This window comes from Novosphingobium sp. PC22D (assembly GCF_002556635.1).
Taxonomy (GTDB): domain Bacteria; phylum Pseudomonadota; class Alphaproteobacteria; order Sphingomonadales; family Sphingomonadaceae; genus Novosphingobium.
This window is the reverse complement of record NZ_MWMO01000004.1, coordinates 115,344-227,586: the sequence shown is the minus strand read 5'-3', so window position 1 is coordinate 227,586 and position 112,243 is coordinate 115,344. Positions and strand designations below refer to the sequence as shown.

The window sequence follows — 112,243 nt, the reverse complement described above, 5'->3', positions numbered from 1 at the left end:
CGCGTGCCGCTTCGCTGGCGTCTTCGTGCGAGTCCGCGCGTTCTCGGCCGCCCGCGACCACGGCGTTTAGATATGGAATCGCGCCGACGATCCTATCGAATGAAATCTTACCTGCGTGATGATCACGAAGGTTATGTAAGTCATGTAATTTCGGGACGGAAAGTGGCCGGCCCGGTGATCATCGTTAACAAAACCGGTGCGCAGATGTGGAGACTTTCGCAGAATTCCGAGCGCCCGCGCCAATTGCCGATCAGTTCGAAATTAATCGCGAATGGTGACACTAACGTAACCCTGGTTGCCAAGGATTCGACTCCGCGGGGAAGAGAGGAGTCGAGCGATGGCATATCAGATGGAGATCACGGGCCGCGGCGACGGTCGGCCCCGCACGGAGACGCTCCAGGGCGAGAAGACGATCAACGCCCGCGACACGACTTTAGTCAAAGTCTACTTACAGCGCACCGACGTCACGTCCGCCACGCGCGACGGCGACGATCTCGTTATCAAACTGGCGGACGGCTCGGTAATCCGGCTCGCCGATTACTACGATTGCTCCACCGAACAGCAGCCTGAAGTCCGGGTCGCCGATCCCGAGGGGCCGGTGACCGAGTGGGTGTTCGACCCCGAGGACGAGGACGCCTGCGGCGAGACAGCCGCGCATCCGGTCGCCTGGAGCTTCGTCCCGGTGACCAGCGACGATGGCGGCGGCGGCATCGGCATCGCCCCCCTGGTCGGGCTCGGCGCGCTGGCCGTCGGTGGCGCCATCGCGATCGCCAGCGGCGATGACGACGACGATGATGGTTCTGACGGCGGGGATGGCGGAGGTGATACCACCGCGCCCGATCCGCCCGTGATCGACCCCACCAACGGCACCGTCATTTCGGGGACCGCCGAAGCCGGCTCGTCGATCGCGCTCGACTTCGACGGGGACGGCAACGCCGACGCGACGGTTGATGCCGACGGAGACGGGGCTTGGAGCTATACCCCCGACACGCCGCTTGATGACGGCACCACGATCTCCGCGACCGCGACCGACGAGGCGGGCAACACGTCCGACCCGGCCACCGCCGTGGTCGACGCCGACACCACGGCCCCCGCCATCGACACCGCGACCGATGACGTCGGCGCGATCACCGGCGATCTCGACGACGGCGACGCCACCGACGACACGATGCCCACGCTGCGGGGCTCGGGCGCGGAGCCGGGCGCGACGGTCTCGATCTTCGACGGCGACACGCTGCTCGGCACCGCCGTTGCGGACGACGACGGCTCCTGGGAATTCACGCCCGAGGCCGCGCTCGACGAAGGCGAGCACAGCTTCACCGTCTCGGCGACCGACGCGCTGGGCAACGAGAGCGCGCCGTCCGATCCCTTCGTCCTCACCATCGATACGACCGCGCCCACAACGCCCACGGTCGATGCCGGCGACGGCGACGAAGTGACCGGAACCGCCGAACCCGGCACGACCATCTCGATCGACATCGACGGTGACGGCGAGAGCGACGACGAGGTGACCACCGGCGACGACGGAACCTGGACCTACACGCCCGACGAACCGCTCGACGACGGCACCGAGGTCACCGTGGTCGCAACCGACCCGGCGGGCAACGAGTCCGATCCCGCGAGCGATACGGTGGGTGACGATGACGGCGGCAACGGCGGCAATGGCGGCGGCACCGGAACGCCCGTGATCGAGACCGTGACCGACGACTTCGGCGCGATCACCGGACCGATCGCCGAAGGCGGCGTCACCGACGACAGGCTTCCGACTGTGGCCGGTTCGAACGCCGGGGCCAGCGTGACCGTTTCGGTCTATGACGGCGACACGCTGCTCGGCACCACCACGTCCGACGCGGACGGCGACTGGAGCTTCCAGGTTGAGGTCGCGCTCGCCGAGGGCGCGCATTCCCTCACCGCCGAGGCGGGCGGGAATAGCTCGGAGCCCTTTGTATTCGACGTCGACACCACAGCGCCCGCGCCTCCGGTCATCGACGATACCGACGGCTCGCAGGTCAGCGGCAGTGCCGAACCCGGCTCGACGGTGGATCTCGACATCGGCGATGACGGTGACGTCGACGAGACCGTCACCACCGACGACGAGGGCCAGTGGAGCTACACGCCCGATGAGCCCATCCCCGACGATACCGAGATCTCCGCGACCGCGACCGACGAGGCGGGTAACGAATCCGATCCCGCGACGGTGACGGTCGATGCCGATGCGGCCCCTCCGGCGCCGCGGATCGGCAGCGTGGTCGACGATGTCGGCGCGATCACGGGTGGCGTCGCGCGCGGCGAGGCGACCGATGATGCCCGTCCGACGATCCGGGGCACGGCCGGCGCCAATGCCCAGATCACGGTCTTCGACGGCGCGACCGAACTCGGCACGGCCACCGCCGATGCCTCGGGCAACTGGGCCTTTACCCCGGGCACCGACCTTGGCGAAGGGTCGCACAGCTTCACCGCGACGGCGACGTCGAGCGGCGGCACCAGCGGACAATCGCCCGCCTACGCGATCGTCGTCGATACCGTCGCGCCGGCCGCGCCGGTCATCGCGCCGACCGACGGGACGGAGATCACCGGCACCGCCGAGCCGGGCGCGACCGTCTCGCTCGACCTCGACGATGACGGCGAGAGCGACGTCACGGTCGAGGCCGACGGCGCGGGCGACTGGACCTACACGCCGCCCGAGCCGATCGAAGACGGGACGACCGTCACCGCCACCGCCAGCGACGAGGCCGGCAATGTCTCGCCGCCCGCCACGGTCGAAGTCGATGCCGATACGACCGCGCCGCCCGATGCGCCGACAATCCTCGCGGTGACCGACGACGTGTCGCCGCAGACCGGCATCGTCGAGGACGGGGGCGCGACCAACGACACGCGGCCGCGGATCTCCGGTTCGGACGCACCGGCGGGCGCGACCGTGTCGGTCTACGACGGCGACACGCTTCTCGGCACGACCACTGCCAACGGCTCGGGCAACTGGGCGTTCACGCCGGGCACCGCGCTCGGCGAGGGCGAGCACGTCTTCACCGTCACGGCATCGGACGGGGGCGGGCAAAGCGCGGCTTCGGACGCCTTCGCCGTCGTCGTCGACACCACCGCGCCTCAGGCACCCACGGTCGCGCCGAGCGACGGCACCGAGGTGACCGGCACGGCCGAGGCGGGCAGCACCGTCCGGGTCGATACCAACGGTGACGGCACCGCCGAGGGCACGGTCATGGCGGACGCATCGGGCAACTGGAGCTACACGCCCCCGAGCCCGCTCGCCGACGACACCGAAGTGAGCGCCCGCGCCGTGGACGCCGCCGGCAACGTCTCGCAGCCCGGGACGGCGACGGTGGACACGGGCGGCGGCGGCGGGCCGCAGGCGCCGACCGAGACGATCGAGATCACCGCGATCGAGGAAGATACCGGCACGGTCGGCGACTTCGCGACCGAGGACGTCACGCCCGAGATCAGCGGTACACTGAGCGGCGCACTGGACGCTGGCGAGGGCGTCGAGGTCCGGATCGACGGCGGTGCCTGGGCCGATGCCCAGGTCAGCGGGACGACGTGGTCCTACGCCTTCGACGTGATAGACGAGGGCGATCACACGATCGATGCCCGCGTGGTCGGCTCGACCGGGCTGGTCGGCGACACCGACAGCCAGGACATCACGATCATCGACACCGATCGCGCGCCGATCGTGCAGGTCAGCGAAGACGACCTGCTCGGGCTCATCGGCGCGGAAACGCTGGGACTGATCGATTTCAACGGGCAGGCGCTCTTCGCGGTCGATCCCGACAACGACCTCACCGAAGTCGAGGTCGAGTTCGCGCCGCTGCTCTCGGTCAATCTCGAAGCCTATACGCTGACCGCCGACGTCGCGCTCGCCAACAGCCTCGGTCTTTCGGTGGTGGTCGACAACGATCCGGGCCTCCTCAACGTCCTCGCGCCGAGTTCGACGCTGACCATCACCGCGATCGACGGCGGAACGATGGACAACGTCGCGGTCAACCAGGTTCTCGGCACGGTCCGCTATGAACAGGACGTCACCGTCGCCGGGGTGCAGGTGCTCAATGCCACGCGCATCACTGCGACCGACAGCACGGGGCTGAGCGACAGCGATGTCGTCGGCAACCTCGTCGACATCTCGCTGCTCAACGGCAGCGGCTCGCCCCTGATGGCCTCTGACCTGTCGATCAAGGGCGAGGTCTCCATCCTCGACGACGATGACGGACCCGGCGGGCTCTCCGCCGATCTCGATCTCGCGCTCGCCAGCAGCGACCCGGCGATGGCGCCCAACGATCTGCTGCTCGATCCCCACACGACCGGGTCGCTCGCCGTGATCGCCTGATCGCGGATCGCGTCGCAACTTGGTGCCGGACGGACCCGCCTCCGTCCGGCATCTTTTTGTCGGAAACAAACCGGGCCAATCACGAATCGCGCCCTCTCGCGTTCAGCAGGGACTGGCGATCTCGACGCGGTTGCGGCCGCCGCGCTTGGCGTCGTAGAGCGCCTCGTCGGCAGTCTGGAGAAGCTGCGACGTCCTCATCGTCGCGTTGAATTGCGCCAGGCCGATGCTCACGGTGACTTCGGGCACTTCGCCGGCGGCGGTGTCGCGAATCACCGCGAGCCGGATGCGCTCGGCGATCGGGCCCGCCGCGGCGGTATCCGCGCCCGGGAGCAGGACCAGGAATTCCTCGCCGCCGATACGACCGAGAAAGTCGGACGTCCGGATCGCCTTGTCGCAGGCCAGCGCGACGTCCTGCAGGACGAGATCGCCGACGACATGGCCGAAGCTGTCGTTGATCGACTTGAACCGGTCGACGTCGAGCAGGCCGATGGTGAGCATGGTCCCCTTCGTGCGGCAGGCCTCGATCTCGGTCTCGAGCACGGCCATGGTCTTGCGGCGGTTGGGAATTCCGGTGAGCTGGTCGGTCTCGGCAAGCTCGCGCGCGTGGCGGGCCTCGGCTTCGGCCATGACGCGCGCCGCGCGCAGGTCCTCGACGAGGCGGACGCGGTCGGAGACGTCCTGGAAGATGCCGAACAGTGCGACCGCCTCGCCGTTGTCGCCGAACTCGACCTGGCCGCGGCTGTTGATGTGGCGCAGTTCGCCGAAGCTTGTGATGATCCGCGCGTCGAACGCGAACTGGCCTTTCGTCTGCAAGGCCTCGTCGAGCTTGGCCTCGACCAGCGGGCGGTCATCGGGATGATAGGCGTTGACCGCATCCTCGAGCAGCGGTGGCTCGCCGATCGGCAGGCCGTGAATGCGATAGACCTCCTCGGACCACTCGAGCGAGCTGTCGGCGAGCGTGAGCCGCCAGTAGCCGATGCTTGAGGTGCGCGAGGCCATCTCGAAATAGGCCTGCTGACGTTTCAGAACGCCTACGAAGTCGTCGCGCGCCGCCAGCGCGGCGGCCAGCGGCAATGCCGCGACCAGGAGCGCGGCGAGATAGAACTGGAAGAACAGCACCAGATCCTGCACCGGCCAGCTCGCGCCGAACAGCGTCGTCACTCTGGACGTGGCCAGCGAGCCGAACACGGCGATGGTGAAGACACTGAGCGTCGCCCCGACCGGGCCGAGACGGTAGGTTGCCAGCAGCAGTGGCAGCACCGGCAGGAACAGCAAGGGATAGTGGGTCTGCCAGAAGGCCACAGCGCTCACGACGGCGACCAGCGCGAGAAGCGCGATTGTCTCCGCGATGCGCCGATAGTCCCGAGGCAGTCGCAGCCGTCGCAGGGCCTGGGCCGAGGTCATGACAAGCGGCGTGAGGATCAGTTGTCCGAGAAGGACCGTGAGGAACCACGAACTCGTGAAGCCGCCCGACCAATCGCCCGACAGCAGGCTCGCGAGAAAAGCGCTGACCGACGAGGCGCACAGGCAGGCGACGGCGAAATGGCCGACGCCGTGTGGCCGGTCGAACGCGAGGTCCTTGCCCGACGAGCGGCGCACGATCGTCGCGGCGACCATTGCTTCGACGATGTTGGCGAAAGTGAAGCCGGCCGAGACCGAAAGGCTCGAACCGAACGCGAAGTTGGCGGACAGGCTGGCGATCGCGCTCGCCAGCAGGATGCCGTCCCAACGCTCGGCCGGGCGGAGCAGAAGGCCCGAAAGCAGAATGCCGCTCGCCGGCCAGATCGTCGCCGCACCGCTTACGCTCCTGCTCAGCCAGAGAGCGAGCGCGGCCGCGATGAAATAGGCCACCCCGACGACGACCGGCCAAAGCAGCTTCGAGGGGGCCCGATGATTTTGGGGCGACATAGGCTATCTATTTGCCTCTGCGGTAAAATACGGGTTAAATCCCGGCGCCGCGGCGCGGAAATTGTGCTCTTTTTTCCGCATGCTTCGGCTCGGTCCGGCCCCGCCGCGGCATCGCGTCCCGGAGTCGCCATCCGCGAATGCCATGGGTTCGCACTCGTCGTCGCGTTTCCGAGGTAAGCCCCTGCCGCGGCGCGAGAATTTTCCTCATGCACGGGAACCTTGCGGTCGGCCACCGGTTTGGCAGACCGTCAGCCCGCGAATCCTCGCGCCGCAGACCAAGCTTGCGGGTGGAGGTGCCGATGGATCGCTATGTCCTCAAATTCCTGGACGGTGCATCGCATCCCAAGGAGCCGATCTGCTTTCGCGCCCCCGATGCCAGCGAGGCGTTACTGTTCGCGCGGACCGAGGTTCCCGATCGCGATGTCGAATTGTGGAAAGGCAGCACCCGGCTTTGCACGTTGCGCGGCAGCCAGGCGTGGTCGGTCAGGAGAGGGACCTTGTGAGCGCCCCCGGGAAAGCGGAACGGCTCGGCCGGCCCACCCCCCGGGACACCGAGGGGCAGCGCGAGACGCTCGACGCGGAACCCGCAAATCCGAACCGCCCGCCCGAACCTCGGCGGCAGGACGCGGGCCAGCAATACGGATAGGGACCGGTCGCGACGTTCGGCTTGACGGCGTGACGGTTTGACGAGGTCCGGTCCGTCGACTTACCGTGCGCGGCGCGGCACGCTCGGGGCGGCCGGCGGAACAGGACGGCAGGACGACATGGGGCGCATCTCGAAAATACTCGCGGCCGGCATCTTGCTGGCGGGCCCGGCGCTCGCGCAGGAGCCGCAAGGCGGCGCGCGAAAGGCCAGCGTCGCGGATACGACCGCGGAGGCGACACAGGGCATCGGGCCGGGCGCGCGCCCCGTCGGCGCGCCGTGGAGCCGCAGCCCGGTGGTCGCGATGCACGGCATGGCCGCGACCGCGCAGCCGCTCGCGACCCAGGCCGCGCTCGATATCCTCAAGGCGGGCGGCAGCGCGGTCGACGCGGTGATCGCGGCCAATGCCGTGCTGGGCCTGACCGAGCCGACGGGCAACGGCATCGGCGGCGACCTGTTCGCGATCGTCTACGACCCCGCGACCGGCACATTGCAGGGGATCAACGGATCGGGCCGCTCGCCCTCCGGACAGACGCTCGACCAGCTCAGGGCGAAGCTTGGCCCCGACGCGGCGGGCATTCCGTCGGTCGGCCCGCTGCCGATCACCGTTCCCGGAACGGTCGATGCCTGGTTCACGCTGCACGAGCGCTACGGCAAGCTGGCGATGGCGCGCAATCTCGCCCCCGCGATCCGCTATGCGCGCGAAGGGCACGCGATCCCGCCGGTCATCGCCATGTATCTCGGACGCGGCCTGCGCGGCTTCGAGAACCGGCTCGAGACGATCGACTTCGCATTCGACAATGCGCGCAAGACCTACTTCGCGAACGGCGCGCCGAAGCCGGGCGACGTGTTCCGCAATCCCGATCTCGCCGACACGCTCGAGCGCATCGCCAAGAACGGGCGCGACGAATTCTACGAGGGCGAGACCGCCCGGATCATGGTGGACTATCTGCGCCGGCAGGGCAGCGCCTTCACCCTGGAGGACTTCGCCGGGCATCACAGCGAATGGGTAGACGTCTCGTGCGTCGCCTACCGGCGCGGCTACGAGCTGTGCGAGCTTCCGCCCAACGGGCAGGGCTTCGCCGCGCTGCAGATGGTCAACATCCTCAGGAACGTCGACCTTTCGCAATGGGAGCGCGGCTCGCCCGAAGTGCTGCACTACATCACCGAGGCCAAGCGCCTCGCCTTCGAGGACGTCGCCCGCTTCTATGCCGATCCCGATTTCGCCGAGGCGCCCGAGGGGCTGCTGAGCGCGCAGTACGGGCGGGCACGCTTCGCCGAGATCGATCCCGACCGTGCCACCCCCGCTTTTGCCGCCGGCACTCCGGACGCCGTGAAGCTGGAGGGGCCGGGCGACACCACCTACCTCACCGTCGCCGACGGCAACGGCATGATGGTGAGCCTGATCCAGTCGAACTATCGCGGCATGGGCAGCGGCCTCGTCGCCGACGGCCTGGGCTTCATGTTCCAGGACCGGGGCGAGCTGTTCAGCCTCGATCCCGCGCACCCCAACGCCTATGCGCCGGGCAAGCGGCCCTTCCACACGATCATCCCCGCCTTCATAAAAAAGGACGGCAAGCCCTTCATCAGCTTCGGCCTGATGGGTGGCGGCATGCAGCCGCAGGGCCACGTCCAGATCCTCGTCAATCTGGTCGACTACGGGATGAACCTGCAGGAGGCGGGCGATGCCGCGCGGCTGATGCACGATGGCGGCCGTCAGCCGACCGACGCGCTCGCCGGCAGTGCGGCGGACACGCGCGAGATCGACGATCTAGGCACGCTCTACGTGGAGCCGGGCGTTCCCGCCGCAACGGTCGAGAAACTTCGCGCCATGGGCCACCGGGTCGAGGTCGAGAACACCGGCATTCCCTTCGGCGGCTATCAGGCGATCGCCCGCGATCCGCAAACGGGCGTCTACACCGGCGCCACCGAAATGCGCAAGGACGGTCAGGCCAGCGGCTATTGATGCCGCAGTTGGGCGGTGGTGATGGAGGCCCGAGCCGGAATCGAACCGGCGTATACGGATTTGCAGTCCGCTGCGTCACCACTCCGCCATCGGGCCTTTTCAAGCATCCGGACCGGTTTTTCGGGGAAGCCCGCCGCTCCGATCGGTCAGCTTGCGCAATCTCGTGGTCGCGATTGCGTGGGCGCGGCCTTTCGCACGGGGCGGGCGGGCGGTCAAGCGCCGTGCGGCAGGTCGGCGGTCCGCCGTCGCGCGGCGTGCGCATTGCCATCGGGCACGCTGCGCAAGGTTTCGCGCCGTGGTACAGGAACAGGCGCGCATTCGGACCGTTCAACGCGTACGATCGGAGCAGGCGGATGAATGCCCCGCCCGAACCGGCCCGCCTCCAGACAAGGGAACGATGATGACGACTTTGCCATGCTCCGGAAACGGGACCGTCGCCAGCCTCGGCAGCGGGCGGACGTCGTGATTCTGGGTGCCGTCCTGGCGGGAGGACGGTCGTTGCGTTTCGGGAGCGACAAGGCGCTTGCCGAGATCGACGGACAGACGCTGATCGCGCGCGCGGTCGATGCCCTGTCGGGCTGGTGCGAACACGTCGTCGTGGTTGGCCGCGAGCTGGCGCCGGCGCCGACCTTGCCCGACTGGCCGCGCCCCGGCTTGGGGCCGCTCGCCGGGCTGGCCTCGGCGCTGCATCTGGCGAACGACGAAGATTACGCCAGCGTCCTGACCTGCGGCGTCGATGCGCCCGACTTGCCCGATGACCTGCCCGGCCTGCTCGGCGAGGCGCCGGCCTGTCTGGCGGCCCAGCCCGTCGTCGGAATCTGGCCGGCAAGAGCCGCGGCCACGATCGAGGCGCTGCTGCTGGACGAGGAAGAGCGGCATTCGATGTACCGCTTCGCCGAACTGTGCGGCGCGCGGCTGGTCGAATGTGCCATTCCGCCGGCCAACATCAACACCGTGCAGGATCTCGACGCGGCGCGCCGCACCACGCGCTGAGGGAGTCTAGCGCTCCTCTCTCGCTATCATGGTGGACGGAGCGCCCGGACCGGGCGCGGTTTCGCGCAGAGAATTGAGGAGATAAGTCCCGCCCGGCCCGGTCTCGATCATCCGCGCCAGACCGAAGCGGCCGAGCTTGGCGCGCAGGCGCGAGACGTGGACCGCGAGGCTGTTGGTCTCAGGCGTGAATCCCATCTGCCAGACATCGCGGATCAGCGCCTCCTTGGTGAACGCCGCGCCGGGGCGATCGGCAAGGCGCCAGGCCAGCTCGAATTCGCGCGGGTGCAGGCGAACCGCCCGGCCCTCGACGAAGGCATCGCGGCGTACGATGTCGAGCAGCAGCGGCCCGACCTGACGCCACTTCGGAACGAAGTTGCGCCGCGCCAGGATGAGGCGGGCGCGCGCCTCGACCTCGAAGATCGGCGAGCCGCCGGCCAGCGCCTCGCCGAAGCCGAGCCGCAGCAGCGAGGCGCGGCGCTGCGGGCAGTCGACACGCACGATGAATATCCGCGAGCGCGCCTCCGGCGCGATGCCGTCGATGTACGCCACCCAATCCGCGCCCATGGCCGAAGGCGGCGGCGGCGAAAGCAGCACCGGGCGGTCGCACGGGGACCGGCGCGGGCACAGCGTCCAGCCGAACTGGCGCAGGTCCAGCTCGGCCGGAAGCCGGGTGTCGGACAGCCAGCGAAACAACTTGGCGGGGCCGCTGGGCGGCGCGGCGACCGTTTCCGGCGTGGCGCAGATACAATCGGTGTGGCTTGCCCGATCGATCACGCGGCCGTGCTGTTCACCCCCATGCTGGCGAGATAGCGCCGCACGTTGCGCGCCGCCTGCCGCAGGCGCTGCTCGTTCTCGACCATGGCGATGCGCACGTAACCTTCACCGTCCTCGCCGTAGCCCACGCCCGGCGCGACCGCGACTTCGGCATGGGTGAGGAGCTGTTTCGAGAATTCGAGGCTGCCCATCTCCTTGAGCGCGGGCGGCAGCGGAGCCCAGGCGAACATCGAGGCCTTGGGCGGCGGAATGTCCCACCCGGCGCGGCCAAAGGCCTCGACCATCACGTCGCGCCGCTTCTGGTAAAGCTCGCGATTGCGCTCGACGATGTCCTGCGGGCCGTTCAGCGCGGCGCAGGCCGCCGCCTGGATCGGCGTGAAGGCGCCGTAATCGAGATAGCTCTTCACCCGCGTCATCGCCGAGATGAGCCGCTGGTTGCCGACCGCGAAGCCCATGCGCCAGCCGGCCATCGAATAGGTCTTGCTCATCGAAGTGAACTCGACCGCGACGTCCTTCGCGCCGGGAACCTGCAGGATCGAGGGCGTCGGATTGCCGTCGTAGTAAAGCTCGGAATAGGCCAGGTCGGACAGCACCCAGACCTTGTTCTCCTTCGCCCAGGCGACGAGCCGCTCGTAGAACGCGAGGTCGACCGTCTCGGCGGTGGGATTGGAGGGATAGTTCACCACCAGGATCGAGGGGCGCGGCACGGTGAAGGCCATCGCCCGGTCGAGCGACTCGAAATAATGCTCGTCGGGCGTGGTCGGCACCGAGCGGATCGTCGCGCCGGCGATGATGAAGCCGAAGGTGTGGATCGGGTAGCTCGGATTGGGCGAGAGCACGACGTCGCCCGGCGCGGTGATCGCGGTGGCAAGGCTCGCGAGGCCCTCTTTCGAGCCCATCGTCACCACCACTTCGGTTTCGGGATCGAGATCGACTCCGAACCGGCGGGCGTAATAGTTCGCCTGGGCGCGGCGCAGGCCGGGAATGCCCTTGGACTGCGAATAACCGTGCGCGTCGGGCTTCTGCGCCACTTCGCACAGCTTGTCGATCACGTGCTGGGGCGGCGGCAGGTCGGGATTGCCCATGCCCAGGTCGATGATGTCCCGGCCCGCCTGGCGTGCTGCGTGCCGCATCGCGTTGACTTCGGCGATGACATAAGGCGGCAGTCGCTTGATGCGGTAGAACTCGTCGGACATGGGACCTTTCCTGGTTGGAGCGCATGGGCTCGTTCAAAGTGCGCCTTATCGTGGATTGCGGCGCGTTGGGCCAGTGCGATTCAACGCAATCGCGGTGCAAAAAGCAAATCGTATCGCGAAACGGGCCTTGTCACGAAAGACGCCTGGGCCGGTACGCGCTCTTTTCACCGGGCCGATTGATGTTAGGGTGGCGCGCGTAGATCCGTCGCATAGCGGGGACCCCATTGTCTTCGGGCCACACCACGAGCACGATCGGCAGCGGAATTTCCGGCGCCCCCGTGCCTTGCCCGCCACCAAGCCAGACCAGTCAGGTGAATTCGCTCCATGGATGAACGTACGCGCGCGTTGGACGCCGACCAGGACACAAAGATCGATGCCCTATCCGGGCTCCTGAAAACGCAGGCCGATACCGTGACGACCCTGTTCGGGTCGCTTTCGCAAGGCAAGGACGCGGCCGCCGAAGCCACGATCCAGTGGGCCGAAGTCGCCGGCAAGCTGCAATCGATGCTGTTCGATTTCCAGGTCGAGCAAGCCGAGAAGGCCACCGGCGCGTCATCGCACTACACCGATCCGGCCAAGTGGATCGCGACGGCCGAAGCGGTCTTGCGGCAGCTTCCGCTGAGCAGTCCCGAAAAGCAGCAGCAAGTCTGGACCGACGCGCTGAGCCTGTTCGAGACCGTGCTCGGTCACTACGGCATCGGCCCCAAGGCGGGCGAGCAGGCCGAAGCCGACCCCGACTTGCCGCGCAAGGACCGCCGGTTCGCCGATCCCGCCTGGCGCCGTCAGCCGTTCTTCGCGGTTCTGCACCAGCTCTACCTGCTGTTGTCCGAGCATCTGGTCGGCACGGCCGAGGCGCTCGACGATCTCGAGCCCGCGCGCAAGCGCCAGCTCGTCTTCGCCACGAAGATGCTGGTCGATTCGCTCTCGCCCTCGAATTTCCCGATGACCAATCCGATCGCGCTCGAAATGGCGGTCGAGACCAAGGGCGAAAGCCTGGTCCGCGGGCTCGAGCACTTGCTCGACGACTTGCGGCGCGGGCAGGTCACGCACACCAATCCCGGCGCCTTCCGGCTTGGCGAGAACATCGCGGTGACGCCCGGCAAGGTGATCCACGAGACGCCGCTGTTCCAGCTCATCCAGTACACCCCCACCACCGACCGTGCGCTCAAGATCCCGCTGGTGATCTTCCCGCCGTGGATCAACCGGTTCTACATTCTCGATCTCAACGCCAAGAAGAGCTTCGTGCGCTGGGCCGTCGAGCAAGGAGTGACGGTGTTCCTGGTCTCGTGGAAGTCGGCCGATGCGTCGATGGCGGACGTGGTCTGGGACGATTACATCGGCGCGCAGATCGAGGCGATCGATCACGTCCGCGAACGGCTCTCGGTGCCCTCGGTTCACACGATCGGCTATTGCGTCGCCGGCACCACGCTCGCCGCGACGCTGGCGGTGCTCGCCAAGAAGGGCGAGGCCGACAAGGTCGCGAGCGCCACGTTCTTCACCGCGCAGGTCGATTTCGAGGAGGCGGGCGACCTCAAGAATTTCGTCGACGACCAGCAGATCGAGACGATCGGCCATCTCTCGCCCGAAGGCTATGTCGACGGCCGCTACCTGGCCGCGACCTTCAATCTCCTGCGCGGCAACGACCTCATCTGGAGCTACGTCGAGAAGAACTACCTCAAGGGCGAGGACTACCCCGCCTTCGACCTGCTTCACTGGAACGGCGACGTCACCAATCTGCCCGCGCGCTGGCATCGCGACTACTTGCGCGATCTCTATCGCGACAACCGCATGGTCATACCCAATTCGCTCTCGGCCTGCGGGGTGGGCATCGATCTCACGCGGATCGAGACGCCATGTTATATCCAGGCGGGGCGCGAGGATCATATCGCACCGCCGCACAGCGTGTGGAAGCTGACCCATTTGATCCGCGGGCCTTTCACCTTCCTGCTCGCCGGTTCGGGGCACATCGCCGGGGTCGTCAATCCGCCGAGCTCGGGGAAATATCAATACTGGACCAATGACTCCTCGCCCGAAACGCTGGAGGCCTTCATGGAAGGCGCCGAGGAGCATCCGGGGAGCTGGTGGCCGCATTGGCGCCAGTGGCTCGAGACGATCGACGACAAGACGGTCACCACGCGCGGCAAGCGTCGTCCGGGCGGGCGAGGGGACAAGGTGATCGAGGATGCGCCCGGACGTTACGTCGCTCAACGTTGAATCTCGATTCAACTTTAGGTTTCCGGAATGTGTCCCGGTATTGCCGGTCGAGTGCAGCAAGACGCTTTTGTTGCAGTGCAGCATTTGTCATTGACTTCGGGCTGTCGAGCGTATATTTTGCGACGCAACATAGTCGGGTGACGTACATGTTCGGGCCCGCCCGCTACAGGCAAAGACAAGAAGAACAGCAGGAATTCGAATGGCAGATGAAAACGACTCGACGAAGGGCGATCCGGTAGCCGGCGCTAACGAGAAGGCGGCTTCGGCCGAGCCTGCGAAGACCGCGCCGAAGAAACCCGGACGCAAGCCCGCCGCAGCCGGTGCGGCCAAGCCCAAGGCTCCGGCGCGCGCCAAGGCGGCCGCGCCCGCCGCCAAGGGCTCCGACGCCAAGAGCGATACCGAAACCGCGAAGGCCGGATCGGCCGCGCCGGCCGCCGCGCCAAAGAAGCGCCGCGGACGTCCGCCGAAGAGTGCGACCGTCGGCCGCCCCGCCGCGAAGCCCGTCCGGGCCGCGGCGAAATCTGCTCCGGCCAAGCCGCCGAAGCCGAAGGCCGTGGCCAAGCCGGCGAAGCCCGCCAGCTTCGTCAGCGCTTCGCAACCAGTCAAAAAGACGGCGCCCAAGACCGTCGCAGAAGTGAGTAGTCGCGCCGCCGAGGCAACCACCCCCAACTTCTCTCGCAAGGAACACAGCATCATGGATATGAGCGCCAACTTCACCAACATCCAGGACACCATCTCCGAGGCTCAGAACAAGGCCAAGGAAGCGTTCGAAAAGACCACCGGCATGTTCGGCGAAGTCACCGACTTCGCGAAGGGCAACGTCGAGGCGATGATCGAATCGGGCAAGATCCTTTCCGAAGGCGCCCAGGAGATGGGCAGCACGCTCGCCGCCGAGGGCAAGACCGCCTTCGAAGCGATGAGCAGCGACATGAAGGAACTCGCCTCCGCCAAGTCGCCGACCGACTTCATCAAGCTCCAGGGCGACATGGTCCGCAAGAACTTCGACAGCGCCGTCGCCTACGGCTCGAAGAACAGCGAAGCCATGCTCAAGCTCTTCAGCGATGCCATGGCGCCGCTCTCGGGCCGCGTCAGCATGGCGGTCGACAAGGCGCGCCAGTCGACGATCTGATCATTCGTCGAATGAATGAGGGGCCGGGTGCGAACCGCATCCGGCCCCTTTTCGTATCCGCCGGAGCACATTCTTTGTCTCGGGCATCTTGTCGATTCGCGTCGGCATACGATATCCTGCCCGGCCATGACCTCACGCACTGCACCGATCGATTCCCGTTTTCCGTTCCCGATGGGCGCTGGAAACGGCAACGATTCGGACAAGGACGGCGGTTCGGACGATCAGGTCGGCATTGCCACCAAGACCCGGACCAAGCCCAAGAAGCCCAGCCAGTTCAAGGTGCTGATGCTCAACGACGATTACACCCCGATGGAATTCGTGGTGATCGTGCTGAAGCGCTTCTTCCACATGGACCTCGAGCAGGCGACGCGCGTCATGCTCCACGTCCATCAGAAGGGCGTCGGCGTCTGCGGGATATTCCCTTACGAGATTGCCGAAACCAAGGTGAACCAGGTGATGGACTTCGCGCGCCAGAACCAGCACCCCTTGCAGTGCACGCTCGAAAAGGCCTGACCGCCCGGTCTTGATCCCTGGGCCCTGTTCCGGCGGGCGTGAAACCACTCGCGCGCCCGCGCGTTTCGTCTCGCGACGGATGCGGGGGGCCTGCCGATGCCGATAGAACTTGTGATCCTGGGCTGGGGCGGCGTGCTCCTGCTGGTGCAGATTTTCCTCGCCGCGCACCTCAAGACGAAGCAGTACGGCACCGACTGGAACCTCGGCCCCCGCGACGAGGAGATGCCCCCGCTCAATCCGGTCGCCGCGCGCGCCGCGCGGGCACAGGCCAACCTCGCCGAAACCTTTCCCATCGCCGTCGCCGCGCTCGCCGGAGTGGCGATCGCGGGGCGGACCAGCGACGTCACCGCGATCGGCGCGTGCCTGTGGCTGGCGATGCGCGTCGTCTACGTGCCGATCTATCTCGCCGGAATAAAGGGTCTGCGCACGCTGGTGTTCCTCATCAGCATCGTCGGGCTCGCGCTCGTCGTCTGGCCGCTGCTCGCGGCCTGATACCCCTTTCGCCGCCACGGGCTTGCGGTTAAGGCAGTCCGCGAAGTCGCCCAGCCCCAGGTAGCCCAGCGAGCACGTGAAGTTCATCAGCGCCATCGACCGTTACATCTTCCGGCTCGTGCTCATGCCGATGCTCGGCATCTTCCTGCTCGCCGCCTCGCTGCTCGTCCTCGACAAGATGCTCAGGCTGTTCGACTTCGTCGCGACCGAGGGCGGGCCGATCGGCGTCGTCTTCAAGATGCTGGCGAACCTGCTGCCCGAATATGCCAGCCTCGCGATTCCGCTCGGGCTGATGCTCGGCATCCTGCTCGCGTTCCGCAAGCTCGCCACCTCGAGCGAGCTCGACGTGATGCGCGCGGTGGGGCTGAGCTACACGCGGCTGCTGCGCGTGCCCTACATGATCACGCTGGTGCTGGTCGCGCTCAACTTCGCGATCGTGGGCTATCTCCAGCCGCTCTCGCGCTATTACTACGAAGAGCTCAACTACAAGCTCAAGTCGGGCGCGCTCGGGGCTTCGATCAAGGTGGGCGAGTTCACCACGCTCGAAGACCGGATCGCGCTGCGGATCGAGCGCAGCGAGGATGACGGCCGTCGGCTGATGGGCATCTTCGCGCGCGTCGCCAGCAAGGAAGGCGTGCTGTCGATCTCGGCGCGCGAGGGCACGTTCCTGGCCTTGCGCGAGCAGCCCAACACGATCGTCCTGCGACTGCGCGAGGGCCAGATCATCCAGGACGTGCCCGAAGGCGGCAGCCGCGTGCTCACCTTCACCCGCCACGACCTGCCGATCGACCTGCCCGCCATCGAGAAGTTCCGCCAGCGGGGCGACAAGGATCGCGAGCATCTTCTGCCCGAACTGCTGCGTATCGGCTGGAGCGACGAACGCCCGATGGCCGAGCGCGTGTCGAGCCAGGCCAATTTCAATTACCGGATCGTCGAGGTGGTGATGATGCTGCTCCTGCCGCTGCTCGCGGTGGCGCTCGCCATTCCGCCCAAGCGATCGACGTCCTCGCTCGGGCTGTTCGTCTCGATCGTGATGGTCGTGGCCTATCACAAGATCAACCAGTACGCGGCCGACGTCGCCACGCTAGGGCGCATCGACCCGATCCTGTCGCTGTGGGGGCCGTTCGCGGTCTTCGCGGTGATCATCGTGTGGATGTACTACCGCGTCGCCTACGTCCCCGGCGGACAGGCGATCGGCTGGCTCGAGAAGGCGGCCGAGACCGTGGGCAAGAAGATCAAGTCGCTGCTGCGCCGCCGCCGCGCGACCGCGAATTTCATCCCGGTCCCGGCCGAGCATTCCTGACATGCATCTCGAATTCTTTCCTTCGCGCACGCTGACGTTCTACCTCGCGCGCCTGTTCGTGACGCGCATCCTCGCGGTGCTGGTGATGCTGGTGCTGGTGCTGCAGATGCTCGACCTGCTCGGCGAGAGCGGCGATATCCTCGCCGCGCCGGGCAATGGCCAGGCCGAACTGCTGTACTACGTCAGCTTGCGCGTGCCGCAGCTCGTCGCGCGGTTCCTGCCCTATTCGGTGCTGCTCGCGACGATCATCACGCTCGCCACGCTCAACCAGAACAGCGAAGTGATCGCAATGAAGTCGGCGGGACTGTCGGCGCACCAGGTGCTGGCGCCGCTGGTTCTTGCCGCCTTCGCGATCTCGCTGCTGAGCTTCGCCTTCAACGAACGCGTCGTCACCCATGCGACCGCGGCGCTCGATGCCTGGCAAGCGGCCGACTACGGCCCGATTCCGGAAGATCCGGGGGTTCGCAGCAACGTCTATCTCGCCGAGGGCAACGACATCCTCATGGCCGCGACCGTTTCGGGCACGGGCAACGACATGGTGCTGGGCAACGTCACCTACTATCGGCGCGACGCCAACGGGATGATCGTCGAGGAGATGCGCGCGCCGCGGGCCGCCTATACGCAGGCCGGCTGGAGGCTGACGCAGCCCAAGCGGTTCCGGGTGGCGGGGACCGAGACCACCAGCCTCGCCTCGGCGACGGTCGCGGCGGGGATCACGCCGGCGCGGATCACGATCACCTCGGTCGATGCCGATTCGCAGGACATCTTCACCCTGTCGCGCTCGATCGACGCGATGAAGGTGGCGGGGCGGCGCACCACGCAGCTCGAGGCGGCGTGGTGGCACAAGATCTCCGGTCCGCTCTCGGCGACGCTGATGCCGCTGCTCGGCGCGGTCGCCGCCTTCGGCCTGGCGCGCTCGGGCCAGCTCCTCGTGCGCGCGGTGATCGGCATGGCGCTCGGCTTCGCCTATTTCGTGATCGACAATGCCGCGCTGGCGATGGGTAATTTCGGCGGCTATCCACCGTTCATCGCGGCCTGGTCGCCGTTCCTGCTCTTCGCGCTGCTTGGCGAGACGGTGCTGGTCCGCACCGAGGAATAGGCGTGGGCGCGGGCCGGTGCCGCCAAGGGTTCGGACCGATGTCGAAACCGCACCGGCACAAAGACTCCGCCCTAACCAGAAAAGCCGACCGCGCCAGGCGGGCGTAAGCCGCTCAGCCGCGAACCAGGCCCAGCGCCTCGTAGGTCCGTGCGAGCGTCGGTGCGGCGAGGGTGCGGGCCTTCTCCGCGCCCTTGGCGAGGATCGCGCCGAGCGCGGCGCGGTCTTGCCTGAGTTCCACGAAGCGCGCGTTGATCGGCGCCAGCGTCTCGACCAGCAGCTCGCCGAGCGCGGGCTTGAACTTGCCGAAGCCCTCGCCGCCGAATTCGGCCAGCACCGCCTCGACGCTCGTGCCCGCGACCGCCGCATAGATACCGACGAGGTTGAGCGCCTCGGGGCGCCCTTCGAGCCCGGCCTTCTCGCCCGGCATCGGTTCGGGATCGGTCTTGGCCTTCTTGACCTTCTTCATGATCGTGTCGGCGTCGTCGGTCATGTTGATCCGGCTCATGTCCGAGGGATCGGACTTGCTCATCTTCGCCGAACCGTCGCGCAGGCTCATGATCCGCGCCGCTTCGGGCGGGATGAATGGATCGGGCAGGGTGAAGACCGGGTCGGCTTCGCTGCCGAAGTCGTTGTTGAACTTCTGCGCGATGTCGCGCGCCAGTTCGAGGTGCTGCTTCTGGTCCTCGCCCACCGGGACATGGGTCGCCTGGTAGACGAGCACGTCGGCGGCCTGCAGCACGGGGTAGGTGAACAGCGCGACCGAAGCGCCCTCGCGGTTCTTGCCCGACTTGTCCTTGAACTGGGTCATGCGGTTCAGCCAGCCCATCCGCGCGGTCCCGTTCAAGAGCCACTGCAGCTCGGCATGCGCGGGCACCTGGGTCTGGTTGAACAGCGTCGAGCGATCGGGATCGATGCCGCAGGCGACCAGCGCGGCGACCATCTCGTAGGTGTTCGCACGTAGCGTCGCGGGATCGTGCGGCATCGAGATGGCGTGAAGATCGGCGAGGAAGAACAGGCAATCGCCGCCTTCGCTCTCGACCTCGTCCTGCATGCGCACCCAGTTCCGGATCGCTCCCAGGTAGTTGCCGAGGTGCAGGTTGCCCGTGGGCTGGATGCCGGAGACGATGCGCATGATGCCTTTCCTGAGGTTCCCGTTATTCCGAAAGATCGACCGGCTGCTTGGCCGGACGGCGCCGCCGTAGCTGCGCGATAAGGTCCTTGTCGAGGGCGCCGACGAGATAGGCGACCGCGAAGAACACGACGAGCCCGACGCCGCATAGCACGCCCAGCGACCAGACGCGCTCGAACACGTTGCCGCCATAGCGGCTCGCCATCGTCGGCATGAGCGCCCACAGCGCCGCGCCCATCGCCGCGGTGGCGACCAGTTGCCGCGCGATCCGCGAACCAAGCTTGGCGGTGAAGCGGAACCAGCCGCGCTTCTGGAGGATGGCGTAAAGCGTCAGGACGTTGATCGTCGAGGTGAAGGCGGTCGCGCCTGCCAGCCCGACGATGCCGTAGCGCGGCACGACCACGAAGTTCACCCCGATGTTGATCACCAGCACGGCCGCCGCGATCCATACCGGGGTGCGCGTGTCCTCGCGGCTGAAGAAGCCGGGCTGGAAGACCTTCACGAGCACGTAGGACGGCAGTCCCGCGACCAGCGCGATCACGATGCTGGCCATCACCGCGCCGTTGGCCTCGGTCATCTTGCCGCCGACGAAGAACGCAGTGACGAACGCGGGCGCGCAGATCGCCAGCGCCACCGCGGCGGGCAGCGTCAGCAGCGTCGCCATCTCGACCGCGTTGGTCTGGAGCCGCTGCGCCTCGCGCGCGTCGCCCGACTGGATGTGCCGCGCCAGCATCGGCAGGATCGCGGTGCCCAGCGCGATGCCGACGATGCCGAGCGGCATCTGGTTCAGCCGGTCGGCATACTTGAGCAGCGTCAGCGAACCCTGTTCGAGCGAGGTGGCGAAGAACGTGTCGACGAACTGGCTGATCTGATAGACGCCGGCCCCCAGCGTCGCGGGCAGGATCAGCATGCCCAGCCGCTTGACGTCGGGCGTGAGTTTCGGCGCGGTGAGCTTGAGGCGCACGCCCGCGCGGCGCGTCGCCCAGGCCATGTAGACGAGTTGCGCCACGCCCGCTGCGGCCACCGCGATCGCCTGGACATAGGCGACCGTCACGTCGGTCCCGCCCGCCTCGCGCAGATAGTAGCCGGTGACGATGCCGGTGATCAGCACGATGTTGAGCAGCACCGGCACGAAAGCGCCAGGCGCGAACTTGCTATGCGCGTTGAGCACGCCCGAGAGCATCGCGACGAGGCTGACGAGCCCGAGATAGGGGAAGGTGATGCGGCTCAGCATGACCGCCAGCTCGAACTTGCCGGGCACTTCGCGGTACTCGCTCGCGAGCAGCCAGACGATACCGGGCATGATCAGCATCGCCAGCGCCGAGAAGCCGAGCAGCACCCACACGAACACCGCCAGCACATGATTAGCGAAGGCCTCGGCCGCGTCCTCGCCGCCCTCCGAGGCGAGCGCGCGCGTGTACATCGGCACGAAGGCGACCGAGAAGGCGCCCTCGGCGAACAGGCGCCGGAAGGTGTTGGGCAGGACGAAGGCGAGCTGGAACGCGTCCGCCGCCAGCCCCGCGCCGAGCACGCGGGCGAGCAGCATGTCGCGCACGAAGCCGAACACGCGGCTCAGCGCGGTAAGGCCGCCGATCGTGCCGACGTTGCGGACGAGGCTCATGGTCCGGCTTCAGCCGCGAACCGCGTCGGCCCGGTGCCGCTCAGGCGTTGCCAACCGGCGAGCCCTCGCCCTGCTGCTGGGCGGCCAGCTGCTGGACGTAGAGCCCGTTGAAGTCGATCGGCTCGAGCATGAGCGGGGCGAAGCCCGCGTCGCGCACGGCGTCGGCGACGATCCGGCGCGCGAAGGGGAACAGGATGCGCGGCGCCTCGGCATAGAGGAACGCGTGTGCCTGTCCGTCCTCGAGATTGCGCATGCCCACCAGCGCGCAATAGGCGAGGTCGATGACGTAGGCCGTGCCCTGTTCGGACGTCGCCTTGGCGGTGATCTTGAGCTCGACCTCGTGGACCTCGCCCTCGATCGCGCGCGCGCCGATGTTGAACTGGATGTCGATCTGCGGCGCGTCCTGCCAGGAATGGCTGTTGGGCGCCGAGGGATTCTCGACCGAGAGATCCTTTATGTACTGGTTGATGATGCCGGCGGCCGGGCCCTCGTCGGCCCCGTTGCCGTTGGCGCCCAGATTGAGATCGGAAATGATGTTGCCTTCATCGGCCATGGTCGATCGCTTTCGCTCTGCTCGTTGTCGCGTGTCGCGGGTTCCAAAGGCGCGCGCCTAGCATCCGGCGATGCGAGCGGCAATGGCGCTTGACGGCGCAGGCGCGCGCTTCCGGCCGCCCGTTACGGGCGACGAGCCGCCGCCGGGTGGGGACGAGACGCCTCGCGCGCGCGATGCCTCGACGAAAAAACGCCACGATATCGCCGCTCACGCGTTGTTCATTTGTCAACCTTACCTATCTCGGGTTATGTTGCCGTGCCGATCGAGCGCGAGCGCCGATCGCCGCAAAGAGGAATGGACATAATAGCGTGACTGTCGAAATCGTAATCCTGGCGATGATCGCCGCCTTCCTTGGTCTTCGGCTGTATTCGGTGCTCGGGCGCCGCGCCGAGCACGAGGAAGAGCCGATCCAGGGGCGGTTCGACGGGCCTTCCGGCGGCCGGCCCGCCGGGCAGCGCGGCCCGCGCACGGCCGACGAATCGCCCTCGAGCGCGTCCGCTCTCCAGCCGCGCCAGCGCGAAATGCCGCGCACGACGCCCTTGGTCGAACGCGGCCTGCAGGATATCGCCAGCGCTGACCGCCGCTTCGACGCCTTCGCCTTCCTCGAAGGATCGCGCACCGCTTACCGCCTGATCCTCGAGGCGTTCTGGCGCGGTGATCGCGAAGAGCTTCGCCAGCTTTGCGACGAGGATGTCTATAACGGCTTTGCCGCCGCGATCGACGCGCGCGAGGCTTCGGGCGAGACGCTCGACAACCGCCTGATCCGCGTTGAGGAAGCGACGATCACCGGCGCCGAGTTCGAAGCGCCGATGGCGCGCGTGACCGTGCGGTTCCGCTCCGACATCGCCGCCGTGACGCGCGATGCCGACGGCAACGTGATCGCGGGCTCGCTCGACGACGCGATCGAGGCGATCGACGTGTGGACCTTCAGCCGCGACGTTCGCTCGCCCGATCCGGACTGGCTGCTCGAGGAAACCGACGAGGGCTGAGCCTTGTCGCGCCAATCGCCGTCGGCCCGGCTCAGGCTGGCGGCGCTTTCGCTGGTATTGCTGCTCGGCGCCTGCGTGCGGATCATTCCCGGCGGTACCCAGCCGCCCGCGCCGCCGCCCTATTCCCCACCGCCCACCACCGGGCCGACCCCGGTTCCCGAGAACGCGATTGCCGCCGGTGTCAGGCCGGGGCCGGAGATCTCCTCGCTCGAACTGCGCCAGGGCGACGCCGCGACCGCGCTGCTTTCGTTCCATGAAAGCTGTCCCGCGCTGGTCAGCCGCGAGGACCCCTCGGGGCTGACGCGGCCCCGGGACTGGCAGCAGGCTTGTGACGGCTTCGCCGCCTGGCCCTACGGCCAGGCCAAGCGGTTCTTCGAGACCTTTTTCGAGACCGTCGTCGTCGGCGACGGCCAAGCCTTCGCGACCGGGTACTTCGAGCCGGAGATCGCCGGTTCGCGCACGCGCCTGCCCGGCTACGACGTCCCCGTCTACGGGGTGCCGCCCGATCTGGTGCGCGCGCGACCCGGCGATGCGGAACCGAACGAGGATGGCACGATGCCGCTCGGCCGCTACGACGAGACCGGGCAATTCGTGCCCTATTACGACCGCACCGAGATCGAGGACGGCGCGCTCGCCGGGCGCGGGCTCGAAATCGCCTGGGTCGAGGACCCGGTCGAGTTCTTCTTCCTCCAGGTCCAGGGCTCGGGCATGTTGCGCGCGCCCGACGGAACGCTGATGCGGATCGGCTATGCCGGGCAGAACGGACGCGGCTACACCGGGATCGGCGCGGTCATGCGCGAGCGCGGGCTGATCGGCGACGGACCCGGCCAGTATCCGGGATCGATGCAGGGCATCATGCAGTACATCCGCGACAATCCGGTCGAGGGCCGCGCGCTGATGCGCGAGAACCAGAGCTGGATCTTCTTCCGTGAACTCACGACCGACGGGCCGCTCGGCGCGCTCGGCATTCCCGTGCGGCGCGAATCCTCGCTCGCGGCCGATCCCAGGTTCGTGCCGCTCGGCGCGCCGGTGTGGCTCGAACTCGATCGCAGCCAGGCGAACGGCATGTGGATCGCGCAGGACACCGGCGGCGCGATCAAGGGCCCCAACCGCTTCGACACCTTCTGGGGCAACGGCGAGGAAGCGCGGCGGATCGCCGGGGGCATGAGCGGACGCGGGCGCGCGCTCGTGTTCGTACCGAAAGGAACGCTGGCGCGGCTCGGCATCCGGTGATGCCATGGTAAGGGGGCCGGGGCGCAAGCTGAGCCCGCAGGAAGCGGAGGCGTGGGCCCGCGTCGCGCGCACTGTCGCGCCGATCGCGGTCCCATCCGCCGACCGGGCGGCGCAGCCCGACCCTCCCAAGACACCCGCCCAGCAACCCAAGGCGGTCACGCCGCCGCCGAGGTCCGCATCCGTGCCTGCCCGGAACGCCAGGACCGTCGCCGCGCTCGCGCGTCAGGCAAGATCGCAACCCCCCCCGCCGTCTGCGACCGGGCCGACGGGCCTCGATTCCTCGTGGGATCGCAAGCTCGCGCGCGGCGCCGTCGCGCCGGACTTCACGCTCGACCTGCATGGGGCCACGCTCGAAGCGGCCTATTCGCGGCTGCTCCACGGGCTGGCGCAGGCACGCTCGCTCGACGCGCGGGTGGTGCTGGTGATAACCGGCAAGCCGCGTCCGGTCGACGCGGCGGACCGGGGGACACAGCGCGGCGCGATCCGCGCCAAGATCGCCGACTGGCTCGCGGCAAGCGGCGTCGCGAGCGACATCGCCGCCATACGAAACGCGCACCGGCGCCATGGCGGCAGCGGTGCGCTCTACGTGATTTTGAAAAGACGAAGGGGCTGAAACGCAGCCCCGAAGTCGTTGCTAGCCGAACTTCCGGTTGAGGGCCGACGCCATGTCCTCGCTTCTTGCGAGGGCGAAAGTCATGGGCCCCTTTCTACGCAGCGACTGGCAAATCCAGATGCCATTATCGTTGCAATACTCACGGAGATCTTGGAAGTTTTCTTCAAGATAGGCGAAGCGATGAAAATCCGATATACTGTTGATCATGGCCCGCGATATAGATCGCATTGCGGCATTTTTCAACCCGCCTGCCGCGCTTGCCATTGACATCACATCGCGAAAAGCCATGGGCGCGGCTCAATTCTTCCCTAGCTCAGGGACAATCCGTTCGAGGATTTTTTCTTTGCCGACGCGGAAATCGCCGGTGCGCCGGGCTCCGGCGGGGCGATCGGCCATGAAGGCGAAAAGGGCGGGCACGGTCGCAACCGTGCCCGCCCTTTTTCCCGTTTGGCAGCGACTTGGCGCCGCGCGCGGCGGTTACGCCGCCTGCGCGATCTCGTCGGTCGCCTCGTTGCGGATCAGGTAGTCGAAGGCGCTGAGCGCCGCCTTCGAGCCTTCGCCCATGGCGATGATGATCTGCTTGAACGGCACCGTCGTCGCGTCGCCCGCGGCGAAGACGCCCGGCAGGTTGGTCGCGGCGTGCGCGTCGACCACGATCTCGCCGAACTTGGTCAGTTCGATCCCCGAGTCCTTGAGCCATTCGGTGTTCGGCACCAGCCCGATCTGCACGAACACGCCCTCGAGCTCGACGCGGTGTTCCTCGCCGGTCTCGCGGTTCTTGTAGGTCAGGCCGTCGACCCGCTCGCCATCGCCGGTAACCTCGGTGGTCTGGGCCGAGACGAGAATGTCGACGTTGTCCATCGAACGCAGCTTGTCCTGCAGCACCTGGTCGGCGCGCAGCTTCGAATCGAACTCGATCAGCGTGACGTGGCCGACGATGTTGGCAAGGTCGATCGCCGCCTCGACGCCCGAGTTGCCGCCTCCGATCACCGCGACGCGCTTGCCCTTGAACAGCGGGCCGTCGCAGTGGGGGCAGTAGGCGACCCCGCGGTTGCGGTACTCGAACTCGCCCGGCACGCCGAGGTTGCGCCAGCGCGCGCCGGTGGACAGCACTAGGCTGCGCGCCTTGAGCGAGGCGCCGTTGGCGAAGACCACTTCGTGCATGCCGCCCGGCTTGGTCGCCGGGATCAGGCGCTCGGCCTTCTGCAGGTTCATCACGTCGATGTCGTACTCGCCCACGTGCGCCTCGAGCGCGGCGGCGAGCTTGGGGCCCTCGGTGTAGGGGACCGAGATGAAGTTCTCGATGCCCATCGTGTCGAGCACCTGCCCGCCGAAGCGTTCGGCGGCGACGCCCGTGCGGAAGCCCTTGCGCGCGGTGTAGATCGCGGCGGAAGCCCCGGCGGGGCCGCCGCCGATCACCAGCACCTCGAACGGGTCCTTGCCCTCGATCTTGGCCGCGGCGCGCGCGCCAGCGTTGGTGTCGATCTTGGCGAGCAGTTCCTCGACGCTCATCTTCCCGTTGGCGAACGATTCGCCGTTGAGGAAGACCGCGGGCACGGCCATGACGCCGCGCTCCTCGACCTCGTCCTGGAACGCGCCGCCTTCGATCAGCGTCGCCGAGATGCGCGGATTGAACAGCGCCATCAGCGTCAGCGCCTGCACCACGTCCGGGCAGTTGTGGCACGAGAGCGAGAAGTACATCTCGAAATCGAAATCGCCTTCGAGGTCGCGGATCGCCTGGAGCGTTTCCTCCTCGACCTTGGGCGGATGTCCGCCGGCCCACAGCAGCGCGAGCACGAGCGAGGTGAATTCGTGGCCCAGCGGGACACCGGCGAAGCGGACCCAGACGGTCGCGTCGGAGGCACGGCGGATGATGAAGCTGGGGCGGCGATCGTCTTCGCCGTCGAATTTGGCGCTGACCTTGTCGGACAGTGCGTCGATCTGTTCGAGCAACTCGCGAGTCTGCGCCGATTTGGCATCGTCGCCAAGCGTGGCGACGAGCTCGATCGGCTCGCGCAGCATGCCCAGGTACTGGGAAAGCTGTTGCTTGAGGTTGGCGTCGAGCATGGCGGAACTCCTCGATGAAAGAGAAAACGGGTTGCTGGCTGGAGCAACGCGGCCCGGGACGGGGAACTCCCGCCCCGGGCCATCGTCATAGCTCCCGAAGGAGCGGTCTGGCTTTGATCGGGATCAGAGCTTGCCGACGAGGTCGAGCGAGGGCGCGAGGGTTTCGCCGCCTTCTTCCCACTTCGCCGGGCAGACCTGGCCCGGATTGGCGCGCACGTACTGCGCGGCCTTGATCTTGCGGACGAGCTCGGTCGCGTTGCGGCCGACGCCTTCGCAAGTGATCTCCATGATCTGGATCACGCCGTCCGGATCGACGACGAAGGTCGCGCGGTCGGCAAGGCCCATCTCGCGCAGCACGCCGAAAGCGTTCGACAGCGCATGGGTCTGGTCACCCAGGAACGGATACTTGATCTTGCCGATCTTCTCCGAGGTGTCGTGCCAGGCCTTGTGGCTGAAGTGCGTGTCGGTCGAAACGCCGAACACTTCGACGCCGAGCGACTGGAGCGTGTCGTACTGCTCGCCGAGGTCTTCCAGCTCGGTCGGGCAGACGAAGGTGAAGTCGGCCGGATAAAAGAAGAAGACCGCCCACTTGCCCTTGATGTCTTCCTCGCTGACTTCGAAGAAGTCCTTGCCCGCCTGGAACGCGGTTGCCTTGAACGGCTGAACGGTGCTGCCGATGATACCCATGGATTCGTGTCTCCCTCTTGGTTGGTAACGACGAGTGGGAGATAGGGTGGCCGCGGGACTCTTTGTAGACAGAAGGTCCGATAGGGTTGATCGAAAGAGACGATTAGTCGGCGGCCGGGTGTGCGGATTTGGCGATCAAATGCGAACATGGGTTCGCGGCAGCCCCGGCGCAAGCGCAGATGCGAGCTGCCCGCGTGCCTCGAGGACAGGACGGAGCGCCGTCTCGCGCTAGCCGCACTGCCCCCGATGGAGCAGCTTGTGGTCGGCGAGGACCAACGCCATCATCGCCGCGACCACCGGCGCGCCGCGAATGCCGACGCAGGGGTCGTGGCGGCCCTTGGTGAACAGCTCGGTCGCCGCGTGCTCGCCGTTGTCGTTGGCGCGCGTCACCGTCGGCTGCGGCGTGAGGATCGAGCTGGTCGGCTTGAACGCGACGCGCACCACAACCGGCTGGCCGGTCGAGATGCCGCCCGCGACGCCGCCAGCGTGATTGGATTCGAAGGCCGGTGCGCCATCGCCGGGGCGCATCGGATCCGCGTTTTCCTCGCCCGAAAGGCGCGCGGCGGCGAACCCGTCGCCGATCTCGACGCCCTTGACCGCGTTGATCCCCATCATCGCGCTCGCCAGATCGGCGTCGAGCTTGCCGTAGAGCGGCGCGCCCCAGCCCGCGGGCACGCCGGTCGCCACGCATTCGACGACGGCGCCGATCGAGGACCCGGCCTTGCGCACCGCTTCGATCCGCTCGGCCCAACGCGCGGCGGCGGCGGCATCGGGGCAGAAGAACGGGTTCCGGGCGATCTCGGCCGCATCGAAGTTCGCGGGCTCGATCGGATCGCCGCCGACCTCGCTGACATAGGCGTGGATCGAGACTTCGGGGATGACAAGGCGCGCCACGCCGCCCGCCGCGACGCGCGCGGCGGTCTCTCGCGCCGAGCTGCGCCCGCCGCCGCGATAGTCGCGAAAGCCGTACTTGGCGTCGTAGGCGTAATCGGCGTGCCCCGGGCGATAGGCCTTGGCGACCTCGGAATAGTCCTTCGAGCGTTGGTCGACGTTCTCGATCATCAGGCTGATCGGGGTGCCGGTGGTGCGGCCCTCGAACACGCCCGAGAGGATACGGACCTGGTCCGGCTCCTTGCGCTGCGTGGTGAACTTCGATTGGCCGGGACGGCGCGCGTCGAGAAAGGGCTGGAGATCGCCCTCGGTCAGCGCCAAGCCCGGGGGGCAGCCGTCGACCACGGCGCCAAGCGCGGGCCCGTGGCTTTCGCCCCAGGTCGTGAATCGCAGCAGTCGTCCGAAGGTGTTGACGCTCATCGTATGTCCCGAAGTCCTCGCCGCGCGCTTTGTCGTGCAATCGCGCAATTGTCCACCCGCTCGCGACGGGCTAGGCGGGACGCGATGTTCCTCGTGGTCTTCCGCAACCGCAAGCGCGCCGGGATGGACGCGGCCGCCTATGCCGCCGACGCCGCGCGGATGGAAGCGCTGGCACGGGCGCAGCCGGGCTACCTGGCGTTCAAGAGCTACACCGCCGACGACGGCGAGGTCGTCGCGCTGTCCGAATGGGCGGACGAGGCGAGCGCGCGGGCCTGGGGCCGCCAGTTCGAGCACGCGCAAGTCCAGCAGCGCGGCCGCGCCGAGTACTACGCGGACTATACCCTCTTCGCCTGCGCGAACCCGCGCGTCCACCGCTACGAAAGGCACGACCCTTGAGCATCGACCTGTACGGCATTCCCAACTGCGACACCGTCAAGAAGGCCCGCAGGTGGCTCGATGGGCAAGGCATCGGCTATAGCTTCCACGACTTCAAGAAGGAGGGCGCGGATGCAGCGAGGGTCGCGCGCTGGGTCGGCGAGGCGGGCTGGGAGACGGTGCTCAACCGGCGCGGCACGACCTTTCGCAAGCTGCCCGATGCCGACAAGCAAGGGCTCGACGCGGACAAGGCGGTCGCGGTGATGGTCGCCAACCCGAGCTGCATCAAGCGCCCGGTGGTCGAGCATCCCGGCGGGCTGCTGGTGGGTTTCGACGCGGCCGCCTGGGCCGCCGCGCTCAAGGGCTGAGCGCCCGGGGGCTTACGAAATCGCGGCCTAGTCCGCGTCCTCGTTGTGCACCAGCTCGACCGCGAAGCCGGTCTCCGAGGCACGGACGGCGTGATGCGCCCGGGCCTGTTGCGCGAAGGCGCCGAGCAGGTTCGAACCGATGCCGCTGGTCGACCCGCTTTCGCCATTGGACGCCGTGCCGCTGCCGTCGTCGCGGATCGAGAGCTTCCAGCCGGTCTCAAGCACGTCGAGCGCCAGATGGACGTTGCCCCCGCGCCCTTCGGGGAAGGCGTACTTCGCGCAGTTGGTCAGCGCCTCGTTGGTGAACAGGCCGATGGCGACGGCGGTCTCGCGCGGCATGCTCACGTCGGCGAAGGCGTAGTGCAGAGTGACGTTGGGCGGGAAGGCGGCGCTGCCGACGCGTTCGACCAGCCGTTCGAGATAGGGACGCATCTCGACTTGCGCGCCTTCGCCCTGTTCCGCCGCGAGGTGCGAATAGGCTTCGGCGAAAGTCCGCACTCGCCCGATCGCATCCTCGAACGCGAGCCTGACCGTCTCGGACTGCTCGCGCCGCTTCTGGATTTCGAGGAGGCTGGCGACGAGCGCGAAGTTGTTCTTGGTACGATGCTCCATTTCGGCGAGCAGCACCGCGCGGCGATCGATCTCGGCCTCGCTCTGCTTGCGTCCGGCCTCGACCGCAGCGCGGAAGGTTTCGGCGAAGACCAGCACGATGAGCGCCGCGATCGCATTCAGGCTCACGCGTGGAAGGTCCGCCGGATTGGCGAATTCGAAGGACTGGGCAAAGGGCAGCACAACGTACCAGGCCCAGGTGAAGCTCAGCCCCCAGGCGACCACGCCGGCCTGCCAATGTCCGTAGAGCGTGGCCAGGAGCACCGCCGGATACATCAGCGCGAAGGGGCCCGCGCTGGGTGCCCAGACATCGATGACCGAGCGCAGCGCGATCATCGCCAGCCCGCAGGCCACACCAAATCCGATCTGGACGATAAGCCGCCAGGGCGTTGCGTCGACTCGGCGACTGACGTCGAAATGCGCTAGTCGTTTCACGCGTATTCCCCGCTTTCCCCGCCCGATCCGCGCCGGCCATGGGGTGATTGCCGGACACGGGGGCCAGCACCTCCCGGGTACGACCGGTTCCAATATTAATCGGCTTTACCCGCGTCGTCGAGGCAAGATTTTGCAAGGAGTTAGGTTCTTTCAGGAACATCCGAAACGGGTGTTGCCGTGCGGAATCGGGGCTTGCTGCCTGCCCGGAAGGCGGCAACCGCCGCGCCGGGCAGCACGCGGCAGAGGCTGACCGGCGGCGCCGTCTCGCGCAGGCCGACGTTGCGCGGCAGCACGCCTCTGGCGTAGATCGCCCGTGCAGGGCGGCCGCTTGGGCTCGAGTCCCGGGAGGCGCGTGCTGGCATGGTGATTCCGGTCATGACCTTTGGCCAATGGATGGTCGCGCTCGAGTGGATCGCCGCCGCGCTCGGCGTGATCAACATCGCGCTGCTGATCTTCCGGTCGCCGTGGAACTTCGCCTTCGGCATTGCCTCGGTCGCGATCTACGTCTTCGTGTTCTGGGAAAACCGGCTCTATGCCGAAAGCGGGCTGCAGATCTTCTTCATCCTGGCGCAGGCCTGGGGCTGGTGGCTGTGGCTGCGCATCGGCGGCGCCGACCACCCGGTGCCGGTACGCTGGCTCGACTGGAAGAGCCGCGCGGTCTGGCTGATGGGCACCGCCTCGGTGAGCCTCAACCTCGGCTGGGCCATGGCGCGCTACACCAACGCCGCCGCGCCTTATGTCGACGGGCCGATCGCGGTGGCGAGCATGGCCGCCCAAGTGTTGCTCGCCTTCCGCCGGATCGAGAACTGGCTGGCGTGGATCGTGATCGATATCGCCGCCGTCTCGCTCTACATCCATCGCGGGCTCTATCCGACCGCGGGGCTCTACGGCGGCATGCTGGTGATGAGCCTGCTCGGCCTCAAGGAGTGGATCGACGCCCAGCGCCGCGAGGCGCAGCGGGAGCGGGCATAGCGAGGATGATCCGCATCTGCTTCCACGGTGCGGAGAGCACCGGCAAGTCAACGCTCGCGGCCCGGCTCGGCCATCCGGTCGTGCCCGAGTTCGGCCGCGCCTATTGCGAGGCGCACGGCACCGACCTTGCGATGGCGGACCTGCTCGCGATCGCCGAGGGTCAGGACGCGGCGATGCGCGCCGCCATGGCCGCCCGCCCGCCGGTGCTGCTGCTCGACACCGATCCGTTGATGACCGCGGCCTGGGCGCGGATGCTGTCCGGCACGGTGCCCGAGGCGCTGCTCGCCTACGAGAAGGCCGAGCACTATCTGCTGTTCGCGCCCGACGTGCCGTGAATCGACGACGGCACCCGCCTGTTCGGCGGCGAGGAGGCCCGCGCGCGTTTTGCCGCGATCGCCGAGGACATGCTGGTGCGCGCCGGAGTTCCCTACGAGCGGATCGCGGGGGACTGGACCGCGCGCGAGGCGCAGGCCCGCGCGGCGATCGCGCGGCTGGCGGGGTAGCGTTCATCCTCGTGGTGGACCCGGGACCAGGCCGTCATGATCGGCCCGACCCGTCACCTCGCTCTGACGCCTCGGGGGTGTAGTCCGGTCGACGCGCACCGGGCTTTCTTGCCGTGCCGTCGGTCACGGCGATGCCGGTCGCGTCGCCGTCAACCCGTTGCCGTGAACAGGATGTCCGAGCGCCGGGCGCCGGGCGGCGGCGCGTCGCGAATCGCAAATGCCGCCGCCGCCCCGTGCCTCAGTCGCCGTGGCCGTAGCTCTCGGCAAGCGACATGTTCGCCGCCGCGCTCGCGCCCTCGGCGCCTTCCCACCAGTAGGGATCACGCTCGTCGTCGCCGGTCTCGGCCTCGTCCATCGTCAGCGGATCGTAGAGCCGGCCGCCGAGCATCACGCGGTGGATCTTCTCGGTGTTGCGGATGTCGGTGGTCGGGTCCGCGTCGAGCACCACGAGGTCGGCAAGCTTGCCCGCCTCCAGCGAGCCGATGTCGCGCTGCATGCCAAGCGAGGTCGCGGGCATGATCGTCGCCGCGCGCAGCGCCTCGATCGGGCTCCAGCCGCCGCGCACGAAGCTCCAGATCTCCCAGTGCGAGCCGAGCCCGGCCTGCTGGCCATGCGCGCCGATCGAGACCTGGATGCCCTTGTCGGCGAGCTTCTTCGCTTCGCGCGCCGAGTCGTCGTCGACGTAATCGTCCTCGGGGGCGATCTCGCGGCGCATGTTCTGCGCGCGCAGGATCGAGGGCGGCTCGTGGCGCATCAGGATCGGCGCCTTCCACACGTCGGTGTGCGAGCGCCAGTAGGGATCGCCCGCCGGGCCGCCGTAAGTCACCACCAGCGTCGGCGTGTAGTTGACGCGGGTCTGGCTCCAGAGCTGGATCAAGTCGTCGTAGAACACCTCGCCCGGCACGTTGTGCTCGACCGTCGCGTTGCCGTCCTGGATCAGCGAGACGTCCATCGTGTAGAGCGAGCCGCCTTCGGGCACGACCTCCATGTTTTCGGCCTGCGCGGCGGCGACCACCATCTGGCGCTGTTCGCGGCGCGGCTGATTGTAGTTCTTGACCGAGATCGCGCCCTGCGCCTTGAGGCGGCGCACCGCGTTCAGCGCGTCCTCGTACTTGTCGATCTGCATGTAGACGTCGGGCGATTTCGCGCCATAGACCACCTCGCCGGTCGAGAAGGTGCGCGGCGCGAGGATCATCCCGGCGCGCTGCATCTGCGATGCGGCGAAGATCTCGGCCGGGCGCGCGGAGGGATCGTGGATCGTCGTCGTGCCGTAGGCGAGATTGACGATCGCCGACCAGTTCTGCTGCGGGATGAGCTGGCTTTCGGCCTGCGGCCCGTGCGCGTGGGCATCGACGAAGCCGGGCACGATGGTCTTGCCGGCGGCATCGACGCGCACCGCGCCCGCCGGGATCGATACGGCATCGGCGGGGCCGACCGCGGCGATACGGTCGCCTTCGATCACGATCGTGCCGTTCTCGATCACGCCGCCGCTCTTGTCGGCCATGGTCAGGATCTTGGCGCCGGTGAGCGCCACGGTGCCTTTGTGCTTGTCGGCCGGCACGGTCATCGCGAGATCGAGCCCGCTCGTCGGCGCGACGAAGCCGGGCGCGTCCTTGTCGGCGGGCGCGGCGCGGAACAGGTCGGCCAGCCGCGCGGTGTAGAGGGTGGGGCCGAGGCTCCAGTGGATCGCCTCGCCGCCGTTCGACCAGTTTACGAAGTCGGCCCCGTCGCGGCTGATCCGGGTGGCGGGCAGCGCCGAGCCCTTCATGTCGACGGCCACTTCCTGACCGCCGGGCATCAGCGGCATGACGAAGGCCTGGTAGTTCTGGTGGAAGGCGACGAACTGCCCGTCGGGCGAGACGGTGAAGTCGTTGACCAGTTCGCCCGAGGCGTGAACACGCTTGTCGCCGCCATCGAGGCTGACGCTGGCGAGCTGGTACTTGCCCTCGGCGGTGCCGAGATAGAACACGCGTTCGTTCGAGGCGCCGAACTGCGGCTCCTCGCCTTCGGCGAGGATGCGCGTGGCCTCGCCGCCCGCCGCCGGGACGCGATAGAGCCCGGGATTGTCGCCGCCGCGCGCGGCGGTGAGATAGCCGCCCTCGCGCTGCTCGAACACGATCGTGCCGCCGTCGGGCGAGAATTTGGGCTTGGCGTAGTGGCCCGCGACCCGCGTCACCGTCTTCGCCGCGCCGCCGCCCGCCGCGACGGTCTTGACCTGCCCCAGCCCGTCGTCGGTCCAGCCGATGAAGGTGACGGTGCGCCCGTCGCGCGACCAGCTCGGCCACAGCTCCATCTCGTCGCCGCCGTTCGAGACGAGGCGCTTGGCCGCGCCGCCCGCCATCGGCTTGGTCCACAACTTGCCAAGCGCTTCGTAGACCACGCGCCGGCCGTCGGGCGAGACGCTGGCCCAGCGCACCATCCTGGTCGTCACGCTGTCGGGCGCGACCTCGACCGAGGGGTGCACCGAATCGGCAATCACGCGGGTGTCGTTGACGGTGAAGGGGATGACCGTGGCCTCTCCGCCCTGGGCGCTGACGCGGCGGATCTTGCCGCCCGCCCAGAAGACGAGCGTGCGGCCGTCGGGCGCCCAGTCCATGTTGGGATAGACGCCGGTGATCGCCCAGGTTTCCTGCACGTCGCGGTCGAGGTCGTCGTAGAGCTTGCGTTCGGCGCCGGTGCGCAGGTCCTTGACCCAGAGCGTGGTCCGGTTGCCGTCGCGGCGGACGAAGGCGATCGACTTGCCGTCGGGCGAGGGGGTGGGGCGCACCGCGCCGCCCGCGCCCGAGACCACCGTCGTGACTTCGCCCGACCGCATGTCGTAGCGCTCGATGTTGAACAGGTCGGTGTGCGAATCCTGCGCGTAGATGAAGGTGTTGCCCGGGCTGACGTTGCGCACGTAGTAGATCGCCTCGCCGTCGGGCGCGTAGATCGGCTCGCCGAGTTCCTTCTGCAGCGCCTCGCTGGCGCGCTTGACCAGCTTGACGCCGCCACCGCCCGAGACGTGGTAGAGCCAGACCTCGCCGGTGCCGAGCGAACGTCCGGTCGTGAAGTGCTTCTTCGCCGCGATGAAGCGGCCATCGGGGCTCCAGGTCGGCTGGTTGAGCAGACGGAAGTCTTCCTTCGTCACCTGCCGCTTGTCCGAGCCGTCGGCGTTCATGATCCAGATGTTGTCGCCGCCGCCCCGATCCGAGGTGAAGGCGATGCGGCGGCCGTCGGGCGAGAAGCGCGGCTGGTGCTCGTAGGCGAGTCCCTCGGCGATGCGCGTCGGCGTGCCGCCGCCGATCGGCATCGTGTAGATGTCGCCGAGCATGTCGAAGGCGATGGTGCGCCCGTCGGGCGAGACGTCGACGTTCATCCAGGTGCCTTCGTCGGTGCGGATCGGCACCTGGCGAAGATTGAGCCCGCGCGGAGCGTTGACGTCCCATGTGTCGGCTTCCGCCTTGGTCGCCGCGGTGGGCGCGGCGGTGGCGGCGGGCAGCGGAGCCGCGGGCGGCTGGTCCTGGCTGATGATCTCGTCCTCGGGCGCCTGGGTCGGCTCGGCCGCGGCGTCGTCGGTGGGATCGGGCTGTTGCGCCGAGGCGGCAAAGGGAAACGCGCTGGAGGCCGCGAGGGCCAGCGCCAGCGCGGTTGCGGTGCTTTTCATAAGGATATGTCTCGCTCGCGAAGCTTTGTTATGGGGCAAGCCTAGCGGGCGGGGCGGTCAAGACAAGACGGCCGGAGCACCGATTGTGCCCCGGCCGTCTGCGGTGTTGCAATTGCGCCTCAGGTCAGGCGGGTTCGAAGCCGATGATCGACTTGGTTTCGAGATATTCCTCGAAGCCCATCTCGCCCCATTCGCGTCCGTTGCCCGAGCGCTTGTAGCCGCCGAAGGGCGCGTGGAAGTCGAACGCGCCGTTGATCCAGATCGCCCCGGTGCGCATCTTGCGCGCTAGGTCGCGGCACGTGTCGAGGTCCTTGCCCGAGACGTAGCCGCCCAGGCCGAACATCGAATCGTTGGCGATCGCGATCGCGTCGTCGAGATCGTCGTAGCCGATCATCACCAGCACCGGCCCGAAGATCTCCTCGCGCGCGATGACCATGTCGTTGGTGCCGACGAAGACGGTCGGCTTGACGTACCAGCCCTTCTCGAGCCCTTCGGGACGGCCCGGTCCGCCGGCGATCAGCTCGCCGCCTTCCTCGATGCCCTTCTCGATGTACTGCTGGATGATGTTGTACTGGCTCTTGGAGACCACCGGACCCATCGCGAAGTTGCCCTTGGGATCGCCCACGGTGACGCCGTTCGCGGCCTCGGCGGCGACTTTCTTCGCCTCGTCCATGCGGGCGTTGGGCACGAGCAGGCGCGAGCCCGCCGAGCAGGTCTGGCCCGAATTGCCCATCATCCCCGCCGTCGCGCCGGCGACGTGCTCGGCCAGGCCATCGTCGTCGAGCACGATCCACGGGCTCTTGCCGCCCAGTTCGAGCGCGACCCGCTTGACGGTGTCGGCCGCGTCCTTCTGGATCTGCACGCCCACCGGCTCGGAGCCGGTGAAGCTGATCATGTCGACGTCTTCATGCTTGGAGAGTGCCTCGCCGATCACCGAGCCCTTGCCCTGGATCATGTTGAACACGCCCTTGGGCACGCCCGCCGCGTCGATGATCTCGGCCAGGAGCTGGGCCGAGTACGGCGCGAGTTGCGGCGGCTTGAGCACCATGGTGCAGCCGGTGGCGAGCGCGGGGAACACCTTCACGCAGGTCTGGTTCATCGGCCAGTTCCACGGCGTGATCATGCCTACGACGCCGATCGGCTCCTTGCGGATCATGGTGACGCCGCGCTGTTCCTCGAACTTGAATTCCTTGAGCACCTCGATCGCGGTGCCGAGGTGGCCCTTGCCGAGCAGGGTGTGGAACCCGCAGGCGAGCGCGCGCGGCGCGCCCATCTCTTCCATCACCGCCTCGCCGAGTTCCTCTTCGCGCTTGAGGTATTCGGCCTGGATCGCCTCGAGCAGGTCGAGCCGGTCCTTGACGCTCATCTGCGAATACGACGCGAAGGCGGCGCGCGCGGCGGCGACGGCCTTGTCGACGTCAGCGGGCGAGCCGAGCGAGATCGTGCCCGAGACGTCCTCGGTCGCGGGGTTGATCACTTCGGCGCTCTGCGGCGTGACCGGGTCGACCCATTGGCCGTCGATGTAGAATTTCAGGTATTCGCGCATGTCGTCTCCCGGGATCTGGCGGTTATCGTTCGGGTTCGAATGTCAGCGGCGCGCCGCCCGGTTGCAAGGGCGACGCGCCGAAATGGTGTCAGCAGGTGCCGGGCACCCGCCCGGTCACTGCGTGCCTTCGGCGTACCAGGTGCGGAATTCGGAGTAGTTGGGCATTTCCTCCGAGTTCGCCTTGGGATCGATCGGCACGTGGATCACGGTGACCCCGCCGCGCTCGTAGGCGCGCTTGATGGCGGGACCGATGTCCTTGGCCTCGCTGACGAACTCGCCCGCCGCGCCGAATCCCTCGCCGATCTTGTCGAAGCGGACCTTGTCCGACCAGTGCGTGCCGGTCTCGCTGGTGCCTTGGCCGAAGGTGCGTTTGTAGACTCCCACTTCGAGGCCCCACTGGAAGTCGACGCCGACGACGCAGACCAGGGTCAGGTTCTCGCGCACCGCGACTTCCAGCTCGCCGACGTGGAACAGGAACGAGCTGTCCGACGTGAGCAGCATGCCCGGGCGGCTGACGCCGCGCTCGGCGCGGTCGGCGAGCATGGCGCCGGTCGCATAGGGCAGGCCGGTGCCGATGTGGCCGTAGTTCTGGTTCCAGATCACGTCATGCGGCTTGCACTGCGAATAGGTCCACTGGAAGATCACCGTGGCGCCGCCGTCGCGGATCATGATGCCATCCTCGGGGAAGGCCTTGGTCGCCTCGGTGACGAACTGGCTGGTGTGCATCGGCTTGCCGTCGCTGCCGTCGCCCTTGCTCGCGGCGTCCTCGGCGATGTCGACGAGCTGCTGCGCGTCGCGCTGGATATAGGACGACAGCTTCTCGTCGGCCTTGCGTCCGCCCAGGTCCTTGAGCGCGCGCGAAAGCTGCGGCACGACGCCGCGCACGTCGCCGACCAGCGGAATGTCGATCGGACGGTTGACCCCGATCGCGGTGGGGTCCTGCTGGACGTAGATCCACTTGCGGTTCGCCTCGTTGTCGACCCAGTGGCGCCAGCGGCCGTAGTGGCTGGGCTCGCCCAGCTCGGTGGCAAGCGCGACGCAGCAATCGCTCTCGACCACGGCGTCGATCGAGACTTCCGAGAAGCCGTAGGGGAAGGTGCGCTCCTCAAGCCCCTCGATGAAGCTGGTGCCGCCCGAGGTCTGGATCACGGGGCACTGCATGAGGTCGGCCAGTTCCTTGACCGCCGCGCCCGCCTTGCTGGTGTGGACGCCGTGGCCCACGAGCAGGATCGGGTTCTTGGCTTCCATGATCGTCTTGGCCGCCTCGGCGATGCGGTCGCCGTCGGCGCCCGCGTTGACCAGGCGGTAGCGGTCGGGCGGCAGGATCGGCGAGTTGTTGACTTCCTCGAGGATCACGTGGCTCGGATACTCGATATAGGCCGGGCCGGGGGTGCCCGACATGCACACGCGGATCGCCTCGCGCACGATCTCGTCGACCTGGTCGGCATATTCGATCGAGCTGGAAAACTTGACCGAATCCTCGATCATCGGTTCCTGCCGGACGAACTGGATGCGGCCGCGGCGCACGCGGCGTTCGGTGACGCGGGCGCGCTGGCCGCCGATGAAGATGACCGGATCGTTCTCGACCTTGGCGCACTGGACCGCCGGCATGGCGTTGGCCATGCCCGGGCCGAGCGTGGCGATGCAGACCGAGGGCTTGCCGGTGATGCGCGCGGCGGCGGCCGCCATGTGACCGGTCGCGGCCTCATGGTGCGAGGACACGACCGTCCAGCCGCGCTTCTCGGCTTCGAGAAACAGGTGGACGAAGTTGGGATCGGGGATGCCGAACAGCGTCTTGATCCCCTCGGCCTCGAACAGGTCGAGCATGCGCTTGTAGACGGGCACGCCCTGCGAGGTCGTGGCTTCCGCCTGTGGCTGGTTGTCGTACATTTGGGCTTGCCTTTCCTCTTCTCAGGTTCCTGTCCGTCGTGCCGGAGAGTGCTGTTCGGGCCCGCGCCGGGCGGTCCGTTCCGCCTCTTCGCGTGCCGCTCACCCTCCCGGGATCGCTCGCGGAGTCGCTGTTAGACCAAGTGCCGGAACGCTGCCAGCACTAATCAACAGCGCTGTCTATTTCGTCACGCCATCGGTCCCGGTCAATTCCGCGAATGCCTCGTTCCATTCGTCCAGTTCGGCGAAGACCGCCGCGTTGTCCTCGCCGAGCATCGGCGCGGGGCCGGCGACTCGCCCGGGCGTGCGCGAGAACCATGTCGGCACGCCGGGAAACCGCACCGGGCCCTGCGGGGTCTCGACGTCCTCGAAGAAGCCGATCGCCTCGAGCTGCGGGTTGGTGAGCAGATCGTCGGTCGAACGCAGCGGCGCGCACGGGATGTGCAGCGCGCGCAGGGTGTCGAGCCATTCCTGCGTCGTACGCGTGGCGAAAGTCTCGCCGAGCAGGCCGTAGACCCGGCCGATCTGGCGTGCGCGCTTTTCGAGCGTCGAGAATTCCTCGGACGCCCAGGCGGGTTTGACCGCCTCGATGAAGGCGTTCCAGTGCTTGTCGTTGTAGACCAGCGCGGCGACGTAGCCGTCCTTGGTCTTGTAGGGCCGCCGATTGCGCTCGACCGCGCGGTGATAGTGCGCGGGCGTCGTCGGCGGCGAGAACATCGCGCCGTTGGCGTGCTCGACGAGCATGAACGAGGCCATTGCCTCGAACATCGTCACTTCGACCTCCTGGCCCTCGCCGGTGCGCTCGCGGTGGAACAGCGCCATCATCGTCGCGTAGAGCGCGTGCAGCCCGGCGACCTTATCGGCCATGATCGTGGCGACATAGCCGGGCTCGCCGTTCATCAGGCCCTGGACGTAGGGAATGCCGCATTCGGCCTGGATGGTGTCATCGTAGGCGGGCTTGTCGGCCTCGGGCCCGCGCCGCGAATAGCCGTAGCAGTTGGTGTAGACGATGTCGGGACGCAGCGCGCGGACCGCCTCGTAGTCGAAGCCGAGCTTCGCGATCGCGCTACCGCGCATCGAGTGGATGAAGACGTCGGCGCTGGCCACGAGCGCCTCGAGCCGCGCCTTGTCCTCGCGCTGGCGCAAGTCGAGCATCACGCCCTTCTTGCCGCGATTCACGTTGACGTAGATGCCGCCCATGCCGGGCACGGGGCCTTCGGTGATCCAGCGGGTGTTGTCGCCCGCCGGCGGTTCGACCTTGATCACCTCGGCGCCCATGTCCGCCATGATCTGCGTGGCATAGGGGCCGAACACGACGCTCGTCAGATCGATGACCCGAATCCCTTCGAGCGGGCCTTGCGGCTTCGCCTCCCCGTTCATGATCGTCTCCTTCTCTCGCTTCGTGCTAGCCGAAGTCGCGCGCCTGGTCCATGCGTATTTGCGTTCGTTGAGCCGTTATCGGCACGAACTTGGTTGTGCGCTCGCTTCCGGCTTGCTACCTGCTCGGCGACAAAAGCGACCGACGAGAGGATCAGGCCCGTGGATTTTGCGCTCAGCGAAGACCAGCAGAACATCCGCGAGGCGGTGCTCCGGCAGTGCGGCGAATTCAGCGACGACTACTGGCTCGAGAAGGACCGCTCGGGCGAATGGCCGCACGAGTTCCACAAGGCCATGGCCGACGGCGGCTGGCTGGGCATCGCCATGCCCGAGGCGGTCGGCGGCGCGGGGCTGGGGATCAGCGAGGCGGCGGTGATGATGCAGGCGGTGGCCGAAAGCGGCGGCGGCCTCTCGGCGGCCTCGGCGATCCACGGCCCGGTCTTCGGGCTCGAACCGGTGATCCTGTTCGGCACCGAGGAACAGCAGCAGCGGATGATCCCGCCGATCCTGACCGGCGAGGAGAAGATGTGCTTCGCCGTCACCGAGCCCAATACCGGGCTCGACACCACCAGCCTCAAGACCCGCGCCGAACGGGTCGAGGGCGGTTACCGCGTCAACGGCGAGAAAATCTGGATCACCAACGCCCACGTTGCCGACCGCATGTTGCTGATCGCGCGGACCACGCCGCTCGAGGAGGTGAAGCGCAAGACCGAGGGGCTGACGCTGTTCTACTGCAAGCTCGACCGCGACGCGATCGAGCACCGGCTGATCCCCAAGATGGGCCGCCACGCGGTCGGCTCGAACATGCTGTTCATCTCCGACCTGTTCATTCCCGAGGAAGATCGCATCGGTGAAGAAGGGCAGGGCTTCAAGATCCTGCTCCAGGGTCTCAATCCCGAGCGCGTCCTGCTCGGCGCCGAGGCGACCGGGCTGGGCCGCGTCGCCATCCAGAAGGCGGCGCAATATGCACGCGAACGGATCGTCTTCGGGCGGCCGATCGGCCAGAACCAGGGCATCCAGCATCCTCTCGCCAAGGCATGGATGCAGGTCGAGGCGGCAAGCCTGATGGTGTTCAAGGCCGCCAGCCTGTTCGACGCCGGGCAGGACTGCGGCGCCGAGGCGAATTCGGCCAAGTACCTCGCCGCCGAGGCGGGCTACGAGGCCTGCCAGACCGCGGTCATGTCGATGGGCGGGATGGGCTACGCGCAGGAGTACCACGTCGAGCGCTACTTGCGCGAGGTGCTGATCCCCCGGATCGCGCCGGTCAGCCCGCACCAAATCCTGAACTACATCGCCGAACGCGTGCTTGATCTGCCCAAGTCCTACTGACACAGCCGCACGGGACCAACAGGGAGAGATTGATGTCCGATACGCCCGCACTCAACATGCGCTCATGGCTCTTCGCGCCGGGTGACAGCGAAAAGAAGATGACCAAGGCCATGGAAGGCGCGGCCGATATCGTGCTGATCGACCTCGAAGACGCGGTTTCGCCCGACAACAAGGCCGCCGCGCGCCCGATGGTGCGCGATTTCCTGGCCGCCAACCCCGGCCAGCGCCACCGCCTGTGGGTACGGATCAATCCGTTCGACGGACCCTACACCCTGCTCGATCTCGCCGCGATCATGCCCGCGAGGCCCGGCGGGATCATGCTGCCCAAGGTCTACGGCCGCGCCGACGTCGAGAAGCTCGACCACTGCCTGTCCGCGCTCGAAGTCGCGAACGGCATCGAGGAAGGCTCGACCCCGGTGATCGTGCTGATGACCGAGACCGCCGAGGCCATGTTCCACTGGGGCAGCTACAAGGGCGCGCCGCGCGTCGTCGCGCTGACCTGGGGTGCGGAGGATCTCGCCGATTCGATCGGAGCGAGCGCGAACAAGGAAGCCGACGGCGCCTACTCGTTCACCTACGAGATGGCGCGCAGCTTCTGCGTGCTCGGCGCGGCTACGGCGGGCGTCGCCGCGATCGAGACGATCAGCGCCGACTTCCGCGATCTCGACGCGCTCAGGGCCCGTGCCGAGAAAGTGCGGCGCGACGGCTATCTGGGCATGCTCGCGATTCACCCGGCGCAGATCGACGTCATCAATGAAGCCTTCACGCCCACCGAGGCGGAGATCGCCGAAGCGCAGGAAATCGTCGACGTCTTCGCGGCCAACCCGGGCGTCGGCGCAATCGGCTGGAAGGGCGGCATGCTCGACCGCCCCTATCTCGCGCGCGCCGAGCGCCTGCTGCGCCGCGCGGGCAAGCTGTGATGGATTGGGGATGCGCCGCACACCACCCGCTCATCCTGAGCTTGTCGAAGGATGTTCGCGGACGTCGCGCCACGCTCGCCCTTCGACGGGCTCGGGGTGAGCGGGAGAGAGCAAGGGTGGCCGCATGACAATCACCCCCGAGAATCTCGACCTTTCGCACCACTTGCGGCGCGGCGACCGGATCGTGTTCGGCCAGGCCTGCGGCGAGCCGACCGTGCTGGTCGAGGCGCTGATCGCGCAAGGCGCGGCGATCGGCGATCTCGGCGCGTTCATCGCGACGAGCTTTTCGGGGCTGTTCACGCCCGAGACGGCGAGCGCCTTCCGCCTGTCCTCGATGGGCGCGATCGGCGCGCTGCGGGCCATGACCAAGGCGAACGCTCTCGATGTCATCCCGGTCCACGTCGGGCAGGTCGCCCCGCTGATCGCGGCGGGCTTGATCCCCTGCGACGTGGCGATGATCCAACTCAGCCCCGCCGATGCCTCGGGCAACCACTCGTGCGGGCTGATCTCGGACTACGTGCGTGCCGCGGTCGAGAAGGCGCGCATCGTCATCGCCGAAGTCAACGAGCAAGTGCCCTTCACTCCCGGCGAGATGATCCACGCCAGCGAGATCGATGTCGCGGTCCGGGTCTCGCGCCCGCCGGTCGAAGTCGCGCCCGCGAAGATCGGCGAGACCGACCAGACGATCGCGCGCCACTGCGCCGAGTACATCGGCGACGGTTCGGTCATCCAGACCGGCGTCGGCGCGGTGCCCGATGCGATCCTGCGCCTGCTGCTCGACCGCAAGGATCTTGGCGTCCATTCGGGCATGCTCGGCGACGGTCTGGTCGAACTGGCCGAGGCGGGCGTGCTCACCAACGCGCGCAAGGAGATCGACGCCGGGGTTTCGATCAACGGCGCGCTGATCGGCACGCGGCGGCTCTACGACTGGGCGCACGACAATCCGACGCTGCGCATGACGCCGACCAGCTACACCCACGACGCGGGCGTGCTCGGGCGGCTCTCGCGGCTGGTGACGATCAATTCGGCGCTCGAGATAGACCTCACCGGGCAGGCCAATGCCGAGCAGTCGGGCCCGGCCTATCTCGGTGGTACCGGCGGGCAGGTCGATTTCGTGCGCGCCGGGGCGCGATCGCCGGGCGGGGCTTCGCTGATGGTGCTCTCCGCGACCGCGAAGAAGGGCACGCTGAGCAAGATCGTCACCCGGCTCAACGGGCCGGTCACCAGCGCGCGCAGCGAAGTGGACGTCGTCGTTACAGAGTACGGCGCGGCGGAACTCAAGGGCCGCACGCTCGCCGAGCGCGCGCGGCGGATGGTCATGGTCGCGCATCCCGATTTCCGCGAGGACCTCGACCGCGAGGCGCACGCGATCGCAAAGAGGGGATTCTGACATGAGCGATGCCGTCCTGTTCGACACGCGCGACGACGGCATCGCCGTCATCACCATCAACCGGCCCGACACGCGCAACGCGCTCAGCCGCGAGGTGCGCGAGGGGCTGCGCGCGGCCTGGGCCCGCTTCGAAGCGGACGCGGCCTGCCGCATCGCCATCCTCACCGGCAGCGGCGAGAAGGCCTTCTGCGCGGGCGGCGACCTGAAAGAGATGGTCGAGACGGGCATGGCGGTGCCGCCGCGCGACATGTTCCCGCTGCCTTACGATTCGATCGAGCTGACCAAGCCGACCATCGCCGCGGTCAACGGCCACGCGTTCGCGGGCGGCTGGATGATCGCGCAGGCCTGCGACCTGTGCGTCGCCAGCACCAACGCGAAGTTCGCGATCACCGAGGTCAAGGTCGGGCGGGGCAGCCCCTGGGCGGCACCGCTGATCCACATGATCCCGCAGCGGATCATGATGGAGATCATGCTCACCGGAAAGCCGATCACCGCGCAGCGCGCCTACGAGGTCGGCCTCGTCAACCGGCTCGCGGAGCCCGGCGGCGCGCTCGACGCGGCGCTCGAACTGGCCGCCGACGTGCTCGACGGCGCGCCGCTTTCGGTCAAGGCGGCGCGCGAGACGGTCATGCTCGCCACCGAGATGGGCCGCTCCGCCGCGCTCCAGGCCGCCCGCGCCGCGCACGAGCACGCGTACAATTCGCAGGACGCCCAGGAAGGCCCCCGCGCCTTCGCCGAAAAGCGCAAGCCCGAGTGGAAAGGACGCTGAAGCGAACCGCGCTTCCGCTCCCTGAAGAGCGAGACCGGCGCTGACGCCCGGCGGGTCTCGGGGCTCGAAAGCCGGGCCAGTTGGCTCCGCCTAACTACCTACGCCCGATGATAGGCAAATTGAACTTTCGCGCCATACGCCTCGCCATAGGAAGTTGCAGACGTTGATAGGTGTCTGGTGTGGACCCGCAGCCCGAATGCGATGGTTCCTGGTATGTGACCGCGATGGAGCGTCTGGTCGGCGCGGTCCAGGAGCTCTCTCACGCACGCGACCTCGAGGCCGTCAGTGCCATCGTTCGCGATGCCGCCCGAGGCCTGACCGGAGCCGATGGCGCGACATTCGTGCTGCGCGAAGAAGGCCAATGCTACTATGTCGAGGAAAACGCGATCGAGCCCTTGTGGAAGGGTCGGCGCTTCCCGATGGAGACCTGCGTCAGTGGCTGGGTGATGATCAATGCCCAGAGCGCGATCATCGAAGACATCTACAGTGATCCGCGGGTGCTGGTGGATGCCTATCGACCGACTTTCGTGAAGAGCTTGGCAATGGTTCCGATCCGCCGCGCCTCGCCGATCGGTGCCATCGGCAATTACTGGTCGGAGCATCGTCGCCCTTCGGCGGAGGAAATGATGATCCTCCAGGCGCTGGCAGACACGACCAGCGTCGCGCTCGAGAACGCGGACCTCTATACCCGCCAGCACGACATGTTGCGCAGGCTGCAGGAGCAGACCGCGCAGATCAGCGACCAGCATGCCAGCCTTGCCGTGTTCACCCGGGCGCTGGCACACGACCTGCGCGAACCGGTGCGCACGCTCATCTCGTTTTCCGAGCTCGTGCGCAACAAGGCCCGCAATCCCGAGAAGCAGGAGACCTATCTGCGCTTCATCGGCGAGGCGGCCGAGCGCATGGGCGTGCTGATCGATTCGGTCGGGCAGTACACGGGACTGGACAATCCCGACCGGTCGGGACGCTGCACTTGCCAGCTGGCGGACATCGTCGCCGATGTGCGGCAGAACCTTGCCTATGTCATCGCGCGCAAGGACACGTCCTTCGTGATCGGCTCGCTGCCCACGATCGTGGCGGACCCGGCGCAGATGCGCCAGCTTTTCCAGAACCTCTTCGCCAATGCGATCATCCACAACGCGCCCGGCGTGACCATTGAGGTCGATTGCAACGTCGTCGACGGGGTCGCGCGTTTCACCGTCTCCGATAACGGGGCGGGCATTCCGCAGGGCAAGGCGGAAGAAATATTCCAGCCCTTCAGCCGGCTGGTCGCGAACAACGAATCCACTGGCCTGGGCCTGTCGATCTGCCGGCGCATCGTCGGGCTCTATTCGGGCGAGATCGCCTGCGAAAGCGCTCCGGGCGAGGGCCTTGTCTTCAGGTTCACGCTGCCGGACGCCGTGTCGGCGCAATGCGTGGTCAGCGAGGAAGCCGTCGCCAGGGAAAGCGAACCGGCCAGCGTCCTGATCGTCGACGATCGCGAGGCCGACCTCGAACTGACGCAGATCGCCCTGTTCGAGCGCTCCGGGCTGCGGTGTCGGGTGCAGAGCGCGAGCAGCGTCGAGGAAGCGCGTGAAAGGCTTGCTGCGCCGGACGAGGCTTTCGATCTCGTCCTGCTCGACATCAACATGCCGCTGAGCGACGGCTTCGAACTGCTGCGCGCGATGCAGGCGGACGAGACGATGAAATCAACGCCGGTCATCATGTGCAGCGGCTCCGACCACAGTCTCGATCGCACCCGGTCGGCCGAACTCGGCGCCGAGGGATATCTGCTCAAGCCGCCGCGTTTCGCCGACTTCCGCGAGATCCTGACAAGACTGCCGAACCTGCATCTCGTCGACGAGACCAAGGGCATGACACTCGCGCGCGCGCCAAGGCCGTTGACATCGGCCTTGGCCGACTGAGACGGCCTGCCACGCGCGCCAACGAGCAGGGGCGCGCGCCGCGCGGACCTGCTTGCTCAGCCGTCCAGCCGCATGCCCGGCATGTCGCCGGCGTCACGCCAGGCTTGCATCTTGGCCTGCCAGTCGTCCCAGCCGGGCCCCCAGCCGCGAAACAGGAACCACTTGGCTTCCTTCTCGCCTTCGTTGGTGAAGTAGCTGGGGGTGCACTCGTTGAGGAAGGTCGAGAGGTCGAGTTCCTTCTCGCGGAATTCCTTGATGTAGGCGTCCTCGCCTTCCTTCGTCGGCTCGACCGCCTCGATTCCCCGGCCGAGCGCGGTGGAGATGATCCAGGCGGCGTGGCGGCCCTGCTCGCCGAACTGGAGCGTGGTGTTGCCGTTGAGCCCGCCCTGGACGTAGCCGGTGAAGAACATGTTCGGGAAGTGGTGCGCCATCGTGCCGTTGAGCGTGCGCGGGCCGTCGGCCCAGTGGTCGTAGATCGACACACCCTCGCGCCCGACCACCTCGGAGATGCCCCAGCGACGCTTGAGGTCGCCCGCCACCTCGAAGCCCGAGGCGAAGATCATGCAGTCGATCGGGATCTGCTTGCCCTCGTGGATGAAGCCATCTTCGTACATCGCCTCCAGCCCGGCCGTCTTCGAGACGTCGACGAGCGTGACGTTGGGGCGATTGAAGGTCTCGTAATAGTCGTTGTTGGACAGCGGCCGCTTGCACATGAAGCGGTAGTAGGGCTTGAGCGCCTCGGCGGTCTCGGGATCGTCGACGATGCTTTCGACGCGCTTCCTGAGGCGTTCCATCACGCGAAAGTCCATGACCTCGCGGCGCTGCATGAACTCGTCCATGCCGATCTGCGGCCAGCCGGCCTCTTCCAGTTCGGCGTTGAGGTTGCGGTTGATCTCGGTCCAGATGTCGCAGATCAGGTCCTCGTCGCCCGGCGGGATGATCTCGTTCGCCGCGCGCAGGAAGTTGGCCTGCCGCTCGGCCTGCCAGCCGGGCTTGAGCGAGGCGGCCCAGTCGGGATCGGTCGGCGGGTTGGGCCGCTCGTCGACGCTCGAGGGCGTGCGCTGGATGACATAGAGCTGCTTGGCGTACTTGCCGAGATAGGGCACCGCCTGGATCGACGTCGCTCCGGTGCCGAGGATCGCCACGGTCTTGTCGGCGAGCTTGTCGAGCACCGGGCTCTCCCACGAACCGCCGGTATAGTCGTAGTCCCAGCGGCTGGTGTGGAACATCTTGCCCTTGAAGCGGTGGATGCCGGGCACCGCGGGGAACTTCGGGGTCGACAGCGTGCCGCCACACATCACCACGAAGCGCGCGCGGATCGTGTCCCCGCGGTCGGTCGAGACGATCCAGCGCTTGGCGTCCTCGCTCCAGTTGAGCGCGGTGATCTCGGTGTGGAGCAGCGCCTTGTCGCGAAAGCCGTACTTGTCGACGATCGTCTGGATGTAGTCGTAGATCTCCTTGCCGTCGGCGAACTTCTTCGAGGGCAGGGTGCCCATTTCCTCGAGCAGCGGCAGGTAGCAATAGGCGTCGTTGTCGCACTGGATGCCGGGATAGCGGTTCCAGTACCAGGTGCCGCCGAACCCGCCCGCGTGCTCGATGTGGCGAAAGTTGGTGACGCCCGCCTGGTGCAGATGGAAGGCGGCGAGGATGCCGGTCCAGCCCGCGCCGAGAATGGCGACGTCGATCTCGTCGTCCACCGCGTCGCGCGGCACCACGGGCTCGAACGGATCATGCTCGCGCGTGTCGTAGACGAAGTTGTCCTCGGGGCTGGCGTACTGCTCGCCCGCCTCGCTGCGCATGCGCTTTTCGCGCTCCTGCTTGTACTTGGCCTTGAGCGCCGGGATGTCGATGTCCTCGGGCTCGGGAACGATCGTCTTCAGGCAGGTCATATCCGTCCCAATCTTCTCTTTGGCGGCGATTTCAAAGCGGCCGCCGCGTCGCTCCGGACCTTGTTAGGCGCCGGTATACTTGTCAACACTGTTGTTCATTAGAGGGCGCCGCTGGCCATCTTGAAGCTGTAGCCGATGTGATCGACGTGGCCGTGGAGCCCGAAGTCGAGCAGTCCTTCCTTGTCGAGCACCGCGTCGCAGACCGAGGCGACGTCCTCGATGGTCCATTCCGGCCGGTAGACGCCCTTCGTCTCGGCGATGAACATGCGCGAGATCCGGCCGGCCATCGAGGCGATCATCTCGCCGCTGATCGGACAGGCCTCGTGCGCCAGCCAGCCCACCACGGGAGCGACGAGTTCGGGGCCCATCGGCGGGTACTGCGAGATGTCGATCCCCTCGGCCATGCGCGTCACGGCGCCGGGCACGATGATGTTGCACTTCACTCCGAATTCCTCGCCCTCGAGCGCGGCGATGTTGTTGAGGCCGATCATGCCCGACTTCGCCATGCCGTAGTTCACGCAGCGCAGGTTGCCGTAGACCCCGCCGACCGACGAGGTCAGCACGATCCGCCCGTAGCCCGCGTCGCACATCGGCCCGAACGCGGGCTGGACGACGTGGAACGCGCCGAGCAGGTGGACGTCGAGCACGGCGCGGAAATCCTCGTAGGACATTTCGCGAATCGCGCCGTAGCGCACGTTGCCCGCGTTGTGGATCAGCACGTCGATCCGGCCCCATTCGTCGAGCGCGGCCTGGACGATCGCCTTGCCACCTTCGGGCGTGGCGACCGAATCGGTGTTGGCGATCGCCTCACCACCCGCCGCGCGGATCTCGTCGGCCACCGATTGCGCGACCGCGGCATCGGGGCCGTCGCCCCGGATCGCGCCGCCCGGATCGTTGACCACCACTTTCGCGCCGCGCTCGGCAAGCAGCAGCGCGTAGGACCGTCCGAGCCCGCGTCCGCCGCCGGTTATGACCGCGACCCGGCCGTCGAAGCGCATTTCGTCCATGGCATCCTCTTGTCTGAAATTTCGTATCCGCACCTTCGCCGACCGGCGAATATCGGGCCGTTGCACGCATATTCGTGCAGCCGCGCCAAGGCAACATGCGGTGGCGAGGAAGAGGCGAGCGCCGCCGGGGCGAAAGGCAGCGCGTTGACACGATTGGGCGCTTGCTTAGGACTCGCACGAGACTCGGCGCAACGCCGGGAGAGAGAGGATGTATACATGCTTGAGGCAAGCGGCCGAAATTCCGGTGGATTGACCGCGAAACCCGCGGAGGGCTGGGCGCTGCACCGGATGACCCGGGCGAGCCGGCTCAACGGCGCCAACGGCATCCGCACGGGCGCGGACGGGCGGATCTACGTCGCGCAGGTCGCGGGCAGCACGGTCAGCGCGGTCGATGTCAATTCGGGCGCGGTCGAGACCATCAGTCCGACCGGCGGCGCCATCATCGGCCCCGACGATCTCGCCTTCGACGAGGCGGGCAATCTCTATTGCACCGAGATCACAGAAGGCCGCGTCTCGATGATGACGCCCTCGGGCGACTATCGCGTGATCAACGGCGAAATGCCGGTGGCCAACCCGATCACCTATCACCAGGGCCGCCTGATCGCGGGCGAGCTGCGGATCGGCGGGCGGATCATGGAGCTCGATCGCGACGGCGGCGCGCCGCGCGTCATCCTGGAGGGCCTGCCGATGGTCAACGCCTTCGAGGTCGGTCCCGACGGCAAGCTCTACTTCCCGGCGCAGGGCGCGAACGAGATCTGGCGCGTCGGCCTCGAGGGCGGCGAGCCCGAAGTGGTCGCGCGCGATCTCGGCGTGCCCGATTCGGTCAAGTTCCATCCCGACGGATACATCGTTTCGACCCAGGTCTATTCGGGGCAGGTCCTCAGGATCGATCCCCGCACCGGCGAGAAGTCGGTGCTCGCCGATCTCCAGCCCGGGCTCGACAACGTCGCCTTCGCCGACGGGCGCACCTTCGTCTCGCACATCAACGGCTCGATCACCGAGATCGTCGCGCCGGGCGAGACCCGGCCGCTGGTCGACAAGGGCCTGCAATGGCCGCTCGGCCTCGCCGTCGGCCCCAACGGCCACGTGCTCGTCGCCGACGGCGGCTTCGTCTACCTGCTCCAGCCCGGCGAGGACTTGCAGCTTGCTGGCATGCTGTTCTCGCCCGGCTTCCCCGGATGGGTACGCGATGCCGTGGCGTCGGGCGCCGATCAGTGGATCGTCACCACCGCCAACGGCGACGTCGCCCGTTGGACGCCCGCCGCCGCCGAGCACGAGATGCTCGCGCAGGGCTACGACCGGCTGATGGGCGTCGCGCTCGGCGCCGACGGAGCGGTGGTCGCCGCAGAATACGGGACCGGCCGCGTGCTCGCGATCGCGGGCGGCAATGCCGAGGAACTGGCGAGCGGGCTCGACCGACCGATGGGTGTCGCGGTTGACGGGGACGGGATCGTCTATGTCGCCGAAAGCGGCGCGGGCCGCGTGGCCAAGCTTGCCGGTGGTCGCAAGGAGACCGTGCTCGACGATCTTGCCCGGCCCGAGGGCATCGCCATTCACGACGGCGCGCTCTACGTCGCCGACGCGGGCGCGCGGGCGGTGGTCCGCAGCGACCTGTCGGGCGGCGCGCGCGAGACGATCGCCAGCGATCTTCCGATCGGCGGACCCGAAGGCGTCGAGGCGCCCCAGCTCGGCGGCGTGGGGGACATGTGCGGGCCGATGTACACCTTCGTCGGTATCGCCGCGGCGAGCGACGGCACGATCTACCTGAGCGCGGACGCCGAAGGCAGCGTGCTCGCGCTGGCCAGGACCTGAGGAGGGAGCCGCATCGATGTTCAAGCAGATCTGCTTTTTCCGCAAGCGCCCGGACATGACGATGGACGAGTTCCTCGACTACTACGAGAACCAGCACTCGAAGCTGTCGAAGCGGATGGGCCGGGCGCCGTCGATCCCCAACGCGCGGCGCTATGTCCGCCGCTACCTCAAGCCCGAGAAGAACCCGGTGACCGGCGAGGTGATTGATCCGGGCTACGATTGCCTGATGGAGATCTGGTGGGACAGCCGCGAGGACTTCGAGAACTCGCAGAAGATCATCGCCAGCCCCGACCGCATCGACATGGTCAAGGAAGACGAGAAGAATCTCTTCGCGAGCCACGCCAACCCGGTGGTCAGCGTGATCGAGGAATACGATTCGCCGATGGGCCCCAACGGCGAGCAGACCCACCTCGATCTGCGCTACGAAGATTGACCGTCCGATCCCCCGCGAAGAACGAGGCTCCATGACCGAGGCTCCGGCCAGCGCCGCCGCCGAGTGGCGCGCCTATCCGATGCTGCCGATCGCCGCCGCGCTCGGCTATGCCACCAGCGTCATCCACATCTACGGTCTCGGGCCGTTCATCCTGCCCGTGGCCGAGGACTTCGGCTGGTCGCGGACCAAGGTGACCTTCGGGCTCACCATCGCCACGCTGGTGCAGGCGGTGGGCGGCATCGCGATCGGCCTCGCGGTCGACCGCTTCGGGCCGCGCCGCTTCGGGGTCGCCGGGATCGCGCTGATCTGCGCGGCCTTCGCGCTGCTTGGTACAGCCACCGGCGAGGCGTGGAACTGGTATCTGCTGTGGGGGCTGATCGCGCTGACCGCGCTGCCGGTCCAGGCATCGGTCTGGACGAGCGCGGTCGCCTCGCGCTTCCACGCCTCGCGCGGGCTCGCCTTCGCGGTGACCTTGTGCGGCGCCTCGGTGGCGATCTCGGTGTTCCCGCTGATGGGCACCGAACTGATCGGCCGCTTCGGCTGGCGCAGCGCCGTGCTGTGGATGGCGGTGGTCTGGGGCGCGGTGACGCTGCCGGTTATCTACCTGTTCTTCCGCGGCGCCTACGACGGCCCAACGCGAAAACGCGGCCCGGACAAGGCCGCGAAATCCGAAAGGACCGAGCGCAACCTGCCCGGCCACGACTTGCGTCCGGCGCTGTTCTCGCTGGTCTACCTGCGGCTGCTCGTCGCCAGCCTGTTCTTCACCTTCACCATCATCGGGCTGGTCGTGCACTTCGTACCGATCCTCGTCGATCGCGGCGCGGACCCGGTCGAGGCGGCGGGGATCGCCTCGGTGATCGGCATCTTCTCGATCGTCGGGCGGCTCGGCACCGGCCTGCTGCTCGACCGCTTTCCCGGCTCGCTGGTGGGGGCGGTGGTGTTCATGCTGCCGGTCGGCGGGTGTCTGATCCTGCTGCTCGCCGACAGTTCGTTCGCCGCGCTGGCGATCGCGGCGGCCTTCATCGGACTGACGCTCGGCTCGGAGATCGACGTGGTCGTCTACCTCGTCAGCCGCCACTTCGGCCTGCGCAACTTCGGCGGCCTTTACGGCGGCCTGCTCGCCGCGCTCTCGGTCGGCACCGCCCTCGGTCCGCTCGCGGCGGCGGCCGTCTATGACGGCACCAACAGCTACGCGGGCTTCCTGTGGGGCACCTTCGGGATGATGGCGGTGGCCAGCCTCGCCCTCCTCACGCTGCCGCGCCGAGGAGCCTACTGAGCATCGGCAAGGCGCCGGCGAAGTTCGACGCCGCGCTCGCCGATGCCCTTGCCGGCCGCCCGGGACGGAGCCTCAGTACGACCGCATCCCCGTCGCCTCCTCGGCCTTGAACACCGGGATTTCCTCGGTCGCCTGGATCATCACCAGCGGGATCTGGCGGTCGGTCGACTTCTGGTAGTCGCCGTAGAAGCCATAGCACTTGACCATGAAGTCCCACACGGCCTCGCGCTCGGCGCCTTCGGGCTCGCGCCAGGTGCCGCGGAACGCCTGGGTGGCGATCTGGAATTCGATCTCGCTCTGCTCGCGGATGTTGAGGTACCAGGCGGGGTGCTCGTCGGCGCCGCCCTTCGAGGCGACGATCACCACCTCGCCGCCGATGTCGGCATAGCACAGCGGGGTGATGAAGACCTTGCCGCTCTTGCGCCCGGTGTACTTGATCATGAGGTGCGTGCCCATGAACGGACCGCCGACGGGGCGGATGTCCATGATGTGTCCCTTGGCCCCGCCCGATTCGAGGTACATCTCGCGATGCTCGGTCACCCAGTCCCTGCGCGCTTCGCGGATGACGGCGGATGATTCGTCGCTCATGATCTCTCCTCTCGGGTTGACTTGTATCGGCGCCGGACCCTTGCGCATTTTCGGGGAAAGGCCAAGGGCGCAATGTATCCGATGAAAGCTCGCTGGCGGTTTGCATCGCCGTGCGAATAATGGGATAACGAACGCAAATGCGGACAGACAGCAGAGGAACGTGATGGGAGAACTGGGCAAGATCGTGCGTGAGGCGGAAGACCTGCTGGAGCCGGTGAACATCCCGGCCGAGGCCTACGTCTCGCCCGAATACGCGCGCGAGGAACGCGACAAGCTGTGGCGCAAGGTCTGGCTCCAGGCCGGGCGGCTCGACGATATTCCCGAGGTGGGCAACTACTTCACTTACGAGATCGGCGACGATTCGGTGATCGTGGTGCGCTCCGCGCCCGATACCGTGGGCGCGCTCCACAACGTCTGCCCGCACCGGGGGCGCAAGCTCGTCGACGTGCCGCCGGGCAAGCGCAACGCGCGCGGCTCGCGGCCGAACTTCATCTGCGGCTACCACGGCTGGACCTTCGATCTCGATGGGAAGAACACCTTCATCGAGCATCAGGAAGACTGGCAGGGCCGGCTGTGCGATGGCCTCTCAGACGTCGGACAAGTCAAGGTCGGCACCTGGGGCGGCTGGGTCTGGATCAACCTCGATCCCGAGGCCATGCCGCTCGAGGACTATCTTGCGCCCGCCGCCGGGCTGCTCGAGCCCTACCAGCTTCACAACATGCGCCCGCGCTGGCGCAAGTGGGTGGTGTTCGAATGCAACTGGAAGGTCGCGATGGAGGCCTTCGCCGAGACCTACCACGTCTCCACCACCCATCCCGAGTTCATGGAGTTCGGCCAGTTCCGCGGCTGGGCGCGCAACCAGGGGCTCCATTCGAACATCGGCTACGACGCGCCCAAGGGCCAGGAGGAAGACTCCGGCAAGCTGCGCCTCGGCGCCGGCGAGGACCCGCGCATGACCACGGCGGACCTGCAGAACTTCACCTGGGACAACGCCAACACCAACACCACCCGCACGCTGGTCGACGTCGCCAACCGGCTGAAGGACGAGCTGCCCGAGGGCACCACCGCGGCCGAGGTCTCGATGTACTGGATCAAGACCGCGCGCGAGATCGACGCGGCGCGCGGGGTCGTGTGGCCGGTGGTCGATCCGCAGCACACCGCCAAGGCGGGCACCGCCTGGCAGATCTTCCCGAACTTCCAGATTGGCCACGCCGTCAACAACATGCTGTGCTACCAGGCGCGGCCCTACGGCACCGATCCCGACAAGTGCGTGTTCGAGGCGGCGGTCTACGAGCTCTACCCCGAAGGCGAGGCGCCCGAGACCGAGTGGGAATACACCGCGCCGGACGACTGGCCCCCCGTGCTGCAGCAGGACTTCAACAACATGGCCGCGGTCCAGCAGGGGATGAAGAACGCGGGTTTCCGCGGCGCGCAGCCCAACCCCTACATGGAGCGGTCGGTCGCGAGCCTGCACATGAATCTCGCCCGCTACATGGGCAAGGGCGCGCCGACCAAGTATTGATCGCTCCGGACCCCGGCCCGCGAGGCCGGGGCCGGGCCGGGAGGGGACCGATGGTAGCCATGCCGCTCGCCCACGTGAGCTGGGCGCTCGCCGACAACGCGCTGCGCCCGGCCTGCGACGCTTTCTTTCTCGACGTGTTCGGCGCCGAGACCGCCTTCGAGATGCTGATCACGCCCGAGACCGAGAAATACGGTTTCGACCGCGAGGAACGGCTGATGATGGTGAGCGACACCATGCTCATCCCGATCGCGCCGGCGGGGCGCGGCGCCGAGCCGGGCAATCCGCTGGGCGACATGCTGCGCCGCTCGGCCGCGCCGATGCGCTGGCTGGGCGTCGCGCTCAGGGTCGCCGACCTCAAGGCCGCCGCCGCCTGGTTCGCCGCGAGGGGATTCGCGGTGCGTCAGGACCGGGGCATGGAGGAAAGCTACTTCATCATCGCCCGCCACGAAGCACTTGGCATGCGCATCGAGGTGCTGGGGCAGGACCTGCCCGGCGACCCGCGCAACGATCCCGCGTGGCGGCCCGACAAATGGCGCGAGGAGCACCCGCTCGGCATCGAGGGCCTGCAGGCGATCGGCGTTTCCACTCCCTCGCTCGACGACGCCCGCGCGCTCTTCGCCGGACGCCTCGAATGGCCCGAGCTTTCCGCCCGCCCGCTCGCCCATCCGCAGGCGCGCTGCGCCGCCTTCGCGATTGGCGACACCATGCTCGAAGCCCTCGAAGGCGCGCCGGGTTCCGACGTCGCCGGACACGCGGCGAATACGAAGGGCATCTACCACCTCGTCTACAAGGTCGCCGACGCGCAGGCCGCCGCCGACTACCTGCGCTGGCGCAACCTCCCCCTGATCGGCGAGCCGAGCGACCGCATCGCCATCGCCCCCGAACACGCGCAAGGCCGGCTGATCTGGTTCACCGACAAGCTGCCGCAGGGCTATCCGCCGGTGGGCTCGCGGCTGGGCGAGCCGGGGGTGTTTCCGCAGGTCTGAGGTCCGCGATGGAGCGGAACCGCATCGGCGCGGGACCTCGTGAGACCATTTCAGTCGGATTGCAGGGCGGCCCGTTCCTGATTCAGGCGAAACAGCCGGGCCAGTATCTCGTCGTCGGTGAGCAGACCCGCGCGCCAGTCGTTGCCCCAGCCATAGGCGTCCGCCACCGCTTCATCGAGCGCCGCATGCGCATTGGCGAGCCATTGCGGGCGCGCATTGTAGAGATTGGTAAGCGTGCGCTTCTTAAGTTCCTTCGCCGCCGCTTCGTCCTTCGGCAGGATGCGGTCGGGATAGCCGGGGACCACTTCGGGCTCGCGCACGACCAGATTGTCGGGATTGAGCCAGTTTTCGCGCAGTTCGTTCAACCGCGTCGCCGCTGCCGCGATCTCTTGTGCACGCGGATCGTCGGCGTAGTCGGCGGCGGGAACGTCGGGGGTGAGTCCCTCGGGGAAGGGGAAGGTCTCGAACCCTATAGAGGGTGTATATTGTGGGTCGTTCCCCACTCCATGCCAGCCGCCAAGCGCAAGAGACCATAACTCGTGAAATCTAGAATGGAGAATACCGAAGGTTGTGTCGTCATCCCGACAGATTATTGCAACCCGGCTATCCGGCAAAACCTTCGGCAAAGCCCAAATGAAAATCCGGTGTTTCGCCACTCGAGGTGTAAAGATTGCTCGTGAGAGTTTGAGGCTCGATTCGACTAACTCCCGACCAGACCGCCCTAATCGCCACCAGTTCTCACGCCGTCCTTGATCCCTGTTTTTTTCTCGGAGGGGTTTGACGATCTCCCGCACGAACTCAAACGGAGCTTCATACAGAGCGGACTCGGTCTCTGAGCGCTCCCCAAAATTAATGATCCACCGATCCGACGTTCGGCGAGTAATGTCACTTCCATTCAACAGGGGGAACAGGACATCGACATTCCTCCTGCCATGCGGATTGGCCGGAAGAACTAGCCATGAGCGTGCGACGTGACCCTCGACGTCAAATGGACCCACCTTGACTGGTCCTTGGAAAGAGATATTTCGGTTAGGTGCTAAGCGGACTGCGGAGGTCAGGTCCGCGCCTCCACGAATCCCTGAAAGATCGGCGAAGATAGCGGCGACGATGGCACCGTCGAGAACGGCTTGCTTCGAAGAATCGCGATCGAAGCACACAAGCGAAACACGCACTGCCGCGCCATCGACAGTCCATTCTTGGTCGCTCCATGCCTCAAAAATACGACCATACTCGGTGATGTGTTTGAGGACTTCCCGGTTCGCGCCGCCCCGGATCGAATTGGTGGATACAAGCCCTGCCCGCTTAAGTCGTTCGGCCTGCATCATAGCCCATGCCTGGGCGAACCAGTAGCAGACCAAATCCACCCCGCCGGGGACTTCCGGCCACGCCTTGCGCAGGGCGATGGTATAGTTCTCGCCAAGCTCCCCGATCATCTTCTTGTTGCCCAAAAACGGCGGGTTTCCGATCACCACATCCGCCTCGGGCCATTCCGCCCGCTGGGGCTTGCCATCCGGGCCGGGCAACGGAGTGCCCGCTTCGTCGGTCACGAGCACCGCATCTCGGCACTCGATCGTATCCAGCGGCCGCAGGACCGGATTCTTCGCCGCGTCGAAACCGTTGCGGCGCATCCACTGGATTTCGCCGATCCACACCGACACCCGCGCCAGTTCTGCGGCATAGGGGTTGAGTTCGATCCCCAGCACACATTCGGGACCCACGCGCGGAAAGCCGCGCGGCAGGCCGAGCGCTTCGGCATCGAGGTTCGCGCGGTGCTCGATATCCTTGAGCGCCTTCAATGCGAGGTAGAGGAAATTGCCCGAGCCGCAGGCCGGATCGAGTACGCGGAAATTCGCCAGCCGCTCGATGAAGGCGCTGTGAATCGCCTCGGCCTCGTTGAGCGCGCGCGTGCGCCTCGCCAGTTCGGCGCCGCGCAGCAGCCTGTCTTTCGTCTGCTTCGGCGCCTTTTCGACCAGCGCGGTCATCTGCGCCAGCGCCTCGGCCCATTCCGCTTCGAGCGGGTCGATGATCACCGGCGTCACGATCAGCATAATCTTGTCGCGATCGGTGTAGTGCGCGCCAAGCTGGCTGCGCTTGGACGGGTCCAGCCCGCGCTCGAACAGCGTGCCGAGGATCGAGGGGTCGATCTGCGACCAGTCGCGCCCGGCGGCCTGAAGAAGCTGGCCGATATCCTCGTCGGTGACCGGCAGCGCGTCATCGTTGTCGAACAGGCCGCCGTTGAACCATTCGATCGGTTCGAAATCGATGTCGCCGCCCGCCGCCATCGCCGCGAACAGCTTGCGCGCGTTGGTCTCGAAGCGTTCGGGCCTTGCCTGGCTGGCGCGCAGCATCTTAGTGAACAGGTGATCGGGCAGCAGGCCGACGTCCTCGGCGAACATGCAGAACACCAGCCGGTTGATGAAATGCGCGACGGCCTGCGGATCGTGGCCGCGATCGCGCAACCGCTGCGCCAGACCGGCGAACTCGGCGGCGGTTTCCTCGGTCAGCGTCTGGCGCGACTTGGCCGGCTTGAACGCGTCGGGGTCGGTGAAAGCGGCCTTCAGCCGGTCGCGCACCGATCCGTCGAGCAGGTCCTCGGTCGCAAATTCGTGGACCTCCTGAACAGTGTTGGTCCAGTTGGTGTGGATGCGGATACGGTCCATGTCGGACACGATCAGCAGCGGCGGGTTCTGCAGCGCGATGCTGTATTGCAGAAGCTGGTTGAAGGCGGCCTTCAGATCCTTGCGCCGCCCCTTGTATTCCCAGGCGAAGCACCCCTTTCGCCAGACGTCGGCCCAGCCTTCGCCGCCGCCGGTCTTGGTCGCCCCCTTCTCGAAGGTGAACCATTCGCCGCTGGGATCGGCGCTGACGGGATCGGCCACGCCGAGCAACGCGCACAGATCGATGAAGTGACTGTGCGAGGCCGAGCGTTCCTTCAGCTCCGCGTGACGCCATTTCTTGAGGAACTCGTGCGGTGTCATGCTGTCCCGGTCTCGATGCGCGAAGTCTTTGCCCCCGATGAAGGCGCGCCCCGCGTCTTAGGGGCGGATCAAGGTGGCAGGCAATCGTCCCGGCAACAACGCCGATGATTGCTCTCGTGCGACGGGTCCGGACGCCGCGCGCCGGAAGCGGAGGTTCGGCTTTGCCTGTCCTACACCTTCGCAATCTGCGAAAATCCCGGCACCCGCTCTTTCGCATTGTCGGTGGTCAGCAGCAGCGCGCGCAAGGCAAGGCGCGCGGGTCGGTTCGGCGCGAAAACTCGTCATGCGCCACGTGACCAAACTTCGTGAAGTTCTCCGGCGGCGCGGCGGCGGTCAGCCGGCCTCGGCGAGCAGCGCCCTGGCCTCGGCGTTGTCCCACTCGTTACCGCCGACGTAGCGCCAGACTTCGCGGCCCTCGGCGTCGTAGAGCACGCTCGTCGGCAGCACGCCGCCGCCGTACTGGAAGGCGAGGTCGTTTTCCGGGTCGAGCCAGGCGGGCAGGTTCTCGCCGCCCTTGGCCTTGAGGAACGCGGCGACTTCCTCGGGCTTGCCCATGTCCTGCGAGACGGTGACGACCGCGATCCGGCCCTCGGCGGCGATCGCGTCGAGCGTCGGCAGTTCGGCGATGCACGGCGCACACCAGGTCGCCCACAGGTTTACCAGCGCCGGCTTGCCCTTGAGCGAGGGGAGCGCCAGGGTCTTGCCCTCGGCGTCCTTCACCGTGATCCGGGGCAGCGGCTCGCCCTTGTGGCTGCGGTCGAGCTTCTTGCTCGCCGCGCCTGGCGCGTCGGGCGGCGTCGCGGCGGCGGATTCCTGCGGTTGCGCGGGGGCATCGGCTCCCCTATCGCAGCCGCCGGCCAGCAGGGTGCAACCAAGGACGGCAAGCTTGAGCGAACGGGACAACAAGGCAGGCTCCAATCAGATGTGGGGCGGGCGGTTCGCCGAGGGGCCCTCGGCGATCATGCGCGAGATAAATGCCTCGATCCCCTTCGACAAGGCGCTCTGGCGGCAGGACATCGCCGCGAGCAAGGCGCATGTCGCGATGCTCGGCGCGATGGGGATCGTCTCGTCCGACGACGCGGTGACGATCGAGCGGGGGCTCGATGCGGTCGCCGCCGAATACGAGGCGGACGGGGTGCCCGAGGACTGGAACCTCGAGGACATCCACATGACGACCGAATCGCGCCTCGCCGAACTGATCGGCCCGGCGGCGGGGCGGCTCCACACCGCGCGCAGCCGCAACGACCAGGTGGCGACCGACTTCCGCCTGTGGGTCCGCGACGCGATCGACCAGGCCGACGCCGGGCTCGCCGCGCTCCAAAGGGAGCTGGTAAGCCGCGCGGGCGAGCACGTCGAGAGCATCATGCCCGGCTTCACCCATCTCCAGACCGCGCAGCCGGTGACGCTCGGCCACCACCTCATGGCCTATTACGAGATGGCCGCGCGCGACCGCTCGCGCTTTTCCGACGCGCGCGCGCGGCTCAACCGCTGCCCGCTCGGCTCGGCCGCGCTTGCCGGGACGGGCTTTCCGATCGACCGCGAGATGACCGCGCAGGCGCTCGGGTTCGACGGGCCGACCGCGAACAGCCTCGATTCGGTCTCCGACCGTGACTTCGCGCTCGACTACCTCATGGCCGCCAGCCAGTGCGCGCTGCACCTCTCGCGGCTCGCCGAGGAGTTCATCATCTGGGCGAGCCAGCCTTTCGGCTTCGCCGCGCTGCCCGACACGCTCTCGACCGGCAGCTCGATCATGCCGCAGAAGAAGAACCCCGACGCGGCCGAGCTGGTGCGCGGCCATGCCGGGCGGATCAGCGGCTGCCTCGTGAGCCTGATGATGACCATGAAGGGCCTGCCGCTCGCCTATTCGAAGGACATGCAGGACGACAAGCCGCCGGTGTTCGAGGCGGCGGGGCTGCTCGCGCTCTCGATTGCGGCGATGACCGGGATGGTCGCGGACACGCGCTTTCGCACCGATCGCATGCGCCAGGCGGCCGAGCTGGGCTATGCCACCGCGACCGACCTTGCCGACTGGCTGGTGCGCGAGGGCGACATCCCGTTCCGCGAGGCGCACCACATCACCGGCGCGGCGGTGAAGCTCGCCGAGGAGCGCGGCGTGGCGCTCGACCGGTTGCCGCTCGATGATCTCAAGGCCATCGACAGCCGCATCGACGAACGCGTATTCTCCGCGCTCTCGGTCGAGGCGTCGGTCGCCGCGCGCAACTCGCACGGCGGCACCGCGCCCGGGCAGGTCCGCCAGCGCGTCGCCGAGGCGCGCACGGCTCTGGGTATGGAGTGAGCGACTTGCGCAAGATCCTGCTTCTGTTGCTCGTCCTGCCGCTGGCCGCCTGCGGCACGAAATCCTCGCTGGGGCTCAAGCCGGGGCAGGACCTGCCGCCCGCGCCTTATGGCCGCGAAGTGCAGCCCACCGCAAGCGAGCTGCTCGAACCGCCGACGCAGGCGGTGCCCGAGCGCAGCGTCGAATTGCGCACCCGCTCGGAAGAGCGCGAGGACGATCCTTACGATCTGCCGCCGCCCGAAGAGCCGAACCGCTAGAGGCCCATGGATTACTTTCAGCTCAAGGACGGCGTGCTCCACGCCGAGAATGTCTCGCTTGCCGCGATCGCCGAAGCGGTCGGCACGCCGGTCTACGTCTATTCGCGGGCCACGCTCGAACGTCACGCCCGCGTGTTCCGCGAAGCGCTTTCGGGCCTTCCCAGCATCCACCTCGCCTTCGCGGTCAAGTCGAACCCGAACCTTGCGGTGCTGCGCGTGCTGGCGCGCGAGGGCTATGGCGCCGACGTGGTTTCGGCGGGCGAGATGCACCGCGCGCTCGCGGCGGGGATCGCGGGCAGCGACATCGTCTTTTCGGGCGTCGGCAAGACCGCGCGCGAGATGACCGAGGCGCTCGACGCGGGCCTCGGACAGTTCAACCTCGAGAGCGAGGAGGAAGGCGTCGAGCTTGCCGCTCTCGCCGCGGCGCGCGGGGTCAGGGCGGTGGCGACGCTGCGGGTCAATCCCGATGTCGACGCCAGGACCCATGCCAAGATCTCGACCGGCAAGGCCGAGAACAAGTTCGGCGTCGCCTACGACGCGGCGCCCGCGATCTATGCGCGGCTCTGCGCGCTCGACGGGCTCGAGATGCGTGGCCTTGCGGTGCACATCGGCAGTCAGATCGGCGATCTCGAGCCTTCGCGGCAGGCCTTCCTCAAGATGGGCGCGCTGATGGAGAGCCTGCGCTCGCAGGGTCTCGAGGTCACGCACATGGATCTCGGCGGCGGGCTCGGCGTGCCCTATCGCAGCGGCGAGTCCCTTCCGGGCCCCGCCGAATACGGGGCGATGGTGGCGAGCGTCGCGCGCGATTGGGGCGTGACCGTCATGTTCGAGCCGGGCCGCGTGATCTCGGGCAATTCGGGCGTGCTCGTCACCGAAGTGATCCGGGTCAAGCCCGGCGCGATCAATCCCTTCGTCGTCGTCGACGCGGCGATGAACGATCTCGCCCGTCCGGCGATGTACGATGCCTGGCACGATTTCGCCGCCGTGACGCCGACTGGCGAAACGATGATCGCCAATGTCGTGGGCCCGATCTGCGAGAGTTCGGATACCTTCGCGATGGGCCGCGAGATCGACGCGGTGAAGGCGGGCGATCTCGCGGTGTTTCGCACCGCCGGTGCCTATGGCGCGACGATGGCGAACACTTACAACAGCCGCCCGCTGGTGCCCGAGGTCATGGTCGACGGCGACAAGTGGTCGGTCGTCGCCGAGCGGATCGAGCCCGCCGCGATCCTCGCCACCGAGCGCGTGCCCGAATGGCTGGAGTGAGCGCTTGCTAGGCGCGCTGCCCCTGTTCCACCGTATCACCGGGCAGCCGGTGATCGTGCTGGGTGCGGGGGACGCGGCCGAGGCCAAGCGGCGGTTGGTCGAACGCGCCGGCGCGGTGGTGATCGACGAGATCGAGGCAGGCATCGACAAGGGCGCGCGGATCGCCTTCATCGCGCATGAGGACGATGCGAGGGCGCAGGCGGACGCAATCCGGCTGCGCCGCGCCGGGCTGCTGGTCAACGCGGCCGACCGGCCCCAGCTATGCGACTTCACCGTGCCTTCGATCCTCGACCGCTCGCCGGTGTTGGTGGCGATCGGGACCGGCGGGGCCTCGGCGGGGCTGGCGAAGGCGTTGCGGCTGCGTCTCGAAGCGCTGCTGCCGCATTCGCTGGGGCGGCTCGCCGAGGCGCTCCATGCGGCGAGGACGCGGCTGCGCGCGCGCTGGCCCGACGCGGGTGACCGGCGGCGCGCGCTCGACGCGGCGCTGGGCGAGGGTGGCGCGCTCGATCCGCTGTCGGAGCGAAGCGCGACGCGCGTCGAGAGCTGGGTCGAGACCGCGGACACGGGCGGCACCGGCACGCTGGTCGAGATCGTCCTGCGCAGCGAAGATCCGGAAGACCTGACCCTGCGCGAGGCGCGCCTGCTCGGCAGCGCCGACCGGATCGTCCATGAACCGGATGTGCCGCTTGCCGTGCTTCATCGCGCGCGTGCGGACGCTCGCCGCGAAGTAATCGCGAGCGGCGCCCAAGTCGTCGTGTCCGAGGGATTGAGCGTCGTACTGCGATGCCCCGGTTCCGATTACAATGTTTTAACGGAATAGGATTCTGGAACTTAGGGGAAAGGCCTTATGAGAATAGCGTTCTCATCAAGCCACCGGGACGACAGATGACCATTCCGCGTATCGATATTTCGACCTTGCCCGACGACGATCTTCCGATCGCGCTCTATGGCAGTTCGTCCGAGACGGCGGACGCGAGCGGATCGGACGATTCACTCATCATCCTGATGACTTTCCTCTACAATATCGCCTGAGCGGCCGGCCGCATGCAGGTGAGGCCGGAGATCGCCGCGCTTCGGCGCGATCCGGACCTGTCGCGCACGATCCAGGCCGGGATGCGCGAGGCGGTGCGGACCTGGCGCGCACGGCCGCAGGTTGCGCGCGTCATCGCCGCGATGGGAGAACTGACCGGGGGCGCCGCCGTGGAGCGCCTGCCCGCCCTCGCCGAGCTGTTCGGCGCCGAGCCGGGGCCCTCGCGGCAATTCGCCGCGGACTTTGCCGCCGCGATCGGCGCGGCGCTTTCGGATCAGCCGCTGGGGCACGTGGCTCTGCGGCACTTCACCAATGGCCGCCGCTCCACGCTCCTGCTTGCGCGCACCGGAACGGTGAGTCTGACGCTGGTGGCTTGCGAGGCCGCTCCCGTTGCCGACACCGCGGTGAGCGTCGCATTTCCCGACATCGAGACCTGGGATCGCGTGCTCGCTGGAACGGCGCGCGCGGAAATCGTCTCGAGACCTCGCGGGGATGGATCGGGCGGCGCGCTCAGCCGCAGCCCGCGCACGCTGGCCTGCGGCGATGTCGTCGTTCGCGACGGACGCGAGACGGCGCTTCGTCTGACCGGCATCGACGGCTGTCTCGTGCTGCTCAGGCTGCAACGCCGGTGCGGCGCCGAGCCGACGGACGAGCTGCGGCTGGCGAATGGCGCTCCGGTGCGTCGCACCAGCGCCAGCGCCGCCGAGAGCAGTGCCCTGCTCACGATGACGCTGCTGCGCGCGATGGACCGCCAGGACGCGGTTCCGGCGATCACCGCAATCGCGCGCGGACCCGGCAGCGCCCCGCTGCGCTGGCGCGCGGCACGCGAGGCGATCGCGCTCGACACGCGGGCGGGCCTCGACACGCTGTGCGAGATTGCCGCGCGCGCCGACGATCCGATCGCCGGACTGGCCGCCGCGCTGCGCGACGACTTGCTCGCGGCGCACTCCGGGCTGGCGGACCTCGTGTCGTGCCGCGCATAGTCGAGGCGGGGCAGGGGGACGGGGCGGTAGCCTCGCTCGAGGCCTGTGTCGATGCCCTGAGCGCGTCGGGCTTCGACCCGCGTGAGGAGCACAGCCTGCTTCACGCGGCCGGCTGGCTGCGGCGTCTGGGGGCGAACCGGGCGTTTCTCGGCGATATCCTGATCGCGCGGCTGGCGACGGCGGGCCGCGAGGGCGATGAGGATGGCGGATATGGTCCGCAAGTGATCCCGCTCGCGCGACGCTCCGAGGCTGGCTTCATGCTACGCGCTGCGATCTGGCCGAGCGAGCGCGAACAGATGCTGCTCGCGAGCGGCAATGCGAGCTTCACCTACGGACTCGCGCACGATCACAACTTCGATTTCCTCACTCTGGGCTATTTCGGTCCGGGCTACTGGAGCGAGGCCTACGAGTATGAGTTCGCTGACGTTTCGGGGTGGCGCGGCGAGCCGGTCGGCTTGCGCTTCACCGGCCGCTCCCGGCTCGATCCCGGTCATGTCCTGCACTACCGCGCGCACCGCGACGTGCATGTCCAGTGGCCTGCCGATTCGCTGTCGGTCTCGCTAAACCTGATGCACGTCGATCCGTCGGTGGCGTGGTTCGATCAATACGCCTTCGATGTTGAGAAGGGCACGGTCTCGCAAATCCTCAACCCCGGCGCGAGCGAGGCCTTCCTGCGCATCGCGGTCGGGCTGGGCGGCGAGGAGGCGAAGGACCTTGCCGAGCGTTTCGCCGCCTCGCATCCCAGCGACCGGATGCGGCTTCATGCCTTCGAGGCGCTGGCCTCGATCGCCTCGCGCGCCGAATGCGAGGCCTTGTGGCGCAAGGCAGAGGCGAGCGGCGCCCGGCTCGTCGCGAAGGAGGCCTCCGCGCATCGGCGGCAGCTCGCCGAAGGCTAGAACGCGCTGCCCGCGAGCGCGTCGATCGCTGCCTGCAGGATCACCGCGGCGGCGGCCGAATCGATCCGTCCGGCGCGCTTGGCCCGGCTCATGTCCTGGTCGATCAGGCCGCGCTCGGCGCTGGTGGTCGACCAGCGTTCGTCCCACAGCAGGATCGGCAGGCCGAGCGCCGAGAGATTGCGCGCATAGGCCCGGCTCGATTGCGAACGCGGTCCTTCCGAGCCGTCCATGTTGAGCGGCAGGCCGATCACGATCCCGTGCACGCCGCGCTCTTGCGCGAGGGCCGAAAGCAGGGCCTTGTCGGCGCCGAACTTGCCGCGCCTGAGCGTCTTTCCCGGCGAGGCGAAGCGCCACCCGGCGTCGCAGAAGGCGGTGCCGATCGTCTGGGTGCCGAGATCGAGCGCCATCAACGCGCCGCCCGAGGGCAGCGCCTCGCGAAATTCGAGCGCGCCGGTGGTGACGAGCGCTGTCACCGCGGGGTCCCGGTCCTTGCCTCCCAAGCCGCCATTCTCCGCCTGAAATCCTCGCGCAGGTTAGCCCAGAACAGCGGGATATCGTAGAGGTGGTAGTTGTTGCCCGGCAGGACGTAGGGACCGAGGTCGAGATCGGGCGGATCGCCGATGTGGAGCAGGTCGTCGCGCTCGCACCGCGCGGGCACGACGCCTGCCACCAGTTCGGCATCCATCGCCATCGGCTCGGTTTCGAAATCGGGCACCAGCGTGCCGAGATTGCGTGCCGCCTCGGCGCTGCCGTTGCGCACGCCACTGATCGGGTTCACGCAGACAAACGGGCTCGTGCCGACCGGCTTGCCGTCGAGCCCGGGCTTGGCGGAATAGGCTTCGCGCAGCATGTCGGTCTCGGCGGGATCGGCGAAGCTGAGCCAGCTCACGATGCAGCCGGTGTCGTCGGCCCGCTCGCAGGCGGGCAGGCCCATCGCGGGCAGATCGTGCGTGATCGAGACCGGCCATCCGATGACGTAGGCGGCGGCCACGCGATCGGCGAGCGGCTGGCCGGCGACGCGGTCCTTGAGCAGGCGGCGCAGGATGAAGGCGCCCTGGCTGTGGCCGGCGAGCACGATCGGCTCGTCGGGGGGCGTTTCCCTCACGAACGTGTCGAACGCGGCGAGCACGTCGGCATAGGCGAGATCGAGCGCCATCATCGCGCGCGGGTCGTCGGTGAGGAAGGCGCCGATCGTCGCCTGGCGATAGCGCGGCGCCCAGAAATGCGCGGCCTGCCCGAACGGACTGCCCATCCCGCGAACGAACAGCTCGGCGCGCGTGCGGGCGGTCGGCTCGTCGATCGGCCCGTTCCACGCGTCGCGCGAAATGAAGCTTGTGGGGTGAACGAAGAACACGCTCACGGGTAGCGGTTCGAGCGCGTCCGGTTGCTGCGCTTCCGGGGCCGGGCTCTGGGGCGCCGTGCTCGCCTCGTCGTTCGGGGCGGACAGGCGCGGCCGCCACTGCGCCGGGTTGCTCTCCAGGCCGGGGCGCGCGATCCAGAACCGCGCTTCGGCGTAGTCGGGCCGGTCGGCGGGGGGTGGTTGGGTGAAGGCCTCGTCGGGGACGAAGGCGAATCGCGTCAGATCCTCGGCGAAGAGCCGCAGCGCCACCAGCACGGCGAACACGAGCACGGTCAGTCCGGCGACGACGTACAGGAACTTGCGGGCCATGATGTCAGGCTGTCTCCATGCCCTCGTCGTCCCGGCCATCCGCATCGGAGGCGCCGCCATTCTCGTGGCGGGCGGCTTCGCGCTCGAGCCAGACCTTGATCATCGCCACCAGCGGATCGGCCAGCGCGAGGCCGAGAATGCCGAACAGCACGCCCATGATGAGCTGGGCGGCGAGCACCAGCGCGGGCGGAAGGTCGACCGTTTTGCGCGCGATCATCGGCACGATCACGTAGCCGTCGACGGTCTGCACCACGACGTAGACGATGATCGTGAAGATGCCCATGTCGACCCCGCCGGAAAAGCCGACCATGACCATGATCGCCCCCGAGATCGGCGCGCCGATGTTGGGCAGGAAGGCGAGGAGGCCGGTGATCAGGCCCAGCAGCGCGGCCATCGGCACGCCATAGATTTCGAGCAGCAGCCAGGTCGCGATGCCTTCGACGGTCATGCCGAGCAGCCGTCCGGCGAGGAGGCGGCGCAGGGCGCCGGCCATTTCCTCGGTCGTCTCGCGGAAGTAGTCGCGCCGGTCGGCGGGGAGCATCCAGGCCACGCCCCTGCGGTAGAGCCGAGGCTCGAGCGCGAAATAGATGCCGAGCACCAGGATCAGGAACATCGTGGTGAAGGCGCCGATGATCCCGCCCACGGCCCGGGTGAGCTGGCCGATCCCGCCCATCGCCTCTTGCGCAAGCCGCCGGACGTCGTCGGCCTCGATGTCGAAGCCGCGCTGCTGCAGCCAGGCGAGACCCTTGAAGAACTGGGTTTCGACCGTGGAGGGCAGCGCCGCCGCCTGCACCGCGATCTGGTTGCCCGCGAATTGCGCCGTCCACAGCAGGAATAGCGCGGCGGCGACGAGTATGATCGCCACGCGCCAGCCGCGAGCGATGGGAAGGACACGGCGCAGAAGGCGCGCGCCGCCGTCGATCAGCGCGGCAAAGACCACCCCGCCGAAGATCACCAGCAGCGAACCCGAAAGCAGGACGGCGAGCGCGAACGCGGCGGCCACGCCGAGCCAGACGAAAGCCTTGCGCGCTTCGGTGCGGATCAGCGGATCGTCGATATCGGTCGGGCCGGGGCCGACATGGGGCCGGCTCGGGTCCTCTGATTGACCCTCGCTCATTCCCCGTCGCTTGCGATCGCCGGGCGCAACGTCGTCCACGAACGGCCGTCACGCAGCGCCGGCCACCAGCTCAGGGGGTTCCAGCTCTGGGTGCCGTCGAGCGAGAAGGTTACGAATTCGGCGCGGCCGCCGATGTCGGAAAGCGGCACCGGACCGCCCAGCCCGTTGAGGTCGAGCGGTTCGCGGCTGTCGGCCGAATGGTCGCGGTTGTCGCCCATCAGGAATACGTGCCCCTCCGGAACCTCGATCTCGGCCATGTTGTCGAGTTCCTGGTTCATGTGATCGATGACCAGATAACTCGCGCCGTTGGGCAAAGTTTCGCGCAGCACCGGCAATTCGCATGCTTCGGTTCCGACAGGCGTGCGGCGCCGCAGGCGCGGAAAGGTGTAGTCCTCGCAGGGCTGGTTGGGATCGACCGCGAGTTCGAGCGTGGGCTCCACTTCCTGCGGCACCGGCTTGCCGTTGAGCACGATCTGGCCGTTGACTACCGCGATCCGGTCTCCGGGCAGCGCGACGACGCGCTTGATCAGGTCCTCGCGCCGGTTGCGCGGCACGACGATGACGATGTCGCCGTACTCGGGATTCGCCCCGAAAAGACGCCAGGTGCCGCGCGGCAGCAGATGGAAGCTGAGCGACGACCAGTTCCAGCCATAGGGAAACTTGCTTACCACCAGACGGTCGCCGACCAGCAGGTTTGGCATCATCGAGATCGAGGGAATGTAGAACGGCTTGGCGACGAGCGAGTGGAACGCCAGCACCGCGAGCAGCATCAGCGCGAGCCCGCGCAGTTCGGAAGCCCAGCTTACCTTTTCCTTGGGCTGGCTGTTGGGTGCGGGCATGGGTCGGGGTCCGTTCATAAAGGCCTTGCTTCAATTACCACGAAGGCCTGCGCCCATGGGTGATCGTCGGTGAGCGTCAGGTGAATCACCGGTTCGTGACCCTCGGGCGTGAGCGCGGCAAGGCGCTGCGCCGCGCCGCCGGTGAGCGCCAGCGTGGGCGCGCCCGACCGGGCGTTGACGACGCCGATGTCCTTCATGAACACCCCGGCCTTGAAGCCGGTGCCGACCGCCTTCGAAAAGGCTTCCTTGGCGGCGAAGCGCTTGGCGTAGGTTCCGGCGATGGTGAAGGGGCGGCGCCGCGCCTTGGCGCGCTCGATCTCGGTGAAGACGCGGTTCTCGAAGCGCTCGCCGAAACGCTCGAGCGAATTGGCGATCCGCTCGATGTTGCACAAGTCGGAGCCGAGGCCGATGATCACCGCGCTTCGTCCATCAGGGTCCGCATCCTTCTCACGCTTGCCTCGAGCCCGGTGAAGATGGCCTCGCCGATCAGGTAGTGGCCGATGTTGAGCTCCGCCAGTTGCGGGATCGCCGCGATCGGCTGAACGTTGTCATAAGTGAGGCCGTGGCCCGCGTGCGGCTCGATCCCGTTCTTTGCGGCGAGCGCGGCCATGTCGGTGATGCGCTTGAGTTCGTAGGCGAGCTGCTCGGGCTGGCCGGGATGATCGAAAGCATGGGCGTATTCGCCCGTGTGAAGCTCGACCACCGGGGCGCCGAGCTTCATCGCCGCCTCGACCTGGCGCGGATCGGGCTCGATGAACAGGCTCACCCGCACACCCGCATCGGACAGGCGCGCGACGATCGGCGCGAGCTGGTTGTGCAGCCCGGCGGCGTCGAGCCCGCCCTCGGTGGTGCGCTCCTCGCGCTTTTCGGGAACGATGCAGGCCGCGTGCGGCGCATGGCGCAGCGCGATCTCGACCATCTCGTCGGTCGTGGCCATTTCCAGGTTGAGCGGCAGCCCGGTGGCCGCCTGGACGCGTTCGAGATCGTGGTCGCGGATGTGGCGGCGGTCCTCGCGCAAGTGCACGGTAATGCCGTCGCCGCCCGCCTGCGCGACGATTTCGGCGGCGCGCGCCGGATCGGGATGGTCGCCACCGCGCGCGTTGCGGATCGTGGCGACGTGATCGATGTTCACGCCGAGGCGCAGTCTTTCGTTCATGGGCATGCTACTTTCGCGATGAGATTGTGCGCCAGGCCCTTGCCCTCCCAGGGCTGGCCGAAGCGCAGAGGGCGCTTGTTCCCGAACAGGATAACGGCCTGATTCGATTGGGGCAGCAGGTAGTTGCGCAGTTCTACGCCCTGCACCAGGCCCTGCCGTTCGACCACGCGCACCGGCGCGTCGCAGGCCTCGAACCGCACGGGGTAGGTCCACTGGAACAGCGCGCGCCACCCGCCCTTCATCGTGCTCGCCCACAGGACCTCGCGCTCGGGCGCGGCGAGCAGCTTGCCGGTCATCAGCGCGTGGTCGAAACGCCAGAGGTCGGCGATCGTGCCGTAGGCGCTGCCCGCCGCGCCATAGGCGCCGAGGTCGATCAGCGGATCGCGTGCGGCGCCCTCGCCGATGGGACGCACGTGGTCCGGGGGGCGCGGCTTGCCGACGCGGTAGACGCCGAGGCTGCGCAGCGCGAGGGGGCGGGCGATGCGCTCTTCGAGCAGCGCCGGCAGCGCCTTTCCGGTGATCCGGCGCAGGACTTCGCCCAGCACGATGGCGTCGCAGTTGTTATAGACATAGGCCTTGCGCGGCGGGCCGGCGGGCTTGCCCGCGCAATAGCGGGCGGCGGCGATTTGGGGCGCGGCGAGGGCGCTCGTATAGAAGTTCGGAACACCGTCCGGGTCGCGGGGCGATTCGTCGGGATCGGGCAGACCGCTCTCGTGCTTGAGCAGGTCGTAGACGCGGATCTCGCCGCCGTGCGGGGCGTTCCAGTCCGGCCAGTAGCGCGTCACCGGCGCCGACAGATCGAGCTTGCCGCGCGCCACCTCCTGCATCGCGATCACCGCGACGAGCTGCTTGGTGATCGAGGCCCAGCGCCAGACTGCATCTTCGCGCAGCGCAGACGTGCCGACCGTCGCGACCCGGTAGCTTCCGTCCGCCTGGCCCAGCAGGATCGTGCCCGCGAAGCCCTGCGCCTCGGCCATGGCGCGCACGCGCGCAACGGCGGGAAGCGCGGCAGGGGCGCCTTGCGCTGCCGTCGCAGAAAGTGTCCCGGCGAGGCAGCACAAGGCCGCGAGCGCGGCGCCTGCGCGAGTCACGCCTGCTTCCGGCTGCCCGGCTTGATGGCGGGCGTGGCCGCGAGTTCGGGGGGCAGTTCGTCGGGCGCGTACGTCGGGAAACTGAGCGAGACCAGCGGCGTGAAGGGGACGCCGAGGTCCACTTCGCCCGCCGAACGGTCGACCAGCGCCGCCGCCGCGATCACCTTGCCGCCCGCGTCCTCGATCGCGGCGATCGCCTCGCGCGAGGATTTGCCGGTGGTGACGACGTCCTCGACCATCAGCACCTTGTCGCCGGGCGAGAGCTCGAAGCCGCGGCGCAGTTCGAAAGTCCCCTCGGGCCGTTCGACGAACATCGCGTCCACGCCGAGCGCGCGGCCCATCTCCTGGCCGATGATCACGCCGCCCATCGCCGGAGAGATGACTTTTTCGATGTTCCTGCGGATATCGTGGGGCAGTTTCGCCGCGAGCGCGACCGCCAGCCTGCCGGCGCGCTCCGGGTTCATCAGCACGCGCGCGCATTGCAAATAATGCGCGCTGTGGCGTCCCGAGGAGAGGAGGAAGTGCCCCTCGAGCAGCGCCTTGCTGGCACGGAGCTCGGCGAGGACGTCATCTTCTTGCATGGCTTTTGCTTTTCCCTGTGGGTGCGATTGCGCGAGATCATTGCATTTTGGGTTTGTCCCCAAGGCAAAAATTCCCCTAGAGGCGCTTGAGACACGCCGCAAGCGCGCGTATAGGCCCGGCGCTAGGGGCTTCGTCTCCATTGTCGGGGGTGCGCGCCGGAAGCCGAAAGGCTGCGGCGCGCCAAGGGAAAACGGAAGCAATATCACGATGAATTTCACCCGGAATGCTCGTGCTGTCACTCGTGCGGCGAAGGCCGCTGGACTCGCGCTGGCCCTTTTCGCAGCGCCGCAGCTCGCGCAGGCGGCGCCGACTCCGGCCGGTGGCGACGTTTCGGCTTCGGTCGAAGCGCAGACCGGTGCGGAGCGGATGAAGGCGCCTGACAAGGGTGCGGAGCCCGCCGCCAACGCGGGCAATCCGATCGTTCCCGACGTGCCCACGGGCGATGCGGCCGCGGCGGGTTCCTACACGCCGATGAAGCCGACGCCGGGCGTCGGCATGCCGGTCGAAGGCGGCATCGGTCTGCAGGACCAGTACTCCGAACTCGGTGAATACGGTCACTGGATCCACAACGCGGTGCTGATGCCGATCATCACGGTCATCAGCCTGCTGGTGCTGGTGCTGCTGATCGTGATCATCGTCCGCTACAACAAGCGCGCCAATCCGGTCGCCTCGAAGACCAGCCACAACACGCTGCTCGAAGTGGTGTGGACGCTGCTGCCGGTGCTGATCCTGATCGGCATCGCGGTGCCCTCGATCGACCTGCTCGCCAAGCAGTTCAAGCCCGCGCCCAAGGAAGCACTGACGATCAAGATCACCGGCAACCAGTGGTACTGGACCTACGGCTATCCGGACAACGGCGATTTCGAGGTCGTCTCGAACATGCTCAACATCCCGGGCGCGCCCGTCATCAACAACGGCATTCGCGAAGTCGGGTCCGAGCCCTGGGACGGTCCTTCGCATCTCGAGGTCGACAACCGTATGGTCGTCCCCGTTGGCGAGCCGATCCGCCTGCAGGTCACCGCCGCCGACGTGATCCACTCGTTCGCGGTGCCCTCGCTCTGGTTCAAGCTCGACGCCGTTCCGGGCCGCATCAACGAGAAAACACTCTTCGTCGAGAAGCCGGGCGTCTACTACGGCCAGTGCTCCGAGCTTTGCGGCGCCAAGCATGGCTATATGCCGATCGCTGTCGAAGCGCTGCCGCGCGAGCAGTACAACGCCTGGGTGATGACCCACGCGGGTGCGCAGATCGACGGGCAGGAACCGGCTCCGGCCGCCGCGGCGGCAGCCGCTCCGGCGTCCGAAGAAGCCGCGCCCGAAGCTGACATGACCGCCGCTCCCGAAGCGTAAGCGAAGACATAAGAAGGTAGAGGTCCCAAGACCATGGCAACCACTGCAGATCAGTTCCAGGCCCATAGTGAGGATCACGGTCACCACGACCACGATCACAAGCCCGCCTTTTTCGCGCGCTGGTTCATGTCGACGAACCACAAGGACATCGGCACGATGTACCTGATCTTCGCGATCTTCGCGGGGATCGTCGGCGGCGCCTTCTCGGGGATGATGCGCGTCGAGCTCGCCGAGCCCGGCATCCAGTACCTCGATACCTTCGCGCGCTGGTTCGGCGCGACCAACCCCGACTTCAACTCGACGCTGCACACCTGGAACGTGCTGATCACGGCCCACGGCCTGATCATGGTCTTCTTCCTCGTCATGCCCGCGATCATCGGCGGTTTCGGCAACTGGTTCGTGCCGCTCATGATCGGCGCGCCGGACATGGCCTTCCCGCGCATGAACAACATCTCGTTCTGGCTGACGGTCGCCGGCTTCTGCTCGCTGCTCACCTCGGCCTTCGTGCCGGGCGGCATGGGCAACGGCGCGGGCACCGGCTGGACGGTCTACGCTCCGCTCTCGACCTACGGCTCGACGGGCCCCGCGGTCGACTTCGGCATCTTCGCGCTGCACCTCGCGGGCGCGGGTTCGATCATGGGCGCGATCAACTTCATCACCACCATTTTCAACATGCGCGCGCCGGGGATGACCATCCACAAGATGCCGCTGTTCGTTTGGTCGGTGCTGGTCACCGCGTTCCTGCTGCTGCTGGCGCTGCCGGTTCTCGCCGCGGCGATCACCATGCTGCTGACCGACCGTAACTTCGGCACGACCTTCTTCGACCCGGCCGGCGGCGGTGACCCGATCCTCTACCAGCACCTGTTCTGGTTCTTCGGTCACCCCGAAGTCTACATCATGATCCTGCCCGCCTTCGGTATCATCTCGCAGATCGTCTCGACCTTCTCGAAGAAGCCGGTCTTCGGCTACCTCGGCATGGCCTACGCCATGGTCGCGATCGGCGTGGTCGGCTTCATCGTGTGGGCGCACCACATGTACACCACCGGCCTTTCGGTGAACACGAAGATGTACTTCACCGCCGCCACCATGGTCATCGCGGTGCCGACCGGCGTGAAGATCTTCTCGTGGATCGCGACGATGTGGGGCGGCAGCCTCGAGTTCAAGTCGCCGATGGTCTGGGCCCTGGGCTTCATCTTCCTGTTCACCGTGGGCGGCGTCACCGGCGTCGTGCTGGCGAACGGCGGCGTCGACGACGTGCTGCACGACACCTACTACGTCGTCGCGCACTTCCACTATGTGCTCTCGCTCGGCGCGGTGACGGGCCTGTTCGCGGGCTTCTTCTACTGGTTCCCGAAGATGAGCGGCCGGATGCATTCCGAACTGCTCAGCCACATCCAGTTCTGGGTGTTCTTCGTGGGCGTGAACATGATCTTCTTCCCGATGCACTTCCTCGGCCTGCAGGGCATGCCGCGCCGCTATCCGGACTACGCCGAGGCCTATACCTACTGGAACCAGATCGCGACCCACGGCTACGAGATCATGGCCGTCTCGATCCTGATCTGGTTCGTGAACATCATCTACGCCTTCACCGCCGGCAAGAAGGCGGAGGACAACTACTGGGGCGAGGGTGCGACGACGCTCGAATGGACGCTGTCGAGCCCGCCGCCGTTCCACCAGTACGAAACGCTTCCGGTGATCGAATCGGCCGGTCACCACTGATGCGATCGTCCGGCCCCGCTGGGGGCCGGACCTCTCGCCGGGTCTCCCGGTTCGCGGGAGATGACGGGGCAGGTCGCAAGGCCCGCCCCTTCGGCATGTTGATGGCGCAAGCCGTTCGGACGCCCCGAGGTATGTTGACGCAATGAACCAGACCCTGACCCCGACCGCTCCGCTCACCTCGGAAGGGGTGGCCCCGCGCGCCACGACGGGCGCGAATGTCCCGGCCGGCTGGCAGGATTTCCTCGCGCTGACCAAGCCGCGCGTGATGAGCCTTGTGGTGTTCACCGCAATCTGCGGCCTGATCGCCGCGCCCGAACGCATCCACCCGGTCCTCGCTTTCACCGCGATCCTGTGCATCGCCGTCGGCGCGGGCGGCGCGGCCGCGCTCAATCAGTGGTGGGAAGCCGATCTCGACGCGGGCATGAAGCGCACCGCCGGACGGCCCTTGCCGACGGGCCGCATCGGGCGGACCGACGCCCGCGACTTCGGCATGGCGCTCGCGGGTGGCTCGGTGTTCCTTATGGGGTTCGCGATCGGCTGGCTCGCCGCGGCGATCCTGGCGGTCTCCATCGTCTACTACGCGGTGATCTACACGATCTGGCTCAAGCCGCGCACGCCGCAGAACATCGTCATCGGCGGCGGCGCGGGCGCGTTTCCGCCGCTGATCGGATGGGTCGCCGCGACCGGCGAAATCACGATGATGCCGATCCTGCTCTTCGCGATCATCTTCTTCTGGACGCCGCCGCATTTCTGGGCGCTCGCGCTCTTCGTGAAGAGCGACTACGCCAAGGTGGGCATTCCGATGATGCCGGTGGTGGCGGGCGAGCGCTCGACGCGCCGCCAGATCCTCGCCTACGCGCTGCTCCTGCTGCCGCTCAGCGTCGCACCGTGGTGGATCGGCGGGGCGGGCCTGGTCTACGGCGTTTCGGCCGCGCTGCTTTCGCTGCTGTTTCTCGCGCTGTCGGCGCGCGTGGCGCTGCGCGAGCGCGAGGGCCCCGAGGATACGATGAAGCCCGAAAAGCAGCTCTTCGCCTACTCGGTCATCTATCTGTTCGCTCTTTTCGCGGCGCTGGTCGTCGATCGCATGGTGGTGTGAGGCGATGGCGCAGGAGAACGATCCCAGGAAAATCCGCCGCCAGCGCAATGTGGTGCTCGGGCTGGCGCTCGCCGCCTTCGTGGTGCTGGTCTATTTCATTTCGATCGCCAAGATGAGCTGAGCCCATGAGCGCATCCCAAAGCCGTAGCAACAAGCGCATTGCCGCCGTGTTCGCGACGATGGCGTTGGGCATGCTCGCGCTCGGGTTCGCCGCGGTGCCGCTTTACAGGATCTTCTGTCAGGTCACCGGTTTCGCGGGGACGACGCAGCGCGTCGACGAGGCGCAGGCCGCGACCGTCAAGACCCAGGACAAGACCATCTCGATCCGCTTCGACGCCAATGTCGAGCGCGGCATGGACTGGGAGTTCAAGCCGCTGCAGGTGACCGACACGGTCTCGATCGGCGCGCGCGACATGGCCATCTTCTGGGCCAAGAACGACACCGACCATGCCGTGACCGGCACCGCCAGCTTCAATGTCGAACCCGCCTACGTCGGCAAGTATTTCAACAAGATCCAGTGTTTCTGCTTCACCGAGCAGACGCTCGAGGCGGGCCAGGAAGCGCGCATGCCCGTGCTCTACTACATCGATCCCGCGATCCTCGACGACGACCTTGCGAAGGACGTCGAACAGATCACGCTGAGCTACACCTTCCATCCCAGCGCGGACAGCGGCGTAAAGGCACTGGACCGCACCGGATCGGGCGGTTAATGGGCGGCACGGGCAAGTTACGCGGCGCCATCGGCGCAGCCAGCTGAAGAACGGGGACGAAGGCAGATGGCCGGCACCAAGAACCACGACTACCACATCCTTCCGCCTGACATCGTCCCGCTGGCGACGACGATCGGCGCATTCACCTTCACCACCGGAATGGTGCTGTTCATGCACGACATGCCGGGTGGCCACTTCGTGCCGTGGATCGGCATGGCGGTGCTGCTCGCCAGCATGTTCGCGTGGTTCTCCAAGATCGTGAACGAGGCGCATGCCGGCGATCACACCCCGGTCGTGCAGCTTCACCAGCGCTACGGCATGATCATGTTCATCGCTTCGGAAGTGATGTTCTTCGTCGGCTGGTTCTGGGCCTTCTTCGATTTCGCGCTGTTCCCGTCCGCGCTTTCCGACGCGGTCGGCGGTCAGTGGCCGCCGGCGAGCGTCGAGGAAGTGATCGACGCGTTCGACCTGCCGCTGCTCAACACGCTGATCCTGCTGTGCTCGGGCACCACCGTCACCTGGGCGCACCATTCGCTGATCCACGGTGATCGCGACGGTCTGAAGAAGGGTCTGTGGGCGACGATCCTGCTCGGCTTGCTGTTCACCTCGATCCAGGCCTACGAATATTCTGTCGCGCCGTTCCCCTTCGGCGTGAACACCTACGGCTCGGCGTTTTACATGGCGACCGGCTTCCACGGCTTCCACGTCATCGTCGGCACGATCATGCTGATCGTGTGCCTGGTGCGCGCCTATCGCGGCGACTTCACCCCGCGCCAGCACTTCGGCTTCGAAGCGGCGGCGTGGTACTGGCACTTCGTCGACGTCGTCTGGCTGTTCCTCTTCGTCGCGGTTTACGTCTGGGGCGGCTGGGGTTACCCGACGCACTGATGTCCGACACCGAAAACGGTCCGAATGAGGGTTCGCAAGGGCAGCCGGGGATTTCCTCGGTTGCCCTTTTCGGTCTTTGCCCCCGCTGCGGCGGCAAGACCCTGTTCGACGGCTTGGTCCGCTTCGCGCCGCGCTGCCGCGCCTGCGGGCTCGATTATTCGCGCTTCAACGTCGGCGATGGCCCCGCCGCGTTCCTCACGCTGATCATCGGCGGGCTGATCGCGGTGCTCGCGATCTGGCTGCAACTCGCCGTCGAGCCGCCGTTCTGGGTCCACGTCGTGCTGTGGGTGCCCTTGACCACGGCGCTGGTGATCGGCGGCCTGCGCGCCGCGAAGGCGGCGCTGCTCGCGGCCGAGTACAACCGCAGCGCGGGCGAGGGGCGGCTGAAGGACGAATGATGCGCCGCATTCCGCTGATCCCGACGCTGCTCGTGCTGGCGGCGGTCGCGGTGATGATCGGCCTCGGCTTCTGGCAGATCGGCCGGCTGCACGAGAAGCAGGCGATGCTCGCCGCGTTCCGCGTGGCGCAGGCCGAAGGGGCCGAAGTGCCCTGGCCGGACCGCGGCGAGGGCGGCGATGCACTCTATCACCGATCGCGCGTGCTGTGCACGCGGGTGACGGCGCATAGCGGCATCGCCGGCCGCAACGCGCAAGGCGAGCCGGGCGTGGCGCAGACCGCCGACTGCGTCCTCGCCGATGGACGAGTCGCGCGCGTCGTGCTGGGCTGGTCGCGGCAGCCGCTCGATCCCGCCGGAGCGCGCTGGCAGGGCGGAGAAGTGCGCGGCGTGATCGCGCCGGGCCCGCGCCTCGTGGCCGATCCGCCGCTGGAGGGGCTGGCGCCCAACGCGAAGCCCGATCCGTCGGAGATTCCGAACAACCACTTGTCCTATGCGGTGCAATGGTTCCTGTTCGCCGCAGTGGCGCTGGTGATCTACGCGCTCGCGCTGAGGAAGCGCCTTAGCGGCGACGCGAACGGCTCGTCGGCGACCGACTGAGCGAACCGAACCCGCCCGCGCCTCTTTTCAACGCGGCCCGGGAGCGCTAGGCGCTCGCGCACGATGGAATACGTCAGCACCAGGGGAAGCGCGCAGGCGCTCGATTTCGAAGGCGCCACGCTCGCCGGGCTCGCCAGCGACGGCGGTCTCTACGTGCCGCGCGAGTGGCCGCGGTTCAGCGAGGCCGAAATCGCGGAGATGGCGGGCCTTCCCTATGCCGAACTGGCGGCGCGGGTGATGCAGCCCTTCGTCGGCGTGTGCCTGACGCCAGACCGTCTGCGCCAGCTCACCACCAAGGCCTATGGCCGCTTCGCGCATCGCGCGGTGACCCCGCTCGTCCAGTTCGACGAGACGCAATGGCTGCTCGAACTGTTCCATGGCCCGACGCTCGCGTTCAAGGACGTCGCGCTGCAATTGCTCGGCCTGTTGTTCGAAGAATTCCTCGAACGGCGCGGACAGAACCTCACCGTGGTCGGCGCCACTTCGGGCGATACCGGATCGGCGGCGATCGACGCGGTCGCCGGGCTCGAGAAGGTCGACATCTTCATGCTCCATCCGCGCGGCCGCGTTTCCGACGTGCAGCGCCGGCAGATGACGACGGTGCTCGCGCCCAACGTGCACAACATCGCCATCGAGGGCAGCTTCGACGATGCCCAGGCGATGGTGAAGCGCATGTTCAACGACCGCGCGATGACCGACCGCTTCGCCATCGGTGCGGTCAACTCGATCAACTGGGCGCGGCTCATGGCCCAGGTGGTCTATTACTTCGCCGCCGCGGTGCAACTCGGCGCGCCGCATCGGCAAGTCGCATTTTCGGTGCCGACGGGCAATTTCGGCGACGTCTTCGCCGGGTATGTCGCGGCGCGGATGGGGTTACCGGTGGCGAAGCTGATCGTGGCGACCAACGTCAACGACATCCTCCATCGCGCGCTGACCAGCGGCGACTACTCGCAAGGCACGGTCACGCCCACCGCCGCGCCCTCGATGGACATCCAGGTCTCCTCGAATTTCGAGCGCCTGCTGTTCGACCTGGGCGGCGCCGATGGCAAGGCCATGGCCGATCAGATGGCCAGCTTCGAAGCGAGCAAGGCGATGCAGCTCAGCAACGCGCAGGCGCAGGGCGCCGCCCGGTTGCTGACCAGCGCGCGCGCCGATGCCGACGACATGAACCGGGCGATGAGCTGGGCCTGGGCACAGTGCGGCGAACTGATCGATCCGCACACCGCCTGCGCCGTCCACGCCGCGCGCGCGACCGACTGTGGCCCGGGCGTGCCCGTGGTGAGCCTCGCCACCGCGCACCCGGCCAAGTTCGGCGACGCGGTCGAGCGCGCGACCGGCCAGCGCCCGGCGCTGCCCGCGCGCGTGGGCGACCTGTTCGAGCGCGAGGAGCGCTGCGTCGAACTTGCGGGCGATTACGCGGTGATCGCCGATTACGTCGCCGATCACGCGGTGCCGCGCTCTGGCTGATCTCGCGCCCGATCCTCTGGTCCTCGCCGGGGAGGCATGGGCCGACTATGGCCTGATCGATTCGGGTCACGGCCGCAAGCTCGAGCGCTACGGCCCGTTCCGCTTCATCCGCCCTGAACCGCAGGCGATGTGGTCGCCGCGTCTCGCCGCGTGGGACGCGCACGGCGAATTCGTGCCGGGCTCGGACGAGGATGGCGGCGGGCGCTGGCACTTCGCGAAGCAGGTGCCGCAAGAGGGCTGGCCGCTCGCATGGCGCGACGTGCGCTTCACCGCGCAGTGCACCCCGTTCCGGCACCTCGGCTTCTTCCCCGACATGGCTCCCGTCTGGGACTGGATGCGCGCCATGCTCGAAGGCAGACAGGACGCGGCGAGCCTCAACCTGTTCGGCTATACCGGCGTGGGAACTCTGGCGCTTTCGGGCTGCGGGCCCGTGGCCCATGTCGATGCCTCGAAGAAATCGGTGGCGCAGGCGCGCGAGAACGCGGCGCTCGCCGGAATGGCCGAGCGACCGGTGCGCTGGCTGGTCGACGATGCGGCCAAGTTCGCCGCGCGCGAGGTGCGGCGCGAAAGGCGGTACGACGGGATCATCCTCGATCCGCCGAAGTTCGGGCGCGGTCCGGGCGGAGAGACCTGGCGGCTCGAGGAGAACCTGCCCGGCCTCGTCGCCGATTGCCGCCGCGTGCTCGATGCCCAGAGCCGGTTCCTGTTCCTCACGGTCTATGCCGTGCGCATGTCCTCGCTCGCGATCGGCGGACTGCTCGAAGAGCTCTTCGCGGGCCTGCCGGGGCGAGTCGAGCACGGCGAGCTGGCGGTGCGCGAGGAAGGCGAGGGCGGGCGGCTGCTTCCCACCGCGATCTTCGCGCGCTGGCGCAACGACTAGGCGCGCAGCCCGCCCGGACGGGTGGCGATGACGCACAACTGAAACACAGCGCGTTCATGACGCCGGGACGACAAGGAGTTCCGCGTGGCAACAGTAATGCGTACCGAGGGTGTGGCGGCCGCCTATGACCGCTGGGCACCCGTTTATGATCTCGTATTCGGAAACGTCTTCAAGTCGGGCCGGCAGCAGGCGATCGAGGCGGCGGAGGCCGTCGGCGGCCGCGTGCTCGAGGTGGGCGTCGGCACCGGGATCTCGCTCCCGCAGTACGACCGTTCGCTGAGGCTGACGGGCATCGACATCGCCGATGCCATGCTCGACAAGGCGCGCGAGCGGGTCCGGAAGCTGGGCCTCGACAATGTCGAGGAGATCGCGGTGATGGATGCCGAGAACCTGCGGTTCGAGGCAGACAGCTTCGATTGCGTCGTCGCGCAATACGTGGTCACCGCCGTGCCCAATCCCGAGGCCGCGCTCGATGAGTTCGTCCGCGTGCTCAAGCCCGGCGGCGAGATCATCATCGCGACCCGCATCGGCGCCACCAGGGGCGTGCGCGGCGGGATCGAAAAGGCGCTGATGCCGGTGACGAGCCGTCTCGGCTGGCGCACGGAATTTCCGATGAGCCGGTACGAGGCCTGGGCGCGCGCGCATCCGCTCGTGACCGAGATCGAAGTCCGCCCGCTTCCGCCGCTCGGCCATTTCGCGCTCTTGCGCTACGGCAAACGCCCCGGCTGATCGCCCAAGATCATTTGCAGACAGGAACCGTCATGACCCGTTTTCGCGAACAGCTTCGTGAACAGCGCTGGGACGACCACCGCTACTACCACCACAGCTTGGTCAACCAGAGCCTGCACTTCATCAGCGCCTGCACCTTCCTCGTCGCCTACGTGCTGGTCTGGAAGGACCCCGCGCTCGCGGCCCTGCTCGGCTGGGGCGTCGCGATGTCCAGTCGCCAGGCCGGCCACTTCTTCTTCGAGCCGCGCGGCTACGACCACGTCAACGACTGCTCGGATGCCTACAAGGAAGAGATCAAGGTGGGCTACAACATGGCGCGCAAGGTCGTGCTCATGGGCCTCTGGGCCTTCAGCCCGCTGCTGCTGCTCGCGAATCCGAGCCTGTTCGGTCTTTTCGAGCCGCACGCGACGCTGGTGCAGTTCGCGCGCCATGTCGGTCTGATGTGGCTCGCGCTCGCGGTGACGGGCATCGTTTTCCGCGTGATCCAGCTCTGGGTGCAGCGCGACCTCGCGACCGGCATCGTCTGGGCAACCAAGATCCTCACCGATCCGTTCAGCGACTTCCGTCTCTATCACCGTGCTCCGGGCAAGCTGGCCAAGGCCGGCCTCGCCTGGCGCCCGGCGCGGATGCGCTGAGCGCGGATCGCCAACGCGCGCCGGGAACCGGACGGCCCGGTTCCCGGCCGCCGCGCCGCGGGCGTTCAGCCCAGCCTGCCTTTCACGAATTCGCCGATCAGGCGCCGGCGCAGCCTCGGCGCCGGATCGCCGCCCCCGGACCGCCACCAGCCATCCTCGCGCATCGCCACGGCCCCGCGCACGAAGCGCTCCGCCACTTCGGCGAAGTCCGCGTCGGAGTAGGCGAGGTTGAAGATATAGCGGCCCGAGCCGACCCAGCTCAGCGCCAGACCCTCCGCCCGAAGATAGAACTGGAGCATCCAGTGATAGCGCGACGCGCTGGTGAACCAGGTCGTCCAGATCGTCGAGAGGTTGGACAACCGCACCGGCAGCCCTTCGCTCGCGAGCCGCAGGTTGAGCGCCTCGCAGCGCGCGTTCCAGGTCTCGTCGAGCCCCTGGTAGAGCGCCTTGGCCTCGTCGGTCTCGCGAAAGCGCAGGAAGGCGTCCATCGCCCCCATCACGTAGGGGTGCGAGTTGAAGGTGCCGCGCGCGAAGCAGATGTCGGCGGGGCGATCCTCGCGGTAGCGCTTCATCAGGTCGGCGCGCCCGCACAGCACGCCGACCGGCAGTCCGCCGCCGAGCGTCTTGCCGTAGGTGATCATGTCGGCCTTGACGCCGAAGTATTCGCAGGCGCCGCCGGGCGCGAGGCGGAAGCCGGTGAAGACCTCGTCCACGATCAGCGGGATGCCGGCGGCCTCGCAAGTCCGCGCGAGCCGGGTGAGCCAGGCGGCGTAGTCGGCCCGCGCGACGCCGCCCTGCCCGCGACCCATGACCAGCGTCGAATCGCCCGGCGCGTTGCGGTTGGGGTGGAGCGCCTGGAGCGGATTGACGAGCACGCAGGCAATGTCCTTGCGCGTGGCGATCACTTCGAGGGCGCGCTCGCTCATGTCGGCGAGGGTATAGGTGTGGTCTGCGGGAAGCGGATTGCCGACGCCGGGCTGCACGTCGCCCCACCAGCCGTGATAGGCGCCCGCGAAGCGCACCAGATGGGTGCGTCCCGTATGATAGCGCGCGAGCCGGACCGCCTGCATCACCGCCTCGGTGCCCGACATGTGGAAGCTGACCGCATCGAGCTCGGAGATCGCCTTGAGGCGCCGCACGTTGTCGGCGACGACCGGGTGCAGCCCGGCGAGCGTCGGGCCGAGATCGCGCGTCCTGGCGATGCCTTCGTCGACCATCGCGCGGTAGGCGTCGACCCCGAGCAGGTTGACCCCGTAGGAGCCGGTGAGATCGTAGAAGCGGTTGCCGTCGAGATCGGTGAGCATGATCCCCTCGGCGGCCTGGTAGAAGTTGCCCGCGCCCAGATGCGCGCGCACCAGCGGGCTGAACGGGAAGGGCACGCGGTAGCTGCCGGTGAAGGCGATGTCGGGGATCGAATCGCGCATCTCGGCGCTCGCCGCGCGCGACTTGGCGAAGCGCTCGGCATAGAGCGCGGCGAGGCGATCGAAGGCGGCCTCGCGCCGCGCGGCGACGGCCTCCGGCGCGCCGTCCGCGCGAAAGAAGGCGCCGCGATCGAACGAATAGTTCGGCACCAGCCCCGCCGCGCGCTTCGCCATGCGGGCATGGCCGACCAGGCCCGGCTGCTTCGCGCGCGAGAGCTTGAGCCGCGCGCGCGCCTTGTCCGCCGCCAGTGCGGTTCCGGCCGCGCCGAGCAGCGCCAGCAGCAACGATCTCGATTTCACCCGTCACTTCCTTCCATCAGGACCATTCACCCATGACCCTGCGTTCGGCCATGGCGCGCATCGGCGCGCAGGAGGATCTGAACTTCCTCCTCACCAACCGCATTCCCCGCACCATGCTGACGCGGCTGATGGGCCGGGTGAGCAGGATCGAGCAGCCGCTGGTGCGCGATGCGTCGCTCGCCCTATGGCGCTTCTTTTGTGACGTCGATCTGACACAGAGCGAACAATCGCGGTTCGCTTCGCTGCACGAGGCTTTCATCCGCAAGCTGAAGCCGGGTGCGCGCGTGGTCGATCCCGATCCGGCCGTGCTCGCGAGCCCGTGCGATGCGATCGTCGGCGCGCACGGCCGGGTCAGCGAGGGGCTGGCGCTGCAAGTGAAGGGCATGCCCTACCGGCTCGACGAGCTCGTCGGCGACATGGCGGATGCGCGGGCGTTCGCCGACGGCTGGTATGTCACCCTGCGGCTTACGGCGGGGATGTATCACCGCTTCCACGCGCCGCACGATCTCACCGTCGAGCAGGTGCGCTACATCTCGGGCGATACCTGGAACGTCAATCCGATCGCGCTCAAGCGGATCGAGCGGCTGTTCTGCCGCAACGAGCGTGCCCCGATCCGGGTGCGGCTCGAGCATGGCGGGGCGCGGCTGATGCTGGTGCCGGTCGCCGCGGTGCTCGTCGCCTCGATCCGCCTGCCCTGGCTCGATGCCGAGCGCAGCGTGCGCGAAGGCGGCGTGGGCGGGCGCGCCGTCTCGGCGCGCTTCGCCAAGGGCGCGGAAATGGGCTGGTTCGAACACGGCTCGACGATCGTCGTGCTCGCCCCGCGCGATTTCGCGCTCGCGCCCGGCGTTTGCGAGGGCGGCACGATCCGCATGGGCGAGCCGCTGATGCGCCTGCCGGACTGAAGGTCTTTGGGCCGCGAGCCCTGGCGCCACTGGACAGATTTGCGTCAAAATGCGAAGGCGCGCGCTTCCCGTCCCAGACCTCGCGAGCGCTCTTGTCCGACAGCCTGTTCCTCGAAGTTGCCGATTTCGACGTCGATGTCCTGACCGGCATCTATTCCGAGGAGACGGGCAAGCCGCAGCCGTTGCGCATTTCCATCGCGGCGAAGATGAAGCCGATCGAGCACTATTCGCCCGATACCCCGCTGGCCGACAGCAAGAACTACATGGACCTCAAGTTCGCCGCTTCCGAGGCCCTGCCCGAAGGCGTGCACTTCAAGCTGATCGAGGCGGTCGCCGATCACATCTGCGATACGCTGTTCGTGCAGGACGCGCGGATCGAGGCGGTGACGGTCAAGATCGTCAAGCTCGCGATCAGCGAGAACGGCGAGAAGATCGGAATCACGCTGACGCGCGGGCGCCGCTGATGGAGGCGCTGCGGATCGACGGGATGCCCGCCGAGCCGCTGGCCGCCGCCGCCCATTTCCACACGCACTGGCTGCCCGAGGCCACCGCGATCCTCGCACAGGGCGCGCCCGCGCTGGTGCTCGTCTTTCCGCCCGCCGACCACACCCACCGCGAATGGCGGCTCGCCGCGGTGCAGGGGCTCGCCCGGCGCTTCGCCCCCGCCCGCGTCAACGCGCTGGCGAGCGGCGAGGAGCATGCCATCGCCGCCGCGACCGGTTATCTCGCCCGGGCACCCGGGGTGACGGGACAGTATTTGCCGCTCGATGGAACCGGAGCCGGTGAGGTGCTATTGGTACCGTGATGACCCGTCCTGCTCCCCTCGTCGACCAGTTCCAGCGCCGGATCAGTTACCTGCGGCTCTCGGTGACCGACCGCTGCGACTTGCGCTGTGCCTATTGCATGCCCGAGCGCATGACGTTCCTGCCGCGCAAGGACGTGCTCAGCCTCGAAGAGCTCCGGGACCTTGCGAACGGCTTCATCGATCGCGGCATCACCAAGATCCGCCTCACCGGCGGCGAGCCGCTGGTGCGTCGCGACATGATGGATCTCGTGCGCGCGATCGGCCGCCGCATCGGCGACGGTCTCGACGAGCTGACGCTCACCACCAACGCCACCCGGCTGGCCCAGTTCGCGGTCGATCTCCACGACGCGGGCGTGCGCCGGGTCAACGTCTCGCTCGACACGCTCGATCGCGAGCGCTTCGCGCGGCTCTCGCGCCGCGATTCGCTGCCGCACGTGCTCGGCGGGCTGGCGGCGGCGAAGGCGGCGGGTCTCAAGGTGAAGATCAACACCGTCGCGCTCAGGGGCATTAACGAAGACGAGATTCCCCGGATCGTCGAATGGGCGCATGGCGAGGGCTTCGATCTCACGCTGATCGAGGTCATGCCGCTGGGCGAGGTCGAGGGCGACCGGATCGATCACTACCTGCCGCTGGTCGCGGTGCAGGAACGGCTCGAAAGCCGCTGGACGCTGACGCCGAGCGATCACCGCACCGGCGGCCCGGCCCGCTATTTCGATGTGGCCGAAACCGGCGGCCGGCTCGGCCTGATCACGCCGCTCACCAACAATTTCTGCGCGGGCTGCAACCGCATCCGCGTTACCGCGACGGGGCAGCTTTACGCCTGCCTCGGCGGTAACGAGCGGGTGGACCTGCGCGCCGCGCTGCGTTCCTGCGATCCCGAGGGCGAACTGGTCCGCGCGCTCGATACTGCGATGCGGATCAAGCCCGAGCGCCATCACTTCGCGATCGACGAACGCGGCCAGGCGCCGGCGCTGGCGCGCCACATGTCGATGACGGGCGGCTGAGATGGCGCTGCGGCTGGTCTTTCTCGGCAGGCTCGAGGATATCGCCGGGTGCGGCGATCGGGAAGTCCCGCTCGCCGATTCAATCGACGCGGTGTTCGACGCGCTCGAGCCCGAGCTTGCCGCCGCGCTGCGCGCCGACCGGGTGAAGCTCGCGGTCAACGGCGTGCTGCTGCGTGACCGCGACGCGCCGATCCTGCGCGACGGCGACGAACTGGCGTTCTTGCCGCCGGTCAGCGGCGGCGCGCCTTGACCGTCGCCGACGTCCGCCTGCTGACCTCGCCGTTCGATCCGGCCGACGAACTGGCCGGCTTCGCCGCGTCGCATCCGGCGGCCGGCGGGATCGTGAGCTTCACCGGCCAGGTCCGCTGCGATGCCGAGGCAGGGGGCGTCGAGGCGCTGGAGCTGCGGCACTACGATCCGCTGACCCTGCCGGGGATGGGCGCGCTCGCCGAGAGCGTGCTCGGCCGGTGGGACCTGGAAGGCCTGCTCATCGTGCACCGCTCGGGCATCCTGTTTCCCGGCGACCCGATCGTGCTGGTCGCCGCGGCCGCACGCCATCGGCGCGATGCGTTCGCCGCGACCGACTTCGCGATGGATCACCTCAAATCCGAAAGCTGGTTCTGGAAACGCGAGAAATCCGGCGGCTCATGGCGCTGGATCGAGCCGCGCAGCGAGGATTTCGAGGATATCCGCCGCTGGCAGTGACGCCTGCGCGCGGCTCCTCGCGGCTTTGACCTGAATCAACGCATCCCTTCCCGGGATGATCCATGCCCGATTGCGGCGAATTCGGCCCGGCCGACGTGAGGAGGGCGGGCCGGAGCGTCGCGGCAGCGCCGTGTCCGGACGCCGTGGTCCGATCCGGCCCTTCTCGCGGCGCGGGAGTTCCGAGCGAGCGGAATTTCGCGGTGTCCCCGCCGCACGGTGCGGGGGCGGCTGGCTGGCTTCGGAGGGAGTGCCGGCCGAGCAGCGAAATTCCCCTTGGTCCGTGTCGGGGGGCACGGGCCGCTTGGAGGGTCCTTCCTCCCCGCCGCGGGGGGAAGGGAGCTTCCTCCGGGGCGCGCGGCGTCGAATGCCGCTGACGCGCCCCGGTCGCCACCCGCGCTAGCTGCGTAGTTGCCGGCCGAGCGCCTCGATCGTGCTGTTCTCCTCGGCGACGAGCGCATCGACGCTGTCGCGCGCATCGACGATCGCCTGCGCGCTGGGCGAGACCGTCGCCGGCGCGGCGTCGCGCGCATCGACATAGAGCCCGTCGAGTTCGGCGAGCACCGTCACCACCGGACTGCGCGCAGCCTGCAGGTCGGCGAGCGCGACTTGCGCGGAAACCCAGCTATCGCTCGCGCTCGATGCGCCGCGCGCGGCGCCGACCGCGCGATTTGTCGAGCCGCGCTTGTTCTCGAAGACGGCGTGGGCCTTGCGTGCGGTCGCGAGCAGGTCATTGATCCGGGTCAGCAGATCGGCGGAGGCGGGGGGAAGTTCGGGCGCGGGCGTCGCCGTCGGCGCGGCGGGCCGCGCGGTGCCGCTGATTCGCTCGGCGTCGCGCAGCGCCAGCGAGGGATAGTTCCCATTCGAGGCACAGGCGGACAGAGCCAGTGCCGGTACCAGAGCGGCGATCGGGCGAAGAACAAGGCGAGCCATGCGCGCATCCATATCACGCCGCCGCGCGAAGGCGAGCGGGAACCTGTTTCGGGGCCGCTTTCCGGCCGATCTCGGTTGACAGCGTGCAGGGCTTCGATTAACGGCACCTCTCTTTCCGGCCCCTGCGAGAGTTCGCGGGGCGTCCGGCGCGTCGCCCGCGAGTGTTCCTGATGGAGCCGTTCGCGGCCGGGGCAAGGTTGTTTCGGCTCGATTAGCGGGCATTTGGAATTAGGTAAGGGCACCATGTTCGCAGTAGTGCGCACGGGCGGCAAGCAGTATCGGGTTGCCGCCGGAGACAAGATCGCGGTCGAGAAGCTGGCGGGCGACGCCGGCGACAAGATCACCCTGGGCGACGTCCTGCTTGCCGGCTCGGAGGGCGAAGTCGCCGATGCCGCGAAGGTCACCGTCTCGGCGGAAATCATCGCCCAGGCCAAGAGCGAGAAGGTCACGGTGTTCAAGAAGCGCCGTCGCCACAACTATCGCCGCAAGGCCGGTCACCGCCAGCAGATGACCCTGCTGCGCATCCTTTCGGTGGGCGACGAGAAGAAGGCCGCTCCGAAGAAGAAGGCCGCCGCGAAGACCGAAGCTGACGCCGCACCCGCGGCCGACGCCGAATAAGATCCCGGAGTAGTACGAGATGGCACATAAGAAAGCAGGCGGTTCGTCGCGCAATGGTCGCGATTCGGCAGGCCGTCGCCTCGGCGTGAAGAAGTTCGGCGGCGAGCAGGTCGTCGGCGGCAACATCATCGTGCGCCAGCGCGGCACCAAGGTCTACCCGGGCGTCAACGTCGGCATGGGCAAGGACCACACGCTGTTCGCGCTCGGCGATGGCCGCGTGCGCTTCCACGACGGCAAGCTCGGCCGCAAATACGTATCGGTCGACGCCGTGGCGGAAGCCGCCGAGTAATCGGATGGTCGATGACGGGCCATCCTCACGGGATGGCCCTGCCGGCTTCACGCGAAGTCCGGCCAGCAGCAAGGGAGAGGGGCCGCCCCCGCTCCCTTTTTTCTTGTCTCCCTCCCCTGAGCCGGCGCCCGGATCGTGCCTCGTTTCGATCGCGGTGCACCGTAACGACAGTGTAATCCCGCCTCGCTATGCGCGCGGCGCGGGGTGAACGACGGAGGAAGACCATGTTCATTCGCAGCGATCGGCTGTTCTTCAGGCCCTGCTGGCCGGAGGATCGGGCAGACTTGCTCGCGATCGGCGGCACGAGCTTCGCCGCGGCCTCTGGCGGCGAGCCATGGTCCGGCGCGATGCTCGGCGGCGGCGAACCCGAGGATCGCCGCTCTCCCCGGTTTCTGATCACCGTGCCCGGAGAGGGCATCGTCGGCATGGCCGCGCTGGCGCGGATCGAGGACGAGACCGAGCTGCGCGTCTGGATCGCGCAGGGCCGACGCGGCCGCGGCTACGGGTCCGAGGCGGTCCAGGCTCTGCTTCCGCTCGCGCGCATGCTTGGCCACCGCAAGCTGCGGGCGGTCGCCTTGCCCGGGAATCGTGCCGCGACTCGCGCGCTGGCACGGGCCGGATTCGTCCCCACGGGCAAAGTCGGCTTGCGTTATTGTCCGGAAAAGGCTCGCGAATTGTCGAGTCCGTTGTTCGTCCGTGACCTGGGAGATCCGTATGATTGCCCGGATGGAGACGATGGCGCGAGCCGAATGGCGGCATAAGTCGACGAGAACGCTCCGTTATCTCCAACATGCCGCGGAACCGGCCCGGATTGGCGCAAGATACGTGCAATTCGCGCAAGATATGCGCATAATGGTTGCCGCGGAAGGGAAACGGAGAGAGACAGCATGTTCATCCGGACGGAGAGGCTCTTCCTGAGGCCGAGCTGGCCCGAGGATGTGGACGAATTGCTGGACGTGCTGCGCGATGACGAAGTTGCGCGCAACCTCGCGGTGGTCGCGCTGCCCAGCGATGCCGAGGCGGCGCGGCGCTATCTCGAACAGCCGCGCGATCCGTTCCTGCCCCACTTTTTCATCTACCTGCGCGGCGCGCACGGGAGCCGGCTGGTCGGCGGCATCGGTCTCGGGCGGCACGGCAACGAGGTCGAACTGGGATACTGGATCGCACAAGCCCATCGCGGTCGCGGCTATGCGGCCGAAGCTGTGCGTGCCGTGCTCGCCCAGGCGCGCGCACTCGGCCATCACCGGATCTATGCGTCGCACTTCGCCGACAACGGAGCCTCGGCGCGCGTCCTGCAAAGCGTCGGTTTCGCGCCTACCGGCGATATCCGCTGCCGCTTCGCCGCGGGCCGGGAGAGCGAGGCGCCGGCGCGGATCTTCGTCGCCGATCTCGATCACATCCCCGGCGAAGGGATGTCGGCGCCGCACGCCGCGATCGCCTGACGCTCGCTGAAGCGGGCCAGCCTCAGTCCTTGGGCTGTGGGCTCGCGAAGCTCATCCATTCTGGCGCGAGCGCGGCGTCGATGGCCTCGACGCGCAAGTGATCGACCGCGAAACCGAGGTCGGGATAGGCGGTGCGGCGGCGCTTCTCGTCCGATCGGTCGAGCGGCACCACCATCAGCCGGCGATTGACTTTCTGCCGCCAGTTCATCCGCGCGGTGTTTTCCTGCCCGACATAGCAGCCCTTGGAGAAGCTCACGCCGTTGAGATCGACGGCATTGCATTCCAGCCACAGCGTCGCGTCCTGGCCCAGTTCGGCGCGGCCTTCGGGCACGCCGAGCGCGAGGCGGTGCGCGCGCCAGGCCGCGTCGGCGGATTCATCGTCGGGCGAGGCCTTCTCGATCCAGCGCTCGCCCAGTCCGGCAAAGCGCGGGTCGCTGGCGGCGCCGTCGCCGACATGCTGCCGCCAGTGGACCGCGAGGCTGTCGTCGCGCGCGATGTCGATCGCGCGGCGCAGGCGATAGAGCGACAGCCGCTTGATCAGATCCTCGGCGGCCTCGGCCTCGCAATCGAGCAGCAGGCCGTTCTCGGCAGGCCAGACGATGAAGTCGAACAGCGCCTTGCCCTGCGGACTGAGCAGTCCGGTCCACACCGGCAGGGTTCCGGTGACATCAGCGGTCACCAGCCCCTGGAGAAAGGCGGTGACATCCTCATCGCTGCCCTCGCGGGGCGAGAGGCGGATCACGGCACGGTCGAACAAGCGGGTTGCGGTCATGAATGCAAGGTGGTGGCTGGGCTCCGGCTTGGCAACATCGCTACTGCGGACAATGCGCCAGCTTTTCGCGCGCGGCGTCGAGCACCCAGACCGCGGCGGGGCCGGGCGGGGCGTCGCGGCGCCACAGGGCGTTGAGCGTGTAGTCGCCCGCCGGCCGCTCGGGCAGCGGCAGCTCGACCAGCGCGCCGCTCGCCAGATCGTCGCGTACGACGTGGACCGGCATCGAACCCCAGCCTAGCCCCTCGCGCAGCAGCATGTGCTTGGAGCCGAGATCGGCGAGTCGCCAGGTACGCGGCGAAAGGACCGAGAAATCGCGCCCGGCGGTGAGCGGCGAGCGGTCGGTCAGCACGAGCTGGAGATGCTTGCGCGCCTCGCCCGCGCGAATCCGGCCCATCCGGGCGAGCGGATGGCCGGGCGCGGCGACCGGGACGAGCCTGACCGAACCGATCGTCTCGCGCTCGAGTTCGGCGCGTTCGATGATCTCGGGCCCGGCAATCCCGAGCGTCGCTCGGCCTTCGAGCACGAGCGCCGCCACCGCGCCGAGCGCCTCGACATGAAGCCGAAGCGCGACCGAGGGATACATGACCTGGAAGTCGCGCAGCAGATGCGCGAGGGCGTCGCCCGGCATCATCACGTCGACCACCAGCGAAAGCTCGGCCTCTAGCCCCTGGCGCAGGCTGCGGACCTTGGCGAGCAGTCCGTCGACGTCGTCGGAGATGGCGAGCGCTTCGGACAGCAGCGCCTTGCCGGTCTCGGTCAGCTCCGGCCGGCGCGAGCCCTCGCGCGCGAACAGGCGGACGTCGAGCTGCGCTTCGAGCTGGGCGATCGCATAGCTGACCACCGACAACGCCCGCCCGAGTTTGCGCGCGGCGCGGTTAAAGCTGCCTTCTTCCACCACCGCGAGGAAAACGCGAATATGGTCGAGACTCGGTGAGGTTAGGTCGGGCATTCGGATTTTTCGAACATTCTGACGAAGTTTATCCCAGTTATTTGAACCAGTGCCAAGCGCTATCTGGGCTCCAACACAAGCACTCCAGGCCAAAGGAGCCAGGCACATGATTGAACTTCGTCCCTTCGACACGCTCGGCGCGGCCGACCACGGCTGGCTCGATGCGCATCATCACTTCTCCTTTGCCGGCTATCACGACCCGGCGCGCACCAACTGGGGCCGTCTCAGGGTGTGGAACGACGATACCATCGCCCCCAGGTCGGGCTTTCCGACGCATCCGCATCGCGACATGGAGATCGTCACCTACGTCCGTAAGGGCGCGATCACCCACCGCGACAGCCTCGGCAACGAAGGCCGCACCGAGGCGGGCGACGTCCAGGTGATGAGCGCGGGAACCGGCATCCAGCACAGCGAATTCAACCTCGAGGACGAGGAAACGACGCTGTTCCAGATCTGGATCATTCCCGATAGCCGCGGCGGCGAGCCGGGCTGGGGCACGCGCCCCTTCCCTCGCGACGGACGCGACGGCCAGTTCGTCACGCTCGCCTCGGGTATCGCCGGAGACGACGACGCGCTTGCGATCCGTGCCGACGCGCGGGTGCTTGGCGCCACCGTGCGCGCCGGCGAAAGCGTGACATACGCAACCGAGGCCGGACGCCATGCCTATCTCGTGCCCGCCACCGGCCGGATTCGCGTGGGCGAGGTGGAAGCCGATGCCCGCGACGGGCTGGCGATCACCGGGCTCGATTCGATCACCGTCACCGCGCTCGAGGACGCCGAACTGGTCCTCGTCGACGCGGCCTGACACTCCCTACCGATAGAAAGGAACTTTCGCATGACCAACGGACGCACCGCACACCCCAGGGTGGAGAAGCTGATCGTCGAGCGCTGGAGCCCGCGCTCCTTCGACGGCAGCGAGATGCCGCAGGAAGATCTCGACGTGATCTTCGAGGCCGGGGGCCTGGCGCCGAGCGCCTACAACGTCCAGCCCTGGACCTTTCTCTACGCGCACCGCGGCGATGAGAACTGGGACCACTTTCTTGCCCAACTGGTTGAATTCAACCAGTCGTGGGCGAAGGATGCCTCGGCGTTGGTGTTCATCGTCTCGGACCGGTTCATGCGCAGCGAGAAGGGTAACTCGGACAACCACAGCCACAGCTTCGATGCGGGCGCCGCCTGGGCGATGATGGCGTTGCAGGCGCAGGCGATGGGCTATCACACGCACGGCATGAGCGGGATCAAGTTCGGCGAGGCCGAGCAGGGCCTGGGCGTTCCCGCCGACCACCGGCTCGAGGCCGCCTTCGCCATCGGCAAGATCGCGCCTGCCGACCGCCTGCCCGAGGCGCTGCGCGCGCGTGAAGTGGTTAGCGATCGCAAGCCCGTGGGCGAGATCTCCAAGGCCGGCAACTTCTCGTGACCGCCTCAGCGAGGGGCTGAACGCGACTCCCCGAGCCCCCCGCGGCCCGGTTCGCCATCCTCACGGGCGGACCGGGCCTTCCCTGTAGCGGAGCAAGCCGGGCAAGGGCCTCAGAACTTCAGCTTGAGGTCGATCATCACGCGGTTGCTGGGCACGCCGCCGATCATCACGCTTTCGACTCGCCCGGCGACCGAGAGGTCGTCGCCGATCTCGACCGAGCCGGGCGTCGACTCCGCCAGAGCGGGCAGTTCGCGCAGTCGGAAGCGCTCCTCATCGGGGGCGCATACGACGATCTCGCCGGCTTGCGGCGCAGTGCAGCGCGATCTCGTCACTGAGAAGGGCGCGGGCGGCCTCGCTTCGCCGTCGATCGCAAAGTCGCGCGCGACGGCTTCGGGCACGGCAATGGCGGGCGGCAGGTCGGGCATGGCGGTCTCACCGAAGAGAGCCGCCAGTCTTGCTCGCGAATGTGTCGCTAAAGAGGCGCGGTCAGGTCCGGTCGGCGGGCCGCGACGTCAGCGTGTCGGCCATGAGCGTCGCGAGCTGTTCGTTGCGTTCGCGCAGCGTGTCGATCGCCGGGCGCTGGCCGGGCAGCCAGTCGGGCTCGAGCAGCATCGCCAGTTCGGTCGCGCGGGTGAGGCACAGCCAGGTGAACTGCTCGCCGTACGTCAGGGTGACGCGGCTGATCTTCTCGAACGTGAGATCGACCATCTTCACCTGATCGATGTATGCATTGCCATCGTCGTCGATGTCGCGGCGCGGAACCTTGCGGGTGACGGCGACCTGCCAATGCTGGCGTTCCTCGAGCGCGAACTCGGTCATGCCGGGCAGGTTGACGACGGTGATCGGTTCGAGGCTTTCCTCGTCATAGATGACGACGCGCATGGCAGTATTTCCTTTCGATCCCAATCTAGGTTCATGCGGCCGATTGCTCAATGGTCTTGCGCCGAATTGACCGCGCCGGGCCGCCGGGGCCATCGCCCGAGGCTGGCCTCGCGGCCAAGGGGATGCGATGCAGACGCCCTCATCGATTCGCCCGAAACAGAAAGGTGGCACGCATGACGAACCCCGAACTCGTTCTGAGCGGCGGGACGGTCCACACACCCTCGGGCCCCGCGCTCGCCGACGTCGCGGTGCGCGACGGCAAGATCGCGGGCATCGGCAGCTATCCCGACGCAGCGCGGCGGATCGACTGCACCGGCCTCGACGTCCTGCCCGGCGTGATCGACAGTCAGGTGCACTTTCGCGAACCCGGCCTCGAACACAAGGAAGACCTCGAATCGGGCAGCCGCGCCGCGGTCATGGGCGGGATCACCGCGGTGTTCGAGATGCCGAACACCACGCCCAACACCGATTCGACGATGCGCATTGCCGACAAGCTCGCGCGCGGGCTGCACCGGATGTATTGCGACCACGCCTTCTACGTCGGGGCCACGGCCGAGAACGCCGAGGAGCTGGCCGAGCTGGAGCGCATTCCGGGCACCGCCGGGGTCAAGATCTTCATGGGCGCCTCGACCGGCAGCCTCCTCGTCGCCGAGGACGCGCAGCTCGCTCGCGTGCTCGCGAGCGGATCGCGCCGCGTCGCCATCCATGCCGAGGACGAGGCGCGGATGAATGCGCGCAAGGGCGAGCGCGTCGCGGGCGATCCCTCCAGCCACCCGGTCTGGCGCGACGACGAGAGCGCGATGCTGGCGACGAAGCGAATCCTGCGCCTCGCCCGCGAAGCGAAGCGGCCGATCCACATCCTGCACATCACCACGCCCGCCGAGCTCGAGCTGATCGCGCGGCACCGGGACATCGCCACCTGCGAGGTGACGCCCCAGCACCTCACGCTCGCGGCGGAAGAGGCCTATCCCGCGATCGGCACCTTCGCGCAGATGAACCCGCCGATCCGCTCGGCCGCGCACCGCGACGGGCTGTGGTACTGGCTCAATCAGGGCGTCCCCGACGTTCTGGGCTCTGACCACGCGCCGCACACCCGCGAGGAAAAGGCCAAGCCCTATCCCGAAAGCCCGAGCGGCATGCCCGGCGTGCAGACGTTGCTGCCGCTGATGCTCGATCACGTCGCCAAGGGCCGCATGACGCTCGCGCGGCTGATCGACATGACTTCCTCGGGCGTGCAGCGCGTGTTCGGGCTGGTCGGCAAGGGCCGGATCGCGGCGGGCTACGACGCCGATTTCACCGTGGTCGACCGCAAGGGGCGCTTCACCGTGACCGAGGACTGGGTCGAGAGCCGCTGCGGCTGGTCGCCGTTCACCGGAATGGAACTCGAAGGCCGGGTGATCGGCACGATCGTGCGCGGCAACGTCGCGATGTGGGAAAGCCAGCTCGCCAATCAGGCGCACGGCGAACCACTGCGCTTCGCCTCGGCGCTCTAGGTTCTAGGCTCGCCGGCCGGCCCGCCGCTATCGGGCGGCGGCGGCGGCCCCCTGGCCCCGACGCCTCAGGAGCAGGTCGAGGCAGAAGATCGCCAGCGCCGTCCAGATGAAGCCGAAGCAGGCCAACTGGAGCGGCCTCAGCGGCTCCTCGAATATCGTCAGCCCGAGCACGAAGACCAGCGAGGGCGCGATGAACTGGACGAAGGCGAGCGTCGAATAGGGCATCCGCCGCGCCGCCACCGCGAACAGCAGCAGCGGAACGCCGGTGATGAGGCCCGAGATCGCCAGCATCGCATCGGTGAAGATCGACTGCCCGAGGCTCGAGCCCGCCGGGCCCAGCGCCGCCCAGATGACGATGCCGCACGCGGGCACCATGAGGATCGCCGATTCGATGGTCAGGCCGGGAAGAGATTCGACCGGGGCCTGCCTGCGCACCAGCCCGTAGACTGAGAACGAGAGCGCCAGCGAAAGGCTGATCCACAGCATGTCGCGCGCGCCCCAGGCGAGGATCGCGACGCCGACCGTTGCGGTGGCAACGGCCAGCCATTGCAACCGCGAGAGCCGTTCCTTGAGCACAGTCGTCCCCAGAACCACGTTGATCAGCGGATTGATGTAGTAGCCCAGGCTCGCGGCGAGCACCTGGTTCATCTGGATCGCGACCAGATAGACCAGCCAGTTGGTGCCGATCAGCCCGGCGCTCAGCGTGAGGTAGGCGAATGTGCGGCGATCGGCGACGGCGGCACGAACGGCGCCGGCCTGCTTGCGCACCATGACGAGCGCCAGGCAGACCGGGATCGTGAACAGGACGCGCCAGCCCACCATCTCCAGCGCCGGGATATGCCGGACCTGAAGGAAGTAGAGCGGGATCATTCCCCACAACGAATAGGCGGCGAGCGCATAGGGCATTCCGCCCGCGCGGGTATGGGAAGGCGATGTCATCGGGGGTCTTTGCTGTTGCCCGGCAAGGCCTAGCCTCGCGCCGGGCGCAAGACAATGCACGGCTCGTCGCACACAGCGGCTCGGTTCGTCGAACGGCCCCGAATCTGACGGACGAGTTGCGCGCCGTTCAGCTTCAACGTTCTAAACATGAACATGCAAGAGCGGGAACTGGCACCGCGCCCGCTGCAAAGGAGACAGGCAATGCAGATGATCTTGAAGGCATCGGTCCTTGCGGCCGCGACCGCGACGCTCGCGACCGCCATGCCGGCCACGGCGATGGCCCCCCATGCCCACGCCGGACAGGTCTCGGTCGCGCCCGGAACCGAGGCGGCCTACAACCAGTATCGCGACTATCGCCGTGACTATCGGCGCGATTACCGCAGCGGTTATCGCAGCCGCAGCTATGGCGAGCCGGTCCACCGCTCGACTCGCGTGTGGCGCGGGCGCGACGGGCGCTATTACTGCCAGAAGCGCAACGGCACGACCGGTCTGATCATCGGTGGCGCGGTAGGTGCCCTGCTCGGCCGCTCGATCGACGGCGGCCGCGACCGGACGCTCGGCACCGTGCTCGGCGCGGCGGGCGGCGCACTGCTCGGCCGCGAGGTCGACCGCGGCGGATCGCGCTGCCGCTAGGCGAGGGCGCCGGACCCCGGCGCTAATCCCGGACTCGAAATTTCCCCGAATTCCGCGCGTGTACGGCGACACGCGGGGGAGACGGCCGGCCTCGCGCCAGACGTGGGTTCGGTCGGGAGGGCGTCCCCGGCACCTGCCTGGGGGCGCCCTCGTTCGTTGGGCGATGGGCTCGCCGAAGTGCCGGGTTCACCGCGTTAACCGGAAATACCGCGGATTTCCCGTTTTGGCACGGCCCGAACGTCACCTTGGATTGACCGGTTCCTTCAACGATGTGTTAGCCTATGCTCTTGAAGGCTAACGCCATGTTAAGAAGGATTCTGGCAGCACCGGGTGACTGGCGCTGCCGTGTCTATAGGGGATGATCCGATGAAGTCACCTGCCCGTTTCGCGCTTGCGAGCCTTGCCGGCGTGCTCCTGCTCGCGGGGTGCAACTCCTCGACCGAGGAGAAGGACGCGGCGGAGCAGGACCCCGCGCTCGCGGGGGCGCTCGGCGACCAGATCATGGTCGATCCCGATCTCGCCGGTCAGGAGGGCGGGGCCGTATCCGCCGATGGCGGGCAAGTCGAACTGCCCCCCGAACAGCGCTCGCCCGAGGCGGTGAAGGCCGCGATCGCCGAGGCGACGAAGATGGCGGGCGGATCGCTCAAGTCGGCGCCGCAGCCCGCCTCGGGCGGCACGTCCTCGCTGGTCGAAAGCGCCGCCACCGCCGCGCAAGTCGCGCAGAACTCGAAGGCGGCCAAGACCGATTGCGCCGAAAAGGTTCAGTATTCCACCGCCTGGGCGGCGAAGCTGCCCACCGCCTTTCCGGTCTATCCGCGCGGCGCGGTGCAGGAAGCGGCCGGCACCGACAGCGACGGCTGCAAGCTGCGCGTCGTCAACTTCGTCACTCCGGTCACGCCGGGCGACGTGATCGACTTCTACTACACCCGTGCGTCCGCGGGCGGTTATGGCACCGAATACCGCATGGACGGCTCGGACCACGTGCTCGGCGGCGAGAAGGGCGGCGCGGCCTACCTGCTCTACGCGCGCAAGCTCAAGAACGGGCTCACCGAAGTCGATCTGATCGCCAGCGGCGCCTGAGGGACGGCCACCGCGAGGCGGTTCGGCCCCTTCTACTTCAGGCCCACGCCGATCGCGGCGCGCGGCTGCTCGACTTCGCCTGAGGCGACCGGGTAGGCGCAGTAGTCGGCGGCGTAGTAGCCGCTCGGCCGGTGATTGCCCGAAAGTCCGACGCCGCCCATCGGCGCGGCGTGCGAGGGGCCGATGGTCGGGCGATTCCAGTTCACGATTCCCGCGCGTACGTTGGCCCAGAAGCGATTGTATTCCTGCGGCGAGCCGCCGATCAGCGAGGCGACGAGGCCGAAGCGCGTATCGTTGGCGACCGCGATCGCCTCGTCGAGATCGCTCACCCGGATAACCTGAAGGATCGGGCCGAACAGCTCGACGTCGGGCCGGTCCGCCATCGCGGTGGTGTCGATGATCGCGGGTGAGATGAACGGCAGGTTGTCGTCGGGCCGGACGAGGTGCTTCACCGCCTTGCCGCCGTGGCTCATCAGGTAGAGGAAGCTTTCGGTGAGCCCGTCGGCCGCCTGATTGTCGATGATCGGGCCCATGAAGGGCGCGGGCTCGTCGAACGGCGCACCGAAGATGACGCGGTCGGCCAGCGCCTTGGTCTCGCCGACGATCGCGTCGTACATCGTGTCCTTGACGATCAGCCGCCGCGCGGCGGTGCAGCGCTGCCCCGCCGAGGCGAAGGCCGACTGGACGATCAGCGCGGCGGCGTCGGTGATCTTGGGCGTATCCCAGACCACCAGCGGGTTGTTGCCGCCCATTTCCAGAGCGCAGAGCTTGTCGGGGCGCGTCGCCAGCTTGCGGTTGATCGAGATGCCGGTGTTGGCCGAGCCGGTGAACAGGATGCCGTCGACGCCCTCGTGTGCGACGAGCGCCTGGCCCGTGGCGGGCCCGCCGATCAGAAGCTGCATCACCGCCGAGGAGATCCCGGCCCGGTTGAAGCAGCGCGCGAGCAGTTCGCCGGTGGCGGGCGTGCGCTCGCTCGGCTTGAAGATCACCGCGTTGCCGGCGATCAGCGCGGGCACGATATGCGCGTTCGGCAGGTGCGCGGGCATGTTGTAGGGGCTGATCACCGCCATCACGCCGTGCGGCTTGTGGCGCACCGCAAGGCTGCCCTGGATCGCCGAATCGAGCCGCCGCTGCGCCGTCCGCTCGGCATAGGCGCGGATCGAGATCTCGACCTTGGCGATTACGCTCTCGACTTCGGCGTTCGCTTCCCATTTGGGCTTGCCGGTTTCGCGGGCGATCGTGGTGGCGAGCTTGTCGGCGTCCTTGCGCACTTCGTTGGCGAAGCGGCGGACCAGTTCCATGCGGGTCGACAGCGGCTGCGCGGCCCAGGTGCTCCACGCGCGCCGGGCGCGTTTAACGGTCTCGTCGACATCACCGATCTTGCCGCGCCATATTTCCGCGCCGGTCGCCGGTTCGTAGGAGACCAGCCCCGGAGCGGGCGTCGCGCCGGCCGACGCATGTCCGCCGCCGCTGGCAGGAGGAGTTTGTGTTGTCACCGCGTCCATGTAGACCCGAATTCCGATTCTGCCACCCGCACGAAAAACTCGCGCGGGCTATGGCACCGTCCTTACTGGCCGGATGCTAACGCGATCCTAATTAACCATCCGATTGCGGCGGTTCCCCCAGGGCCTCGCCGAACGCGCGGAGTGTTTCGACGGTGCTGTTAAGCGGGGCCCAGTCGTCGCGCTCGTCGATCGCCGCCCAGATCGCCTCGACCTCCTCGATCACCATGCTCGGCGGCTGTGCCTGGCTCCAGATCGGATGATTCGCCGCGCCTGTCGCGGCATAGCCGGCCAGCGCCTCGCCGAATTGTCCGTCCGGCTCCCCGCGCCCGCCGCGATGGCGGAAGAACAGCGTGTCGGGGGAGAGCTGGTTGTCGACCATGTGCCGCTCGGCGGCGAGAATCAGCGCTGTGTCGGCCTCCTGCCCGCGCGATTCCACGCCGAGCCGCCAGGTGAAGCGGCGCGTCATCGCCTGCGCGTAAAGCTCGCCGAAGCGATCGAGCGCCGCGATCAGCGGGTCGCTGTCGGCCAGCAGCCGCAGCGCCGTCGCGAACTGGCCGCAGTTCCACAGAATCGCCTCGGGCTGGCGGCCGAAGGCATAGAGCCCGGTGTGGTCGAAATAGGCGGCAGTGAATCGGGGGTCCCACGCGGGCAGCCAGCGCCAGGGGCCGTAATCGAAGCTCTCGCCCGAGATGTTCATGTTGTCGGTGTTGAGCACGCCGTGGACGAAGCCGGCGACCATGTAGGAGGCGGCGAGATCGGCGAGCCGTTCGACCACCTGATGCAGCAGGACCACCGCCGGCTCGTCACGCCCGGGCGCGTCCTCGGGAGGCGCCGCGCCCGGATAGGTTTCGAGGCAATAGTCGACCAGCGCGGCCATGTGATCGCGCTCCTGCAGCGCAAGCAGCCGCTGGAACGAGCCGATGCGGATGTGTCCGTGCGAGAGCCGCACGAGCACCGCCGAGCGGGTGGGCGAGGGCTCGTCGCCGCGCCACAGCCGCTCGCCGGTCTCGATCACCGAGAAGGTCTTGCTGGTGTTGACGCCGAGCGCTTCGAGGAATTCGGTGGCGAGGATCTCGCGCACCGCGCCCTTGAGCGTCAGCCGCCCGTCGCCGTCGCGGCTGTAGGGCGTCTGCCCCGATCCCTTGGTGCCGAGATCGAGCAGGCGCCCATTGCCGTCGCGCATCTGCGCGAACAGGAAGCCGCGGCCGTCGCCGATGTCGGGGTTGTAGGCGCGGAACTGATGTCCGTGGTAGCGCAGCGCAAGCGGCCGGGGCAGATTGCCTTCGAGCGGCTGGAAACCGGCGAAATGCGCGCGCCATCGCGCGTCGTCGAGATGGTCGAGCCCCACCGCGCGGGCCCAGCGGTCGTTGCGGAAGCGCAGCTCGTGCCGGGGGAACGGCGCGGCCTCCACCGCATCGGCGATCCAGTCGGCGATCGTTTCGATTCGCGGATCGGGGCTATAGGCACTTGCTTGCGGTTCATCGCGCATACGTCGATAGTGGGGCGCGCGTGCCCGGCTATCAACCCGGGCCAAGCCGAGAGGCAAGTCACCAGCGAAGGGCCGCGGATCACCCCGGATGGATGAATACGAAGATCGGTTCTGGACGAGCCGCGACGGCCTCGAGCTGCATTATCGCGACTACGCGGGCGCTGCCCCGGCGAAGGCGCGCCCGCCCGTGGTCTGCCTGCCGGGGCTCACGCGCAATGCGCGGGACTTTGCCGAGGTGGCCGAGCACATCGCCCCGGGCTGGCGGGTGATCTGCCCGGAGATGCGCGGGCGCGGCGACAGCGAATATGCCAAGGACCCGGCCACCTACAACCCGGTGCAGTACGTCGAGGACTTGCGCGAACTGCTCGCCCAGCTCGGGATCGAACGCTTCGTCGCGATCGGCACCTCGCTCGGCGGGCTGATGACACTGGCGATCGCGGCGGACGAGCCCGGGCGGATCGCCGGGGCGGTGATCAATGACGTCGGCCCCCGCCTCGAACCATCCGGTTTCCAGCGGATCAAGGACTACATCGGGCAGGGACGCAGCTATCCGACCTGGGTTCACGCGGCGCGCGCGCTCGAGGAGAGCCAGGCCACGGCCTATCCCGGCAAGGACCTCAACTTCTGGATTGGCATGGCCAAGCGGCTGATGACCATTTCGGGCAACGGACGGATCGTGTTCGACTACGACATGAAGATCGCCGAGCCGTTCATGGAGATCGAGGCCGATGCGCTGCCCGATCTGTGGCCCGGCGTCGAGGCGCTGCGCGGGCGTCCGGTGCTGGTCGTGCGCGGTGCGCTGTCCGACCTGTTCTCGGCCGCGACCATGCGCGACATGCTCGCGCGTCTGCCCGAGGCGGAAGGACTGACGCTGCCCGGCGTCGGCCATGCGCCGCTGCTGACGGAGCCCGACAGCATCGCCGCGATCGACCGCCTGCTGGGCGAGGTCGCATGAGCCTGCGCTTTCTCCATCTCCATTCGAGCTTTGATTCGGGCGGCAAGGAGCTGCGCGCGGCGCGGCTGATGAATACGTTCGGCGAGGCGATCGCGCACGATGTGGTGAGCGCCGAGCCCGGTGCGCTGGGTGCGGCCTCGGCGATCGCCGCTGACATCCGGGTCGCCTACCCGGCCGATTTTCCCGCGCTTCAGGGCAAGCCGACGCCGGCGCGGCTGCGCGAACTCGCGCGCGCCATGGCCGGCTACGACCTCGTGCTCACTTACAACTGGGGCGCGATGGACGCGGTTCTGGCGCATACCGTGTTTCGCAAGACCGACGCCCTGCCGCCGCTGATCCACCACGAAGACGGCTTCAACGAGGACGAATCGGGCGGCCTCAAGCGCTCGCGCAACTGGTTTCGCCGGATCGCGCTGGCGCGCAGCGCCGGGCTGGTCGTGCCCTCCAAGCGGCTCGAGGCGATCGCGCTGGGGCCCTGGCAGCAGCCGCGCGGGCGGGTTCAGCTCATCCCCAACGGTATCGACATCGCCGCTTATGGCCGCAAGCCCAGTGCCGACGCGCTGCCGCGCATCGTCAAGCGCAAGGATGAAGTCTGGCTCGGCACGCTCGCGGGGCTGCGCCCGGTCAAGAACCTGCCGCGGCTGGTGCGCGCCTTCGCCGCGATGCCCGGGAACTGGCAGCTCGTGATCCTCGGCGAGGGCCCGGAACGCGCCGCGATCCGCGAGGAGGCGCTGCGCTGCCAAGTGGCCGATCGCGTCCATTTGCCCGGCTTTGTCGCCAAGCCGTCCGAGGCGGTCGGTCTTTTCGACCTCTTCGCGCTTTCCTCGGATTCGGAGCAGTTTCCGATCTCGGTGGTCGAGGCGATGGCCGCGGGGATCGCGGTCGCGTCTCCCGATGTCGGCGATGTGGCCGGTATGGTTTCGCCCGACAACCGCCCCTTCGTCGTGCCCGCGGACGACGAGGCGGCGCTGGCCGACGCGCTGGTCACGCTGGCAAGCGATCCTGCGTTGCGCGATCGGATCGGCCATGCCAACCGCTTGCGCGCGCTAGCGGAATTCGACGAGCCGCGGATGATCGGACGCTATCGGCGCCTCTACGCTTCGGCCATGGGTCTCGACCACCTGCCCTGAATCGTGCTCGGGCGACGCCTCGCGGAGCCGTTCAGCGGGGCTTCAGCGCGGGACAGGCAGCGATCCTGCGTTGAAATACCGCGCCCTTGCGCTAAAGAGCCCGGCACATTTGCCCGCAATCCGGAAAGCGTATTCCCTTGGCACTGCCTCCCTCGGACAAGAATGCTCCCGCCGACAAGGCCGCCCAGCGCAAGGCGGCGCAGGACGACGTGTTCATGCGCGAAGTCGACGATGCGTTGCGGCAGGACCAGTTCGAGGGCTTTTTCAAACGCTTCGGCATTCCGGTCATTCTCGTCGTCGTGCTCGGTCTCGGCGGTTTCGGCGGATATCTGTGGTGGAGCAACCACCAGAAGTCCGTCCGCGACGGCAACGCGGAAACCTTCATCCAGGCGCTCGACGACGTCGATGCCAGCAATTTCGATGCCGCGAACGACAAGCTCGCGGCACTTGGCCAGGATGCGGAGGGCGGCAGCGCCGCGTCGGCCAAGCTGATGCGCGCGGGAATCGCGCTCAAGCAGGGCCGCAAGGACGAGGCGATCGGTCTCTACAAGGAAATTTCCGGCGACGCGTCGGTGCCGCAGCCGCTGCGCGATCTCGCGACGGTTCGCGAAGTCGCGGCGGCCTACGACACGATGAAGCCGCAGGAGATCGTCGACCGGCTCAAGCCGCTGGCGCAGCCGGGCAACCCCTGGTTCGGTGTCGCCGGGGAGATGACCGGGTTCGCTTATCTCCAGCTCGACAAGCGCGATCTCGCCGGCCCGCTTTTCGCCAAGATTGCGCGCGATGAAAGCCAGCCCGATTCGCTGCGCAGCCGCACCCGGCAGATCGCCGGCGTCCTCGGCGTCGATGCGATCGAGGACGTGATCGAGAACAGGCCGGGCGGCGATGGCAGCGGCGGCGTCGGGCAAGAAAGCATCGCGGGCGCCCCGATCGCGGCGCAGTGATGCATGAAGGTGAGGATACAAGCCGAATGAATTCCCGTAAAACGATCCAGGCTCCGTCGCGCCGGGCAGCCACGCTGTTCGTGCTGGCGATGGTGCTGGCCTTGCCCGGCTGCAAGATCTTCGGCGGCAAGGACGGCCCCAAGACGCCGACCGTGGGTGAGCGCATTCCGATCCTGTCGCGGATCGAATCGGGCGCGCAGGTCGATCCGATGCTCGAAGGCGTCTCGGTCATCCTGCCGCCGCCGACCGTCAACGAGGAATGGGCCCAGGCGGGCGGCAACGCCGGCAAGAGCTATGGCCACCTCGCGCTGTCCGCTTCGCCGACGCGGATCTGGACGGCCCAGGTCGAAGGCTCGTCCAACAAGCGGCGGCTTGCCGCCTCGCCCGTCGTGGGCGAGGGCAAGCTCTTCGTCATGGACACCGCGGGCATGGTTACCGCTTTCGACGCCGGCACCGGTGCCAGGCTCTGGTCGAAGGACATGGGCGTGTCGGGCGATGGTTCGAGTTCGGTGTTCGGCGGCGGCGCCAGCTACGACAACGGCCGGGTCTACGTGACCAACGGGATCGGCCAGGTCGCCGCGCTCGAGGCGAGCGACGGTAGCGAGATCTGGAAGGTCAAGCCCTCGGGCCCGCTGCGCGGCTCGCCGACGGTCGCCTTCAACTCGGTCTACGTCATGAGCCAAGATAACCAGATCTTCGCGCTCAACGCGGCCGACGGCTCGGCGCTGTGGACCGAATCGGCCTCGATGGAGCAGGCGGGCGTGTTCGGCGTTGCCGCTCCGGCTGCGGGGCAGGGCACCGTGATCGCGGGCTATTCCTCGGGCGAACTGGTCGCCTATCGCTATGAGAACGGCCGCCAACTCTGGTCCGACGCACTCGCGCGCACCTCGATCTCGACCGAGGTCGGCAGCCTGTCCGACGTCGATGCCGACCCGATCATCGATCGCGGCCGGGTCTACGCGCTCGGCCAGGGCGGCCGCATGGCGGCTTACGAACTCGTGTCCGGTCAGCGTATCTGGGAACTCAACCTCGCGGGCATCTCGACGCCGATCGTGGCGGGCGACTGGGTGTTCACGCTGACCGATCATGCCCAGTTCCTCGCGATCCAGCGCGGCAGCGGCAAGGTGCGCTGGCTCAACGAGTTGGCCGAGTACCGCAAGCCGAAGAAGAAGAAGGACCGGATCTTCTGGGTCGGGCCGGTGCTCGCGGGCGGACGCCTGTGGGTGGCGAATTCGCAGGGGCTGGTCGCCTCGGCCGATCCCGCCAACGGCACCATGACCAACTTCACCGAGCTTAACGACCCCGTTTCGCTCGCGCCGGTGGTCGCCAACGAGACGCTCTACATCCTCGACGACGGCGGCAGGATCAGCGCCTACCGCTGAGCCGGCCCGCCCGCGTTAACCCGATCCTGTCCCGCCGCCCCGCGCCGGGACAGGCCGGACATGTTTGACGCGGCTTAACCTTTTCGCGCTAGGCGAGGGCATCATGAGCCAAGCCAAGCACGAAACCGCCGCGCCTCCCGTGAGCGACGTCTCGGTCGCGGTGGGTCTCGTCGGCCTGGCCGGGCTGCTGTTCTGGGTCCTGGTCTGCCGCAACTGGCCCGCGATCGCGGACGCCCTGGCGATACCCGGTCCGCGCGCGCGCATGTCCGGTCCCTATGCCTCGGTGGCGACGATGCTTTTCACCGGCGCGCCGATGGTGCTGTGGTCGGTCCTCGTCGACAAGGTGCACTTGCGCCCCTCGACCGGGATCGACTGGTCGCTGCGCCGTCCCGCGCGCGCCACGCTCGACGTCTCGATCACCAAGCTCGGCGGCTTGTGGGCGACCTTCGCCATCATCGGTGCGTTCTACTGCCTGGGTCGATGGTACTGGGACGGGCAATACCTGTTCGCGATGGAAGTGATCGGCGCCGCCGCGCCCATCGTCTTCGCGCTTTCGATTCCCTACGTGCTCTGGCTCGACCGCTACATGATCGAGCCGCGCGACAGCACCTGGCACTTCGGCGCGATGCTGATCGGGCGCGAGGCCTGGGATGTCGGGCAGGTCAAGAAGCACGCGCGCGCCTGGGCGATCAAGGCGTTCTTCGGCGCCTTCATGATCTCGATCCTGCCGGGCGGCTTCGCGCAAGTGGTCGAAGCCGATTTCGGCGCGATCGGCATGGACCCGGTGCGGCTCGCCGACGTGCTCGTCGCGGGGCTCTTCGTCATCGACGTGCAGATCGGCACGGTCGGCTATCTCGGCACGCTGCGCCCGCTCGACGCGCATATCCGCAGCGGCAATCCCTTCCTCGCCGGCTGGGTCGCGGCGCTGATGTGCTATCCGCCGTTCGTGTGGGGCACGATGGGCCGTGCCGACGTGCTCGCCTACGAAGTCAACACCGCGGGCTGGGGCTACTGGCTGCAGGGCCACACCGCGCTGCTGTGGGTCTGGGCGGCGCTGCTGGTGTGCCTCACCGCGGTCTACGCCTGGGCGACCTTCGCCTTCGGCCTGCGCTTTTCGAACCTCACCTATCGCGGCGTGCTGACCAACGGTCCCTACCGCTACACGCGGCATCCGGCCTACTTGTCGAAGAACCTGTTCTGGTGGTGCTCGTCGATGCCGTTTCTCGTCACCAACGGGTCGCTCACCGATATGGTGCGCAACACGGTGATGCTCTCGGTCATCAGCACGATCTATTACTGGCGCGCCAAGACCGAGGAAGCGCATCTGCTCGGCGAAGACCCCAAGTACCGCGAATACCACCGCTGGATGGCGGAGAATGCCTTGATTACCCGCGCCTTCGCGATCGTCGGCACTCGCCTGCGTCCGCGCTCGCCGGAGGTGCAGCCGGCCGAGTAGCGTCCCGCGCGTCAGCCGTCCGCGCGCACAACCATGGTATCGACGGCGATCCAGGAGAGCATGGTGTTGGCCTTGCTGCCGATCGTCAGGTGGCGAAGGCTGCCCGAACCGTGGGTGCCGAGCACGACGAGATCAGGGCCGTATTCGTCGATGGCGTCGGCGACGCATTGCTCGGTCCCGCCCTTCATCGCGCGCGTTTCGACGCGGCCCTTGATCTCGGCCAGTTCCGGGGATGCAAGGAAGGCGGTAAGCTCGGCCTCGTTTTCGCTGCGCGTTTCCTCCAGCGTATGGCTCGGCGCCCGCAGGCCCTCGTAGCCGACGTGGAAGGCATGAACGGCGATGATCCGCGCGTCCGGGAACATCGCGCAGGCAACCAGTAGCGCCTGTCTGGATGCCGCCGACAGATCGACCGGCAGCAGGATGCGGCGATAGGGCGCCTTCGGCCGCTGCTTGACGACGAGGACGGGAACGGAGGCCTTGCGCAGCAGATAGTCGATCGCGGTGCCGAGCAGATAATCGGTCACCTGATTGTATCGCGCCACGCCGGCGACGATCAGCCGTGCACCGATCCGCTCGGCCTCGGCGGCGAGCGCCGAGGGCGGCGATCCGTGCAGTAGGGCGATCTCGACCGCGCCGGCGTCGTCGGGAAGGACTTGCCGGACGCGGGCCTCGATCGCTTCCGGGTCCATCGTCTCGTGGCCATCCGGATCGAGAACGTGCGCCACTCTGACGGGGCAGCCGGACTGCCTGCCCAGCATGATGGCGCGATCGACGGCGCGATCGCTGCGCGCGCTCAGATCGGTTGCGATCAGGATCGGGGCATTGGCATCGAGCATCGTTCGCGTGACCTCCTCGGTTTGCGCGAGCCAGCATAGGGGCAAAGCGGACCGCCTGTCAGCCCGCCTCCGCCCGGCGCCAGGACCGCGCGACCGGCGCGGAGATCAGAAGCTTTCTTCGTAGACCCGCGCGATGTCGCCGCCCCATTCGCCATGGAACTTGTCGAGCAGGCGCTGGGCGGGGACCTTGCCGCTCTTCACGATCTCGCCGAGCGGTTCGAGGAAGCCCGTCTCGTTGTTGCCCATGCCGTCCGTCCGGTCGCGGGCGGCGAGGCCCGAGCGGGCGATGGCGAGCACTTCGCCGGCGATGTCGCGCAACGTGCCGCCGCCCGGCACCGGCGCGTCGAGCGCGAGTTTCGGCACGGCGTTGCGCAGCGCCTCGCGGCCTTCCATGTCCCAGTCCTTCACCAGATCCCAGGCGGCGTCGAGCGCGCCCTGGTCGTAGAGCAGCCCCACCCACAGCGCGGGCAGCGCGCAGATCCGGCCCCACGGGCCGCCGTCGGCGCCGCGCATCTCGAGGAACGACTTCAGCCGCACTTCGGGAAAGGCGGTGGAAAGGTGGTCGGTCCAGTCGCTCATGCGCGGACGCTCGCCCGGTAGCGCGGGGAGCTTGCCCGCGATGAAGTCGCGGAACGACTGGCCCGCCGCGTCGATGTAGCGGCCCTCGCGGAACACGAAATACATCGGCACGTCGAGCATGTAGTCGACGTAGCGCTCGTAGCCGAAGCCCTCGTCGAAGACGAAGGGCAACATCCCGGTGCGGTGCGGATCGGTGTCCGACCAGATGTGGCTGCGGTAGGAAAGAAAGCCGTTGGGCTTGCCCTCGGTGAAGGGCGAATTGGCGAAGAGCGCGGTGGCGAGCGGCTGGAGGGCGAGGCTGACGCGGAACTTCTGCGCCATGTCCGCCTCGCTCGAATAGTCGAGGTTCACCTGGATCGTGCAGGTGCGCAGCATCATGTCGAGACCCATCGTGCCGACGCGCGGCATGTGGCGCAGCATGATCGCGTAGCGGCCCTTGGGCATGACCGGCAATTCTTCGCGGGTCTTGTCCGGCCACATCCCGAGCCCGAGGAAGCCCTTGCCGGTGCGGTCGCCGATCGCCTTGACCTGCGCCAGATGGCGGCCGGTTTCGTTGCAGGTCTGGTGCAGGTTGTCGAGCGGGGCGCCCGAGAGTTCGAGCTGGCCCGCCGGTTCGAGGCTGACGGTGCCGTCCTCGCCCCTCATCGCGATGACCTTGCCGCCCTCCTCGACGGGTTCCCAACCGAACTCGGTCAGCGCCATGAGCAAGTCGTGGATGCCGCCGGGCTCGTCGTAGGAGGGGGCGTGGTGATCGGCACGGTCGTAGACGAGCTTCTCGTGCTCGGTGCCGATCCTCCATTTCTCGCGCGGCTTCTCTCCGCCGGCCATGGGCTCAGCGAGCTGGGTTACCGATTCGATCTCCGGATCGAGCCGATCCGACACCTCGCGCGTGCTCATGCGCGCCGAATTAGGAGCGCCATGCCGGTTACGCCAGCGTTTTGTTCGGTTTGATCACCAGTCGCCGACGGTGCCCATCCACAGGCCGCATCCGGCTATGGCGGCGGTTTCGCCGCGCAGGATGCGCGGGCCGAGCGAAATGCCGACGGCGGCATCATGGGCGCGGACCGCGGCGCGTTCGGCCTCGTCGAAGCCGCCTTCGGGGCCGACGAGCAGCGCGGCGGGCCCCGCGTGCCGCGCGAAGGCGCCTACGGCGGGCTCGCCGCCCAGCTCGTCGGCGAAGTATAGCGCGCGCTCAGCGGGCCAATCGCGCAGTAGCGCCTCGAGCCCGAGCGGTTCGGCGAGTTCGGGCAGCGCGGTGCGCGCGCATTGCTCGGCCGCCTCGGTCACGATCGTTCGCGCGCGATCGGCGTTGAGCTTGTCCGCGACGCAGCGGCGCGTCACCAGCGGCTGGATGCGCCGCACGCCCAGTTCGGTCGCCTTCTCGAGCACGAGGTCGAAGTTCGGCTTCTTCAGCAGCGCCGCGCAGAGCCAGAAGTCGGGCACCTGCTCGCGCGGTCGCAGCCGTTCGCGCAGCACCAGCAGGACCTCGCGCCTGGCGACGGCACGGACCTGCGCGGCCCATTCGCCGGTCTCGTCATCGCACAGGATCACCGCGTCGCCCTCGGCCACGCGCATCACCCTGGCGAGGTAGTGCGCCTGGCCTTCGCCGATCGCGATCTCGCCGCCTTCGACCAGCGGCTCGGACACGAACAGGCGTGGGGCGCTACGCGGCGGCCAGGCGGGTGTCGCGACCAAGCCTCGCCTTGCCCTACTTCGCGAGCGTCTTGAGCAGGGTTTCCATCTGTTTCACTCCCGGGTCGAGCGTGTCGAGCGGAATGCGTTCGTTGAGGCCGTGGGCGAATTCGTCGTCCGAGCGCATGAACACCGGCGAGACGCCGAAGGCGGGAATGCCCTGCGCGCGGAAATGCATCGAATCGGTCGCGCCCGCGCTCATGTTGGGCACGATCGCGGTGCCCGGCGCACGCTCCTCGACCGCCGTCTTCACCGCCGCCATGACCTTGGGATCGAGCGGTGTCTCGATCGATTCGAGCGTGCCATTGTCGCGGAACGCGAACTGGATACGATCGTCGGCGACGATTTCCTGCAGCCGCGCCTCGATGCCCTCGCGGGTCTGGCCGGGGAAGATGCGGCAGTTGACGTTGGCCTCGACCGACTGCGGCTGTGCGTTGCGGGCATGGCCGCCGTCGATCATCGTCGGAATGCAGGTCGTGCGGATCACGCCGATCCAGCTCGGCTCGTCCGACAGCACGGCGGCGGCCTCGGCATCGGCCGGATCGGCGACGAAGGCGCGCATCGCCGCGCCAAGCTCGGCGGGCGCCTGCGGCGCGCTGCCCTCGAGATAGGCCTTGGTCAGCGGGCTCAGCATCGGTTCGAACTTGTACTGCCAGATCCGGTCTAGCGCGGCGCCCATCTCGGCGATGATGTTGACCTTGCCCGGCCGGCTCGAGTGCCCGCCCGGATCGGTCAGCGTCAGAACGTAGTCGGTATAGGTCTT

At 67.8% G+C, this 112,243-nt stretch carries 105 protein-coding genes, 1 tRNA gene and 1 pseudogene (1 of these 107 running past the window's edge); 65 read left to right on the top strand and 42 right to left on the bottom strand.

Annotated elements, in window-relative coordinates; all coding sequences use genetic code 11:
- The first annotated feature begins 337 nt into the window (after window positions 1-337).
- A complete protein-coding gene (locus B2G71_RS23720) occupies window positions 338-4,333 on the top strand; it encodes an Ig-like domain-containing protein (RefSeq protein ID WP_141521535.1) in 3,996 nt (1,331 codons plus the stop codon).
- 102 nt (window positions 4,334-4,435) lie between these two features.
- Here B2G71_RS23720 and B2G71_RS09365 read toward each other — a convergent pair whose 3' ends face one another.
- Window positions 4,436-6,241, bottom strand: a complete 1,806-nt coding sequence (locus tag B2G71_RS09365) for a sensor domain-containing diguanylate cyclase (RefSeq protein ID WP_098105490.1) — start codon at window positions 6,239-6,241, stop codon at window positions 4,436-4,438.
- Window positions 6,242-6,540: 299 nt separating this feature from the next.
- On the opposite strand from B2G71_RS09365, the gene B2G71_RS09360 reads away from it, so the two are divergent.
- Window positions 6,541-6,744, top strand: a complete 204-nt coding sequence (locus B2G71_RS09360) for a hypothetical protein (RefSeq protein ID WP_098105581.1) — start codon at window positions 6,541-6,543, stop codon at window positions 6,742-6,744.
- Between the two features lie 180 nt (window positions 6,745-6,924).
- On the top strand, window positions 6,925-8,850 hold the full coding sequence (locus B2G71_RS09355; RefSeq protein ID WP_240530076.1) for a gamma-glutamyltransferase family protein: 1,926 nt from the start codon (window positions 6,925-6,927) through the stop codon (window positions 8,848-8,850).
- Between the two features lie 22 nt (window positions 8,851-8,872).
- On the opposite strand, the gene B2G71_RS09350 is transcribed toward B2G71_RS09355, so the two are convergent.
- A tRNA-Cys gene (locus tag B2G71_RS09350) sits at window positions 8,873-8,946 on the bottom strand.
- A 366-nt stretch (window positions 8,947-9,312) separates the two neighbouring features.
- Between B2G71_RS09350 and B2G71_RS09345 the strand changes: the two genes are divergently transcribed.
- A complete protein-coding gene (locus B2G71_RS09345) occupies window positions 9,313-9,843 on the top strand; it encodes a molybdenum cofactor guanylyltransferase (protein ID WP_098105580.1) in 531 nt (176 codons plus the stop codon).
- 6 nt (window positions 9,844-9,849) lie between these two features.
- Here B2G71_RS09345 and B2G71_RS09340 read toward each other — a convergent pair whose 3' ends face one another.
- Together B2G71_RS09340 and B2G71_RS09335 are read right to left on the bottom strand one after the other, a co-directional pair.
- Window positions 9,850-10,617, bottom strand: coding sequence for a winged helix-turn-helix domain-containing protein (locus B2G71_RS09340; protein WP_098105488.1), 768 nt, complete (start codon window positions 10,615-10,617; stop codon window positions 9,850-9,852).
- Window positions 10,614-11,813: an LL-diaminopimelate aminotransferase gene (locus B2G71_RS09335; protein WP_098105487.1), complete on the bottom strand. Its 1,200-nt coding sequence runs from the start codon at window positions 11,811-11,813 to the stop codon at window positions 10,614-10,616. The genes B2G71_RS09340 and B2G71_RS09335 overlap by 4 nt, the downstream gene beginning before the upstream one ends.
- Before the next feature lie 324 nt (window positions 11,814-12,137).
- Here B2G71_RS09335 and phaC point away from each other — a divergent pair, with 324 nt between their 5' ends.
- From phaC to lptG, 6 genes are all read left to right on the top strand, one after another.
- Window positions 12,138-14,027 carry a class I poly(R)-hydroxyalkanoic acid synthase gene (gene phaC / locus B2G71_RS09330; protein ID WP_098105486.1) on the top strand — a complete coding sequence of 630 codons (1,890 nt, stop codon included), beginning with the start codon at window positions 12,138-12,140 and terminating at the stop codon, window positions 14,025-14,027.
- A gap of 199 nt (window positions 14,028-14,226) precedes the next feature.
- The gene (locus B2G71_RS09325; RefSeq protein ID WP_098105485.1) at window positions 14,227-15,156 is read left to right on the top strand and encodes a phasin family protein; all 930 of its coding nucleotides are present in this window, start codon (window positions 14,227-14,229) and stop codon (window positions 15,154-15,156) included.
- Between the two features lie 171 nt (window positions 15,157-15,327).
- Window positions 15,328-15,669, top strand: coding sequence for an ATP-dependent Clp protease adapter ClpS (clpS, locus tag B2G71_RS09320; protein WP_098105484.1), 342 nt, complete (start codon window positions 15,328-15,330; stop codon window positions 15,667-15,669).
- Between the two features lie 96 nt (window positions 15,670-15,765).
- Window positions 15,766-16,161 carry an MAPEG family protein gene (locus tag B2G71_RS09315; protein ID WP_098105483.1) on the top strand — a complete coding sequence of 132 codons (396 nt, stop codon included), beginning with the start codon at window positions 15,766-15,768 and terminating at the stop codon, window positions 16,159-16,161.
- 76 nt (window positions 16,162-16,237) lie between these two features.
- A complete protein-coding gene (locus tag B2G71_RS09310) occupies window positions 16,238-17,464 on the top strand; it encodes an LptF/LptG family permease (RefSeq protein ID WP_098105482.1) in 1,227 nt (408 codons plus the stop codon).
- A 1-nt stretch (window position 17,465) separates the two neighbouring features.
- Complete coding sequence (gene lptG, locus B2G71_RS09305) at window positions 17,466-18,563, top strand: LPS export ABC transporter permease LptG (RefSeq protein WP_098105481.1); 1,098 nt, start codon at window positions 17,466-17,468, stop codon at window positions 18,561-18,563.
- A gap of 112 nt (window positions 18,564-18,675) precedes the next feature.
- Here the strand turns inward: lptG and trpS are convergent, their stop codons facing one another.
- From trpS to secB, 3 genes are read right to left on the bottom strand one after another with little or no spacing between them, the layout of a single operon-like run.
- On the bottom strand, window positions 18,676-19,695 hold the full coding sequence (trpS, locus tag B2G71_RS09300; RefSeq protein WP_098105480.1) for a tryptophan--tRNA ligase: 1,020 nt from the start codon (window positions 19,693-19,695) through the stop codon (window positions 18,676-18,678).
- Between the two features lie 22 nt (window positions 19,696-19,717).
- Complete coding sequence (murJ, locus tag B2G71_RS09295) at window positions 19,718-21,313, bottom strand: murein biosynthesis integral membrane protein MurJ (RefSeq protein WP_098105479.1); 1,596 nt, start codon at window positions 21,311-21,313, stop codon at window positions 19,718-19,720.
- Between the two features lie 40 nt (window positions 21,314-21,353).
- On the bottom strand, window positions 21,354-21,866 hold the full coding sequence (secB, locus tag B2G71_RS09290) for a protein-export chaperone SecB (RefSeq protein ID WP_098105478.1): 513 nt from the start codon (window positions 21,864-21,866) through the stop codon (window positions 21,354-21,356).
- Window positions 21,867-22,174: 308 nt separating this feature from the next.
- Here secB and B2G71_RS09285 point away from each other — a divergent pair, with 308 nt between their 5' ends.
- Genes B2G71_RS09285 through B2G71_RS09275 form a run of 3 tightly spaced genes read left to right on the top strand, consistent with a single transcriptional unit; the run spans window position 22,175 to window position 24,701 of the window.
- Entirely contained in the window at window positions 22,175-22,855 is a 681-nt protein-coding gene (locus B2G71_RS09285) for a Tim44/TimA family putative adaptor protein (protein WP_098105477.1), read from the top strand.
- A 3-nt stretch (window positions 22,856-22,858) separates the two neighbouring features.
- On the top strand, window positions 22,859-24,088 hold the full coding sequence (locus tag B2G71_RS09280; protein WP_098105476.1) for a murein transglycosylase A: 1,230 nt from the start codon (window positions 22,859-22,861) through the stop codon (window positions 24,086-24,088).
- A 4-nt stretch (window positions 24,089-24,092) separates the two neighbouring features.
- Window positions 24,093-24,701 (top strand): Smr/MutS family protein, encoded by a 609-nt coding sequence (locus B2G71_RS09275; protein WP_098105475.1) that lies wholly within the window; start codon window positions 24,093-24,095, stop codon window positions 24,699-24,701.
- 21 nt (window positions 24,702-24,722) lie between these two features.
- On the opposite strand, the gene B2G71_RS09270 is transcribed toward B2G71_RS09275, so the two are convergent.
- The 4 genes from B2G71_RS09270 to aroC form a co-directional block, all read right to left on the bottom strand.
- Window positions 24,723-24,989, bottom strand: coding sequence for a hypothetical protein (locus B2G71_RS09270; protein ID WP_098105474.1), 267 nt, complete (start codon window positions 24,987-24,989; stop codon window positions 24,723-24,725).
- Between the two features lie 189 nt (window positions 24,990-25,178).
- A complete protein-coding gene (gene ahpF / locus B2G71_RS09265; protein WP_098105473.1) occupies window positions 25,179-26,768 on the bottom strand; it encodes an alkyl hydroperoxide reductase subunit F in 1,590 nt (529 codons plus the stop codon).
- A 123-nt stretch (window positions 26,769-26,891) separates the two neighbouring features.
- Window positions 26,892-27,455: an alkyl hydroperoxide reductase subunit C gene (gene ahpC / locus B2G71_RS09260; RefSeq protein ID WP_098105472.1), complete on the bottom strand. Its 564-nt coding sequence runs from the start codon at window positions 27,453-27,455 to the stop codon at window positions 26,892-26,894.
- Window positions 27,456-27,683: 228 nt separating this feature from the next.
- Window positions 27,684-28,766, bottom strand: a complete 1,083-nt coding sequence (gene aroC, locus B2G71_RS09255) for a chorismate synthase (protein ID WP_098105579.1) — start codon at window positions 28,764-28,766, stop codon at window positions 27,684-27,686.
- Window positions 28,767-28,850: 84 nt separating this feature from the next.
- Here aroC and B2G71_RS09250 point away from each other — a divergent pair, with 84 nt between their 5' ends.
- Both B2G71_RS09250 and B2G71_RS09245 read left to right on the top strand, forming a co-directional pair.
- Window positions 28,851-29,162, top strand: a complete 312-nt coding sequence (locus B2G71_RS09250) for an antibiotic biosynthesis monooxygenase (RefSeq protein WP_098105471.1) — start codon at window positions 28,851-28,853, stop codon at window positions 29,160-29,162.
- Window positions 29,159-29,509: an arsenate reductase gene (locus B2G71_RS09245; RefSeq protein ID WP_098105470.1), complete on the top strand. Its 351-nt coding sequence runs from the start codon at window positions 29,159-29,161 to the stop codon at window positions 29,507-29,509. Before B2G71_RS09250 ends, B2G71_RS09245 begins: the two co-directional genes overlap by 4 nt.
- 27 nt (window positions 29,510-29,536) lie before the next feature.
- On the opposite strand, the gene B2G71_RS09240 is transcribed toward B2G71_RS09245, so the two are convergent.
- Window positions 29,537-30,553, bottom strand: coding sequence for a histidine kinase dimerization/phosphoacceptor domain -containing protein (locus B2G71_RS09240; RefSeq protein ID WP_098105469.1), 1,017 nt, complete (start codon window positions 30,551-30,553; stop codon window positions 29,537-29,539).
- Window positions 30,554-30,913: 360 nt separating this feature from the next.
- Here B2G71_RS09240 and pnuC point away from each other — a divergent pair, with 360 nt between their 5' ends.
- Both pnuC and B2G71_RS09230 read left to right on the top strand, forming a co-directional pair.
- Window positions 30,914-31,525 (top strand): nicotinamide riboside transporter PnuC, encoded by a 612-nt coding sequence (gene pnuC, locus B2G71_RS09235; RefSeq protein ID WP_168176312.1) that lies wholly within the window; start codon window positions 30,914-30,916, stop codon window positions 31,523-31,525.
- A 5-nt stretch (window positions 31,526-31,530) separates the two neighbouring features.
- Window positions 31,531-31,860, top strand: coding sequence for an ATP-binding protein (locus tag B2G71_RS09230; protein ID WP_346426934.1), 330 nt, complete (start codon window positions 31,531-31,533; stop codon window positions 31,858-31,860).
- A gap of 406 nt (window positions 31,861-32,266) precedes the next feature.
- Here the strand turns inward: B2G71_RS09230 and B2G71_RS09225 are convergent, their stop codons facing one another.
- The 4 genes from B2G71_RS09225 to B2G71_RS09210 all read right to left on the bottom strand — a co-directional run bounded on the left by B2G71_RS09225 (window position 32,267) and on the right by B2G71_RS09210 (window position 40,484).
- Complete coding sequence (locus tag B2G71_RS09225; RefSeq protein ID WP_098105468.1) at window positions 32,267-35,671, bottom strand: amidohydrolase family protein; 3,405 nt, start codon at window positions 35,669-35,671, stop codon at window positions 32,267-32,269.
- Between the two features lie 124 nt (window positions 35,672-35,795).
- Window positions 35,796-37,217 carry an aldehyde dehydrogenase family protein gene (locus tag B2G71_RS09220; RefSeq protein WP_098105467.1) on the bottom strand — a complete coding sequence of 474 codons (1,422 nt, stop codon included), beginning with the start codon at window positions 37,215-37,217 and terminating at the stop codon, window positions 35,796-35,798.
- Between the two features lie 114 nt (window positions 37,218-37,331).
- On the bottom strand, window positions 37,332-39,107 hold the full coding sequence (locus B2G71_RS09215; protein WP_098105466.1) for a thiamine pyrophosphate-binding protein: 1,776 nt from the start codon (window positions 39,105-39,107) through the stop codon (window positions 37,332-37,334).
- 177 nt (window positions 39,108-39,284) lie between these two features.
- Window positions 39,285-40,484, bottom strand: coding sequence for a CoA transferase (locus B2G71_RS09210; protein ID WP_098105465.1), 1,200 nt, complete (start codon window positions 40,482-40,484; stop codon window positions 39,285-39,287).
- 159 nt (window positions 40,485-40,643) lie between these two features.
- Between B2G71_RS09210 and B2G71_RS09205 the strand changes: the two genes are divergently transcribed.
- From B2G71_RS09205 to B2G71_RS09185, 5 genes are all read left to right on the top strand, one after another.
- Window positions 40,644-41,810: an acyl-CoA dehydrogenase family protein gene (locus tag B2G71_RS09205; RefSeq protein ID WP_098105464.1), complete on the top strand. Its 1,167-nt coding sequence runs from the start codon at window positions 40,644-40,646 to the stop codon at window positions 41,808-41,810.
- A 32-nt stretch (window positions 41,811-41,842) separates the two neighbouring features.
- Entirely contained in the window at window positions 41,843-42,730 is an 888-nt protein-coding gene (locus B2G71_RS09200) for a CoA ester lyase (protein WP_098105463.1), read from the top strand.
- A 124-nt stretch (window positions 42,731-42,854) separates the two neighbouring features.
- On the top strand, window positions 42,855-44,120 hold the full coding sequence (locus B2G71_RS09195) for an acetyl-CoA hydrolase/transferase C-terminal domain-containing protein (protein WP_098105462.1): 1,266 nt from the start codon (window positions 42,855-42,857) through the stop codon (window positions 44,118-44,120).
- A 1-nt stretch (window position 44,121) separates the two neighbouring features.
- On the top strand, window positions 44,122-44,889 hold the full coding sequence (locus tag B2G71_RS09190; RefSeq protein ID WP_098105461.1) for an enoyl-CoA hydratase-related protein: 768 nt from the start codon (window positions 44,122-44,124) through the stop codon (window positions 44,887-44,889).
- Window positions 44,890-45,068: 179 nt separating this feature from the next.
- The gene (locus tag B2G71_RS09185; protein WP_098105460.1) at window positions 45,069-46,793 is read left to right on the top strand and encodes an ATP-binding protein; all 1,725 of its coding nucleotides are present in this window, start codon (window positions 45,069-45,071) and stop codon (window positions 46,791-46,793) included.
- Between the two features lie 56 nt (window positions 46,794-46,849).
- Here the strand turns inward: B2G71_RS09185 and B2G71_RS09180 are convergent, their stop codons facing one another.
- Window positions 46,850-48,682, bottom strand: coding sequence for an NAD(P)/FAD-dependent oxidoreductase (locus B2G71_RS09180; protein ID WP_098105459.1), 1,833 nt, complete (start codon window positions 48,680-48,682; stop codon window positions 46,850-46,852).
- Between the two features lie 98 nt (window positions 48,683-48,780).
- Window positions 48,781-49,689, bottom strand: coding sequence for an SDR family NAD(P)-dependent oxidoreductase (locus B2G71_RS09175; protein WP_098105458.1), 909 nt, complete (start codon window positions 49,687-49,689; stop codon window positions 48,781-48,783).
- A 216-nt stretch (window positions 49,690-49,905) separates the two neighbouring features.
- Here B2G71_RS09175 and B2G71_RS09170 point away from each other — a divergent pair, with 216 nt between their 5' ends.
- Genes B2G71_RS09170 through B2G71_RS09160 form a run of 3 tightly spaced genes read left to right on the top strand, consistent with a single transcriptional unit; the run spans window position 49,906 to window position 53,210 of the window.
- A complete protein-coding gene (locus tag B2G71_RS09170) occupies window positions 49,906-51,501 on the top strand; it encodes an SMP-30/gluconolactonase/LRE family protein (RefSeq protein WP_098105457.1) in 1,596 nt (531 codons plus the stop codon).
- A gap of 16 nt (window positions 51,502-51,517) precedes the next feature.
- Window positions 51,518-51,934, top strand: a complete 417-nt coding sequence (locus tag B2G71_RS09165; RefSeq protein WP_098105456.1) for an EthD domain-containing protein — start codon at window positions 51,518-51,520, stop codon at window positions 51,932-51,934.
- Between the two features lie 31 nt (window positions 51,935-51,965).
- The gene (locus tag B2G71_RS09160) at window positions 51,966-53,210 is read left to right on the top strand and encodes an MFS transporter (protein WP_098105455.1); all 1,245 of its coding nucleotides are present in this window, start codon (window positions 51,966-51,968) and stop codon (window positions 53,208-53,210) included.
- A gap of 72 nt (window positions 53,211-53,282) precedes the next feature.
- On the opposite strand, the gene B2G71_RS09155 is transcribed toward B2G71_RS09160, so the two are convergent.
- Entirely contained in the window at window positions 53,283-53,798 is a 516-nt protein-coding gene (locus B2G71_RS09155; protein WP_098105577.1) for a nitroreductase/quinone reductase family protein, read from the bottom strand.
- Window positions 53,799-53,961: 163 nt separating this feature from the next.
- On the opposite strand from B2G71_RS09155, the gene B2G71_RS09150 reads away from it, so the two are divergent.
- Window positions 53,962-55,320 (top strand): aromatic ring-hydroxylating dioxygenase subunit alpha, encoded by a 1,359-nt coding sequence (locus B2G71_RS09150; RefSeq protein ID WP_098105454.1) that lies wholly within the window; start codon window positions 53,962-53,964, stop codon window positions 55,318-55,320.
- Window positions 55,321-55,370: 50 nt separating this feature from the next.
- Window positions 55,371-56,306: a glyoxalase gene (locus B2G71_RS09145; protein WP_098105453.1), complete on the top strand. Its 936-nt coding sequence runs from the start codon at window positions 55,371-55,373 to the stop codon at window positions 56,304-56,306.
- A 50-nt stretch (window positions 56,307-56,356) separates the two neighbouring features.
- On the opposite strand, the gene B2G71_RS09140 is transcribed toward B2G71_RS09145, so the two are convergent.
- Window positions 56,357-59,284 carry a DNA methyltransferase gene (locus B2G71_RS09140; protein WP_098105452.1) on the bottom strand — a complete coding sequence of 976 codons (2,928 nt, stop codon included), beginning with the start codon at window positions 59,282-59,284 and terminating at the stop codon, window positions 56,357-56,359.
- A gap of 333 nt (window positions 59,285-59,617) precedes the next feature.
- Window positions 59,618-60,187, bottom strand: coding sequence for a TlpA disulfide reductase family protein (locus B2G71_RS09135; RefSeq protein WP_240530075.1), 570 nt, complete (start codon window positions 60,185-60,187; stop codon window positions 59,618-59,620).
- A gap of 19 nt (window positions 60,188-60,206) precedes the next feature.
- Here B2G71_RS09135 and argH point away from each other — a divergent pair, with 19 nt between their 5' ends.
- From argH to B2G71_RS09105, 7 genes are all read left to right on the top strand, one after another.
- Complete coding sequence (gene argH / locus B2G71_RS09130; RefSeq protein WP_098105450.1) at window positions 60,207-61,580, top strand: argininosuccinate lyase; 1,374 nt, start codon at window positions 60,207-60,209, stop codon at window positions 61,578-61,580.
- A gap of 5 nt (window positions 61,581-61,585) precedes the next feature.
- Window positions 61,586-61,837 (top strand): hypothetical protein, encoded by a 252-nt coding sequence (locus B2G71_RS09125; RefSeq protein WP_098105576.1) that lies wholly within the window; start codon window positions 61,586-61,588, stop codon window positions 61,835-61,837.
- 6 nt (window positions 61,838-61,843) lie between these two features.
- The gene (lysA, locus tag B2G71_RS09120; RefSeq protein WP_098105449.1) at window positions 61,844-63,103 is read left to right on the top strand and encodes a diaminopimelate decarboxylase; all 1,260 of its coding nucleotides are present in this window, start codon (window positions 61,844-61,846) and stop codon (window positions 63,101-63,103) included.
- A 4-nt stretch (window positions 63,104-63,107) separates the two neighbouring features.
- Window positions 63,108-63,923: an NAD(P)-dependent oxidoreductase gene (locus tag B2G71_RS09115; protein ID WP_098105448.1), complete on the top strand. Its 816-nt coding sequence runs from the start codon at window positions 63,108-63,110 to the stop codon at window positions 63,921-63,923.
- Window positions 63,924-63,988: 65 nt separating this feature from the next.
- Entirely contained in the window at window positions 63,989-64,135 is a 147-nt protein-coding gene (locus B2G71_RS24060) for a hypothetical protein (RefSeq protein ID WP_168176311.1), read from the top strand.
- A 12-nt stretch (window positions 64,136-64,147) separates the two neighbouring features.
- Window positions 64,148-65,116 carry a hypothetical protein gene (locus B2G71_RS09110; RefSeq protein WP_098105447.1) on the top strand — a complete coding sequence of 323 codons (969 nt, stop codon included), beginning with the start codon at window positions 64,148-64,150 and terminating at the stop codon, window positions 65,114-65,116.
- Window positions 65,104-66,012 (top strand): transposase, encoded by a 909-nt coding sequence (locus B2G71_RS09105; protein ID WP_240530074.1) that lies wholly within the window; start codon window positions 65,104-65,106, stop codon window positions 66,010-66,012. The genes B2G71_RS09110 and B2G71_RS09105 overlap by 13 nt, the downstream gene beginning before the upstream one ends.
- Here B2G71_RS09105 and ruvX read toward each other — a convergent pair.
- The 8 genes from ruvX to pyrE form a co-directional block, all read right to left on the bottom strand.
- A complete protein-coding gene (gene ruvX, locus B2G71_RS09100) occupies window positions 66,009-66,419 on the bottom strand; it encodes a Holliday junction resolvase RuvX (RefSeq protein ID WP_098105574.1) in 411 nt (136 codons plus the stop codon). The two genes, B2G71_RS09105 and ruvX, sit on opposite strands and share 4 nt — an antisense overlap.
- Before the next feature lie 62 nt (window positions 66,420-66,481).
- Window positions 66,482-67,681, bottom strand: coding sequence for a DUF3089 domain-containing protein (locus B2G71_RS09095; protein ID WP_098105446.1), 1,200 nt, complete (start codon window positions 67,679-67,681; stop codon window positions 66,482-66,484).
- Between the two features lie 4 nt (window positions 67,682-67,685).
- Window positions 67,686-68,798 (bottom strand): AI-2E family transporter, encoded by a 1,113-nt coding sequence (locus B2G71_RS09090; RefSeq protein WP_098105445.1) that lies wholly within the window; start codon window positions 68,796-68,798, stop codon window positions 67,686-67,688.
- The gene (lepB, locus tag B2G71_RS09085; RefSeq protein ID WP_240530073.1) at window positions 68,795-69,637 is read right to left on the bottom strand and encodes a signal peptidase I; all 843 of its coding nucleotides are present in this window, start codon (window positions 69,635-69,637) and stop codon (window positions 68,795-68,797) included. Before lepB ends, B2G71_RS09090 begins: the two co-directional genes overlap by 4 nt.
- Window positions 69,638-69,651: 14 nt before the next feature.
- Window positions 69,652-70,053: a holo-ACP synthase gene (acpS, locus tag B2G71_RS09080; protein ID WP_098105443.1), complete on the bottom strand. Its 402-nt coding sequence runs from the start codon at window positions 70,051-70,053 to the stop codon at window positions 69,652-69,654.
- Entirely contained in the window at window positions 70,050-70,793 is a 744-nt protein-coding gene (locus B2G71_RS09075; protein WP_206049359.1) for a pyridoxine 5'-phosphate synthase, read from the bottom strand. The genes acpS and B2G71_RS09075 overlap by 4 nt, the downstream gene beginning before the upstream one ends.
- On the bottom strand, window positions 70,790-71,884 hold the full coding sequence (locus B2G71_RS09070; RefSeq protein WP_141521533.1) for a serine hydrolase domain-containing protein: 1,095 nt from the start codon (window positions 71,882-71,884) through the stop codon (window positions 70,790-70,792). The genes B2G71_RS09075 and B2G71_RS09070 overlap by 4 nt, the downstream gene beginning before the upstream one ends.
- Window positions 71,881-72,465 (bottom strand): orotate phosphoribosyltransferase, encoded by a 585-nt coding sequence (gene pyrE / locus B2G71_RS09065; protein ID WP_098105440.1) that lies wholly within the window; start codon window positions 72,463-72,465, stop codon window positions 71,881-71,883. The genes B2G71_RS09070 and pyrE overlap by 4 nt, the downstream gene beginning before the upstream one ends.
- A gap of 208 nt (window positions 72,466-72,673) precedes the next feature.
- Here pyrE and coxB point away from each other — a divergent pair, with 208 nt between their 5' ends.
- The 11 genes from coxB (at window position 72,674) to B2G71_RS09010 (ending at window position 82,931) form a co-directional block, all read left to right on the top strand.
- Window positions 72,674-73,813 (top strand): cytochrome c oxidase subunit II, encoded by a 1,140-nt coding sequence (gene coxB, locus B2G71_RS09060; RefSeq protein WP_168176310.1) that lies wholly within the window; start codon window positions 72,674-72,676, stop codon window positions 73,811-73,813.
- A 33-nt stretch (window positions 73,814-73,846) separates the two neighbouring features.
- Window positions 73,847-75,532, top strand: a complete 1,686-nt coding sequence (gene ctaD / locus B2G71_RS09055) for a cytochrome c oxidase subunit I (RefSeq protein WP_098105439.1) — start codon at window positions 73,847-73,849, stop codon at window positions 75,530-75,532.
- A 142-nt stretch (window positions 75,533-75,674) separates the two neighbouring features.
- Window positions 75,675-76,628: a heme o synthase gene (locus B2G71_RS09050; protein ID WP_098105438.1), complete on the top strand. Its 954-nt coding sequence runs from the start codon at window positions 75,675-75,677 to the stop codon at window positions 76,626-76,628.
- Between the two features lie 125 nt (window positions 76,629-76,753).
- Window positions 76,754-77,338 (top strand): cytochrome c oxidase assembly protein, encoded by a 585-nt coding sequence (locus B2G71_RS09045; RefSeq protein ID WP_098105437.1) that lies wholly within the window; start codon window positions 76,754-76,756, stop codon window positions 77,336-77,338.
- Window positions 77,339-77,404: 66 nt separating this feature from the next.
- Entirely contained in the window at window positions 77,405-78,226 is an 822-nt protein-coding gene (locus B2G71_RS09040) for a cytochrome c oxidase subunit 3 (protein WP_098105436.1), read from the top strand.
- Window positions 78,226-78,624, top strand: a complete 399-nt coding sequence (locus B2G71_RS09035) for a DUF983 domain-containing protein (RefSeq protein ID WP_098105435.1) — start codon at window positions 78,226-78,228, stop codon at window positions 78,622-78,624. The genes B2G71_RS09040 and B2G71_RS09035 overlap by 1 nt, the downstream gene beginning before the upstream one ends.
- Complete coding sequence (locus B2G71_RS09030; protein ID WP_098105572.1) at window positions 78,624-79,220, top strand: SURF1 family protein; 597 nt, start codon at window positions 78,624-78,626, stop codon at window positions 79,218-79,220. Before B2G71_RS09035 ends, B2G71_RS09030 begins: the two co-directional genes overlap by 1 nt.
- A 63-nt stretch (window positions 79,221-79,283) precedes the next feature.
- The gene (thrC, locus tag B2G71_RS09025) at window positions 79,284-80,687 is read left to right on the top strand and encodes a threonine synthase (protein WP_098105434.1); all 1,404 of its coding nucleotides are present in this window, start codon (window positions 79,284-79,286) and stop codon (window positions 80,685-80,687) included.
- Complete coding sequence (locus B2G71_RS09020; RefSeq protein ID WP_098105433.1) at window positions 80,680-81,567, top strand: class I SAM-dependent methyltransferase; 888 nt, start codon at window positions 80,680-80,682, stop codon at window positions 81,565-81,567. Before thrC ends, B2G71_RS09020 begins: the two co-directional genes overlap by 8 nt.
- Window positions 81,568-81,651: 84 nt before the next feature.
- The gene (locus B2G71_RS09015; RefSeq protein WP_098105432.1) at window positions 81,652-82,296 is read left to right on the top strand and encodes a methyltransferase domain-containing protein; all 645 of its coding nucleotides are present in this window, start codon (window positions 81,652-81,654) and stop codon (window positions 82,294-82,296) included.
- A 32-nt stretch (window positions 82,297-82,328) separates the two neighbouring features.
- Window positions 82,329-82,931 carry a hypothetical protein gene (locus B2G71_RS09010; protein WP_098105431.1) on the top strand — a complete coding sequence of 201 codons (603 nt, stop codon included), beginning with the start codon at window positions 82,329-82,331 and terminating at the stop codon, window positions 82,929-82,931.
- A gap of 65 nt (window positions 82,932-82,996) precedes the next feature.
- Here the strand turns inward: B2G71_RS09010 and B2G71_RS09005 are convergent, their stop codons facing one another.
- Window positions 82,997-84,652: an aminotransferase class III-fold pyridoxal phosphate-dependent enzyme gene (locus tag B2G71_RS09005; RefSeq protein WP_098105430.1), complete on the bottom strand. Its 1,656-nt coding sequence runs from the start codon at window positions 84,650-84,652 to the stop codon at window positions 82,997-82,999.
- A 32-nt stretch (window positions 84,653-84,684) separates the two neighbouring features.
- Here B2G71_RS09005 and asd point away from each other — a divergent pair, with 32 nt between their 5' ends.
- From asd to B2G71_RS08975, 6 genes are all read left to right on the top strand, one after another.
- Window positions 84,685-85,554: an archaetidylserine decarboxylase gene (gene asd / locus B2G71_RS09000; RefSeq protein WP_098105429.1), complete on the top strand. Its 870-nt coding sequence runs from the start codon at window positions 84,685-84,687 to the stop codon at window positions 85,552-85,554.
- 92 nt (window positions 85,555-85,646) lie between these two features.
- Window positions 85,647-86,018 carry a dihydroneopterin aldolase gene (locus B2G71_RS08995; protein WP_098105428.1) on the top strand — a complete coding sequence of 124 codons (372 nt, stop codon included), beginning with the start codon at window positions 85,647-85,649 and terminating at the stop codon, window positions 86,016-86,018.
- A complete protein-coding gene (locus tag B2G71_RS08990; RefSeq protein ID WP_098105427.1) occupies window positions 86,018-86,359 on the top strand; it encodes a Rossmann fold domain-containing protein in 342 nt (113 codons plus the stop codon). Before B2G71_RS08995 ends, B2G71_RS08990 begins: the two co-directional genes overlap by 1 nt.
- Complete coding sequence (gene moaA / locus B2G71_RS08985; protein WP_098105426.1) at window positions 86,359-87,363, top strand: GTP 3',8-cyclase MoaA; 1,005 nt, start codon at window positions 86,359-86,361, stop codon at window positions 87,361-87,363. Before B2G71_RS08990 ends, moaA begins: the two co-directional genes overlap by 1 nt.
- A gap of 1 nt (window position 87,364) precedes the next feature.
- The gene (locus B2G71_RS08980; protein ID WP_098105425.1) at window positions 87,365-87,613 is read left to right on the top strand and encodes a MoaD/ThiS family protein; all 249 of its coding nucleotides are present in this window, start codon (window positions 87,365-87,367) and stop codon (window positions 87,611-87,613) included.
- Window positions 87,610-88,068 carry a molybdenum cofactor biosynthesis protein MoaE gene (locus tag B2G71_RS08975; protein ID WP_098105424.1) on the top strand — a complete coding sequence of 153 codons (459 nt, stop codon included), beginning with the start codon at window positions 87,610-87,612 and terminating at the stop codon, window positions 88,066-88,068. The genes B2G71_RS08980 and B2G71_RS08975 overlap by 4 nt, the downstream gene beginning before the upstream one ends.
- Window positions 88,069-88,464: 396 nt before the next feature.
- On the opposite strand, the gene B2G71_RS08970 is transcribed toward B2G71_RS08975, so the two are convergent.
- The gene (locus tag B2G71_RS08970) at window positions 88,465-88,998 is read right to left on the bottom strand and encodes a hypothetical protein (protein ID WP_240530072.1); all 534 of its coding nucleotides are present in this window, start codon (window positions 88,996-88,998) and stop codon (window positions 88,465-88,467) included.
- Window positions 88,999-89,241: 243 nt separating this feature from the next.
- Here B2G71_RS08970 and rplU point away from each other — a divergent pair.
- From rplU to B2G71_RS08950, 4 genes and pseudogenes are all read left to right on the top strand, one after another.
- Window positions 89,242-89,604: pseudogene (gene rplU / locus B2G71_RS08965) on the top strand (50S ribosomal protein L21); the annotation flags it as partial.
- A gap of 31 nt (window positions 89,605-89,635) precedes the next feature.
- Window positions 89,636-89,905 (top strand): 50S ribosomal protein L27, encoded by a 270-nt coding sequence (gene rpmA / locus B2G71_RS08960; protein WP_098105421.1) that lies wholly within the window; start codon window positions 89,636-89,638, stop codon window positions 89,903-89,905.
- A 224-nt stretch (window positions 89,906-90,129) separates the two neighbouring features.
- Window positions 90,130-90,666 (top strand): GNAT family N-acetyltransferase, encoded by a 537-nt coding sequence (locus B2G71_RS08955; RefSeq protein WP_168176309.1) that lies wholly within the window; start codon window positions 90,130-90,132, stop codon window positions 90,664-90,666.
- 126 nt (window positions 90,667-90,792) lie between these two features.
- The gene (locus B2G71_RS08950) at window positions 90,793-91,347 is read left to right on the top strand and encodes a GNAT family N-acetyltransferase (RefSeq protein ID WP_098105419.1); all 555 of its coding nucleotides are present in this window, start codon (window positions 90,793-90,795) and stop codon (window positions 91,345-91,347) included.
- Window positions 91,348-91,369: 22 nt separating this feature from the next.
- Here the strand turns inward: B2G71_RS08950 and B2G71_RS08945 are convergent, their stop codons facing one another.
- Window positions 91,370-92,119 carry a folate-binding protein YgfZ gene (locus B2G71_RS08945; protein ID WP_098105418.1) on the bottom strand — a complete coding sequence of 250 codons (750 nt, stop codon included), beginning with the start codon at window positions 92,117-92,119 and terminating at the stop codon, window positions 91,370-91,372.
- Between the two features lie 40 nt (window positions 92,120-92,159).
- A complete protein-coding gene (locus B2G71_RS08940; protein ID WP_098105417.1) occupies window positions 92,160-93,068 on the bottom strand; it encodes a LysR family transcriptional regulator in 909 nt (302 codons plus the stop codon).
- Between the two features lie 106 nt (window positions 93,069-93,174).
- Here B2G71_RS08940 and B2G71_RS08935 point away from each other — a divergent pair, with 106 nt between their 5' ends.
- Window positions 93,175-93,873, top strand: coding sequence for a pirin family protein (locus tag B2G71_RS08935; protein WP_098105416.1), 699 nt, complete (start codon window positions 93,175-93,177; stop codon window positions 93,871-93,873).
- Between the two features lie 30 nt (window positions 93,874-93,903).
- Window positions 93,904-94,485 (top strand): nitroreductase family protein, encoded by a 582-nt coding sequence (locus tag B2G71_RS08930; protein WP_098105415.1) that lies wholly within the window; start codon window positions 93,904-93,906, stop codon window positions 94,483-94,485.
- Between the two features lie 110 nt (window positions 94,486-94,595).
- On the opposite strand, the gene B2G71_RS08925 is transcribed toward B2G71_RS08930, so the two are convergent.
- On the bottom strand, window positions 94,596-94,910 hold the full coding sequence (locus tag B2G71_RS08925; protein ID WP_098105414.1) for a hypothetical protein: 315 nt from the start codon (window positions 94,908-94,910) through the stop codon (window positions 94,596-94,598).
- Window positions 94,911-94,971: 61 nt separating this feature from the next.
- The gene (locus B2G71_RS08920; RefSeq protein WP_098105413.1) at window positions 94,972-95,367 is read right to left on the bottom strand and encodes a hypothetical protein; all 396 of its coding nucleotides are present in this window, start codon (window positions 95,365-95,367) and stop codon (window positions 94,972-94,974) included.
- A 173-nt stretch (window positions 95,368-95,540) separates the two neighbouring features.
- Between B2G71_RS08920 and B2G71_RS08915 the strand changes: the two genes are divergently transcribed.
- Complete coding sequence (locus tag B2G71_RS08915; RefSeq protein ID WP_098105412.1) at window positions 95,541-96,860, top strand: dihydroorotase; 1,320 nt, start codon at window positions 95,541-95,543, stop codon at window positions 96,858-96,860.
- 27 nt (window positions 96,861-96,887) lie between these two features.
- Here the strand turns inward: B2G71_RS08915 and rarD are convergent, their stop codons facing one another.
- The gene (rarD, locus tag B2G71_RS08910) at window positions 96,888-97,799 is read right to left on the bottom strand and encodes an EamA family transporter RarD (RefSeq protein WP_240530071.1); all 912 of its coding nucleotides are present in this window, start codon (window positions 97,797-97,799) and stop codon (window positions 96,888-96,890) included.
- Between the two features lie 201 nt (window positions 97,800-98,000).
- Between rarD and B2G71_RS08905 the strand changes: the two genes are divergently transcribed.
- Together B2G71_RS08905 and B2G71_RS08900 are read left to right on the top strand one after the other, a co-directional pair.
- Window positions 98,001-98,432: a glycine zipper 2TM domain-containing protein gene (locus B2G71_RS08905; RefSeq protein WP_098105410.1), complete on the top strand. Its 432-nt coding sequence runs from the start codon at window positions 98,001-98,003 to the stop codon at window positions 98,430-98,432.
- A gap of 366 nt (window positions 98,433-98,798) precedes the next feature.
- Window positions 98,799-99,512 (top strand): hypothetical protein, encoded by a 714-nt coding sequence (locus B2G71_RS08900; RefSeq protein WP_098105409.1) that lies wholly within the window; start codon window positions 98,799-98,801, stop codon window positions 99,510-99,512.
- 32 nt (window positions 99,513-99,544) lie between these two features.
- Here B2G71_RS08900 and B2G71_RS08895 read toward each other — a convergent pair whose 3' ends face one another.
- Window positions 99,545-100,939: a succinylglutamate-semialdehyde dehydrogenase gene (locus B2G71_RS08895; RefSeq protein WP_240530084.1), complete on the bottom strand. Its 1,395-nt coding sequence runs from the start codon at window positions 100,937-100,939 to the stop codon at window positions 99,545-99,547.
- A 169-nt stretch (window positions 100,940-101,108) separates the two neighbouring features.
- Window positions 101,109-102,506: a protein adenylyltransferase SelO family protein gene (locus B2G71_RS08890; RefSeq protein ID WP_098105407.1), complete on the bottom strand. Its 1,398-nt coding sequence runs from the start codon at window positions 102,504-102,506 to the stop codon at window positions 101,109-101,111.
- Window positions 102,507-102,594: 88 nt separating this feature from the next.
- On the opposite strand from B2G71_RS08890, the gene B2G71_RS08885 reads away from it, so the two are divergent.
- From B2G71_RS08885 to B2G71_RS08865, 5 genes are all read left to right on the top strand, one after another.
- Window positions 102,595-103,461 carry an alpha/beta hydrolase gene (locus B2G71_RS08885; RefSeq protein WP_098105406.1) on the top strand — a complete coding sequence of 289 codons (867 nt, stop codon included), beginning with the start codon at window positions 102,595-102,597 and terminating at the stop codon, window positions 103,459-103,461.
- Complete coding sequence (locus B2G71_RS08880; RefSeq protein ID WP_098105405.1) at window positions 103,458-104,591, top strand: glycosyltransferase family 4 protein; 1,134 nt, start codon at window positions 103,458-103,460, stop codon at window positions 104,589-104,591. The genes B2G71_RS08885 and B2G71_RS08880 overlap by 4 nt, the downstream gene beginning before the upstream one ends.
- Window positions 104,592-104,728: 137 nt before the next feature.
- Entirely contained in the window at window positions 104,729-105,535 is an 807-nt protein-coding gene (locus B2G71_RS08875; protein WP_240530070.1) for a tetratricopeptide repeat protein, read from the top strand.
- Window positions 105,536-105,561: 26 nt separating this feature from the next.
- Window positions 105,562-106,917, top strand: coding sequence for a PQQ-like beta-propeller repeat protein (locus B2G71_RS08870; protein WP_098105571.1), 1,356 nt, complete (start codon window positions 105,562-105,564; stop codon window positions 106,915-106,917).
- A gap of 103 nt (window positions 106,918-107,020) precedes the next feature.
- Window positions 107,021-108,373: an isoprenylcysteine carboxylmethyltransferase family protein gene (locus B2G71_RS08865; RefSeq protein ID WP_098105403.1), complete on the top strand. Its 1,353-nt coding sequence runs from the start codon at window positions 107,021-107,023 to the stop codon at window positions 108,371-108,373.
- A gap of 11 nt (window positions 108,374-108,384) precedes the next feature.
- On the opposite strand, the gene B2G71_RS08860 is transcribed toward B2G71_RS08865, so the two are convergent.
- The 4 genes in view from B2G71_RS08860 to B2G71_RS08845 are tightly spaced (at most 60 nt apart) and all read right to left on the bottom strand, a layout consistent with a single transcriptional unit that may run on beyond the window.
- On the bottom strand, window positions 108,385-109,254 hold the full coding sequence (locus tag B2G71_RS08860) for a universal stress protein (protein WP_141521532.1): 870 nt from the start codon (window positions 109,252-109,254) through the stop codon (window positions 108,385-108,387).
- 60 nt (window positions 109,255-109,314) lie between these two features.
- Window positions 109,315-110,685 carry a glutamate--cysteine ligase gene (locus tag B2G71_RS08855; RefSeq protein ID WP_098105401.1) on the bottom strand — a complete coding sequence of 457 codons (1,371 nt, stop codon included), beginning with the start codon at window positions 110,683-110,685 and terminating at the stop codon, window positions 109,315-109,317.
- A gap of 54 nt (window positions 110,686-110,739) precedes the next feature.
- A complete protein-coding gene (locus B2G71_RS08850; protein ID WP_098105400.1) occupies window positions 110,740-111,483 on the bottom strand; it encodes a 16S rRNA (uracil(1498)-N(3))-methyltransferase in 744 nt (247 codons plus the stop codon).
- Window positions 111,484-111,496: 13 nt separating this feature from the next.
- Window positions 111,497-112,243, bottom strand: partial view of a M20/M25/M40 family metallo-hydrolase gene (locus tag B2G71_RS08845; protein ID WP_098105399.1) — the 3' portion only. It continues 642 nt past the right edge of the window; 747 of the gene's 1,389 nt are visible here — the last part of the coding sequence; its start codon lies beyond the right edge, outside the window; its stop codon occupies window positions 111,497-111,499.

What these genes read in the sequence shown, in the direction of transcription:
- B2G71_RS23720 (WP_141521535.1), top strand. Translation starts at nt 338, where the DNA reads ATGGCATATCAGATGGAGATCACGGGCCGCGGCGACGGTCGGCCCCGC.
- B2G71_RS09365 (WP_098105490.1), bottom strand. Translation starts at nt 6,241, where the DNA reads ATGTCGCCCCAAAATCATCGGGCCCCCTCGAAGCTGCTTTGGCCGGTC.
- B2G71_RS09360 (WP_098105581.1), top strand. Translation starts at nt 6,541, where the DNA reads ATGGATCGCTATGTCCTCAAATTCCTGGACGGTGCATCGCATCCCAAG.
- B2G71_RS09335 (WP_098105487.1), bottom strand. Translation starts at nt 11,813, where the DNA reads ATGTCCGACGAGTTCTACCGCATCAAGCGACTGCCGCCTTATGTCATC.
- phaC (WP_098105486.1), top strand. Translation starts at nt 12,138, where the DNA reads ATGGATGAACGTACGCGCGCGTTGGACGCCGACCAGGACACAAAGATC.
- B2G71_RS09325 (WP_098105485.1), top strand. Translation starts at nt 14,227, where the DNA reads ATGGCAGATGAAAACGACTCGACGAAGGGCGATCCGGTAGCCGGCGCT.
- clpS (WP_098105484.1), top strand. Translation starts at nt 15,328, where the DNA reads ATGGGCGCTGGAAACGGCAACGATTCGGACAAGGACGGCGGTTCGGAC.
- B2G71_RS09315 (WP_098105483.1), top strand. Translation starts at nt 15,766, where the DNA reads ATGCCGATAGAACTTGTGATCCTGGGCTGGGGCGGCGTGCTCCTGCTG.
- lptG (WP_098105481.1), top strand. Translation starts at nt 17,466, where the DNA reads ATGCATCTCGAATTCTTTCCTTCGCGCACGCTGACGTTCTACCTCGCG.
- trpS (WP_098105480.1), bottom strand. Translation starts at nt 19,695, where the DNA reads ATGCGCATCGTCTCCGGCATCCAGCCCACGGGCAACCTGCACCTCGGC.
- murJ (WP_098105479.1), bottom strand. Translation starts at nt 21,313, where the DNA reads ATGAGCCTCGTCCGCAACGTCGGCACGATCGGCGGCCTTACCGCGCTG.
- secB (WP_098105478.1), bottom strand. Translation starts at nt 21,866, where the DNA reads ATGGCCGATGAAGGCAACATCATTTCCGATCTCAATCTGGGCGCCAAC.
- B2G71_RS09275 (WP_098105475.1), top strand. Translation starts at nt 24,093, where the DNA reads ATGGTAAGGGGGCCGGGGCGCAAGCTGAGCCCGCAGGAAGCGGAGGCG.
- B2G71_RS09270 (WP_098105474.1), bottom strand. Translation starts at nt 24,989, where the DNA reads ATGGCTTTTCGCGATGTGATGTCAATGGCAAGCGCGGCAGGCGGGTTG.
- ahpF (WP_098105473.1), bottom strand. Translation starts at nt 26,768, where the DNA reads ATGCTCGACGCCAACCTCAAGCAACAGCTTTCCCAGTACCTGGGCATG.
- ahpC (WP_098105472.1), bottom strand. Translation starts at nt 27,455, where the DNA reads ATGGGTATCATCGGCAGCACCGTTCAGCCGTTCAAGGCAACCGCGTTC.
- aroC (WP_098105579.1), bottom strand. Translation starts at nt 28,766, where the DNA reads ATGAGCGTCAACACCTTCGGACGACTGCTGCGATTCACGACCTGGGGC.
- B2G71_RS09250 (WP_098105471.1), top strand. Translation starts at nt 28,851, where the DNA reads ATGTTCCTCGTGGTCTTCCGCAACCGCAAGCGCGCCGGGATGGACGCG.
- pnuC (WP_168176312.1), top strand. Translation starts at nt 30,914, where the DNA reads ATGGTGATTCCGGTCATGACCTTTGGCCAATGGATGGTCGCGCTCGAG.
- B2G71_RS09230 (WP_346426934.1), top strand. Translation starts at nt 31,531, where the DNA reads ATGATCCGCATCTGCTTCCACGGTGCGGAGAGCACCGGCAAGTCAACG.
- B2G71_RS09225 (WP_098105468.1), bottom strand. Translation starts at nt 35,671, where the DNA reads ATGAAAAGCACCGCAACCGCGCTGGCGCTGGCCCTCGCGGCCTCCAGC.
- B2G71_RS09220 (WP_098105467.1), bottom strand. Translation starts at nt 37,217, where the DNA reads ATGCGCGAATACCTGAAATTCTACATCGACGGCCAATGGGTCGACCCG.
- B2G71_RS09215 (WP_098105466.1), bottom strand. Translation starts at nt 39,107, where the DNA reads ATGTACGACAACCAGCCACAGGCGGAAGCCACGACCTCGCAGGGCGTG.
- B2G71_RS09210 (WP_098105465.1), bottom strand. Translation starts at nt 40,484, where the DNA reads ATGAACGGGGAGGCGAAGCCGCAAGGCCCGCTCGAAGGGATTCGGGTC.
- B2G71_RS09200 (WP_098105463.1), top strand. Translation starts at nt 41,843, where the DNA reads ATGTCCGATACGCCCGCACTCAACATGCGCTCATGGCTCTTCGCGCCG.
- B2G71_RS09195 (WP_098105462.1), top strand. Translation starts at nt 42,855, where the DNA reads ATGACAATCACCCCCGAGAATCTCGACCTTTCGCACCACTTGCGGCGC.
- B2G71_RS09190 (WP_098105461.1), top strand. Translation starts at nt 44,122, where the DNA reads ATGAGCGATGCCGTCCTGTTCGACACGCGCGACGACGGCATCGCCGTC.
- B2G71_RS09180 (WP_098105459.1), bottom strand. Translation starts at nt 48,682, where the DNA reads ATGACCTGCCTGAAGACGATCGTTCCCGAGCCCGAGGACATCGACATC.
- B2G71_RS09175 (WP_098105458.1), bottom strand. Translation starts at nt 49,689, where the DNA reads ATGGACGAAATGCGCTTCGACGGCCGGGTCGCGGTCATAACCGGCGGC.
- B2G71_RS09170 (WP_098105457.1), top strand. Translation starts at nt 49,906, where the DNA reads ATGCTTGAGGCAAGCGGCCGAAATTCCGGTGGATTGACCGCGAAACCC.
- B2G71_RS09165 (WP_098105456.1), top strand. Translation starts at nt 51,518, where the DNA reads ATGTTCAAGCAGATCTGCTTTTTCCGCAAGCGCCCGGACATGACGATG.
- B2G71_RS09160 (WP_098105455.1), top strand. Translation starts at nt 51,966, where the DNA reads ATGACCGAGGCTCCGGCCAGCGCCGCCGCCGAGTGGCGCGCCTATCCG.
- B2G71_RS09155 (WP_098105577.1), bottom strand. Translation starts at nt 53,798, where the DNA reads ATGAGCGACGAATCATCCGCCGTCATCCGCGAAGCGCGCAGGGACTGG.
- B2G71_RS09150 (WP_098105454.1), top strand. Translation starts at nt 53,962, where the DNA reads ATGGGAGAACTGGGCAAGATCGTGCGTGAGGCGGAAGACCTGCTGGAG.
- B2G71_RS09145 (WP_098105453.1), top strand. Translation starts at nt 55,371, where the DNA reads ATGGTAGCCATGCCGCTCGCCCACGTGAGCTGGGCGCTCGCCGACAAC.
- B2G71_RS09140 (WP_098105452.1), bottom strand. Translation starts at nt 59,284, where the DNA reads ATGACACCGCACGAGTTCCTCAAGAAATGGCGTCACGCGGAGCTGAAG.
- argH (WP_098105450.1), top strand. Translation starts at nt 60,207, where the DNA reads ATGTGGGGCGGGCGGTTCGCCGAGGGGCCCTCGGCGATCATGCGCGAG.
- lysA (WP_098105449.1), top strand. Translation starts at nt 61,844, where the DNA reads ATGGATTACTTTCAGCTCAAGGACGGCGTGCTCCACGCCGAGAATGTC.
- B2G71_RS24060 (WP_168176311.1), top strand. Translation starts at nt 63,989, where the DNA reads ATGACCATTCCGCGTATCGATATTTCGACCTTGCCCGACGACGATCTT.
- B2G71_RS09110 (WP_098105447.1), top strand. Translation starts at nt 64,148, where the DNA reads ATGCAGGTGAGGCCGGAGATCGCCGCGCTTCGGCGCGATCCGGACCTG.
- ruvX (WP_098105574.1), bottom strand. Translation starts at nt 66,419, where the DNA reads ATGGCGCTCGATCTCGGCACCCAGACGATCGGCACCGCCTTCTGCGAC.
- B2G71_RS09095 (WP_098105446.1), bottom strand. Translation starts at nt 67,681, where the DNA reads ATGGCCCGCAAGTTCCTGTACGTCGTCGCCGGACTGACCGTGCTCGTG.
- B2G71_RS09090 (WP_098105445.1), bottom strand. Translation starts at nt 68,798, where the DNA reads ATGAGCGAGGGTCAATCAGAGGACCCGAGCCGGCCCCATGTCGGCCCC.
- lepB (WP_240530073.1), bottom strand. Translation starts at nt 69,637, where the DNA reads ATGCCCGCACCCAACAGCCAGCCCAAGGAAAAGGTAAGCTGGGCTTCC.
- B2G71_RS09075 (WP_206049359.1), bottom strand. Translation starts at nt 70,793, where the DNA reads ATGAACGAAAGACTGCGCCTCGGCGTGAACATCGATCACGTCGCCACG.
- pyrE (WP_098105440.1), bottom strand. Translation starts at nt 72,465, where the DNA reads ATGCAAGAAGATGACGTCCTCGCCGAGCTCCGTGCCAGCAAGGCGCTG.
- coxB (WP_168176310.1), top strand. Translation starts at nt 72,674, where the DNA reads ATGAATTTCACCCGGAATGCTCGTGCTGTCACTCGTGCGGCGAAGGCC.
- ctaD (WP_098105439.1), top strand. Translation starts at nt 73,847, where the DNA reads ATGGCAACCACTGCAGATCAGTTCCAGGCCCATAGTGAGGATCACGGT.
- B2G71_RS09050 (WP_098105438.1), top strand. Translation starts at nt 75,675, where the DNA reads ATGAACCAGACCCTGACCCCGACCGCTCCGCTCACCTCGGAAGGGGTG.
- B2G71_RS09045 (WP_098105437.1), top strand. Translation starts at nt 76,754, where the DNA reads ATGAGCGCATCCCAAAGCCGTAGCAACAAGCGCATTGCCGCCGTGTTC.
- B2G71_RS09040 (WP_098105436.1), top strand. Translation starts at nt 77,405, where the DNA reads ATGGCCGGCACCAAGAACCACGACTACCACATCCTTCCGCCTGACATC.
- B2G71_RS09035 (WP_098105435.1), top strand. Translation starts at nt 78,226, where the DNA reads ATGTCCGACACCGAAAACGGTCCGAATGAGGGTTCGCAAGGGCAGCCG.
- B2G71_RS09030 (WP_098105572.1), top strand. Translation starts at nt 78,624, where the DNA reads ATGCGCCGCATTCCGCTGATCCCGACGCTGCTCGTGCTGGCGGCGGTC.
- thrC (WP_098105434.1), top strand. Translation starts at nt 79,284, where the DNA reads ATGGAATACGTCAGCACCAGGGGAAGCGCGCAGGCGCTCGATTTCGAA.
- B2G71_RS09010 (WP_098105431.1), top strand. Translation starts at nt 82,329, where the DNA reads ATGACCCGTTTTCGCGAACAGCTTCGTGAACAGCGCTGGGACGACCAC.
- asd (WP_098105429.1), top strand. Translation starts at nt 84,685, where the DNA reads ATGACCCTGCGTTCGGCCATGGCGCGCATCGGCGCGCAGGAGGATCTG.
- B2G71_RS08990 (WP_098105427.1), top strand. Translation starts at nt 86,018, where the DNA reads ATGGAGGCGCTGCGGATCGACGGGATGCCCGCCGAGCCGCTGGCCGCC.
- moaA (WP_098105426.1), top strand. Translation starts at nt 86,359, where the DNA reads ATGACCCGTCCTGCTCCCCTCGTCGACCAGTTCCAGCGCCGGATCAGT.
- B2G71_RS08980 (WP_098105425.1), top strand. Translation starts at nt 87,365, where the DNA reads ATGGCGCTGCGGCTGGTCTTTCTCGGCAGGCTCGAGGATATCGCCGGG.
- B2G71_RS08970 (WP_240530072.1), bottom strand. Translation starts at nt 88,998, where the DNA reads ATGGCTCGCCTTGTTCTTCGCCCGATCGCCGCTCTGGTACCGGCACTG.
- rpmA (WP_098105421.1), top strand. Translation starts at nt 89,636, where the DNA reads ATGGCACATAAGAAAGCAGGCGGTTCGTCGCGCAATGGTCGCGATTCG.
- B2G71_RS08955 (WP_168176309.1), top strand. Translation starts at nt 90,130, where the DNA reads ATGTTCATTCGCAGCGATCGGCTGTTCTTCAGGCCCTGCTGGCCGGAG.
- B2G71_RS08950 (WP_098105419.1), top strand. Translation starts at nt 90,793, where the DNA reads ATGTTCATCCGGACGGAGAGGCTCTTCCTGAGGCCGAGCTGGCCCGAG.
- B2G71_RS08945 (WP_098105418.1), bottom strand. Translation starts at nt 92,119, where the DNA reads ATGACCGCAACCCGCTTGTTCGACCGTGCCGTGATCCGCCTCTCGCCC.
- B2G71_RS08940 (WP_098105417.1), bottom strand. Translation starts at nt 93,068, where the DNA reads ATGCCCGACCTAACCTCACCGAGTCTCGACCATATTCGCGTTTTCCTC.
- B2G71_RS08935 (WP_098105416.1), top strand. Translation starts at nt 93,175, where the DNA reads ATGATTGAACTTCGTCCCTTCGACACGCTCGGCGCGGCCGACCACGGC.
- B2G71_RS08930 (WP_098105415.1), top strand. Translation starts at nt 93,904, where the DNA reads ATGACCAACGGACGCACCGCACACCCCAGGGTGGAGAAGCTGATCGTC.
- B2G71_RS08925 (WP_098105414.1), bottom strand. Translation starts at nt 94,910, where the DNA reads ATGCCCGACCTGCCGCCCGCCATTGCCGTGCCCGAAGCCGTCGCGCGC.
- B2G71_RS08920 (WP_098105413.1), bottom strand. Translation starts at nt 95,367, where the DNA reads ATGCGCGTCGTCATCTATGACGAGGAAAGCCTCGAACCGATCACCGTC.
- B2G71_RS08915 (WP_098105412.1), top strand. Translation starts at nt 95,541, where the DNA reads ATGACGAACCCCGAACTCGTTCTGAGCGGCGGGACGGTCCACACACCC.
- rarD (WP_240530071.1), bottom strand. Translation starts at nt 97,799, where the DNA reads ATGACATCGCCTTCCCATACCCGCGCGGGCGGAATGCCCTATGCGCTC.
- B2G71_RS08905 (WP_098105410.1), top strand. Translation starts at nt 98,001, where the DNA reads ATGCAGATGATCTTGAAGGCATCGGTCCTTGCGGCCGCGACCGCGACG.
- B2G71_RS08900 (WP_098105409.1), top strand. Translation starts at nt 98,799, where the DNA reads ATGAAGTCACCTGCCCGTTTCGCGCTTGCGAGCCTTGCCGGCGTGCTC.
- B2G71_RS08890 (WP_098105407.1), bottom strand. Translation starts at nt 102,506, where the DNA reads ATGCGCGATGAACCGCAAGCAAGTGCCTATAGCCCCGATCCGCGAATC.
- B2G71_RS08885 (WP_098105406.1), top strand. Translation starts at nt 102,595, where the DNA reads ATGGATGAATACGAAGATCGGTTCTGGACGAGCCGCGACGGCCTCGAG.
- B2G71_RS08880 (WP_098105405.1), top strand. Translation starts at nt 103,458, where the DNA reads ATGAGCCTGCGCTTTCTCCATCTCCATTCGAGCTTTGATTCGGGCGGC.
- B2G71_RS08870 (WP_098105571.1), top strand. Translation starts at nt 105,562, where the DNA reads ATGAATTCCCGTAAAACGATCCAGGCTCCGTCGCGCCGGGCAGCCACG.
- B2G71_RS08865 (WP_098105403.1), top strand. Translation starts at nt 107,021, where the DNA reads ATGAGCCAAGCCAAGCACGAAACCGCCGCGCCTCCCGTGAGCGACGTC.
- B2G71_RS08855 (WP_098105401.1), bottom strand. Translation starts at nt 110,685, where the DNA reads ATGAGCACGCGCGAGGTGTCGGATCGGCTCGATCCGGAGATCGAATCG.